Below are 95395 nucleotides of genomic sequence, written 5' to 3'. Positions count from 1 at the left end.
TGGGATGGCACGGGGACTGTAGAGGGGATCGACACCGGTGTCTCAAACCGTGGGCCCCCCCCCCCCAAACGACAGAAGAAGGGGGGAAGGGGGGGTGCCGCCCGGCCGGGCGGCACCCCTCACCTGCATCCGTACCTCGCTGACGCCCGACTTCATGCCGGCTCGACGACGCCCGCGGACGGTGACTTCCGGAACACCGTCCCGGAGTGGCCCCCTCCCGGCTCCCCGCTCTTCGGCGTCCTGTACGAGGCCGGCTCGCCGGTACTCCTGGCCACGGCCGTCAACGCGGCCCGGACCCCGACTCGTTCGCGGCCCGTCGCGCCGGACCCTTTGGCCGAAGCGCCCTCGCCCTCGCCCGGCTCCGGTTCCGGCGAGCCGATTCCGTCGCTCCCGCCCTCGTGCTCGAACTCGCCGCTCCCGCGTCCCGCCAGCATCACCGCGAGCGCCGCTCCCGCGGTCGCCAGCGCGATGCCCATGCCCCCAACGCGCACCGGTCACATTCCTTCCCCCGTGGTGAAAAATCCTCGTGATCCTAGTCGTTCGCGCAGGTGACAGGGGTGCGAAGGGATCGTTGGGCGAGGGACCGATGAGTTCCGGGGCCACCGGCGGTCTTCCTTTTCGACTGCCCAGTACCGACATGTGAAGGCGGACCGATGAGCGAGCTGCACGACATCCTCGACAAGCACGTGGGCGCCGGCCGCGCGCCGGGGGCCGTGGCCCTGGTGGTGCGGGGCGACCGGGTGGAGGTGGCCGCCCTCGGCTCCACCGACGCCGGGGGCAGCACCCCCATGGCCCGGGACTCGATCTTCCGTATCGCCTCGCTCACCAAGCCGATCATGGCGGCGGCGGTGATGACGCTGGTCGACGAGGGCCGGATCGCACTGGACTCGCCGGTGGCCCGGTGGCTGCCGGAACTGGCGTCCCCCACCGTGGTGCGGACGCCCGCGAGCCCCCTCGACGACGTGGTCCCGGCCGTCCGCCCCATCACGGTGGAGGACCTGCTCACCTTCCGCGCCGGATACGGCTTCCCGGCCGACTTCTCGCTCCCCGCGGTCGCACCGCTCTTCACCGAGCTGCTCCAGGGCCCCCCGCAGCCGCAGGCCGTGGCGGCACCGGACGCGTGGATGGCGGCGCTCGGCCGCATCCCGATGCTGCACCAGCCGGGGGAGGCCTGGCTGTACAACCTCTGCTCCGACATCCAGGGCGTCCTGGTCGCCCGGGCCGCCGGCCTCCCGCTGCCCGACTTCCTGGCCGAGCGGATCTTCGAGCCGCTGGGCATGACCGACACCGGCTTCGCGGTCCCGGCCGCCGACCTGGGCCGCTTCACCGGCTACTACCGGGCCGGCGGCGCCGACCACGGCGGCCTGGAACAGGTCGACGCGCAGGACGGGCAGTGGAGCACCCTGCCCGCGTTCCCGTCCGGGGCGGGCGGGCTCGTCTCGACCGTCGACGATCTGCACACCTTCGCCCGGATGCTGCTCGCCGCGGGGACGCTCGACGGCCGCCGCGTGCTGTCGCCCGCCGCCGTGCGGCAGATGACGACCGATCACCTCACGCCCGCCCAGCGCGAGACGGGCAGGCTGTTCCTCAGCGGTCAGGGCTGGGGGTTCGGCGGCTCGGTCGACATCGAGCCGGACGAGCCGTGGCACGTGCCGGGCCGGTACGGCTGGGTCGGCGGCACCGGAACGGCCGCGTACATCGTCCCCTCCACCGGCACGGTCACGATCCTGCTCACCCAGCTGGAGCTGGGCGGCCCCAGCCCGCTGCCCGACGCGATGCACGACTTCTGGCGGTACGCGGCGAACGCCTGACCCCCGTCCCGGACTTGCCCGCCGGACGCGAGGGCGGCGGGACCGTTTCGGACGAGACCGCCCCGCTCCGGGCGGCCTGCGGTACGGTCGAGACATGTCCAAGTCGGTGACGATCCGGGTCGACGACCAGCTGCACGCGCTGCTCAAGGAGCGCGCGGCGGCGGAGGGGTCGACGGTGACCGCGCTCATCACACAGGCGGCGTACGAGGCGGTCCGCGATCCACGGCTGGAAGGCGCGGCCGAGGTCTTCCGCTCCTTCATCGCCGAACAGGGCGACGCCTTCGACGCGGCCTTCCCGGAGGACGCACCCGGCCGGGGGGACACCTCGGGGCGGGCCGCCTGACGGTGGAGTTCCACATCGACATCCGCTGGCTGCTCGAGCGCCAGACGGAAGTGCTGCCCAAACAGCCCACCGTCCACGACTTCTCCAGCCTGGTGGCCGCCGTCGGCCGCCACCGCGTCAACACCCCCCGGGTGGAGGCGACCGTCGACAACTCCTGGCGGGCGGGGGCCCTGATGCACGCGATCATCCGTCTGCGCCCGCTGCCCGCCCGCAACGCGCTCTTCGGTGCCGCGGTGGTCGTCGCGTACATGAACGCCGCGGGCGAGGGCCTGGACGCCCCGTACGGCGCCCTCATCGACCTCGCCCGCGACATGGACGCGGGCCACACCGACGCCTATGACGCGGCCGACCGGATACGGTCCTGGCGGATCTGACCGTCGCCCGTCTGGCCGGAACGGCACGGTTGCCCACGGGGTGCGTGGTGCGCCAGCGTGTGGGGGCATGGATCGTGACACCGGCGGCCTCGCCGCGAGCTCCCTGTCCCGTCGTCAACTGCTCGCCGCCGCCGGTGCGGCCGGGGCCGTCACCGCCGTCGGCACGGTCCCCGCGGCTGCCCGCCCGCGCGCCGGGCTCCCCCTGTCGTTCAGCGAGGCCACCAACGGCTCCGCGAGCCTGTCGCCCGCCGGGGACCGGCTGGTCGCCGAGGTCCAGAGCGTGCTGTGGTCGCTGCCACGGCACGGCGGCGAGGCGGTGCCGCTCACCCCGGCGGGGCTGGAACCGCTGCGGCCCGTCCACTCGCCCGACGGCTCGCTCATCGCCTTCTGCGCCTATCGGGGCGGCGGCTACCACGTGTGGACCATGCGGCCGGACGGCTCGGACGTGCGCCGGCGCACCGACGGGCCGTGGGACGACCGGGGACCGGCCTGGTCGCCCGACGGAACCCGGATCGCCTTCGCTTCCGAGCGCGCGGGCGACCCGGTGGAGGGCAGCGCGTACCGCGTCCATGTGCTGGACCTGCGGACCGGGCGGCTCACCCGGCTGACCGGGCTCCCCGGTCAGGACGGGCCGCTCCAGGACGGCGGCTGGGAGGACTTCGACCCCACCTGGTCCCCGGACGGCACGCGCGTGCTGTTCGTGCGCGCGAAGGTCGTCACCACCGCGCTGGGACTCGGTGTGGAGGCGCGGACCGTCGCGGCCGTCGCGGCCGACGGCGCCGGACCCGTCGGCGTCGTCCACACGGAGAGCGCAGCCGCGCAGGTCATGTGCCCCGCGCTCGCGCCCGACGGCCACCGGCTCGCGTATCTGTGCACCACGGCCGCGCCGAACGGCTCCTGCGTGCTGGTCGTCGACGGTGAACGGGTGGCCGTCGCCGGGGACATCGCGCCGGTGCCGCCGCGCTGGACGGCCGCCGGGGAGCTGCTGCTGACGGTCGACGGGCACTTCACCCTCGTACGGCCGGAGCGGCCCGGTGAGCCGGAGCCGATCCCGTTCGAGGGCGTGCTGCCGGTGGAGCGCCCGCGGTACCGCGTCAAGGAGTACGACCTCGGCGAGGGGCGGGTGCGGCCGGTGCGGGGCGTCCATCTGCCCGCGCTCTCGCCCGACGGGCGGCACATCGCCTTCGCCGCCCTCAACACGCTGTGGCTGGTGGACACTTCGGGTACCGGGGTGCCCCGGCGGCTGCGTACGTCGGCGCCGACGCGCTATCTGCTCGGTCCGGTCTGGACCCGCGACGGGACGGCGCTGCTCTACACCGACGACCGCGACGGGCTGCTCGGCGTGTACCGACGGGATCTGGCCACCGGTGAGGAGACCGCGCTGGCCACCGGCGGCCGGGTGCACCCGGCGCTCTCGCCCGACGGCACCCGGCTCGCCTGCTTCGACATGACCGGCCGCCTCCTCCTGCGCGACCTGGCATCCGGTACCGAACGCGTCCTGGCCGCGCCCCTGGGCGGCGGCGGCCTGCCGGGCCGTCCCAGCTGGTCGCCCGACGGGCGCCGGCTCGCGTTCTGCGACCGCAACCGTCTCAACGCGCGCTTCAGGGAGGGCTACAACCTCATCCGGGTCGTGGACACCGAGACCGGCACCGCCCGTCCGCACGCGGTGGCGCCGCACGTCTCCGTCTCCGACCGGTACGACTCGGGGCCCGTCTGGTCGCCCGACGGACGCTGGATGGCGGTGATCGTCGAGTCCGCCCTCTGTCTGCTGCCCGTCGCCCCCGACGGCACCCCGCAGGGCCCGCCGCGCACCCTCACCGACGAGCCCGCCGACCACCCCTCCTGGTCCGGGGACTCCAGGACGCTGCTGTACCTGTCCGGCTCGCGCCTGCGGCTCATCGGCGCCGAGGGCGGGCCCGCGCGCACGGTTCGGGTGGCGCTCCAGGCGCGTACGCCCGCGCCCGCCGACACCGTGGTGCACGCCGGGCGGCTGTGGGACGGGACCGGCGAGAGGGTCCGGGACGACGTCGACATCGTCGTACGGGACGGGCGCATCACCTCCGTCGAGCCGCACCGCGGCGGCCGGGGCGCGCTGCGACGGATCGACGCCTCGCGGCGTACGGTCGTGCCCGGTCTGTGGGACACGCACACCCACCCCTGGCAGAGCACCTACGGTGGCCGCCAGACGGTGGGCCAGCTCACCTACGGGATCACCACCGCCGTCTCCCTCGGCGGGTTCGCCTACGAACAGGCCCGGATCCGCGAGGCGGTCGCCGCGGGGCAGCTCGCCGGGCCCCGGCTGCTGACCACGGGGGAGCTGCTCGACGGCTCCCGGGTGGCGTACAGCATGGGGCGCGCCCATCGCACCAGGGCGGGGCTGCGCCGGTCGCTGGAGCGGGGCGCGGCACTGGACTGGGACTTCGTCAAGACCTATGTGCGGGCGCCCGGCTGGGTGATGGAGGAGGCGGCGCGGTTCGCGCACGAACGCCTCGGGGTGCGCGCCGGAAGCCATCTGCTGTCGCCCGGTGTCCAGTTGGGACAGGACCTGACGACGCATCTCCAGGCCACCCAGCGCGCCGAGGCCGGCCATGCCACCACCGCGTCGGGGCACGCGTACGAGGACGTGGTGGAGATCTACTCGGCGCGGGGGGTGAACTTCGCGCTCATCGCCACACCGTTCACCTCGGCGCCGCTGATCGGGGCCGATCCCGGGCTCGCGGCGGATCCGCGGGTCACCGTGGTGATGCCGCCGTGGGACGCCGCGGCGGTGCGGCAGTCGGCGGGCGTGCCACCGACCGAGGCCCAGCTCGCCACCCTCCGCACGGAGACGGACGTCTACCGCCGGGTCCTCGCGGCGGGCGGCCTGGTGGCGCTAGGCACGGACGCCCCGATCGTGCCCGTGGGCCTCTCGCTGCACCTGGGGCTGCGCGCGCTGCACCGGGGCGGACTCTCCCCGGCGGCGGCCCTGCGTACCGCGACCGTGCTCCCGGCCCGCCTCTTCGGGGTCGAGCGCCATCTCGGCACCGTGGAGCAGGGGAAGCTCGCCGATCTGACGGTGGTGGACGGCGACCCGTTCGAGGACTTCGACGCGATGGTGCGGACCGTCTCGGTGCTGCGGGGCGGAGTGCCGTATGCCACCGAGGAGTTGGTGGACGCCTTCGAGGCACCGGAGCGGCACGCCGACGCCGACGAGGCGTGGCTGTCGGTGGGGCGGCTGATGCGGCGCGGCGGGTGCTGCGACATGGAGGCCGCGCTCCTGCCCGGGTGAGCGCGCCCGGCGGTCAGCGGCTCGCGGCGACCGCCGCCACGACGGCGTGGGCCAGCCGCGTGACATAGGCGTCGTCGGTCGGGCCGCCGGCCGCCAGCACGCGGAAGTACAGCGGCGCGCCGAACAGGTCGGTGGCCAGGGCCGTGTCGATGCCGGGCGGCAGCTCGCCCCTGTGCGCCGCGCGGTCCAGGAGGGTGGCGACCGCCGCGCGGCGGGGCCCGAGGACCGCCAGGTGCAGCGCGTCGTGGAGCGAGGCGCTGCGGGCGGACTCGGCCAGCAGGTCGGGGATGATCCGGCCCACCAGCGGGTGGCGCAGGGCGCGCAGGGTCTCGTGGAGGAACCGCTCGACGTCGCCGTGCAGCGATCCCGCGTCGGTGGTCGTGGGGATGTGGGCGGCGGCGGCCTCGGAGACCAGCTCGACGACCATGGCCTCCTTGGACGGCCAGCGGCGGTAGAGCGCGGCCTTGCCGACACCCGCGCGGCGGGTCACGGCCTCCATGGACATCCGCGCGTACCCGGACTCCGCCAGCTCCTCGAACATGGCGCGGCGGATCGTCTCGGTCACGGACTCGCGCAGTACACCCGCTCCCGCGGGCGGGCGGCGCACTTCGTCGTCGGGGAGGGCGGCCATGATCGGAGGCTAACACGGAACGGAACGGTTGCGTTCCACGCCTCCCGGGAGTACGTTCCGCTACGAGCCGGAACGGTTCCGTTCCGTCAGTCCGCCGGGAGGGCGCGGCCCTCCCCTTCCGCAGGCGGGTCCTCGACCGGCCGGAGGAGCGGGGAATCTGATGCTGTCCGACATCGCGGTCGTCCACGGGGCACGCACCCCCGTGGGGCGTTTCAAGGGGGCCCTGCGGTCCGTCCCGGCGCACCGGCTCGGCGCCCTGGTGATCAGGGAGGCGCTGCTGCGCGCGGACGTCGATCCGCAGAGCGTCGACGAGGTCGTCCTCGGCTGCGTCGGCCAGGTGGGGCCGGACGCGTTCAACGCGCGGCGCGCCGCCCTGGCCGCCGGACTGCCCGCCGGGGTCCGCGCGTACAACGTCAACCGGCTGTGCGGTTCCGGCCTCCAGGCCGTCTGGTCCGCGGCCCAGACGCTCGCGCTGGGCGAGGCACAGGTGATGGTGGCCGGCGGCAACGAGTCGATGACCCGGCAGCCGCTGCTCGACTACGGCGAGCGCGCCGCCGACGAGCTCCCCGGTGAGCCCTGGATCGACGGTACGTTCTCCCTGGTCACCGACCCCTTCTCGCACGGCCCGATGGGGCTGACGGGGGAGACGGTGGCCGCGCGGTTCGCCATCTCCCGGGCGCGCCAGGACAGCTGGGCCGCCGGGAGCCAGCAGCGGGCCGCCGAGGCCCTGGCCAAGGGGCGGTTCACCGCCCAGATTGTTCCCGTACCCACCCCGGACGGCACGGTCGGGCAGGACGAACACCCGCGCCCCGGCACCACCGTGGAGCGCCTCGCCCGGCTCGACCCCGCGTTCACCCCCGACGGCACGGTCACCGCAGGGAACTCGGCCGGGATCAATGACGGGGCCGCCGCCGTGGTGCTGACACGCCTCACGGACCTGCGCGCGGGGACCGTCCCGCTGTGTCTGCTGCGGGATGTGGTGGTCACCGCCCTGGAACCGGAGATCATGGGCTTCGCGCCCGCCGGGGCCATCCGGAAGCTGCTGCGGCGCGCCGGGCTGGACGCCGGCGACATCGCGGTCGTCGAGCTCAACGAGGCGTTCGCCGCACAGGTCCTCGCGGTCCTCGACGACCTCCGACTCGACCCCGAGCGGGTCAACCCCAACGGCGGGGCCATCGCGCTCGGCCATCCGGTCGGCGCGACCGGCACGGTCCTGCTGCTCAAGGCCGCCCATGAACTGCGCCGCACCGGCGGACGGTTCGCCGTCGTCGCGCTGTGCATCGGTGGCGGCCAGGGCATCGCCGCGCTCGTCGAGAACCCGGAGGCGTGACGTGGGCGAGTACGCCTGGTACCCCGGCCGGGAGCTGATCCGGGACAGCAACGTCGCCCGGTTCTGCCGGGCCCACGGCCTGGACGGCTACCGCGCGCTGCAGGCCCGCTCGGTCGCGGACCCCGAGTGGTACTGGTCGGCCGCCGCCCGCGACATCGGCGTCGTCTGGCACGAGGAACCGCGGCGCACCCGCGACGGGCAGGGCGGGATCGCCGCCACCCGCTGGTTCCCCGGCGGGCGGACCAACCTGGTCGACTCCTGTCTGGAGCGCCATGTGCGGGGCGGGCGCCCGGACGCGACCGCACTGCGGTGGGAGCGCGAGGACGGCACACAGGGACGCCTCGGCTACCGCGAGGCCGCGCGCCTCAGCGCCCGGGTCGCCACGGGACTCCGCGGCCTGGGAGTGGGGGAGGGGGACCGGGTGGCGGGGTATCTGCCGCCCGGTCCCGAGGCCTTCCTGCTGCTCTTCGCCTGTGCCCGCGTCGGCGCCGTCCTCGTCCCCGTGTTCTCCGGCTTCGGCGCCGACGCCCTGGCGGTGCGCCTCGCCGACGCCGGGGCGCGGGTGCTGGTCACGGCCGCCTCCACCACCCGGCACGGCAGACGGTACGAGATGCTGCCGGTCGCCCGCGCGGCGGCGGAGCGGGTCCCGGACGTGACCCACCTGGTGGTCGTCGCCGACGAGCCGCCCGGCCCCGCGCCCGCGCCCGCCCCGGCCACCACCACCTGGCGGGCGCTCACCGAGGCGGAGCCCGCCGAGACCGTTCCGCTGGCAGCCGACGCGCCCTTCCTCCTCCTGTACACCTCCGGCACCACCGGACGCCCCAAGGGCGCCGTCCACACCCACGGCGGATTCCCCGTCCAGGTCGGCTCCGAGGTCCGCTACAACCTCGATGTGCGCCCCGACGACGTGGCGTTCTGGGTCACCGACCCCGGCTGGATCATGTTCGCGCTGGTCGCGATCGGCTGCACCCTCGCGGGCGCCTGCGTCCTCACGTACGAGGGCGCCGTCGACCACCCCGGCGCGGACCGGCTGGGACGGCTGCTGCAGGAGCACCGGGTCAGCGTCTTCGGCAGCTCGCCCAGCCTCGCGCGGGCCCTGATGGCCACCGGGGCGCCCGCGCCCACCTCGTCCCGGCTGCGCGTGCTCGGCTCCACCGGCGAGCCCTGGACCGAGGACGCCTGGCGCTGGTACTCCGAGCAGGTCGGCGGCGGTCGCTGCCCCGTCATCAACATCAGCGGCGGCACGGAGGTGGGCGGCTCGCTCCTGGCCTCCGCGCCCACCGTCCCCCAGACGCCGTGCGGCTTCACCGGACCGTGCCTCGGTATCGACGCGGTCATCGAGCACGCCGACGGCGGCGAGGCCGGCGAGGGCGAGCTGGGCGAGCTGGTGGTGCGCCAGTCCTGGCCGGGCATGACGCGGGGCCTGTGGCGCTCGCCCGAGCGCTTCGCCCGCACCTACTTCGGCCGCAGGCCCGGCCGCTGGTCCCACGGCGACCTGGTGTCCCGCTCGGACGGTGAGTGGTTCGTGCACGGACGCCTCGACGACGTGATGAAGGTGGCGGGCAAGCGGCTGGGCCCCGCCGAGGTCGAGGAGGCCGCGCTGAAGGACCCCGCCGTGGCCGAGGCGGCGGCGGTCGGGGTGCCGCACCCGGTGAAGGGCGAGGCGCTCTGGTGCTTCGTGGTGCCCGCGACCGGGACGCTGTCGGGGCCGCAGGCCGAGCGGATCCGGGCCCGCGTGGCCGAGGCGCTCGGGCCCGCCTTCCGGCCCAGCCGGGTCCTCGCCCTGCCCGAACTGCCGCGCACCCGCACCGGCAAGGTGATGCGCCGCCTCATCCGCGACTGCGCCACCCAGGACGAACCCGGCGACCTGTCCACCCTCGCCAACCCGCACAGCCTCCACGCGCTGCGCGCCGCCCTCCACGAGGCGGCCGACGGCTGACACCGGACCGGCCGCCGCGCCCCGACGGCGGCCACACCCAAGGGAGCCCCATGCCGACGATCGACATCCTCCTGCCCGGCTTCGCCATCGACACCGACCAGGGCTACCCCGCCTTCTGCGGCGTCTTCCTGGTCCGGGGCGCCGACGCCACCGGCCGCCCCCGTACCGTCCTCGTCGACGCCGCCCACGTCGGCCGCCGCCCCCATCTGTGGGCGGCGCTCGCGGCCCACGGCCTCACCGCGGCGGACATCGACACCGTGGTGCTCACCCACGCCCACTGGGACCATGTGCAGAACATCGACCTGTTCCCCCGCGCCGAACTCCTCCTCCACGGCGACGAACGGCGCTACGCCCACGCGCCGCACTCCAACGACTGGGCGACCCCCGCCTGGACGGGGCTGCTCCTGGAGCAACTGCCCATCCGCGAGGTGGCGGACGGCGAGGAGATCCTGCCCGGCGTCGGCGTCATCGCCCTGCCCGGCCACTCGCCCGGCAGCATCGGCGTCCTGGTCGACACCGACGCCGGGGTCGCCGCGATCACCGGCGACGCCCTGCACTTCGCGTACGTGGCCACCACCCGCCGCAACCCGCTGGTCTTCTGGGACGCCGACCTCGCGGCCCGCAGCATCGACCGGGTGGTGCGGGAGGCCGATGTCATCTATCCGGGCCACGACCGCCCCTTCCGCCTCACCGCCGACGGCGCCGTCGACTACCAGGAGTCCTTCGCGCTCACCCTCACCGGGCTGCGCCCCGACACCGAGGGGCTCGCCTTCGCCGACGGCTCCTCGCGCCCGTTGTGGATCATGCCCGGCGTGGACGAGCAGCGCGCCCTGTACGAGAAGAACGCGGGTGAGGCGCGGCGGCGCATGGCCGGGGTGCCGCGCGTGGTGGGGCCACGGTGAGGCGGCCCCCTCACACGGGGGCCCGACGGGCTTCGGCGAGCAGGCCGGTCAGCGAGCGGTTGAGCTCCTCGAAGAAGGGCTCGGGGGCCTCGCGCGGGAAGAAGTGCCCGCCCGGCACCGTCGTGAGGCGGAACTCGCGCCCGTACCGCTCCCAGGCGTACACCGACCCGGCGTCCACGAGCGCGTCGTCCGCGCCCGCGAAGGCCCGGATGTCCAGCGGCAGCCGCTGCCCCTCCTCGGCCGGGTCCGGCAGTCCCGCCGCCCGGTGGCTGGCGCAGATCCGCAGATCGTCCCGGACGACGGGCAGCAGCGCCCGCAGCCAGTCGGCCCGCCCCAGGAACTGCGGGTGCAGCCCGCCGACGTCCACCAGCAGCCGGGCGAGCTCCGCGTCGCCGTACAGATCGGCGGGCGGCAGCGGCGGAGTGAGGTGCGGGGCCGCGTACGCGCCGACGAACACGGCGAGCGGCGCCCGGCCCCCCGCCCGCATCCGGGCCGCCACCACCGCGAAGGCGAGCAGCGCGCCCATGCTGTGCCCGTACACCGCGTACGGGCGGTCCAGCCATGGCGCGAGTTCGTTCGCGAGGGCCCCGGCCGCGGTCCCCGCGTCCTGGAACCGCCGTTCGCGCAGACGGGACTCGCGGCCGGGCAGCTGCACCGGCAGGACGTCGACGCCGGGCACGACCCGGGACGGCCACGGACCGTAGAACGAGGCGCCGCCGCCCGCGTGGTGGAAGCAGAACAACCGCAGCGGCGCGTCCTCGCGCGGCGCCCGGAGGAGGCAGCGCGCCGGCGCGGCCGGCCCGTTCACGCGCGCACCACCTCGTACATCTGCTGGAAGGTCACGGCCTCCAGGAGACCGGCCACCGGGATACGGCGGCCCGTGACGTTCTCCACCACGGTGACCAGGCGCAGCAGATGGACCGAGTCCCACTCGGCCACTTCGTCCAGTGGCCGGTCGAGGTCCTCGGGGGCGATGCGGATACCGAGCTCGTCCTCCAGGAGCGCGCAGAACCCGGCGGTGTCGGCGATGGCGGTGGCGGTCATGGTCAGCTCTCCTGGAAGGCGGTGTGCAGCCGCAGATGGGCCGGGGCGGGTGTGATGTCGCGCAGTGCGTGGCGGAACACCACGGTGGTGGGGTCGTCGGGGGCCACGCCCGTGGGGACGAAGCCGTGGTCGGGGTAGAAGGAGGCGAAGGCGGCGTTGCGCGAGGTGGGCCGGTGGCGGGCCCGCGCGCCGCGGGCGCCGGACGTGGCCGCGTGCTCCAGCACGGCCGCCAGACAGGCGCTCTCGATGCCGCGCGAGAACACCCGGCAGCTCAGCACGTAGTTGTCGATGTGCAGGTCCTGTGCGTCACGGCGCAGGAACACCGCCCCCACCAGGCCGTGGTCGCCGAACCGGTCGCGGGCGTGGACCACCAGTACGGCGCGGTCGGGGTCCTCGGCCCACTCCCGCACCTGCGGCAGTTGCAGCCGTTCGGGCGCCAGGTGGAACTGGTTGGTGCGCAGGGTGAGTTGGGAGACGCGGGGCAGCTCGTGGGGCTCCGGTGGGCGTACCGTCACCTCGATGCCGAGGCCGTCCAAATAGTCCTGGTAGGAGCCGGTGTCCTCGCGGAACTCCTGGCGCCGGACCTCCGTGCGGTAGCGGCCGGCCCGCTCGCGGTCCTCGTCGGTGAGCACGGGCAGGTCGAACCAGCCGTCCGCGAGCAGCGCGGCCGGGTGCAGCGCGGGCTCCTCGTCGACCCGGACCACCGCGACCTGCGGCAACCGCTCCCGTACCAGCCCGCATTCGAAGGTGCTGTCGTCGACGAAGACGAAGCTGTCCAGACCGATCCCGAGCCGCTCGGCGATGTCGCGCAGATTGTCGTGCTTGGCCGACCAGTTGGCGTTGACGCGGACGAAGTCGTCCTCGCGCAGCAGCATCGAGGGGTGGTCGCGCAGCGCGGCGCGCACCTGGTCGTCGTCGTTCTTGCTGCTGACGGCGAGCAGGACGCCCTGGGAGCCGAGCTGGGCCAGCACCCGCTGGAACTCGACGAACGCCTCGCCCCGGAACCCGCCGCCGAGCTCGACACCCTCCATTCCGTCCTCACCGAGCACCCCGCCCCACAGCGTCCCGTCCAGATCGAGGACCAGGCACTTGCGGGTCCGGCCGAGCAGCCCGGTGACGAGGTGGCCGACATCGCGGGCGTACTCCGCCAGCAGCCCTTCGGCGAGGCGTGCCTTGGCGTACAGCCCCGTACGCGGCTCGTACGCCGGAGTGCCCCGGGCGACCAGCGGGTCGAGGTCGACCACGGTCAGCCCGGGGTGCTCCTCGGCGAGGGCGAGCACTCCGCTGTTGAACTCCCGCCACACCACGCCGAGCCGGGCCCGGGAGCGCAGGTCGATCAGCTGGCGGGCGTGGCCGTGCAGCAGCGGGACGGTGTTGAGGACCAGGGGGCCCCGCCCGGCGTCCTGGTGGGCGCGGACGGCCCGGCCGATCAGGGCGAGCCGGGAGCGGGCCGCGCTCTCCACGTCCTCGACCCGCCAGGGCAGCGGCACTTCCTCGAAGACGGTGTGCGCGTCCAGCAGGCACAGGGTGAGGCGGGGCGGGGCGCCGCCCGGGGAGCCGGGCCCGAGGAGGTCCGCGAGGTACGAGCCGTACGGCGAGAGCACCGGGTCGAGGAGCAGTCCGTGGCGCGCCAGCTCCGCGGTGAGCGGGGCGACCAGCGGGGCGACGGTGGACTGGCCGGTCACGGCGACGGTGACCACGGGCACGTCCGGGTGGTGGCGGGCGACCTCCTCGCGGTCGAGCCGGGCGAGCAGTTGCCCGGCGGCGGGCAGTTGGGCCCCGGGCAGCCGGGCGAGCAGGGGGCGCACTGAGGGATACGCGGCTTCGAGGCGTCCGGCCGCGTACAGGCCGCGCAGGGTCCGCAACGCCTCGGGGGCCAGCCAACTGCCCGTACCGGACGGGGCGTTGAGCGGTTCGGTCGTGGTCATGCGCGCTCCAGGGCGATACCGGACTTGATCCACTTGCTGGACTCCACGGCGACGGTGACGGCGCGCCCGCCGCCCTCCCACTGGCCGAGCAGTTCGGCGAGCTGGAGGAAGGGCAGGGCGTTGCCGTTGTTGCCCACCGTGCGCACCACGTTGACCCGCCGGGCCAGCGGGGCGGGCATCGCGTCGGAGATACGGTCGCTCATCCGGCCCGACAGCTGGGGCGGGAGCAGATAGTCCACCTGGTCGGCGGTCCAGCCCACGTCCCCGATGAGCTCCCAGAACATCTGGGTCGCCAGGACCGGCACGGCCGCCTCGATGGCCTTGTAGTCCTCGCTGACCGCGGTGCGGTCGCTGTGCCGGTCGCCCAGGCCGAACCACTCGATGACCTGTCCGGGCGCTTTGCCCAGGCCCACCAGGCGGTTGAGGACCTGGCGGATCTCGACGCGCTCCCCGAAGGACTCGGCGCTGAGCACGGCCGCGCCCGCCCCGTCGCCGAACAGGACGTAGTTGACCAGCTCGGCCGGGGTGCGCGAGCCGGCGTCGAAGTCGGTCTCCAGGTGCTTGGCGCAGACGTCGCCGCCGATCACCAGCACCGTCGAGCAGCGTCCGGCCAGGAGCAGGGTGCGGGCCACGTCGAGCGCCTGCACGGCTCCGGCGCAGCCGGACTGGAGCTGGTAGGTGGGGACGTTGTCGATGCCGAGGCGGTCCGCCACCAGGTTGACGGTGGCGGGCATCAGCTGGTCCGGGGTGGCGGTGCCCATGACGACGCAGTCGATGTCCACGGCTTCCAGGCCCGCCGCCGCGAGGGCCCGGTCCGCGGCGGTCGAGGCGATGTCGGCCAGGGAGTGGCGGACCCGGCCGGTCGCCAGGTCGACGGCGAAGTGGCGGCTGACGTTGCCGATGAACATGTCGGCCCACTGCTCGTCGATGCCGACGAGCTTGGCCAGGGTGGCGTTGTCCACCGGTTCGCCCGGCAGACAGGTGCCGACCGAGACGAGATGGGCGACGGGGGCGGGTGACGGGCTCATGTGCGCGGTCCTTCCGGGGTGGACGGCTCGGCTGCCGCCGCGGACGCGGCCGGTACGAGCAGGCGCTCGGCGAGATAGCGGCTGAGGTCGCCCACGGTCTCCAGACTCGCGAGCAGCTCCTCGACGGGCAGACTGCCGAGTTCGGGCAGCTCGTTCTCGATGCGGGTCTTCAGCTCCATGACCTGGATCGAGTCGAAGCCGAGGTCCTCGGCCAGGCGGGAGCTGCTCCGTACGGAGGAGTCGTCGTGCCCGCCGACCCGGCACACCAAGCGGCGGGTCACCTCGGACACCCGGTGGGGAGCGCCCTCGTCCGGACCCGGCGGGCGCGCCGGGACGGGGTCCGTCGCCGGGGCCTCGGCCTCCACGGCGGGGAGGCGGGGCGCGGGTGGCTCGGGGGCGGTGGCCGAGCGCCAGGCGCGGAAACTGTCGTCGAAGACGTACGGCGGCAGCCGGCGCGGCACCCGGTCCGCCTCCGGGTACAGGCTGTCCCAGCCGGGGGCCGCCCCCGTGCTCCACAGCTCGCCGAGCAGATGGTGCAGCGGGTGGCGGGGCGCGCGCTCGCCCGGGTGGGCGGCGAGGCAGCGCACCGGGTCCGCGTCGGCGGCCCCGAGCCGGGCGAGCAGGGGGGTGAGCACGGCGCGCGGGCCGATCTCCACGACATGGGTGACGCCGGACGCCAGCAGGTCGGCGGCGGCGTCGGAGAATCGTACCGGCGCGGTGATCTGGCGCGCCCAGTACGCGGCGTCCATGCGCTCCTCCTCGCCCATGACCCGCCCGTACAGGGTCGAGAAGACCGGCACCGCGGGCGCGCGCACCACCACGTCCGCGCCCTCGGTCAGGAACGGCTCGACGGCCGGCCGCATCAGCGGGGAGTGGAAGGCGTGCGAGACCGTCAGCGGGCGGGCGGTGACACCCCGGTCGGCCAACGCGCCGCGCAGCCGGGCGAGTTCGTCGAGGTCACCGGCGACCACGGTGGTGCGCGGGCCGTTGACGGCGGCGACGCACACGCGCGCGGGGTCGCCCGGCAGCGCCCGCGTCTCCGCCTCCGGCAACGGCACGGAGAGCATGCCGCCGCCGTCCGGCAGCGCCTCCATGAGCGCGCCGCGCCGGGCGACCAGACGGGCCGCGTCGGCGGGGTCGAGTACCCCGGCCGCGCAGGCTGCGGCGAACTCGCCGACGCTGTGGCCGATGACGGCCGCCGGACGGATTCCGGCGTCGGCCAGGGCGCCCGCCATCGCGTACTCGACCGCGAAGAGCGCGGGCTGCGCCAGACCCGTGCGGTGCACCCCCGGGTCGCCCTCCAGGACCGCGTCGCGCACCGAGCGGCCGACATGGACGGCGAGCTGCCCGTCGATCTCGTCGAGGAGGCGGGCGTAGACGGGGGAGGAGGCGTACCAGGAGGCGGCCATACCGGGGTGCTGGGCGCCCTGGCCGGTGAACGCGAACGCCACCGCGGGCGCGGTGCGTCGCACCCCGCCGTCCTCGTCGCGGGTGCGCCCGGCCGCCTCGCGCAGCCCCGCCACCAGGGTCCCCAGATCGTCGGCGGTGACGGCGACGCGGTGCGGCAGCCGGGACTTGACGCGGTTGCTGGTCCAGCACAGCTGGGCGAGCCGGTCCTCGGGCTGCCGGGCCAGCGCGTCGGCCTGGGCCAGCAGATTGGGGCCCAGTTGACGTGCCGAGCGGGCCGAGACGGTGAACACGCCCGGGACCCGCGCGCCGGAGTGGTGGACCGCGCGCGGCGGCGAGGCGAGCACGGCGTGCGCGTTGGTGCCGCCCATGCCGAAGCTGCTGACGGCGCCGTGCACGGTGCCGGACGGCAGCCGCAGCGGGGATCTGAGCAGTGCCAGGCGGCGTTCGGGCAGGTGGAGGCCCGGATTCTCGTCGTCGGCGAACCGGCTCGGCGGTACGGTGCGGTGGTGCAGCGCGAGGACGGTCTTGACGACTCCCGCGATCCCGGCGGCGCCCTCGGCGTGCCCGAAGTTGCTCTTGACCGAGCCGAGGGCGACGCTGCCGCCGCTGCGACCGCCGGTGAGTGCTCCGAGCGCCTGCGCCTCCATCATGTCGCCGAGGAGGGTGCCGGTGCCGTGCGCCTCGATGAAGCCGATGTCGTCGGCGCCGACCCCGGCCGAGCGCCACACCCTCTCGATCAGCTGCTGCTGGGCCCACCGGTTGGGCGCGGTGATGCCGTTGCTGCGGCCGTCCTGGTTGACGCCGGTGCCGCGCAGCACGGCGTAGACGGGCTGGCGTTCGGCCAGCGCGTCCGCGAGCCGGCGCAGGACCAGGACGGCGACGCCCTCGGCGCGCCCGATCCCGTCGGCGGAGGCGCTGAACGGCTTGCAGCGGCCGTCCGGCGCGGACAGGCCCGCCTGTGTGTAGAAGATGTTGAGGACCGGCGTCATGATCAGGTTGGTGCCGCCGGCGAGCGCGTAGTCGCAGTCGCCCGTCCGCAGCGCCCCGGCCGCCAGATGCAGTGCGACCAGCGAGGACGAGCAGGCCGTGTCGACGGCGAGGCTGGGCCCCCTGAGGTCGAGGTGGTACGAGACGCGGTTGGCGCCCATGAAGTAGCCGTTGCCGGAGCCGTGCCGGGCGGTGATCCGGTCGTAGTCGGCGAGTTGCAGATGGGCCCACTCGTTGGCCATCACCCCCACGAACACACCCGTGTCGGTGCCGGCCAGGTCCTCGGGGGCCACCGTGGCGTCCTCGACGGCCCGCCAGGCGCACTGGAGCAGGAGCCGCTGCTGCGGGTCCATGGCGGCGGCCTCGCGCGGCGCGATCCCGAAGAAGGCGGGATCGAAGGCGTCCGGGTCGTCGATGAACCCGCCGCGTACGGTGTTGGAGCGGCCGGGGGGCCGGGCCTCGCCGGGGGCGGCGGGGCCGTCCTGCCGGTAGCGGTCCGCCTCCCAGCGCTCCTCGGGGACGCGACGGGTGCCGTCGCGGCCCTCCATCAGGAGCTGCCAGAACTCGCCCGCGTCCCGGGCCCCGGGGAAACGGCAGTCCAGTCCGACCACCGCGACCGGTTCGGGTGCGCTCACGAGGCGGCCCCGGAGTCCCCCGCGGCGAGCAGCCCGGCCAGGTGCCCGGCGATGGCCCGTACCGTCGGGAAGTCGTAGGCGAGGGTCGGCGGGACCGCCAGCAGGTGGCGCTCCTCTATCTCGCCGCAGATGCCGATCGCGGCCACCGAGTCGATGCCGTAGTCGGCGAGCGGGGTCGTCGGGTCGATCTCCCGGACGGGCGGGTGCAGATGGAAGGCGACCCGGTCGATGAGCCACTTCTCCAGGTCCGCCGGGGTCAGGACGGGGGTCTGCGGACGGATCGCGGTGCGGGTGTCGGGCGCGATGGGCATGGGGAACCTCTTCCTTGGTAGCGCTCGGTGGGCCGGGCGGCCTCAGCGGCCGGGGGCGGCCAGCGGAGCCGGCTGCTCGGCGGCCGGGGCGAGGAGGGCCGCCACCGGCCGTTCCAGGCGCTGGTGGAGTACGGACAGGGAGCCGTCGAGGAACAGACGGCGCATCAGGGTGCGCTGGGTCTTGCCGCTGGTGGTCTTGCGGACCGCGCCGGGGCGCACCAGGACCACACTGGCCGCGGGGAGCTGGAACCTGCGGCTGAGCACGGCCTGGACCTGCGCGGCGAGGGCGGGCAGATCGTGTTCGCCGTGCCGGCTGGGCCGCACCTCCTGCACCACCACCACGTGACCGCGGTCGTCCTGCTCGTCCCCGACGGTGAACACCGCGCCGCCGCCGCGACGCAGGGACGGGCCGGAGTCCTGCACGGCCTGCTCGATGTCCTGCGGGTAGAGGTTGCGGCCGTGGTGGATGAGCATCTCCTTGATGCGTCCGGTGACGAACAGCTCCCCGGCCACCAGACCGCCGAGGTCGCCGGTGCGCAGACAGCCCGAGCGGCCGTCGGCGGTCGTGGCGCGGAAGGTCTCCTCGGTGGCCTCGGGACGGTTCCAGTAGCCGCGCGCGACCGAGGGTCCGCGCAGCCAGATCTCCCCGACCCGGCCGTCCGCCAGCGCCTCGTGGGTCATCGGGTCGACGACCAGCACCTCGCAGCCGGCGGGTGCGCCGCAGCCGACCAGGGTCCTGGAGGTGCGGTCCGGGCGGGCGGGGCGCAGCTCGTGCTGCTCCAGCAGGTGCGCGTCGACGACCAGTTCGACGTGGCGCGCGGTGGTGTCCCCGGCGGAGGCGAGCAGGGTGTTCTCGGCCAGGCCGTAGCAGGGGAACAGCGCCTCGGGGCGCAGTCCGTTGGCGGCGAAGCGGGCGGTGAAGGTACGGATGGTGGCGGCGCGCACCGGCTCCGCGCCGTTGAGGGCCACCCGCAGGCTGGACAGGTCGAGCCCCTCGGCCTGTTCGTCGGTGGTGCGGCGGGCGCACAGCTCGTAGCCGAAGTCGGGCGAGGCGGTGCCCTCGACGCGGTAGTCGTGGATCATCCGTAGCCAGCGGTGCGGTTGCTTGATGAAGGAGATGGGCGACATCTGGACGCTGGTGCCGCCCATCCACAGCGGGTGCAGCGTCATGCCGATGAGGCCCATGTCGTGGTAGAGCGGCAGCCAGCTGCCGGTGACGACGCCGGGCCCGGTGAGCATCGCGCGGTGGATGGCCTCCTGGTTGGCGGCCAGGTTGGCGTGCGTGACCATGACGCCCTTGGGCCGGCTGGTGGAGCCCGAGCTGTACTGGAGGAAGGCGATGTCGTCGTCGCGGACCTCGGGCGGGAGCCACAGTGCGGGATCCCCGCCGTCGTCCTCCAGCGCCAGGCACACCACGTCCCGCTCGCCCGAGGCCGCCAGCCAGGCGGCGAGCGACTGGCGCTGCTCGGGGACGGTGAGGACCGCGCCCACCGAGGCGTCCCGCAGGATGCCGCTGACCCGGGCCAGCCGCTCGCCCGGCTCGTCCGGCAGCGGCGCGGGGATGGCCGTGCGCCCGGCGTAGAAGCAGCCGAGGAAGGCGGTCACGAACTCCAGGGTGGGCGGATAGAGCAGCAGCACCGGCCGGTTCGGGTCACCCGGCGCCTCCTGGCGCAGCCGGGCGGCGAGAAGGCGGGCGCGGCGGTCCAGTTCGGCGTAGGTGATCTCCTCGGGCCGCATGGTCGGGCCGTCCTCGTGCAGGTACACGAACGCGGGCCGGTCGGGGTGCTGCTCCGCTCCGGCGCGTACGGCCTCGGTCAACGTCCTGTGCATCTCTTCCCCTGTCACTGGGTCCGGTGTCGCTGGATACGGGCTGACGCGGCACCAAGTGCCATCTGTCGGACCATCGTTGGCGGGAAGTGAAAAGGACCTGTAAAGGCAGCCTTGCGGTGCACGTCGCAGCTTCGGGGCTTCCCGCAGGTGCGGTGGAGTGGGGGAGTGCGGGGCCCGTTCGTCCGTACGGGGAGGGACGGTTGGCACGCAGTGCCGCACCATCGTGGGCCATCCGGAGCCGTCCGGATATGAGTCAGGACTGTTTCGATACGGCATTGACTCGATTGGCGGGCGGGTCTAGCGTCGGTGACCGCACAGCGACAGACGGCAGTTCACGCAGCACCCTCTTCCTTCCGAGGAGCGGCATCCGTGACCACTCAGCTCGCATCCCGTCCGGCCGAGCAGGACCGGGCCGCCGCCCACCGCTGGTGGGTCCTCGGCGTCCTCGTCGTGAGCCTCCTGCTCGTGGTCCTCGACACCTCGATCCTCAACGTCGCGCTCAAGACGCTCGCCGAGCCCGCGCCCCGGGGCCTGGGCGCCTCCTCCGGCGCGCTCCAGTGGTCGGTGGACTCCTACACGCTCGTCTTCGCGGCCCTGCTCTTCAGCACCGGCGTACTGGCCGACCGCTGGGGCCGCAAACGCACCCTGGTGGCCGGGCTCGTCGTCTTCGGCGGCTGCTCGCTCTGGTCCGCCCTCGCGGGCAGCGCGGGCGAACTCATCGCCGCCCGCGCGGGCCTCGGCGTCGGCGGCGCCCTGGTCATGCCGGCCACCCTGGCGATCATCATGAACGTCTTCCCGCCGGACGAACACGCCAAGGCCGTCGGGATCTGGGCCGGAGCCGCCGGTCTGGCGGTCGCGGTGGGACCCATCACCGGCGGCGCGCTCCTGGAGCACTTCTGGTGGGGCTCGGTCTTCCTCATCAACATCCCGATCGTCGTGATCGGCACCGTCGCCGCGCTGGTCGTCGTACCGGAGTCCCGCGACCCCGGACGCGGCGGCTACGACCCGGTCGGCGTCGCCCTGTCCGTGGCGGGTCTCACCCTGCTGGTGTACGGGGTGATCCAGGGCGGCGAGCACGACGACTGGGCGGCGGCCCGGGCGTGGGGGACGATGCTCGGCGGGCTCGTGGTGCTCGCGGCGTTCGTCCTGTGGGAGCGGCGGGCCGCGCGCCCCGCGCTCGATGTGGCCCTGTTCCGCGTCCCGCGTTTCTCGGCCGCCGTGACCGTCATCGGCCTGGTCTTCTTCGCGCTCCTCGGCGCCACCTTCTTCCTGGTCTTCTATCTGCAGAGCGTGCGCGGCTGGACGCCCCTCCAGGCCGGATACTGTTTGCTGCCGCTGGCCGTCGCCCAGTTGGTGTGCTCACCGCCCGCGACACTGGCGGCGCGGCGGATCGGGGTGCGGCCGGTGTGCACCGCCGGGATGCTGCTGACCACGCTGGCCTTCGTCACCGTCGCCGCCGTCGACGCGCACACCTCGCTGTGGCTGCTCGAATCCGTCTTCTTCCTCCTCGGTGTGGGCATCGCCTGTGTGATGCCGCCCGCCACGGCCGCCGTGATGTCGGCCCTGCCCCGGCAGCGGGCCGGCACCGGCTCCGCCGTCAACACCACCTTCCGCCAGGTGGGCGGGGCGCTCGGCGTCGCGGTCCTCGGCTCGGTGCTGTCCACCGCGTACCGCTCGCGGATGTCCGGCCATCTGGCGGCCGTGCCGGAGCAACTGCGCGACAGGGCCGGGGAGTCCGTGCAGAGCAGCCTCGCCGTCGCCGACGCGCTCGGGCCGCGCGGCACCGCCCTCGCCGACCACGCCGTCGACGCGTTCGTCTCCGCGATGCACGTCACCGCACTGGTCGCCGCCGGAGTCACCCTCCTCGGCGCCCTCCTCAGCCTGCTCCTGCTGCCCGCCCGCACCCCGGACGGACACACCGGAGCCGAGAAACCCGCCAGAGCCCACCACCCCACGGAGGTCTGAGCATGCGACCACCCGTTCCACCGGAGGCCGGGGGCGCCGCGCCCGCCGGCCTCCGGCCCGCGTCCGCCCCGGCCGCCCGGAACACCGCCCGCGGCGGACGCCCGCGCGACCCCGCCGCCGACCGGGCGATCCTGGAAGCCGTCCTCGGTCTGCTCGGCGAGGGGCACAGCTTCCGGGCCCTGTCGATGGACCTGGTGGCCCAGCGGGCCGGGGTCGCGCGTGCCACCGTCTACCGCCGCTGGCGCAACAAGGAGGAGCTGGTGCTCGCGGCCCTGAGCAGCCTCGACGTACCCGTGACGCCCTCGGAGGGACTGCCCCTGCGGGACCGTCTCGTGGACCTGGTCGACCAGATCCGCCACCGAGGCCAGGACACCAACCTGCACCGCCTCCTGGCCGGCCTCCTCGGGGAGGCGGTGCACCGCCCGCAGCTCGTGGAGCGGTACGAGGACACCGCGGTCGCCGCACGGAGGGACGCCATGCGGCAGGTGCTGCGCGACGGGCTGGACAGCGGGGAGCTGCGCCCCGGACTCGACGTCGACCAGGCCATCGAGCTGCTCACCGGACCGATGCTCGCCCGGCTGATCCTGCGTCAGCGGCCGGTGGAGTCGGCGGCGTTCGCGGAGGCGATCGTCGACACCTTCCTCGACGGCACCAGGTCCCGCCCCACACCCCGGTAGCCCGCGCGCACCACCCGGCCGGGCACCGGTACGCACTGGTCGGCCGCGCGCACGCGCACGGCCATCCGCCCGTCCCCCCGGACGGGCCCCGAACCGCCTCCCCACCCAGGAGCCGCACCCATGAAGTTCCTCTTCGACGATCCCGCCTTCGACTACCAGGCCCTACGGGCGGCCGGCTACGCCGACTTCGGCGGCGCCCAGCTCGGCGAGGTCATCGCCGTCGCCTCGCGCATCCCCGACGGCGACACGGACGCCTGGCGGCGCGAGTGGACCGCGCTGGCCGAGCGCGTCCACGGCCTCGCCGCCGCCGCGCTCGCCCAGGGCCGTACCGTCGACGCCCGCGCCTCCCTGCTGCGCGCCCACACCTACTACCGCACCGCCGAGTTCTTCCTGCGCGACGACCCGCACGACCCGGAGGCGGCACGGCTGATGCGGCTCTCCAAGGAGACCTTCGCCGAGGCCGCCCGGCTCATGGAGCGCCCACCGGAGTTCGTCCGCATCCCGTACGGGGACGGCTCGCTGCCGGGGTACTTCTACCGGGCCGACGACTCCGGGGGCCCCCGCCCCACGCTCATCCACCACGGCGGCATCGACTCCACGCTCGAAGAGGGCCACTTCTTCATCGCAGCCGCCGCCCAGGCGCGCGGCTACCACTGCCTCTGCTTCGAGGGGCCCGGCCAGGGCTCGGTCCTGCGCGAGCAGGGCCTCACCTTCCGGCCGGACTGGGAGGAGGTGGTCACGCCCGTGGTCGACTTCGCGCTGGCCCGGCCTGGAGTGGACCCCGAGCGCATCACTCTGATGGGGACCAGCCTCGGCGGGCTGCTCGCCGTCCGGGCCGCCGCGTTCGAGCACCGGCTCGCCGGGTGCGTGGCCCATGACGCGGTCTGGCAGCTCGGCGACGTGGTGTGGCTGCCGCCGTTCGTCCTCGAATGGGTGGAGCAGGGCTGCGACGACTTCGCCAACCCGGTGATGTACGGGATCGCCGTCCAGCAGACCTTCACGCGCTGGCTGCTGCGGCAGGCGATGTGGACGTTCGGCGCCCACAGCCCGGCCCAACTCCTGCGCCGTATGCCCGCGTTCGGCCTCGCGGACGTGATCGGCCGGGTGCGCTGTCCGGTCCTCGTGCTCGACGCCGAGGAGGACATGTTCTTCGCCGGTCTGGAGCACGCGAAGAAGGTGTACACCGGCCTCAACAGTCCCAAGACCCTGCATGTCTTCACCGCGGACGGGGGCGGCGGAGCGCACTGCCACTCCGGCTCCATGACCCTCTTCCACGACCGGGTCTTCTCCTGGCTGGCCGGGACACCGAAAGCCGGGACACCGAAGGCCGGTGCCCCGCAGCCCGAACCGGCGCCGTCCGTCTGAGCGTTCGCGCTCGCACGCCCGAGGCGGGCGGCCCGGGGGACACCCCGGCCGCCCGCCTCCGGCGTCCGTATGCGGCGCCCGGAATTAATAATCGAATTCCCGCTGATTGGTGGCCGAAATGGCTCGCGGGTGCTGCGCTCCAGGTGTTAGCGTCCTTTTAATGGTTACGTAACGACTGCTCGACTACGATGTTTATCGGCAATCGCGTGCATCGTGGGCGCGAGTGCCCGGGGTGAACGGGGAGATCCGAACTAGTTGAATGCCCGGCAGCATTCAAGGGGGTTGCGTCACGTGTCCCTGTCCTATGCACGACACAGTCATCCGCTGCGCTACGAGGTACTGGGGCGGCTCCGGGTGACCTGTGGCGACGTCGATCTCACGCCGGCGCCACCGAAGATCGCCAAGCTGCTGGCTCTGCTGACGATCCGGGCAGGGGAGACGGTTCCGGGCGACAAACTCATGGCGGAGCTCTGGGAACAGCATCCGCCCCGCTGCGCGGCGGCCAGTCTGCGGGTCTATGTGTCCCAGTTGCGCAAGCTGCTCGCGGCCCCGGGCCGGGCGTCCCCGATCGTCACTGTTTCCCCGGGTTACATTCTCGATGTCAACCAGAACCAACTCGATGTCCGGACCTTCGAGCGGCTGTATGAAAGTGGCCGGGCCCGTTACCTGGCCGCCGACTTCCCGGCCGCGTCGGAGTGTCTGAGAAATGCCCTCGCGCTGTGGCGGGGGCCCGTTCTGGACGGCATGTCGGGGTCTTCGGAGATCAGCTCGTTCGCCGCCGTGGCGGACGAAAAACGGCTGAATTGCATCGAGCTGAATATTGAATCCGCACTGGCGCTCGGCCGCCACCACGCGGTGATAGAGGAGCTCAAGGGACTGGTGGTCCAGCACCCGCTGCGCGAGCCCTTCTACCGGCAGCTGATGGCGGCCCTGTACCGGGTGGGCCGCCAGGGCGACGCGCTCGGCGTCTACCGCAGCGCGCGCCGGGTCATCCGGGAGGAGCTCGGCGTCGAGCCGGGCCCGCCGCTGCGGCTCACCCAGGAGGCCATCCTGCGGGCCGATCCGGCCCGGCTGGAGGCGGTCGGCGTGACGGCGTCGGCGCGCTGATGCACCACCGGCCACCCCGCACCGGCCCGGGTGGTACTCGCGGGGCCGGCGCGGTCGGTGCCGGGCCTCAGAGGACGCGCCGGAGGGCTTCCGGAGTGAGGTCGGCGAGGGTGGGATAGCCGTCCACCGCCATCAGCAGATCCGCCTCGGCGAGCAGCGAGCGCAGGACGTGGACGACACCGTCCGTACCGCCCAGGGCCAGCCCGTACGCGTACGGGCGGCCGACGCCCACGGCCGTGGCGCCCAGGGCGACGGCCTTCACCACGTCCGCCCCGGTGCGCACGCCCGAGTCGAACAGGACGGGCAGATCCCCGGCCGCCTCGACCACCCCGGGCAGCGCGTCGAGCGCGGGCAGCCCGCCGTTGGCCTGGCGCCCGCCGTGGTTGGAGCAGTAGATGCCGTCCACACCACCGTCCCGGGCGCGCCGGGCGTCCTCGGGGTGGCAGATGCCCTTCACTATCAGCGGCAGCTCGGTGAGCGACCGCAGCCAGGGCAGGTCGTCCCAGGTGAGCGGGGCGCCGAAAATCTGCGCCCAGCGCAGGACGGCGCCCCTCGGGTCCTCTTCCGGCGTACGCTCCAGGGCGGCCCGGAAGACCGGGTCGCAGGTGTAGTTGGCCAGGCAGTGCCCGCGCAGCTGGGGGAAGTTGCCGGTGCTCAGATCGCGCGGGCGCCACCCCGTGACCCAGGTGTCCAGGGTGACGACGATGGCCTTGAACCCCGCCTTCTCCGCGCGCCGCACCAGGCTCTCGGCCAGCTCCCGGTCGGTGGGCGTGTACAGCTGGAAGAAGCCCGGTGCCGGGCCGAGCGCGGCGGCCACCTCCTCCAGGGGGTCGACGCTCAGCGTCGAGGCGACCATCGGGACGCCGGTGCGGGCGGCTGCCCGGGCCGTCGCCAGATCCCCGTGCCCGTCCTGGGCGCACAGCCCGACGACCCCGATCGGCGCCATGAACAGCGGCGAGGGCAGCGTCATCCCGAACAGTTCCACGGACAGGTCCCGGCTCGCCGCCCCGACGAACATCCTCGGACACAGCCCCCAGCGCTCGAAGGCCGAGGCGTTGGCCCGCTGGGTGCGCTCGTCACCCGCGCCGCCCGCCACGTACGACCAGAGCGACGGGCCGAGCGCCGCCTCGGCCCGCGACTCCAACTCCTCGTACGTGAACGGGAACCGGGGCACCACGCCGCCGAGGCCCTCGAAGTAGATCTCGTTCTGGTAGAAACCGAATGGCTGGTTCATCAAGCGGCCCTCTCCCTCGATCCCCGGCTCCCCGGGCGACGCGCCCGGGCGCGGACCCACAGTGCCCCATCCCGCGATCCTTCGTGGCGACGGGTTCACGACCCCGGGCGGACGCCCGGCGGGCGGGGCGGTGACGTGCTCAGTCGCCGGCCGGCTCAGTCGCCGTCTATCAGCCGCTGCAGACCGGGCGCGTACAGGTCGGCGACGCGCTCGGGCGCGGCGCGGCTGCCCGCGCCCGGCCGGTGCAGACTCAGCGTCGCCCCGAGCCCCAGCAGCTGCCCGGCGATCAGCTCGGCCCGCAACTCCCCGTCCCGCCCGGGCAGCAGCGCGGCCAGCCGGGCGGTGATCTGCTCGCGGAACCGGTCGCGCAGCAGCGTGCGCTCGTCGTCCCGGCCGAGCGAGAAGACGACCCGGAGCAGCGGATCGCCCCGGAACTCCGCGCGCAGACGCAGCATCGTGAGCACCAGATGCCGCCCCAGCCCGGCGCGCGGCGCCGCGAACAGCTCGTCGGCCACCGGCTGGAAGTCGGCGACCGTGTGGAACAACTGCTCCTTGCTGCCGAACCGCTTGACGATCAGGGACGGGCTGACGCCGGCGTCGGCCGCGATGCCGCGCAGGGTCACCTCGGCGTAGGCGCGCAGCGCGAAGGCGCGGCGCGCGGCCCGCAGGATGGCGTCGCGGCCGGTGCCCTGCTCGGGCGGGCTCGTGCCGGGGTGCTCGGCGGTGGTCATCTGCCCTCCTGGGCCGCGGGCTGCGAGGTCGGCCTCTCGACCGTACCGGGCAGCGGCGCTCCGGCGCGTCCGGGCCGCCGCGCGGGCAGGAACGCCGTCGCCACCAGCGCCAGGAGCGCGGCGCCGGCGGCGATCAGGAAGATCAGCAGATAGGCGTGGAGGGTGGGGGCGGTGCGGCCCGCCGCCACGAACGTGACATTGGCCAGGACCGCGGTGACCACCGCGCTGCAGCAGGCCTGGCCCACCGAGCGCATCAGGGTGTTGATTCCGTTGGCGGCGCCGGTCTCGCTCACCGGGACGCCCTGCATCACCAGGGCCGGGAGCGCCGAGTACGCGATGGCGGTCCCGGCCGAGACCACGGTGGCGCCGGCCACGATCAGCCAGAGGCTGTGGCTGGTGAAGAACCGTACGACGTACCCGAGCGCCATCACACAGGCGGCCAGGGCCAGCGCGGACCTGGGGCCGTACTTGGCGGATATCTTGGCCGACACCGGTGAGAGCGCGACCATCGAGAGGCCGCCGGGCAGCAGGCAGAGTCCGCTGACGACGATGGAGGCGCCCAGTCCGTACCCGGTCGCCTCGGGCTCCTGCACCATCTGCGCGGTCACCAGCGAGTTGGCGTAGAAGGCGAAGCCGATGAAGAGCGCGGCGATGTTGGTGAGCAGGACCGCGGGGCGTGCCGAGACCCGCAGGTCGACGATCGGGGACTCGGTGCGCAGTTCGTAGCGGCCCCAGACGAGGGCGACCACCAGCGAACCGGCCAGCAGGCCGAGGGTGGGCGCCGAGGTCCAGCCCCAGTCGGCGCCCTGGGTGATCGCGAGCAGCAGGCCGACCAGGGCGGCGGTGAGGCCGAGCGTGCCGGGTATGTCGAAGCGGCCGGGGGTGCGCACGGGGGACTCCGGCACGATCCGGAGCACCAGGACCAGATCGAGCAGACCGAGGCCGGCCGACGCCCAGAACATGGTGTGCCAGTCGAAGTGCTCCACGACCAGGGCCGCCACCGGGAGCCCCACGGCGGCGCCGATGCCGAGGGTGGAGCTCATCAGGGCGATGGACGGCAGCACCCGGGCGGGCGGCAGTTCGTCGCGGATGATGCTGATGCCGAGCGGGATGACGGCGAGGGCGGCGCCCTGGAGCGCCCGGCCCGCGATGAGCACGCCGATGTCGGAGGTGGCGGCGCACAGCACCGACCCCGCGGTGAGCACGCCGAGCGAGGCGAGCAGGACGCGCCGCTTGCCGTACATGTCGCCGACCCGGCCGAGGACGGGGGTGAAGACCGCGCCGGTGAGCAGGGTGATGGTGACGAGCCAGCCCGCCGCCCCCGGGGTGCTGCCGGTGAGCTGCGGGATGTGCGGCAGCAGGGGCACGACCAGCGTCTGCATCACGGCGACGACCACGCCGCAGAAGGCCAGCACGGGCACCACGAAGCGGGTGCGGGGCTCGTGGACGGGGCCGGCGGTCGCCGCGGTCATGCTGCTCCAGAGGCTGGTGGGGAGGGGGGTGTACAGGCGTACACCCCCGTTAGGGTAAACGCTTGTGCACCCCCGTGTCCGCACCTTGGGAAAGCTGCCGGAGACGTCCCGGGACGACGGCCCGACGGCCTCAGCCGGACACCGGAGCCAGCCGCCGCAGCGTCTCGATCACCGCCACGGACGCCTCCGACCCCGGCTCGATGAGCGTGTAGTGCCCGGTTCCGGGCAGGACGACGAGCTCCGCGTCCTTGTGGACCGCGGCGTAGTCGGCGAACTGCCCGAGCGGCACCTCCTCGTCCACTTCCCCGTGCAGCACCACCGTCCGCACCCCGGTCGTCCCCCCGCCGTCGCGCAGCAGGGTGAGCGGGTCGACCAACGGCAGCCGTGCCTCGGCCGGCTCGGCGCCGCCCAGCAGTTGCAGCGCCGCCCCGTCGCTGAGGTCGTCGCGGATGGTGGCCGCCAGGTCCGTGAGGGGGGCGAGGCCGAGGATCGCCGCGGGCAGCTCGGTGGTGTGCCAGGGGGAGCTCTCGGGCAGCAGGCCGCGCGCCCCGGCCCACAGGGCGAGATGGCCGCCGGAGCAGTGACCCGCCAGCACGAACGGCCTGCCCTGCGGGATCGTGTCCACGGCCAGCGCGATGTCGTCGAAGGTCTCGGGGTAGCCGCCCGCCCCGCCCGACCGGCGGAAGCCCGGCAGGACCGTGGTGAACCCGTGCCGCGCCAGATGAGCCGCGAACGGGGTCAGATGCATCCGGTCGTAGCGCCAGTAACCGCCGTGCAGCAGCATCACCAGCGGCGCGTCGGGGTCCTCGGCCGGCCACAGGTCGTACACCTGGTGCGGGTGCGAGCCGTACTTGCGGTGCACGGGAGCCAGGACCGGGCGGATGCTCAGCACCCGGCGCTCCTCCTCCAGCGCGAACGCGGACGGAGTCCTGGGCGCGGGGGAGCGGGGCGCGGGCGTCTCAGACATAACTGCGCGCCGTCCACAGCTCGGGGAACACCGACCGGCGGGCGCGCTTCTCCAGCCACGCCACCCCCGGGGAGCCGCCGCTGCCCGCCTTGGCGCCCATCGCCCGGCGGGTGGCGAGCAGATGGTCACTGCGCCAGCGCAGCACCAGCTCGGCGACCTCGGTGAGCTCCTCGCCCAGACGCACCAGCGGATCGTCCTGCGGGCCCGCGTAGATCTGCCGCCACACCTCCTCGACCCAGGAGTCCGGCTGGTAGGCCTCCGTCACGTCCCGTTCGACCACGTGCTCCGGCACGGGCAGTCCGCGCCGGTACAGGAAGCGCAGCACCTCGTCGTAGAGCGACGGCTCGGACAGCGCCGCCTCCAGGTCGGCGTAGACGGCCGGGTGTCCCCGGTGCGCCTGCACCATGGAGCGGGACTTGTCGGCGAGCAGGAACTCCATGTGCCGGTACATCGCCGACTGGAACCCGGAGGCCTCACCGAACGCCGCGCGGAACCCGTTGAACTGGGCCGGGGTCAGCGCGGCCAGCGGCGTCCAGGAGTCGTTGAGCGCCTGGTGCGAGCGGCGGCTGCGGCGCAGCGCGTCCATGGCCTGCTCCAGGTCGTCCTTGCACAACGCGTCCCGTGCCGTGCGCCACTCGTGGACGATGAGGGTGAACCACAGCTCCATCACCTGGGTGGTGACGATGAAAGCCATCTCGCCGGGGTCGTGCGAGAGCGGTCGCTGAAGGGTGGACAGCAGTGAGGCGTGGATGTAGTCCTCGTACGGCGTCGTCCCCTCGAACTGCGCCTGGGGCACCTCGTCGGCCGAGGGCGGGGCGACGGTGCTGGTCTGCTCGGTCATGGGTCTCCGTAGGTGGTGGGCGGGCCGGAGGGTCAGGCCGGCATTCCGATGTGCGCGCCCCCGGTCGCGTCCAGCCACTGGCCGGTGACCCAGCGCGCGTCGTCACTCGCCACGAACGCCACCACATCGGCGATGTCCGACGGGCGGCCGATCCGGTTGAAGACGGAGGTGGCCGCGTACGCGTTCAGCACCTCCGGCACCTTCAGCGTCGGGTTGATCTCCGTGTACGTGAAGCCGGGCGCCACCGCGTTGACCGTGATCCCCCGTGCGCCCAGCTCCGGGGCGAGGGCCAGGGTCAGGGTGTCGAGTGCGCCCTTGGTCATCGAGTACGCCGAGATGTTCGGCATGGCGATCCGGGTGACGCCGGAGGAGATGTTGATGATCCGGCCGCCGTCGCGCAGCCGGCCCAGGCTCTGCTGGATCACGAAGAAGGGGGCCTTGACGTTGACGGCGAAGAGCCGGTCGTACTCCTCCTCGCTCACGTCCGAGATCCGCTTGGGCAGGGTGATCCCCGCGTTGTTGACGAGGATGTCCAGACCGGGCCGGGCGCCGTACTCGGAGAGCCCCTTGTCGAAGGCGGTCCACAGCGCCTCGGCGTCGCCGGGCACGCCGAGCTCGGCGCGGAGCGCGAACGCCCGGCCGCCCGCCGCCTCGATCTCGGCGACGGCCTCCTCGGCGGCCTCGGTGCGGTACCCGTAGTGGACGGCCACCAGGGCGCCCTCGGCGGCGAGCCGCAGCGAGATCGCCCGGCCGATTCCCCGGCTGCCGCCGGTCACCAGCGCCGTCCGGCCGCTCAGCCTGCCCGTACTGGTCATGCTCCACACTCCTGTGTCTCGGGGGCCGCGCGGTCGTCGCGGCGATAGGGGGGAACGGCCATCCCCGGGCGGCGCACGGGCGCCGGGGGCGGCCGGGGCGGGCTCAGGCGTCGAAGTCGAGCGCGATCTCGTCCGACTCCGGCCGGGCCCGGCAGGGCAGCGTGTATCCGGCCGCCAACTCGGCTTTGCCGAGGGCGTACTGACGGTCCATCACCGCACTGCCCCGGACCACCTTGGCGCGGCAGCTGCCGCACAGGCCGTCGCGGCACGAGTACGGGGTCTCGGGCCGGGCGCGCAGGACCGCGTCCAGCACCACCCGGTCCTCGGGCCGCATCACCGTCTCGGTGGTACGGCCGTCCAGGCGGGCGGAGATGAGACCGGTGCGGCCCAGCGGCTCGGGCGGGGGAGCGGGCGGGAGCCCGCCGCCGGTGGTGAAGAGCTCGAAGCGCACCCGTGCCTCGTCCGCGCCCCACCGGGTGAGCGCCTCGCGGACGGTCTCCACCAGCCCCCACGGCCCGCAGAGGTAGAAGTGGGTGCGCGCGTCGGGCTCGGCGCCCAGCAGCGCGAGGAGTTGGGGCAGCCGGGCCCCGTCGATCCGTCCCGACAGCAGTTCGCTCTCGCGCTGCTCGCGGGAGAGCACGTGCAGGGCGAAGAACCGGCCGACGTGGGCGTCCTTCAGGTCGGTCAGCTCGTCCGCGAGAAGCACCGACTGGGCGCTGCGGTTGGCGTACACGAGCGAGACCCGGCAGGCGGGGTCCTGGCGCAGCGCGGTCGCGGCCATGGCGAGCAGGGGGGTGATCCCGCTGCCGCCCGCCACCAGCACATGGTGCGCGCCGGGCACCTCAGCCAGCCGGAAGTCGCCGGTGGGCGGACCCAGTTCGAGGGTGTCGCCCACGGAGAGGTCCGTGGTGGCGTACTCGGCGAAGCCGTCCGCGCCCAGACGTTTGACCACGATCCGCAGCCCCGCCGGGTCCCGGGGCGGCAGACAGACCGAGTAGCTGCGCCGCAGCTCCCGGCCCTCGGGCCGGTGGCGGACGACCACATGCTGCCCGGCGCGGTGCGCGAAGACGTCCGTGAGCGGGCCGGGCACGCTCAGGCTGATCGCCACCGACTCCTCGCCCACCGGCTCCACCGCGGTGACCGGCAGCCGGTACCAGCCCGTCGCCCGGCGTGCGGGCGCCGGGGCGCCGCTAGTCGTCGCTGTCGTCATGATGGTGCGTCACATCGCCTTCAGATGCGCGAAGGTCTCCCGGCACGAGGTGCATACCAGGACGGCTTGGCAGCGGGTCGCCCCGAACGGGCTCTGCGGCCGGGTCGCCACCGAGCCGCAGTGCGGGCAGGGCACACCCAGACCGACCCGGACCGACAGGGGAGCCCGGGCGGAGCCGGGCGGCACGATGCCGTGCTCGGAGAGCTTGCGGCGGCCCTCGTCGGTGATCCAGTCGGTGGTCCAGGCGGGTGCGAGCACCTGCCGCACCCGGCCGTCGGGGTGGCCGCACTCGGTGAGCACGGCCCGGATCCCGGCCTCGATCGCGGGCATGGCCGGGCAGCCGAGGTAGGTCGGGGTGATGACGACCTCCAGGGTGCCGTCCCGCGCCGCCCCGACCGCGCGGACGACACCGAGGTCGGCCAGGGTGATCATGGGGAGTTCGGGGTCGGGCACGGTGTTCACCCGGGCCCGCACCTCCTCTACGTCCAGACGTGCGGCGCTCACCAGGTGCCTCCCGGGTACTGGAGGCGTACCGACCGGAACTCGGCCATCAGCGGCGCGAACTCCTCGGTGTGCAGCCCGTCCCGGCCGCCCGTCGCCCGCCAGGAAGGCCTGGGCGGTGTCAGGCGCGCGTCGTCGAGGACGGCGGTGATCCCGCGCTCCCACTCCTGTCGCAGCCGCGCCGGGGCGACGGCGGTCCCGTCCGCGTCCAGCCGGTCCGCCAGGGCGTCGGTCTCGAAGAGTTCGGCCGTGTACGGCCACACCAGGTCGAGTCCGGCCTGCATCCGGCGGCGGCTCTCGGCGGTGCCCCGGCCCAGACGTACCGTCCACTGGTCGGCGTGCATCCGGTGGTACTCCACCTCACGGGCGGCGCGGGCGCCGAAGGCCGCCAGGGTGGCGTCGCGGGACTTCTCCAGCGCGCTCCACAGCAGCGTGCTGTAGTGCGCGTACACCAGCTGGCGGGCCACCGTCACCGCGAAGTCCGCCGGCGCGAGCTCCACCAGCAGGACGTTGCGGAACTGGCGCTCGGTGCGGTGGTAGGCCAGCTCGTCCTCGCCGCGGCCGGTGCCGTCGAGACGCCCGCTGTACGCGAGCAGGGTGCGGGCGTGGCCGAGCAGGTCGAGCGCGATGTTGGCGAGCGCCAGGTCCTCCTCGATGGTGGGAGCCCGGGTCACCAGGGCGCACAGCCGCTGGCACAGCACGAGCGCGTCGTCGCCGAGCCGCAGGACGTAGGCGGCGAGGTCCGCGTTCTCACCGGAGGGCTCAACCGTCATGGCCGCTCTCCTCGTTCAGCGGGATGTAGTGCTCGGGGTAGCGGTACGGCTTGTGGGCGGCGTTGCTGAAGAACGGGTCCTTCTCGCTCGGTGAGGCGGCGTGCACCGCGTCGGAGCGCACCACCCACACCGACACCGTCTCGCCCCGGCGCGTGTACAGGTCGCGCGCGTTGGCGAGCGCCATGTCGGCGTCGGCACCGTGCACCGAGCCCACATGCTGGTGGGCCAGGCCCCGGCGCGGCCGGATGAACACCTCCCACGGGGTCAGCACCCGTGCGGACCGCTCGCTCATGCCACGCGCCTTTCCTCGTCGTCGCTGTCCGCCCCGTCGGCGAGGCCCGCCGCGTAGGCGTCGACCGCCTCGCGCACCCAGGCGCCGTCCTCGTGCGCCGCGACCCGGTGGGCGAGCCGCCGGTGACTGCACTGCGAGCCGTCGCCGAGCGCGCCGCGGAACAACTGCCAGTCGATGGGGCTGAAGTCGTAGTGCCCCCGCTCCTCGTTCCAGCGGATCGCCGGATCGGGCAGGGTCACCCCCATCCGCTCCGCCTGCGGCACCACGTTGTCGACGAACCGCTGGCGCAGCTCGTCGTTGGTGTGCCGCTTGATGCCCCAGGCCATCGACCGCTGCGAGACGGCGGCGCCCATGGCCGCGGTGCGGTCGTCCGCGCCGCCCGCCACGGTGTCCGGCGGCCCGAACATCAGCGCCACGGCCGGCAGCCACCAGCGGTCGACCGCGTCCTGCGCCATCGCCTTCTGCTCCGGAGTCCCCCGGCACAGCGACCACAGCACGTCATAGCCCTGGCGGACGTGGAACGCCTCCTCCTGGCACACCCGGCGCATCGCCCGCGCGTACGGGCCGTAAGAGGTGTGGCACAGCGGCGCCTGGTTGACGACGGCCGCGCCGTCCGTGAGCCAGGCGATGGCCCCGGTGTCGGCCCAGGTCAGCGCGGGGTGGTCGAAGGTGGCCGCGTACCGCTGGTGGCCGCTGTGCAGCGCGTCGAGAAGCTCGGCGCGCGACACCCCGAGGGTCTCTGCCGCCGAGTAGAGGTAGAGCCCGTGGCCCGCCTCGTCCTGCACCTTCGCCAGCAGACTGGCCTTGCGGTGCAGCGACGGGGCCCGGGTGAGCCAGGAACCCTCCGGCTGCATACCGATGATCTCGGAGTGCGCGTGCTGGGAGATCTGCCGGATCAGCATCCGCCGGTAGCCGTCGGGCATCCAGTCCCGGGGCTCGATCTGCTCCCCGGCCGCGAGCAGCGCCTCGAAGTGCGCGTTGAGCTGCTCCACGCCGTCGACCACCCCTTCGTCCCGTACCGCCGCGGTGGCGGTGCCTTCACAGAGAAAGAGGTCCGGACCGGGGCACCCAATCCCCGGGCACATGCCGTCGGCCCGTGACGAAGGTCACGCGGGGGCGGGGGAGTGCGCGGCGCGAACCGCGCCTCTCTCTTCGGTAGTCCGTGCAACGAGAGGGGTACGCCCATGAGCACCATCAGGACGATGCTGGTCGAGCTGACCGGCACACCCGAGTTCGCCGAGGCCATCGGTGACGACGAGGACCTCAGCGCCAGCGGTATCGACTCCGGCGACCTCGTCCGGCTGATCCTGCTCATCGAGCAGCGCACCGGCGTCGAGGTGACGGCCGAGGACATGGAGGGCCTGACCACCATCGCCGACTACGAGCGGTTCATCGCGGACCGCGACGCCGCCACCCCGCAGCCGGGCGCCGCCTGATGTGGCTGACCCAGTTGGCGGAGCGCAACCGCCAGTGCTTCCCGGACCGGACGGCCCTGGTGGACGAGCACCGCTCCGTCACCTGGGCCCAGTTCCACGACCGCGGCCTCGCCCTCGCCCACGGACTCGCCGGGCTCGGCATCCGGCGCGGTGACCGCGTCGCCGTGCTCTCGCTGGACCGCGTCGAGGTCCTGGAGACGTACTTCGCGCTCGCCCGTATCGGCGCGCTCTTCGTCCCGCTCAACCACAGCCTGACCCCGGCCGAGGTCACCGGGATCGTCGAGCGCACCGGCGCCGTCGCCGTGATCGGTGAGGGCGCGCTGCTGGACCGCCACCCCGACCTGCCGGTGCGCACCCGTATCAGGCTGGACGACGAGGCGTTCGCCGCGCTCGGCGCCGACGGCGGCCCGAGGCTCGAGGACATCCCCGACGACGCCCCCGCGGCGATCCTGCACACCTCCGCGACGACCGGACAGGCCAAGGGCGTCACCGTCGACCACGCCTCGTTCCGGGCCATCGCGCTCGGCTGGCTCGCCGTGGCCCGGCCCGCCGACGACATGGTGCTGGTCAACTGCTGCCCGCTCTACCACGGCAGTATGGTCGTCTCGCTGACCTATATGGCGGCGGGCGCGACCGTGGTCCTGATGCCCGGCTTCAAGCCGCAGACCGCGCTGGCCGCCATCGAGACCCACCGCGCCACCCACGTCTGGCTCGTCCCGCAGATGCTGCGCTTCCTGCTGCGTGCGAAGTCCGCCGAGACCACGGACCTCTCCACCCTGCGCGAGATCCTGTACGGGGCCGCGCCCATGCCGCCGGACATCTACGCCGAAGCCGTCGAACGGCTCGGCTGCGGCTTCCGCCAGGTGTACGGAATGACCGAGGTCGGCGGCCCGTTCGTCACGCTCGGCCCCGAGGAGCACCCGGCACCCGACGCGGTGCCCGAGGTGATCCCGGCCGGCCGGGTCGTTCCGGGGATGTCCGCGCGCGCCCTGGACGAGCACGGCCAGGAGGTGGAGCCCGGCGCGATCGGGGAGATCTGCGTGCGCGGACCGGGGCTGATGCGCGGCTACTGGAACGACGAGGCCGCCACGGCCGAGATCACCGTCGACGGCTGGATCCGCACCGGCGACCTCGGGCACATCGACCGGGACGGTCTGATCCGGCTGATCGACCGCAGCAAGGACCTGATCATCCGGGCAGGTCAGAACGTCTACCCCTCGGAGATCGAGCGCGCCCTCCAGACCCACCCGGCGGTACGCGACGCGGCGGTCGTCGGGGTGCCGGACGAGGACTTCGGCGAGGTGCCGCTGGCGTACGTCGTCGTCGAGGAGGGCACGGGAACGGCCGAGTTGCAGGCGTACCTCGCCCAGCGCCTCGCCTCCTACAAACGGCCCCGGCGCATCGAGTTCATCGACCAGGTGCCGCGCAACCCGGCCGGGAAGATCATCAAGAAGCTGCTGCGTGCGTGAAGCCGCGGCGCCGGGCGAGGCGGCGGACCGGGCGCCCGGCGCCCGTGTCACCCGGCCGGACCCGGACTCCGGCCGGGCAGCCGCCGAGCGCGCGCTGCTTCTGCTGCGCCCCGCCCTGCACGCCGAGGGGCTCTCGCTCGGACTGGCCCGCGCCGGCGAACCGGGGGCGTGCCCGGCCGGACCGTGGGAGCGGGCGTCGGCCGCCGCCATGCCGCCGCCGCGCCGCCGTGACTTCCTCGCCGGACGCCTCGCGGCCCGCCGGGCGCTGGCCGGGCCGGGGCACGCCCTGACGGAGATCCTCCGGGACGGCAGACGGCCCCGGTTCCCCGCCGGGTGGGCCGGCTCGATCAGCCACTCCGGCGGCCTCGCCGTCGCGCTCGCCGCGCCCGCCGCGCACGTCCACGCCGTGGGATGCGACCTCGAAGTGCGCGAACTGCCGCTGGAGAGCGCGCACATCGTGCTCGGCCCCGACGAGCGGACCTGGACGGACGCCACACCGGCGCCCACCGCGGCGCGCCGGCTGCTCGCCGCGTTCTCGGCCAAGGAAGCCGCGTTCAAGGCGTTCGCGGCCCTGCTCCCCGCCGGGCGGGCACCGGCCACCCTGCTCGCGATCGAGGCACGGCCGGTCCCGGGCGGCTTCCGGGCCCGGCCGAGGGCGCTGCCCGGGTACGTCCTCGACGTCCGGGTGCGCCCGGCCGGCCCGGGGGTGTTCAGCTGGGCCGCCGCCCCCGTGGCGCGGCGGCCCGACTGACGCCTTACGCCTCGGCGTTCACCAGCACCGCCATGTTCCCGGCAGGATGCTGGTTGTCGTGGATCAGCTGGTGGGCCTTGCCGATCTCCTCGAAGCCGAGGGTCAGCGACAGACACGGGTCGAGCAGCCCCTGGTCGATGAGCGTGGTGACCTCGCGGGCCTCGCGGGCGTTGGAGACGTGGGAGCCCTGGAGCCGCTTCTGCCGCATCCACAGAAAGCGCAGGTCCACATCGCCGTTGTAGCCGGTGGTGCCGCCGCAGATGACGACCATGCCCGCGTTGTCGCACAGGTACATGGAGGTCGGGATCGTGTCGGCGCCCGAGTGCTCCAGGACGATCCTGGGGGCCCGGCGCTCGCCGAGGACCTCCCAGAAGCGGCGGCCGAAGGCCCGCGCGCCCTTGAGCCACCGGGCCATGGCGTCGTCGTCGGAGGTGTCGGGCAGCCGTCCCCAGTGGTCGAAGTCGCGGCGGTTGATATAGCCCTTGGCTCCCAGCTTCACGCAGTACTCGCCGCGTTCGTCGCTGGAGACGACCGCGATGGGGATGCCGCCGCGCTGCTTGACCAACTGGATCGCCATACAGCCCAGGCCACCCGCCCCGCCCCAGATCAGCACCGCGTCGCCGGGGCGCACGGTGTGCGGCTCCCAGCCGAAGAGCTGGCGGTAGGCGGTGGCGGCGGTCGCCATGTAACAGGCGGCCTCCGCCCAGGAGAGCCGCTTCGGCTTGGGGTGGCACTGGTACTCGTCGACCACCGCGAACTGCGCGAACGACCCGTAGTTCTCCTCGTACCCCCACACGCTCTGCGAGGCGGAGGTGGAGGGGTCGGCGCCGAGGCGGATGTCCTCGGCGCTCTCGTCCCACACATTGGCGAGCAGCACGATCTCGTCGCCGGGCTTCAGGCGCACGCCCTCGCCGACGGCCCAGACGATGCCGGACGCGTCGGAGCCGCCGATGTGGAAGTCCTCGACGGCGCCGCGCTTCTGCCGGGTGGCTATGACGTCGACGGGGTCACCGAGCGACGCCCAGACGTTGTTGTAGTTGACGCCCGCCGCCATCACCTTGATGAGGACCTGGCCCGGGCCGACCGGGGGCACGTCCACGACCTCGGTACGGAAGGCGTCGATGGGCTGCCCGTAGCGTTCGGGCCGGATGAGGGAGGCGTACATGCGCTTGGGCGCCTCGCCCAGCGGCGGCGCGTCACCGAGTTCGTACAGGTCCTGGGTCACGAGGTGGCTCCTGAGGGGGTAGCGGGGGACGGGTGGGCGTCGGTCCGCGCCAGACGGGCGAGGCAGACACTGTGGGCGGCGGCGGGGCCGGTGGCCTCCCAGCCCGCCGGTACGGCGGCGAACGCGGGCCACAGGGAGTGCTCTCCCGCCGCGTTGACGAGCACCAGATGCGACGGCTCGTCGCCTCCGCCGGGTTCGAACGGACTGGGCACGGCTGATCCCTTCGTTGCTGTGCGGCCGGGGGTGCGGCCGGGTGTGCGGCGCGGTGGGCGGGTGGTCATCCGGCGGCGGGGCGCAGGGCGGTGGCCAGCACCGCGCCGATCCGGGCCATCGGCTCCGGCTCGGTCATCTCGTAGTGGCCGCAGGGCACGGCGTGGTCGGTGAGGACGCCGCTCACGTACGGGCGCCAGCTGTCGGCCTTCCCGGTCGCGAGCGACAGATCGGCCGGGTCGGCGGGGGTGCCCGTGTCCCCGGTGGCGCTGAAGAAGAGCACGTCGCCGCGGAACACCTCGGGGGCGAAGCCGCCCGCGATGGCGAGGTTGTTGCGCATCACCCGGGCGATCGCGAGCGCCTCCTCACGGGTCACCGGTGACGGTCCGCGCTCCGCGTCGTCCGCACCGATCAGCCGGACCACCTCGTCGACGTCCGCCCCGCCCTCGGGCATCTCCACGCCCGCGACCCGCACGAGCAGCGACGCCACCTGGCGCTCCGTCGCCGCCGGGTCCGCGGGCTCGTCCCCGGTCAGCGGCGCGTCCAGCATCGCCAGCAACTCGATGTCCTCGCCCTGCCGTTGCAGCGCGGTGGCCATCGCGTGGGCGACGAACCCGCCGTAGGACCAGCCCATCAGCCGGTACGGGCCCCGCGGCTGCACCTCGCGCAGCCGGGCGAGGTAGGAGTCGACCATCTCCTTGGCGTCGGCGGCCGGTTCCACCGTGCCGTCCAGGCCGTGCGCCTGGAGGCCGTACACCGGCTGGCGGGCACCGAGATGGGGCAGCAGGCCCGTGTAGCGCCAGGCGATGCCCGCGCCCGGATGCACACAGAACAGCGGACGCTGGTCGCCGTCGGCGCGCAGCGGCAGCAGCGGCGCGAACGCGTCCCGCCCGGCGGCGCCCGCGCGTCCGGCGAGCGCCACGAGCCCCGCGACGGTGGGCGCGGACAGGAACGCGGCGGCCGGGACGTCGAGGACGCCCTCGGTGCGCATCCGGCCCGCCAGCATCACGGCGCGCATCGAGTCGCCGCCCAGGTCGAAGTAGTTGTCATGGACGCCGATGCCCTCGATGCCCAGGGCCTCCTCCCAGTGCGCGGCCACGGCGCGCTCCTGGGGGGTGCGGGGCGCGGCGTACTCGGTGGTCAGATACGGCCGGGGCGCGCGGCCGGAGCCGCTCTGCCCGTCCGTCTCGTCGTCGGCGCCGGTGGGCGCCTCGGCCCCGGGCGCCTCGATCCAGTGGCGGCGCCGCTCGAAGGCGTACCCCGGCAACGGCACCCGGCGCGGTTCGCGCTCCTCTTCGGGACCGGTGATGTCGACGGGCACGCCCGCGCTCCACAGCCGGCCCAGCGCCTCCGCGAAGACCTGTCCGTCGGGGCTGGCGGCCTTGGCGTGGCGCATGGTGGGCACCGTGGTCACGGGCGCGTCCCCGAGCCGGGCCGCGGCCAGCTTCGCGAGGCTGTCGCCGGGGCCGATCTCGACGAACAGCGGGTTGCCGCGCTCCCACAGCGTGGCGATGCCGTCCGCGAACCGGACCGTGCGACGGGTGTGGTCGAGCCAGTGCTCCACCCCGGTCGCCTGCGCGTCGGTGACCCAGGTCCCGGTGACGTTGGTGATGTACGGGATCCTGGGCGCCCGCAGGGCCACGGTCCGCAGGGCGTCCGCGAAGGCGGGCAGGATCGGGTCCAGGACGTGGGAGTGCGCGGCGGCCGGCATCCGCAGCCGGCGGAAGGCGACCTCGTCGGCGAGCAGCCGCGCCTCCAGGGCCGCCACCGCATCCGCGCGCCCCGCGACGGTACAGGCGGCCGGCCCGTTGACCGCGGCCAGCGACAGGTCGTCGGTGAGGTAACCGCGCAGGGCCTCCTCACCGAGGGCGACGCCGACGGTGGCGCCCCCGGCCGAGGTGATCAGCCGGATCCGCTCGGCGGCCAGCGGCAGCATCTCCTCCAGGGTCATCACCCCGGCCAGCGTGGCCGCGGTGTACTCGCCCAGCGAGTGCCCGATGAACGCGGCGGGCCGAACGCCGTGCTCCATCAGCGCGGTGGCCAGCGCGTATTCGGTGACCACCAGGGCCAGGAAGGCGTCGACGCTCCCGGGTTCGGTGTGCTCGTACAGCGCGGTGCGCAGATCGCGGCCGGTCACGGGACGCAGGATGGCGGCGCAGCGGTCGACGGCGTCCCGGTAGACCGGCTGCTCGCGGTAGAGGTCGGCGCCCATGCCGGTGTACTGGGTGCCGCCGCCGGGCAGCAGGAAGGCCACCGGCGGGGCCTCCTCGCCGCGTGCCTCGGCGGGGGCCTGGAGCGGGTGCAGCAGGATGCGCGCGGCCTGCTCGGTGCTCCGGGCCGCCACCGCGGCCCGGTGGGGCATGGCGGGACGGTCGGTGCGCAGGGTGTGGGCGACGTCGGCGAGGTCGAGGCCGGGGTGCGCGGTGAGGTGGCGGCCGAGGTTCGCCGCCTGGCCGCGCAGGGCGCCGGGTGTGCGGGCGGAGAGCGGCAGGACGTGCCACCGCTCGTCCTCCCCCCGGCGCGGGGCCGGAGCGGGCGCGGCGGCCGGCGCCTCCTCCACGATCACATGGGCGTTGGTGCCGCCGACGCCGAAGGCGCTGACGGCGGCCCGGCGCGGCGCGGACCCCGCGTCCCACTCCTCCAGCGCGGTCGGTACCCGGAAGGGGCTCGCCGCGAAGTCGATCAGCGGGTTGGGCCGCTCGAAGTGGAGGGTCGGCGGGATCTGCCCGTGTTCCAGCGCCAGCACGATCTTGATGAAGCCGGCGATCCCGGCGGCGGCGCCCAGATGCCCGATGTTGCTCTTGACCGACCCCAGGGCGCAGAACCGCTCGCGGTCGCTGCTCTCGCGGAACGCCCGGGTCAGGGCGGCCACTTCGATGGGGTCCCCGATCCGGGTGGCGGTGCCGTGGGCCTCCACGTAGCCGATGGAGCCGGCGTCGATACCCGCGGCGACCTGGGCGGCGAGGATCGCCTCCGTCTGGCCCTCGGTGCTGGGGGCGGTGAAACCGACCTTGCGGCGGCCGTCGTTGTTGATGGCCGAGCCCCGCACCACCGCGCGGATGCGGTCGCCGTCGGCGAGGGCGTCCTCCAGGCGCTTGAGCACGACCATGCCGACGCCGTCGCCCGAGGAGGTGCCCGCCGCGTCGGCGGCGAACGCCCGGCAGCGGCCGTCCGGCGAGAACGGTCCGTCGGGTACGTGACGGTAGCCGAGCAGCGCCGAGGGGTTGAGCGAGGCGGCCCCCGCGAGGGCGACGTCGCAGCGGTAGTCGATCAGGTCCTGGCAGGCGGTGTGGATCGCGACGAGGGCGGTGGAGCACGCCGTCTGGAGGGAGAGGCTGGGCCCGGTCAGCCCCAGTTCGTAGGAGATACGGGTGGCCAGGGTGCCCAGCGAGTTGCTGGTGGCGGCGTGGACCAGGGCGACCGAGGCGCTCTGCCCGGCGAAGCGGGGGTGGACGTGCCCGGGGTAGTACCGGCTGTCGCCGGCGCCCGCGTACACCCCCACCTGGAGGTCGCCGTGCCCGCCCGCGTACCCCGCCTCCTCCAGGGCGTGGTAGGCGCACTCCAGGAGCAGGCGCTGCTGCGGGTCGATGACCTCGGCCTCGGCCGGGCTGTACCCGAAGAAGGCGGAGTCGAAGCGGTCGATGCCCTCGACCACCGAGGCCATCCGCACCAGATCGGGGTCGGACAGGTGCGCGGGGTCGCCGCCCGCCGCCAGGAACTCCTCGTCGGTGATGGGCCGGATCGACTCCCGGCCGGCCGCCAGGTTCTCCCAGAACTCCTCGACGGTGTCGGCGCCGGGGAAGCGTGCCGCCATGGCGACGACCGCGACCGCCGTCTCGGGCCCGTACTCCGGCCGTTCTGTCTCATCCATCGTCACGGGGTCCTTCGTGCTCGGTGTGCGAGGTGTGGGGGGTGTGCGGGGTGTTCGGGGCGGGGCGGCGGGAGGCGCGGGCGGCCCGCTGGCGTTCGGCCCGCTGCCGTACGCGGTCGAGCCCGCCGGACGGGGCGTCCGCAGCCGCGGGCCGCTCGGCCGGTGCGGCGCCGACGCCGATGTCGACGAGGTGGCGGGCCAGAGCACGGACGCTGGGGTGGCTGAACAGGTCGACCACGCTCAGCTCGCAGCCGAACTCCTCGTTGACCGCGCCCTGGGCACGGACCAGGAGCAGGGAGTGGCCGCCGAGGTCGAAGAAGTTCTCCTCGACGCCGACCCGGTCGCGCTCCAGGACACGGCACCAGATGCCGCTGAGGATCTTCTCCAGCCGGCGCGGTCCCTCGGCCGGGTCGTCGGCCGCGCCGGGTGTCACTCCCGTCGCGGAACCGGCCGCGCGCAGCACCCAGTTGCCGTCGGCGCCGGCCGCCCCGGCGGCCTTGGCGGCGGCCGTGTACAGCGCGCCGAGGTCCGCGTCGTCCTCCAGGACCACCCGGCCCGCGAGGCGGTGCACCGGGCGCGGCGCGGACCGGACGTGGCCGCGCACCCAGGGCAGCGACCGGTCGGTGCCGATCAGCAGATGCGGCTCGGCCAGGGTGCGGGCCAGGTCGAAGGAGCGCAGCGCGGCGGAGGTGTCCAGGACGCGGTAACCGCGCGCCTCCGTCAGCGACTTGAGCCCGTAGCCCTCGCTCATGCCGAGCTCGTCCCACATGCTCCAGGCCAGGCTCTGCGCGTCCAGACCGGCACCGCGCTGATGGGCGGCGAGGGCGTCGAGGAAGGCGTTGGCGGCGGCGTAGGAGCTGCTCATGGAGCCGCCGAAGTAGCCGTTGACCGAGGAGAAGGAGACGAAGGAGCGGGTCGCGTGTTCCCGGGCGAGCCGGTGCAGCGCCCAGCCGCCGGTGACCTTCGCGGCGAGCGCCGCACGCCACTCGTCCAGGGACAGATCGGTCACGGCCCGCTGCTCGAAGCGGCCCGCCAGGTGCACGATCTGGGCCAGCGGGGCGGACCAGGCCGCGGCGGCCTCGTCGACGACGGCGCGCAGCGCGTCCAGGTCGGTGATGTCGGCGCTCGCGTACCGCACCTCGCCCAGCTCGCGCAGGCCGCGGTACGTCGTGATCCGGCGGGCCAGCGGGCCGCCCTCGGCGAGGTGCTTGTCCCAGCTCTCCTCGTCGGGCAGCTGGGTGCGTCCGACCAGGAGCAGCCGGGTGCCCGGCGTCTTCAGCAGATGCTCGGCGAGGCGTCCCGCGACGCCGCCCAGGCCGCCGCTGACCAGCCGGAACCCTTCGACGGCGGGTGCGGTGGCGCGCGGCAGCGGGTCGGGCAGGGGGGCCAGCCGGCGGATCCAGCGCTGCCCGTCGCGGAAGGCCACCTCGGTGTCGGCCACCGGGGCGGCGCTCTCCGCGAGCAGCAGCCCGGCCCGCTCGCCGGGACTGCCCCCGGACGCCAGGTCCACCTGGACGGTGCTCAGCCAGGGCAGCTCCTCGCGCAGGCTCTTGAGGAGGCCGCCGACCGTGCCGTGGGTGTAGGAGGGCCGTTCACGCGCGCCCACCGCGTGGCACCCGGCGCCCACGAGGAACAGGGCGACCCGGCCGCCGGAGCGGTGACGGGTGGTCAGGGCCTGGGCGAGGCAGAGCAGGGAGTCGGCGCCGTCGCGCTGGGCCTCCAGCAGCTCGGCCGCACTGGCCGGTTCATCGCCTCCCGCTCCGAGTGCGCCGAGGTGGAGGACGGTCTCCACGGGCCGGTCGTCCGCCGCGAGAGCGTCCAGCAGCCGCCCGTAGTCCTCCGGATCGTCGACGCGCAGCCGGTAGCGGGCGGCGTCGCTCCGGGCGAACTCCGGCCCGGCGGTGACCACCGTGCACCGGCCGCCGCGCTCCCGCAGCAGCTCCGCGACGGCGTCGGCCACCTCCGCGGCCGGGGTGTGGCGCCCGGCCAGCACCAGGGTGTGGCCGCCCGGCACGGCCCTTTCGGCGTGGACGCGCTCGGCGCGCTGCCACACCGGGCGCAGGAACCAGTCGGGCACGGTCGCGGTGCTGCCGAGCAGGATCTCCGAGGCCTGGGCGACCGGGTCGAACTCGCCCGCCTCGAACCGTTTGCGCAGCTGGGTGCGCTGGATCTTGCCGATCTCCGTCTTGGGGATCACGGCCGCCTCGACCGGCATCAGATGTGCCGGGCTGATCCCGATCTCCCGGGTCACCTTGCCCCGGATCGCCCGCAGCGCCCGGGCGGTGTCCGTGCCCTCCTCCAGATGGAAGAAGAGCGCGAGTTCGTCGGTGCCCGCCGTCGGGTCGGTGCGCACCGCACAGGCCGCGGTGAAGCTCCTTACGACGAAGGGGAGTTCCTCGACGCAGGTCTCTATCTCGTGGCTGTAGTGGTTGACGCCGTTGACGATGATGACGTCCTTGGCGCGGCCGGTGATGTAGAGCTCACCCGCGCGCAGGAAGGCCAGGTCGCCGGTCTCGAACCAGCCCTCGGGGGTGAACGACTCGGCGTTGACCTTGGGGTTGTCGTGGTAGCCGGAGGTCACGGTGGTGCCGCGCACCTGGAGGCGGCCCGCGGTGCCCTCCGCGACGATACGGTCCTGGTCGTCCACGATCCGCATGGCGAAGCCGGGATAGGGCAGTCCACAGCTGACGAACGCCTCCTCGCCGGGGCGCGGTTCGGCCGCCAGCACGGTGTCGGTGACCACCGACGACGTCTCGGACATGCCCCAGCACGGGTGCATGACGTCCTGCGGCAGCCCGAACGGCTTCATCACCTCCAGCCAGCGCCGGGCGGTCGCCGCGACGACGACCTCGCCCGCGTTCATCACCAGCCGCATCGGGGAGAGGTCCCAGGGCCGCCCGGACATCCGGTGCGCCTGCTCGCTGACCAGGCCGAAGGCGAAATTGGGCGCCCAGGTGACGGTGGCCCGGTGGCGGTGCGCCAGGTCCATCCAGCGCAGCGGGTCCTCCAGGATCCAGGAGGTCGGCGCGTGCACCTGGCGGCAGCCCAGATAGACGTCGCGCAGATGGAACATGACCACACCGGTGACGTGGTCCAGCGGAATCCAGTTGAGCGAGACGTCGTGCTCGGTCAGCGAGTTGAGGGTGGCGGTCGCCGCGGCCCGGGTCAGCACATTGCGGTGGCTGAGCCGGACCGCCTTGGGCAGACCGGTACTGCCCGAGGTCAGCAGCATCAGCACCACGTCGTCGGGGTGCGCGGGGTGCCAGTCCTCGTCGAGCGGTCCGGCGCGCAGCGCGTCGGTCGTGGTGAGCCGCAGGCCCTGCCACTCGCGCCGCCGCGCCAGGTCGCGCAGCCCCTCCTCACCGGAGGCGGAGGTGATGATCCAGGGGCGGTGCAGCATCTCCCACACGCCCTCCAGCTTCGCCACCGGCGCCGACGCCGTCGCGTACGAGACGGGGACGGTCAGCGGTACGGTGACGAACCCGCCCAGGACGCAGCCCCACAGCGTGGCGAGGAAGTCCTCGGTGTCCTCGCACTGAAGGATCACCTGGTCGCCGGGGCGCAGCCCGAGCTCGCGCAGGCCGCCCAGGACGCGGGAGGCCTCCTCGATCAGCGAGGCGTAGCTGCGCCGGGTCTCGGTGCCGTCGGCGCGGACGTGGACGACCTCGGCGTGCGGGCCGCCGCCGGCCGCCCGCCGCAGCGCCTCGGCCCAGCCGCCCACCGTGGGCTCCGGCAGCTCGGGCCCCTCGCTGAGCGAGGGCACGGCCGTGGCGGCGCTGTCACCGGCGGAGTGCGCCGGGGTGTCCGCGCGCGGGGCGGAGGAGCCGATGTACAGCCGGCCGATCGGCTCGGTGGCTTCCTCCAGGGCCACGGTCGCCGCGCGCACGCCCGGCAGGGCGGCCAGACCGCGCTCCCACCGGTCGGCGGCCTCCGTGTCGATGAGGGGCAGCCGGTGGAGGGCGTCGGTGTCCAGGGTGCCGTCGGCGTTCCTGGGCAGATCGCTGACGGCGGTGATCCGGGGCGCGGGCCCGGTGTCCGCTCCGGGGCGCCGCAGGGCGCGGGCCGCCTGTTCGGCCGCGGCGGCGCGGGTGGGCACGGCGAACACGGCCGTCCGTCCGTCCGCGCCCGGCACGGCCACCGCGTCCCGCAGGTCGCCCCGGGCGAGGAGCCCGCTCTCCAGCTCCGCCGTGTCGGTCACCGTGTCCGCCGTCTCCTCGGCCCGTGCGGCGGGCTCGGGGGCGGGCAGGGCGCCGAGGCGCACGCCGGGGTCGTCGGCCACGGCGGCCAGGAGCGCGTGCAGGGCGCGGGCGGCACGGTCGACGGTCGCGTGGTCGAACAGGTCGGCGGCGTACTCGACATGGCAGACGAGCCCGCTCCCGGCGCCGTCCCGGCCGCGGTGCTCCACCACGTCCACGAACAGGTCGAACTTGGCGGTGCCGGTGGCGCTGGGCCGCAGCGGCGCCTCGTTGCCGCCGAGCCGCAGCACGGCCTCGGTGTTGTTCTGGAGCGCCAGCATGACCTGGAAGAGCGGGTGGCGCGCGGGGGTACGGGGCGGGTTGAGCTCCTCCACCAGCCGGTCGAAGGGCAGGTCCTGGTGGTCGTAGGCGGCGAGGTCGAAGTCCCGGACCCGGGCGAGCAGTTCACGGAAGGCGGGGTCGCCGGAGGTGTCGGTGCGCAGCACCAGCGAGGTGGCCATCAGGCCGATCAGGTCGTCGAGCGCCTCGTCGGCCCGCCCGGCCACGGGGGTGCCGATGGGGATGTCCGTGCCCGCGCCCCAGCGGGTGAGCAGGGCGGCCAGGGCGCTCTGCAGCACCATGAACAGGCTCGCGCCGCTCTCGTCGGCGAGCCGCAGCAGCGCGCGGTGCAGCTCGGCGGAGATGTCGAGGGTGAGATGGGCGCCCCGGCGGGCGGGGGCCTGGGGGCGGGGCCGGTCGGTGGGGAGCGGGGTCTCCACCGGCAGACCGTCGAGTGCCTCCTTCCAGAAGGCGAGCTGACGACCGCCCACGCCGCCGTCCGGGCCGGTCCCTTCGAGCAGTTTGCGTTGCCAGAGGGCGTAGTCGGCGTACTGGACCGGCAGTTCGTCCCAGCCCGGGTCACGCCCTTCGGCGCGGGCCGCGTACGCGGTGGACAGGTCCTCGGCCAGCGGGCGCAGCGACCAGCCGTCGGCCGCGCTGTGGTGCAGGACCACGACCAGCGTGCGGGCCGCCCCTGTCCCGTAGAGGCCGGCCCACAGGGGCTGGTCGCGGGTGAGGTCGAAGCGGTGTCCGCGCGCCGACGCGACATGCGCCGCCACCTCCCGCGGGGGGCAGTCCACGACGTGCAGGACGGGACGCAGGGAGCCCGGCGGATGTATCTCCTGGCGCGGGGTGCCGCCGGTCTCCGGGAGCAGGGTGCGCAGGCTCTCGTGCCGGTCCGCGACATCGGCCAGCGCCGCGCGCAGCGCGTCCACGTCGATCTCCCGCTCCAGCGGGATCACCAGCGGGATGTTGTACGTGGCGGCGGCCCCGTCCAGCTGGTTGAGGAACCACATGCTCTGCTGGGTGGCGGAGAGCGGCAGCGGGTCCGGCCGCTCCGCGCGTACCAGCGGCGGCCTCGCCGCCCCGCCGCCCCCGGCGGGGACGCGTTCGGCGAGCGCGGCCGGGGTGGACCGGGCGAAGAAGTCGGCCATGGAGACCTCGGCTCCGGTGGCCGTGCGCAGCCGGGTCATCAGCCGGGTGGCGAGCAGCGAGTGGCCGCCGAGGTCGAAGAAGTTGTCCTCGGCGCCGACCGTCCCCTCGGGCAGCCGCAGCAGCTCCTCGTACAACCGGCACACCAGCGCCCGGGGTCCGGTGGCCGGGGCCCGGCCGGTGGCCGCGGCGGCGAAGTCGGGGGCGGGCAGGGCCTTGGTGTCCAGCTTGCCGTTGGCGGTCAGCGGCAGCGCGTCCAGCACCACGCACGCGCTGGGCACCATGTGCTCGGGCAGGGACGCGGCCAGATGGGTCCGCAGCACCGCCGGTTCGGGACGCGAGCCCGGGGCGGGGACCGCGTAGGCCACCAGGATCCGGTCGGCCGCGCCCTCCGTCTCCCGGGCGACCACGGCGGCGCGGGCCACGTCCGGGTGGCCGACGAGCGCGGCCTCGATCTCGCCGGGCTCGATACGGAAGCCGCGGATCTTCACCTGGTGGTCCGAGCGCCCCGCGTACTCCAGGGTGCCGTCGGCCGCGCGGCGGGCCAGGTCACCGGTGCGGTACATCCGCTCGCCCGGCGCGCCGAAGGGGTCGGCGACGAACCGCTCGGCGGTGAGTTCGGGGCGGCCCAGGTAGCCGAGGGCGAGACCGGGACCCGCCACGTACATCTCGCCCACCCGGCCCGGCACGACCGGCTGGAGGCAGTGGTCGAGGACGTATACGCGCAGGTCCGGGAGCGGGGTGCCGATCACACTGCGTCCGCGCGGGTCCTCGATCAGCTCTCGGGTGACGCGGTGGTGGGTGACGTGCACGGTGGTCTCGGTGATCCCGTACATGTTGACCAGCGCGGGCGAGGTGTCACCGTGCCGCTCCAGCCAGGGGCGCAGATGCGCGGGCTCCAGCGCCTCGCCGCCGAACACCACATACCGCAGGGCCAGGGGGCCGGCCTCCGCGCCCGCCTCCTGTTCGGCCTGGATGAGCTGCTGGAAGGCGGACGGAGTCTGGTTGAGGACGGTGACGCCTTCGTCCCGCAGCAGCCGCAGGAAGTCGCGCGGCGAGCGGCTGGTGGCGAAGGGGACGACGACGAGCCGGCCGCCGTGCAGCAGCGGTCCCCAGATCTCCCAGACGGAGAAGTCGAAGGCGTACGAGTGGAAGAGGGTCCACACGTCGTCCGCGCCGAAGTCGAAGTGGGCGGCGGAGGTCTCGAAGAGCCGTACGACGTTGGAGTGCGGGATCACCACGCCCTTGGGGCGGCCGGTGGAGCCCGAGGTGTGGATGATGTACGCCGGGTCGCCGGGGGTGAGCGGCGCGGTGCGCTCGGCGTCGGTGAGGTCGGTGTCCGGGCGCGCGGCCAGATCGCCTTCGAGAGCCGGTTCGCCGAGGACCAGGACGTCGGCGCCGGTCCCGGGAAGCGTCGGGGCGGTGGCCGCGTCGGTGACGAGGAGAGCGGGTGCGGCGTCGGCGGCGACGGCGCGGATGCGCTCGGCCGGGTAGCCGGGGTCCAGTGGCAGATACGCGGCGCCGGACTTGACCACGGCGAGCAGTGCGACGACGAGCTCCAGGGAGCGCGGCAGTGCCAGGGCCACCACCTCACCGGGGCCCGCGCCGCGCTCGACGAGCAGGCGGGCGATCCGGTTGGCGCGGGCGTTGAGCCGCGCGTAGGTGAGCGAGGCACCCTCGCAGGTGACGGCCACGGCGTGCGGGGTGCGGGCGGTCTGGGCCTCGAAGCGCGTGGCGAGGACGGCGTCGGGGGCGGTGCGCTGGGGCTCGGCCGGCGCGTGGGCCGGGGTCTCGCCGGGGAGCAGCAGGCTCGTGCGGGCGAGCGGCAGGGCGGCGTCGGCCTCGGCGAGCCGGTCGAGCAGGAGCAGCAGCCGCCGCTGGTGGTCCTCGACTTCGGTCTCGGTGTACAGGGCGGGATTGGCGTCGAAGGCGATCCACAGCCCTTCGCCGCCCGCGCCGGGCCGCACGTTGATCTGGAGGTCCTCGACGGCGCCGCCGGACAGGTGGTGCGAGGTGGTGCGGTGGCCGCCGAAGGGCGGCTCCTCGTCGAAGGGGACGAGGTTGACGACCGGCCCGTACAACCGGCGCGACCCGCCGATGAGTTTGAGGTCGCGGCGCAGGTCCTCGGCGCGGTACTGCTGGTGCCTGCGGACGTCGCGTAACGCGGCGGCGACCGCCGTGACCAGCTCCCCTGCCGTGGTGGCGGGGGTGAGGGCCAGGCGCAGCGGCAGGATGTTTGAGGCCGTGCCGGGCGTGCGCAGCGCCGTGGAGCCGAGCCGGCTCATGGTGGGCAGGCCCAGCACGATGTCCCGCCGGCCGGTGACCCGGTGCAGATAGGCGGCGACGGCCGCGACCACGAGGTCGTTGCGCGACCCGCCCAGGCGCCGGGCCGCGGCCGTCAGGCGCTCGGTGTCGGCGGCGGTGAGCAGGGAGGTGCGGCGCAGGAAGGCGGCGGCGGGCGGCGCGGTGCCCTCGGTGAGCCCGGTGGCCGGCGGGGCGTCGGCGAACCGGCCGGTCCAGTAGGCGCGGTCACGTACGAAACGGTCGGAGGCACGGTAGGCCGCCTCCTCGTCCAGCAGCCGGCCGACCGGGGCGAACGGGCTGGGCGGTACCTCCCGGCCGTTCGCGAGCGCCGCGTAGACCTCGGACAGTCGCCGGGCGACGAGCTTGTAGCTGTAGCCGTCGAGGAGGATGTGGTGGGCCCGCAGGAACCAGAAATAACGGTCGGGGGCGACCGTGAAGAGGGCGTGGGTGAACAGCGGGCCCTCGCCGAGGTCGGCCGCGGCTCCCATGTCGGCGCGTATCCACGCCTCGGCCGCCGCGTCCGGGTCCGCCTCGCCGCTGACGTCCACCAGGTGCAGCGGCCAGTCGTCACCCGGGGCCGGCGTCGAGCGGGGGCCGTCGGCGGTGTCGGTGAACCGCAGGGCGAAGGTGCCCGCCTCCCCGACGGTGCGGCGCAGCGCGGTCTCGAAGAGCGCGGTGTCCACGGGGCCGTGGATCTCCACGTACTCGGCGGTGTTGTAGGCGGCGTTCGCGGGGTCGAGCCGCTGGGCGAACCAGAGCCCCTGCTGGGCCCCGGTCAGCGGGCTACTGGTGTCCTCCTGGACAGACATGGCACCAACCCTTATTAGGCGTCTTTGACATTCTCGGCACGCAGCAGGAACCCGCGGGCCCTTACTGGGAAGCCGCTGGGCAGGCGTGGTCGATCCGCCCACCGGATGCGCGGAATTGGGCACGGGAACGGAAAGAGGAATGCATCGCCGGAATACCGTTGCGGGAGATGGAACTCCGGTGAGTGCGGGCAGTGCCCGTGGTGGGGCGCGGCCTTCCTCGGCACAGCAACCCTGCATGAGGGGAAGACGGCGGGTCAAGGGGATCTTCCGCCGGGCGTGTCCCCCGACGAGCCGTCAAAAGTTGGCCCATTGACCGGTTCCCGACCTTGTATGTCATGAGCACGGCCGCATGAATCGAGCCAGCTTGTGGAGTTTACTTCGTGTCAACAAACCAGCCATGCGCCGAGGAAAGACCGTGCTGTTGGCATGTGCCCCTTGGGGAAATCGCGGTATACGAGCGGTTGGTGCGGCTCGTCAAACGCCGAAGTTGAGCCAAATCGGCTCGCGTTCCGGAGATGGGAGGGCGGGTCCGGTTAGCGCCCGGGGCGCTGTGGGTATTCCCCTCACTGCGGTCGCGGGCCGGGCTCGCGGCGGCTGAGGGATAGGTCACTTCGCGGGCTCTTCCGAAACCCTTGCGAGAGAATGGAATTGCGGCTTCACTGAAGCGCGATTCGGGATCCGGGTCTGGGCCGAAACGGTCTGGCCGCAATGGGGAAAGGGTTCCGTCTCCGTATGCGTACTTCGTATGCGTGCGCCCCGCTCCCAGCCGGTCCGTGCGAGCGGCCCCATTCCGGGGAGTCCGGGGCGCGGCCGGGTCCGGTATACCGCCGGGACAAAGGAAAGTCGAAAGGTCATGGGGATGCAGCGCAGGTTATGCCCGGTCGAGACGATCTACGTGGCGCAGCGGAGCCGTGCCGTGCTCTCCTGCACCGTCCGCGGCGACCTCGACGAGAAGCTGCTCGCCGAGGCGTTCGCCGCCAAGGTCGCCGAGCACCCCTCGCTGCGCTGCCGGATCGCCGTCGAGGACGGGGCCCATGTGCTCCAGCCGCTGGCGGCGGACGAGGTGCCGAGGCTGCTGGTGCGCGAGGGCGGACCCGGCGCCTACACCGAGGAGTTCAACACCCCGCTGCCGGTCGGCGGACCCCTGGTGCGGGCCGTACTGCTGCGCGGCGGCGACGAGCACACCATGGTGCTCAGCATCGACCACACCATCACCGACGGCCACAGCGGCATCGCCCTCCAGAACGCGCTGTGGGACACCTACACCCGGCTGGCCGGTGGACTCCCCGGCGCGGCGGGCGAGTTCGGCGAGCGGTGGCCCGAGCCCGTCTCCCACCTGCTGCCGACCGTCTCCGCGCCGGAGGCCGAGGAGTACCTCGCGGGTCGCGTCGAGCGCACCCGCCAGAAACCCGTCGTCTGCCTGCCGTACGAGGCCGCCGGCACCGAGCCGACACCCGGCGAGCCCGAACTCGGCGTCGTGCGCGTTCTGTTGGAGCGCGAGGACACCGCCCGCGTGCTGAGCTTCGCGAAGGCCGAGGGCGTGTCGGTGCACGGGCTGATCGCCGCCGCGGCCCTCACCGCCGTCCGCCGCCGCCTCGGCGGCGAGCCCGGGACGCGCACGCTCGGCTGTATGTCCCCCGTCGACCTGCGCTCCCGGCTCACCCCGCCGCTGGCGCGCGAGGTGATGGTGCCCGCGGTCACCTCCTGCCTGGACGTGCTCGACGTGGCGCACGACGCCGACCCGCTCGCCCTGGCCCGCCACGTCACCGAGAACCTGCACACCGCCATCGCACGCGGCGACTACCTCCAGGAACTCCACCTCCTGCCGAAGGTCCCGCAGCATCCGGCGCTCCTCGCCACCAGCGTGATCGTGACGAACATGGGCCGGGTCTCCGGGCCGGCCACCCCGACCGGTCTCCAGGTCACCGATGTACGCCTCGTCCCCGCGCGCGAGCACTACTTCCCCGAAGCCGGCCGCGGACCGCTGATGGTCTGCGTGGTCTCCTTCGACGGCAGGCTCGGCCTCGAACTCCCCTACAGCGCGCAGTGCTTCACCCGCGAGCAGATGGAGGATCTCCGCTCCGCCCTGCAGACCTCCCTGCTCGCCTTCGCCGCCCGCCGCGACGACGCCGAGGGCGCGGTGGCGGTGCCCGCGTGAGGGACGCGCGGCCGGCACCCGGCACGCACCCGTCCCGCATTCGTACGAGCAGACCGAGTCCAGGAGTACTCCCGCGGTGATCACCACGAACGACACGCAGGCCCCCGTCGCCACGGCCCTGCTGCCGCGCGCCCAGGCCGGGGACGACCGCGCCATGAACGACATCCTCCTGCACATCGCCCCCTTCGTCGGCCGGCTCTGTCTGCCCATCGCCCAGAACCACAGCTCCGACGCCGCCCAGGAGGCCATGCTCGCCATATTCCGCGGCATCCGGGGGCTGCGCGAACCCGAGGCCTTCTACGGCTGGGTCCGCGCCGTCACCGTACGGGAGGCGGTCCGCACCTCCAAACGCCTCAGCCAGGGCCCCACCGACGACCTGACCGACCGCGCCCTGGACGGCAACCCCCTGGACACCGTGCACATCTCCGACGCCATGGACCGGCTGCCCGACCACCACCGGCAGGTGCTCATGCTGCGCGCCGTCTATGGCATGAACGAGGAGGAGATGGCCCGGACCCTCGCCCTGCCCGTCGGCACCGTCCGCTCCCGGCTGCACCGCGCCCGCCGCAACTTCCAGGACGCCTGGCACCAGCAGTCGGCGTGAGGCGGGCGGCTCCGTCCGGCGCCCCTCACTCCGTGGCGGACCGGGCCGCCAGGGCGACGGCGCTCAGCAGGAGCAGCGCGGGCGCCGGCGCCGCGGGCGTGCCGTGGTTGATCTGCACACCCATGCCGAACGCCGGCAGCACGATCAGTACGTACTCCGCCGCTGCGGCGCGCGCCTGTTCCCCGGCGACCCGTCGCCACGGCGACGAGTGCGGACGAGGGGTGTTCACAGGCCCCCCTCGGCAGCCGCGCACCCGGCCGGGAGGGTCATCCCACGGGGCGGCGGTCGATCGGGGTGACGGGCGTGCGGACGGCGACCGTGGTGCGGCGCGGCCCGGACCAGGGGGCGGGGACGGCGTCGATGTCCCTGGCCAGCCAGTAGGCGAGCTGCTCGTAGTTGACGCGCCAGCCACGGAAGTGCGGCCACGCCTCCTCGGGCGTGCGCTCCATCGGGTACCCCTGGTCGGCCATCCGTGCCACGCCGTGGAGGAAGTCCTCGTAGCTCAGCTGGATCGGGTCGTCGGGGCGCGGGTCGCGGTCGTACGCGATGCCCCGCAGATCGGCGATGTCGCGCAGGCACACGAACCCGGCCCGCAGGGCGAGCCGGATCTCGGCCGAGGGCCGGGAGGGGTTGAAGGCGAGACGCAGGGCCGCCGCGTCCATCACGGCCAGCAGCGCGATCAGCCAGTTGCGGTTGGCCTTGGGGGAGCGGAAGTGGACCAGGACCGGATAGGTGGTGTGGCTCTCGCTCACCTCGGCGCTCCACCGCTCCCAGTTGCGGAACAGCTCGGTGAGGCTGTGCAGCAGCTCGACCTGGGCGTAGCGGGCGAGGATCTCCGGACCCCAGGGCGGGTCGCCCGCGCGCGACTGAAGGAGCGTCACCTCCGTCTCGCGCCGCTGGTAGGCCCCGTAGAGAGTGGGCAGATAGCCGACCTGGAGGCCGATCACGACGGGACCGGTGGCGGCGGCGCAGAAGTCGATGGCGTTCAGCGTGACGCGGTTGCCGCCGGCGAAGCCGAGCGTGAAGAGGGAGGAGCCGGACTCGACCAGCGCGTCCCGCAACGGCAGCCGGCTGACCGCGGCCTCCAGGAGCGCGTAGCCGACCATGAAGCACCCCAGCCACGCCATCAGCGTCACCACGACGGCCAGCGGCGCCACCGGCGCGAGCACCCGGTCCTTCGACTCCGCCCCGGTCAGCCGGTCGGCCACCATCTGGAACGGCCGCCGCACCAACCCGTGGACGAGCTGTGTGAAGCCCGAGCGCGTCGGACGGGGTATCACCAGGGTGCGCAGCACCGAGGAGAAGATGCCCAGCACGATGACGGCACCCATGATGCCCTGTAGTACACGCACCGCAGCTCTGTTCCTTCCCAGGTCGTGGGGGACATTCAAGCGCACGGCGCGCGCGGGCGCGGCGGCGTCCGGCGGCGGCGGCCTCCCGCGCGCCGGACTCCGGTACGGCTCAGTCCGCCAACGGGTTCTCCGGGACGATGCCGGGACCGGGGAAGTCGGGGTCGTCCTCGGCGCGCGGCAGCGGCCGGTGCCCCTCGGACCAGTCGTTGGTCCACCCGCACACGCCACAGGCGTACCGCCCGTCGAGCCCGGCCACACGCGTTCCGCATTTGCGGCACTCCGCGTGGGTGATCTCCGGTGTGACCACTGTGGGCCGCGCCGGGGGTGTGCTGCCATGAACTTCACCCGGGGTGCCACCGGTTGGCGTAGCGCTCATGTACTTCTCCAGGTCTGCTGAAGTTTCCGCCGCGCCGCCGTCCGGGGCGCGGCCCGGTTCAGCACCGTTTCCGGGTGAGCGAGACGTTGATGAGCGTACTGTGGCACGCCGCTCGGGCGGGCGCCGCCGCCGCAGCCGTCGGGACGGTCGCCGGGGGCCGTTCTCGGCCATCGCGTCGAGCCTGCCCGTGGGCCGCCGCGCTCCTCGCTAGGCTGCGGCTGCCGATGCGGAGTGCGGAGTGGGTCTCGGGAGATGAGGCGCGATGGGGTGGTCCCGGGGCCGGACGCGCCTGGCGCTGACAGGGATCGTCGCGGCCGGGATGGTCGTGGCCCAGGGCGCGCCGGCGCCGGGCGCCGCGCGCGGCGCACCGGCCATCGGCTACGGGGGGCCGGTCGCCGTCGCGCCCGGCGTCTCCTACCGGAGCTTCACCGTCACCGCCTCCCATGGGCTGACGCGTGGTCACCTCGTGGTGGCGGAACTGAACAACCCCCATGTCACGGTGGACCTCCTCACCCCGGGCGCGGTGGCCGCCCGGGCGAAGGTGACCGCGATGGCCGACGCCCGGGACGCGGTCGCCGCCGTCAACGGGGACTTCTTCGACATCAGCGAGGCCCAGCACCCCGGCGTGGAGGCCACCGGCGCCTCCTCCGGCCCGGCGGTCGCGTCCGGACAGCCGCTGAAGGGCGCCGTCCCCGACGGCCAGCGGTTCGGCCCCGCCCTGCCGCCGGGCACCAGCGCCCGCGACGTCATCGGTGTCGGCCCGGCGGGCAACGGACGCCTCGACCGCCTCACGCTGGAGGGAGCCGTGGACACCCCCGGCGGCCGGCTGCGCCTGGACGGGCTCAACCAGTACGCCGTGCCGGTGGACGGGGTGGGTGCCTTCACCACGAAGTGGGGCGCCGTCTCCCGGGCGCGGGCGGCGTGCGGAACCGATGTGGTGCGCGGCGCGCCCTGCACCACGGACACGTACGAGGTGACGGTACGCAAGGGCCGTGTCGTCAGCACCTCGGACGTCCTGGGTTCGGGACCGATCGCCGCCGGTACGGTCGTCCTGGCGGGGCGCGAGAAGGGGGCGTCCGCCCTGCGCGCGCTCCGGCCCGGCGACCGGGCCGCGCTCGGCTACCGGCTGCGCAGCCGCCGGGGGCCACTGGTGTTCGCGGTGGGCGGCATGCCGGTGCTGCGGGCCCGTACCCCCTTGGACGGGCTCGACGACCGCACGGCCGCCACCCGTACCGGCGCGGGGATCGGCGGCCACGGACACCGCCTCTACCTCGTCACCCTGAACGGCGCGGCCGAGAGCGACGCGGGTCTGACACTGGCCGAACTCGCCCGCCTCCTGAAGGACATGGGCGCCGACGACGCGGTCAACCTGGACGGCGGCGGTTCCTCCACGCTCGCCACCCGCGGCCCGGGCGACCAGGCAGTCGTCGTACGCAACCGGCCGCCCGGCAGCTTCGAACGCGCGGTCGCCAACGGCATCGGGGTCTTCGTCCGGCGGTGAGGCGCGGTCGGTCGCGCGGTTCGCTTTGAACGGACCGTCAGCGGCTGACGTAACAACGCCCAAGACCCCTACGGGAGTCGATCGCGTCACTCGTTGCCGAGGAGGGAGTCTTCTTGTGAACTGGCGAAAGCGTGCGGCGTGCCGTACGGAGGATCCGGAGCTGTTCTTCCCTACGTACAGCAGACGTTTCGCGGACCAGCAACTGGCCGAGGCCAAGGCGATCTGCCGCAGATGCCCGGTGACCACCCCGTGCCTGGAGTGGGCGCTGTCGAACAACGAGAAGCGCGGGGTGTGGGGCGGCCTCAGCGAGAGCGAACTGCGCAGGCTGAAGCGGATCTCCGTGCGGTTGGACATCGGCTGAGGGGCGTCGCCGAAACCTGACGGAGCGGCTCGTACGGCCTCGGCGGACGGGCGGTGTCGAGGCGCGAACCGGCCGGGCCGGTGCGTCCGAACGCCGATCGGGCGCCCGGCACCGGTGGTTGAACGCCGAGGGGCGCGGTGCCGTATCAACCGGGCAGTAGCGTGTCGCGCCCGAGGAGGAGCCCGTGCCTTTTCCCCGTCTTCGTATGGTCGGCCGTCTTCGCCGTCGCCTCCGGGGGACGGCCGCCTGGTTGCTCGTCGCCGTGGTGGCCGGGGGACTCGCGTACACCGTCACCAAGAACTCCACGGGACCGCGGGACGGTTCCGGTGCGGTCGGGTCCGCCGGTCCGGCCGGGGCCGCACGGCGAGCCGACCCCAGCCGGACACCCCGTGGATGGCAGGACTGGAGCGTGGGACGGTGGTTGCGGGGCGCCGCGGACTTCGTCAACCCCGTGGTGGACGGGTTGTGGGGGCCCGAGCGGATGGCCGGGGCCACCGAGGGCGAACGCGCCTTCGACGGCAGGCACATGCCCCGCGGAGTCTCCGACCCCGAGCCGGACGCCGTGCCCGCACGTCCCGTCGCCCGTCCCTACGGCGACCGGGCGCCCACCGCCGGCCGGCTCTTCTTCGACACCCCCAAGGGCCCCGCCGCCTGCTCCGGCACCGTGGTGCGCGACCCGGCCCGCCCCGGGCGTTCCAACCTGGTGTGGACCGCCGGGCACTGCGTCCACTCGGGCAAGGACGGCGGATGGCTGAGGAACATCGTCTTCGTCCCCGGCTTCGACAAGCGCGGCCCGGTGGCCACGGGCGGCTCCAACAGCGCCGCGCCGCTGGGCATCTGGTGGGCGGACTGGGCGCAGACGTCCCAGCAGTGGATCGACCACGGCACGGACGGTGCCGGGGTGGGGGCGGCCTTCGACTTCGCCGTACTGCACGTACGGCAGGCCGCCGGGGAGACGAAATCACTGGAGGAGGCGGCCGGCGCGGCGGCGGACGTCGGCTTCGACGCCGAGCTGTCCGGGTCGCGGAGCCCGGTCGACATCGTGGGGTACCCGGCGGGCCGCCCCTTCGACGGCTCGTCCCTCTTCCACTGCGCCGACCGCCCCGGATCGTTCTCGGTCGCCGCCGACCAGCCGGACATGTACCGCATGGGCTGCACCATGACCGAGGGCTCGTCCGGCGGCGGCTGGCTGGTGCGCCGGGGGGACGGAGCACTCGTCCTGGTCTCCAACACCTCACTCGGCTCCCGCCCGGCCGCATGGCTCGCGGGGCCACATCTCGGCGCGGACGCACGGCGCCTTCTGACGGAGGTGAGCGGGAGGTTCGCGGGCCGCTGAGACAGCGGGGAAGTGGGTGTGCGCCGCGGTTTGAGCAGCTCCCACGACCCGCGTCGAGCTTTGCTGACGAGGCGTCAACAGTGTTCTTTCGCAACGAAGGTGAACACCACAGCCGTCCCATCCGTACCTAGGACCGCACACCTTCCACCGATCCCGATCGGTACGGAACAGATACCAGGAGGCGGCGAGTTGACTCACAGGCGCATACCCAAGCGGCGGGCCGTGATGGCGGGAGCCGGGGCCGCGGGCCTCATCGCAGCGGCCGTACTGCTCCCACGTGCGAACGCGTCCCAGCCGGAGCCCCAGTCCCCGTCCGGGGCCGCGGCCGGAAAGATGAACACCACCGCGGCGGCCGAAGCGGCACGCGGCCTCGCCCGGCAGCTCGGTGACACCTTCGCCGGTTCGTACTACGACGCCGCCAAGCGGCAGCTCATCGTGAACATCGCCGGTAACGACAGCAACGCCGACGCCCAGGTGAAGAAGGCGGGAGCGGTGCCGCGCGCGGTCCGCAACAGCGCGGCCGAACTGCGCTCGGCGGCGCACACCCTCGCCCGTACCGCGACCATCCCCGGCACCGCCTGGGCCGTCGACCCCCGGACCAACCGCATCGTGGTCTCGGCGGACCGGACGGTGAAGGGGGCGCAGTGGAACAAGCTGGAGAAGGCCGTACGCGCCCTCGGCGCGGACACCGCCAGGATCCAGAAGTCCGCCGGGCGGTTCACGGCGTTCAGCGAGGGCGGTGACGCCATCTTCGGGGGCGGCGCCCGCTGCTCGCTGGGTTTCAACGTCACCACCCAGGACGGCAAACCGGGGTTTCTCACGGCGGGCCACTGCGGTGTGGCGGCCAAGAAGTGGTCCCTGAGCGCGGGCGGGGCTCCCGCCGCGACCGTCCAGAAGGCGACCTTCCCCGGCAACGGCGACTTCTCCCTGCTCACCTACGACGACGCCGCCACGCAGGCCCCCAGCGCGGTCGACACGGGCTCGGGGAAGCTGGTCGAGATCACGGCCGCGGCGGACGCTTCCGTGGGGCAGCGCGTCCTGCGCATGGGCAGCACGACCGGTTTGCACGACGGTACGGTCACGGGCCTCGACGCCACGGTGAACTACCCCGAGGGCACGGTCACCGGGTTGATCCAGACCGACGTCTGCGCGGAGCCGGGCGACAGCGGTGGGTCCCTGTTCACCGCAGACGGCGCCGCGGTCGGCCTCACTTCCGGGGGCAGCGGGAACTGCACCGCGGGCGGGGAGACGTTCTTCCAGCCGGTGACGAGCGCGCTGACGGCCACGGGGGCGACGATCGGGGCGGGAGGTCAGGGCCAGGGACAGGGACAGGGACAGGACCAAGGACAGGGGCAGGACCAGGGCCAGGGCCAAGGTCAGAACCAAGGTCAGGACCAGGGGCAAGGCCAGGATCAGGGGCAAGGCCAGGACCAGGGTCAGGGACAGGGACAGGTGTCCGGTGGCTCCGGTGGTTCAGGTGCCTCGGGTGGCGCGGGGGGTTCAGGTGCCTCCGGCGGCTCCGATGACCCGGGTGGCTCCGGTGGGCAGGGCGGTGTGATCACCATGAACCCCGTGCCGGGGTACGGCGGGCAGTGACCGACACCGACCGAGACTGACGGACGTGGCCACCCCGTTGCGGATGCCTGGGCACCGGGGTGGCTACGACGCGTGGCCGCGCGTTCCCGTCAGGCGGTCGCGGGCGCCGGCGCGGAAGCTGTGGCGGGGGCGGCCACACCTTCCGTAGCGGCGGTGGGTGCCTCGGTCTTCTCTTCCTGCTTCTCGGCGGGCGCAGCTGCGCGGCTGGCCGTGTAGAACACGGAGCCCTGCTTGCGCTCGCGCTCCAACTCGCCCTTGGCGACCAGTGCTTCGAGGGTGTTGCGGACCACCTGGGGGCTGGTGTTGCGCTCCGGGTGATGGGTGGTCAGCTCGGTGAGGATGTCGGCGACCGTACGCGGCTCCTGGTGGCCCGCGAAGAGGCCGAGCACCACCTCGCGCAGGGTGGGCCCACTGTTCTCCGCGCTCTTCCGGGTCGGCTTCTTGGCCTGGGAAGCGGCCTTCCTGGGGCTCTGAGCCGCCTTGGTGCCCTTGACCGCCTTGGCCGTCCTGGCCGTCTTGCTCTTCGTTGCCTCCTCCACCTCCGTCGTCTCCGGCTTCTGTGCCCGGGCCTTACGCGGCTTGGGCACCGGCGCGGCGGTGGGTGTGGAGGCGGATGCCGCGGCGGGGGACGGTGTCTTGGCCGTGGACTGCGACTTGGTGGTGCGCTTGCGCGGTGCCTTGGCCGTTTCCGTCGCCGCCGAGGCCTGCGCCGCCGCCTGCGCCGCCGCGCCGGCGGTGCTGACGAGGGTGTGCTGCATGGTTTGCAGCAGACCGTGGTCCCGCTCCAGGGCCTCCAGTTGCCCCTTCAGCGAGTCGAGTTCCGCGCGGATGCGTGCCTGGTCCTGCTGGTTGGCCTCCAGGTCGGCGGTGACGCGCGCCGCGTACTGGTCCTTGAGTGTGGTGAAGTCCGGCTCGTCCGCCATGAGAATTCGCTTTCCTCGTGCTGGATGTTGCCGCCGGATGCTACCCATTGCTGCGGCAACAGCACAGGTGAGTGCGCACAAGATTCACACGTTGGAGACACCGGCGGCCACAAACCGTCGTCGACGCGGTGGGGGTTGGACACGGTTGTCGGCCCCGGGGGCGTGCGGCGCTTGCCCCTTTCCGCCCCGTGCTCCCGTGCGCCGTACCCCTGAGCGAAACGAAGGCGCGGGGCCGGGGCGTCAAACAAGTGCACCCGAACGGGGACGGCTGGGGAGGCCGTGCGGTTACGAGGGGGGACACTGTGGGACGCAGGCGGAAGACGTGCGGATCAACGGCGGCGATGCTGACGGTGCTGCTCGCGACGGTGTCGCTCCTGGGCTCGCCGGGGCCGAGTTTCGCGGGTGGTGTGCGGGGTGTCACGGGGGTGACGGCAGCGGGGTCCGACCCCGCACCGCCGCCGTCGGGGGGCGCCTCATCGCGGTCTGCGGTGGTCATCCACCCCTCCAAGTCCCTGGCCGACGGGTCGACTTCGCATCCGACGCCGCCGGGGGAGCCGGATCCGACCACGCCGAAGCCCAGCCCCTCGAAGCTCACCCCGGCCCCGTCCCTGTCCCAGCCCAGGCCCTCCAAGTCCACACCGCAACCGACCAAGCCCACGCCCACCACCCCCACGATCAACATTCCCGCCCCACCACTGCTCTCGGCGGATCCGAAGAAGGTGGAACAGGGCAGCACTACCGTGGTCGTGTCCGGCAGCGACTTCGACTGCGGGGCGGGCGGCGAGACGCGGGCGGGCCCGCTCACCCTGACCGGTGACCTACCGGCTCCGATCGCCGCCCGCACCGACGCGTCCGGCAGGTTCTCGCAGCCCGTCAAAGTGGCCGAGAAGGCACCGCTCGGGCGGTACGAGGTGATCGCGACCTGCGACGCGCGTCCCACCATCACCCAGCGGACTTCCTACGAAGTGGTGGCGGCCCAGGTGGTCCGGCCCCCGCGCCCCACCCCATCCCTCACCCTGTCGCCCGCCTCCGGGACGTCCGGGACGAAGGTGGAGGTCTCCGGTGAGGGGTTCCTGTGCCGCGGCCCCGCCCGCCTCCTGTGGGACGCGGCGGCCCTGCCCGACCCCGGCGCGACCACCCGGAGGGACGGCGGACTGTCCGGCTCCTTCACCGTCCCGCAGGGCGCCGGCGCCGGTACGTACAGGGTGACGGTCACCTGCGAAGCCGCCTCCGCGAACGGCGGTGGCACGGCGGACGCGGGATCGGTGTCCGCCCGGCCGGGGCCGCCCGAGGCCCTCTCCGCCTCGCGGACCTTCACGGTGATCCCGCCACCCCTCACACCGCCGCCCACGGGGAAGTACGAGATCACCATCCATATGACGGACTACCCCGCCGCCTGCACCTGGGGGAGGATCCTGGTCGGCGGAAACGGGCTGCTCGACCCCTGGCTGGACGGGGACTCGAACAAGGGCGACGCCGCGCCCGGCCACTGGAGGTTCATCGACCTCCATGCCTACATTCCCCCGGACATGAGGGGCCACCAGCCGGTGGACCTCGACTGTCCCAGACGCGCGGTGGAACGGGCCGGGACCATCGACCTGCCGCCCGAGCCCTTCACGGCGTTCTTCCTGCCCAGCGGCTCGCCGGTGGAACACCACGCGGAGGCCAGGACCGGCGTCCTGCCCAAACCCGATCTGCCGGGGATCACACCACTGCCTCCCACCCCCACCCCCTCCGTCTCCGCCTCCGCCTCGGGCGAACCCGAGCCCACCACCTCGCACGGCGGCGTGGCGGGGCCGGGACCGTCCCCCGGGCCCAGTGGACACCCCGCACCACCGCGGCACGGGCACCACGAGCGCCCGGCCGGGCTGGTGGGAAGTCTGCGCACCCCGGCGGAAGTTTCCTGGGCGCTCAAGGACATCGCGGGGTCGGTGGGTATGGCCGCCTGGTTCCTGCTGCTCGTGCTGCTGCTGGAGAAGGCCTTCCCCTCGCAGCTGGCGGAGAACGCGCTCGGCCGCTGGTGGCGCCGGCGCCGTGCGGAGCGGTCGGCGCGGACGAGCACGGCCCGGCTGCCGGGCTGGGTGCGGATGGGCTGCTTCGCCCTGCTCGGTGGGACGCTCGTCGTCTGGGCCGATGCCACGGCCCACTGGAGCACGCCCACCGCGGCGAAGGTACTGGGAGCGGCGGTGGGCACCCTGCTGGTCCTGGTGACGTACGAGAAGACGAAGGACTCGCTGCTGCGCCCCGGGCGCGGCGGTATACGGGCCGAGCTGAGGGTGGTTCCGGCCGGTCTGGTCCTCGCGGCCCCGATGGCGGCGCTCTCGCGCGGCCTGGCCTTCCCGGTCCCGTATGTGTACGGCCTGGTGGCGGTCTACATGGTGCTCGGCACCGCGCCTCCCGCACCGAGCCCACTGCCTCACACCACGCCTCACACCATGCCGAAGGGGCAGGCGGTGCTGATCGGCGGCATCTGCGTCTTGAGTGCCTCCCTGCTGGTGTGGATCCTCGGCACACCGCTGATCGAGGCGGGCCGTACGGCCCCGCCCGACAGCGCGCGCCACGCGCTCGCGTACACGGTCGGACTGATGGTCGTCGGGGGTATCGAGGTCGTGGTGTTCGGGATGCTGCCGCTGTCCGGCATGGACGGACGCGCTCTCAAGAGCTGGAGCAAACCGGCGTGGTACGGCCTGTATCTGCTCGCCCTGACGTTGTTCTTCCACGTCCTGCTGAACTCCGTACACCCCGGCCTCGGCCCCGGATTCGTGGTCTCGAAGGATCTGCGCTGGTGCACCCTGGCCATCGCGACCGCCCTGTTCCTGGCGGCCTGGGCGTTCTCGCTGGGCCTGCGCAGGCACGTGGCGCGGCTGGAACGCACGGCGGCGGCGGTGGGCTGAGTACCGGAGCGGTGGTGTGTGCGGGGTGGGTGAGCGGTTCGCCGAGCGGCTGCGTCCCCCGCCGGGGGTAACGACCACGCTCACGGGTTGACGGTCCGTCGCGCGAGCCGAGAGCCGGGTGTCGTCGCTGTGACGGGCGGTGTGCGGCCTGGTTGCCGAAGGGGCGCGCGGCCGGGAGTGGGCATGCGCGGGTCGCGAGATTGACATAAGGGGTAGTTACGGAAATGTCCTGAATTCGTAAAGAACGTCGGGTCGGCGGGCCTTGATCGCTCCGGCGGGCCAGAGTGTGGCTCCTCGGCACCAGCCGGGAACCTGGCCCGCCCCGTCACCGGCCCGAACAGAGCCTGATCCGGGGCTTGTCCTTGAGAGAGCACGCACATGACTGCTTCGCGCACCAGCCGCCGTATCCTCGCCGCCGCCCTCGCCGCCGGCACCCTGATCGGTGCCGCCGCCCTGCCCGCCGCGGCGGACAGCCACCACCGGCACGCCGACCGTTCCACCGTGGTCATCGGCAAGGTGCAGTACAACAGCCCGGGCCGTGACGACCGTTCGAACCGGAGCCTCAACGGCGAGTGGGTGGAGGTCATGAACACCGGACGCCACGCCGTGAACCTGCGCGGATTCACCCTCACCGCAAGCGACGGCGCCCGCTACCGGTTCCACGGCCTGCGCCTGGAGGGCCACTCGGCCGTCAAGGTCCACACGGGCATGGGCCGCGACACCAGCCGCGACGTCTACCAGGACCGCCACAACTACGTCTGGGACAACCACCGCGACACGGCCACCCTGCGCAACGACAGCGGCCGTATCCTCGACACCGCCATGTGGGGGCGTACCCACCACATGGGTACCCGGCACCACTGACGCCCGTCGGTGACCGCCCCTCGTGACAGGGACGGTTCCCCGCCCGCACCTCGGACCCTCGCGCGGCGCGTCCCGCGGCCCCATCGGCCGCCGGGCGCGCCGCGCTCCGTTTCCCCGGACCGGTGGCGGATTCCCAACCGAGCGGCGGTGGCCCCATCTCGGATGCGGCGTATGCGTACAACTGCACGGGAATGGCTGGCGGTTGTATACGCGTGAGACGCCTGGAGCGCAGTTCGTCATCGTCTTCCAGGAGGACGCGCGTACACCACACTCGCACTAGCCTCACTCACTCAGACCGAACGTTTTACGGGGAGTGGGAACGCATGAACGACAGGATGAAGAGGCTGGGCGGCGTGGCTTCGGCGGTGGGTCTGCTGGCGGCCGGTGTGATGCTGGGTGCCGCTCCCTCGGCGAGCGCGGCCGTCGGGCCCACGGGGTGCAGCGCGTATGTGTCGCACACCAACGACCACGTGGCCGTGGGATGGTGTTCGCACGGCAACGGCACCTGGTACGTGCAGGCCAAGTGTGGCGGCCCCGGACGGGTGAACGGCCCGTACAAGGGCGACCAGGGCTACCGCAAGCTCGGCACGGAGAAGGCGTCGACGCTCAACTGCGGCTCGTCCGGCTACCCGCTGGAGATGAAGGTCGTCGACGTCAAGCCGTGACGTGACGGACCCCGCGTGACGGAACCTGCCTGAAGGAGCCCCGTGCGTGCCGCGATTCGGCGGCCCGCGCGGGGCTCTGTCACATGCTCTGTCACATGGTGACGACCGGGCCGCCGGGAGAGGGCCGTCTGGGCCGCGAACACGCCGGGCAGTCGCCGGATCGGGCTGGCCGTACCAATGCGATGGAACAGTCCGCCTCATCCCAGCCGCTCGATCGCGACCATCGCGGCGTCGTCCCCCAGGCGGCGTCCGGGCACATGGGCGAGCAGGTCGTCGCAGAGCTGGCGGAGCAGGGCGCGGGGGGTGTGGGGGCCGGTGGCCGCCCAGGCGCCCATCCGTTCGGCCAGCGGGTAGAACGCTCCCGCGCCGTCGCGGGCCTCGATCACGCCGTCCGTGTAGAGCAGCAGGATGTCGCCCGTCTCGAAGGCGAAGGTCTCCGCCGTGAAGACGTACTCGCCGGGCCCCTCGGATCCGGCGAGCTCCGAGAGGCCGAGCGGCGGCGCCGGGCGGGTGACGTCGAGGGCGATGACCCGGCCGCCGCGCAGGATCAGGGGTGGCGGGTGTCCGCAGTTGACCAGGCTCAGCGTCTGGCGGTCGTCGGGTACGTCGAGAACGGCCGCGGTGATGAACGCCTCGCCCGGGGCGTCGGCGTCGGCCCTGTCGGCGGCGGCGCCGTCACTGCCGTCGCTCTCGCCTCCCTGGCCTCCCTCGCCGTCACTGCCGCCGCCCTCGCCGTCCTCGGCGCCCGCATCGTCCGGCTCCGGGCCGACGGCGCCCTCCAGATAGGCCACCAGTCCGCACAGCTCGTCCTCCTGGTGGGCCGAGGCCCGGAAGGCGCCCAGGACGACGGCCGCGTCCCCCACGGCCTCCAGCCCCTTGCCGCGTACGTCGCCGATGAGCAGCCGGGTGCCACGGGCGGTACGGGCGGCGGCGTAGAGGTCGCCGCCGATCTGCGCCTCGGCCTCCGCGGCCAGGTACACCGACGCCATCCGCAAGGGGCCGAGCCGCTCCCGCAGGGGCCGCAGCACCACCTGCTGCGCGGCCTCGGCCACCAGGCGCAGTTGGACGAGCTCCCTCTCGTGCACCTCGCGCAGATGGGCGAAGAGCGTCACCAGCACCGAGATCAGGGCGAGCGAGATGATCTGGAAGGAGTGGTTGAGGTCGGTGACGCTGCCGCGCAGCATCGCCACCCCCACCTGGGCGGCGATGGCGACGGCACCGACGAGGCCCGTGGTCCTCGGCCCCGCGAAGGACGCCGTGAGGGCGGGCGGGGCCGCCAGGAACGGCCCGAGGTGGACGTCGGGCGGAGCCTCGACGTCCGCCACGCTGATGATCGCGATGAGCGCGAACGGCGTGGCGAGCAGTGCGCGGCGCAGCCGGTGGGACGGGTGGCGGCGTGCGACCAGTGCCCGAAGATCCATCCCCCCTGCATACACCGCAGGACGGCCGGGGTGCCCCAGGCCCGGCCGTCACTGAGCGGCTGCCTCACACCGTAGGCCCTGGTGGGAGCGGCCCCCGGGCGCCCGCATGGGCACGGACGGGCTGGGTGCGGGCGATGACGCGACCGGGGTGAACGAGTCCGTGAACGAGTCCGTGAACGAGTCCGTACGGGCTGCTCTCCGGGCGGTGGCCCAATGACCCCTCCCCGCTCCGGTTCGTAGCAAGCCCCCCAGTCCTCACCTCCGGCGCGTGAAGTCCCCTGCTGACCTTGACAGTTGAGGGGGCTGCGGAAAGGATCACGGAGGGGAGGGGTTGCCGTGACGGAGCATGTGCTGGTGTTCGGGGCCGGGGGAGGTGTACCGGCCCGCATGCGCGCGCACGTCGAGACGGCCGGACAGAAGGTCACCACGTCCGTCCTGTGCTGGCCCGGACACCTCGCGGCGATGGACGACACCGAGGACCACGGCCGGATCGTCGTCCTGAGCCCGGACGCCTCCGACGAGGAGTGGATCGCGATGGCCCGGGCCGTCGACGCCGTCGAGCCGGTGACCCGGATCGGCTGCTTCTCCGACGACTGCCGGCCGCAGGCCGCGCTGGTCGCCCTGGTACTGGGCCTCGACTGGCACACCCCCGAGATCGTCGAACTCCTCATGGACAGGCGCGCGATGGGGCGGCGGCTCGCGCGGGCCGGTGTTCAGGCCGAGGCGGATACGGCCATGGGGCACACCGATGTCCGGTACCGCGTGGAGGCGTTCTCGGAGCGGGGCGAACACGTGGTCGTCGCCATCACCCCCGCGTGCTCCCAACCCGTCGCCCCGGCCGGCCCGGCAGGCCCGGTCGACTCCCTCGGCCCTGTCGCTCCTTTCCCGCAGGGGCGTGTGACGCCCGCGCCGCTGGAGCCCGCGCGGGCGGAGGCGGTCACCCGGCACGTCGTCGCCGCGCTGGACGCGCTGGGCGTGGAGTTCGGGCCCACCTGCACCGAAGTCGTCCTCACCGGGCACGGGCCGCATGTCACCGCCGTGCATCTGCGCACCGGCGGCGGCACACTCACGGACGTGGTCGCCGAAGCGACGGGCGGCGTGGACCTGATCGAACCGCAACTCCGGCAGATCCTCGGCGAGAGGGTGCTGCCGGGTATCCGCGCCGCCGTGGATGCCCCGGGCCGGGCCGGGCGGCCCGGCACGGTGACACCACCCCTCCCGGGCACGCCGGCCGACGAGTTGAGGGGCAGTCCGATTGCCACTCGCCATACCCGGTGATATCCCACCGGGTATGGAATGTCTCGTCACACCACGGCTCGTCCTCCACCCGATGAGCGTCGAGGAGGCGCTGGCCCTGATCGCGGACGAGCCGGCCGCGGCGAACACCCACTGGGCGCCCGGATACCCCACCGAGGCCGACACCGCCGGGGCCCTTCGCTACCTGGAGACCTACGAGGGCCGAGGGGACCCGCAGCCGTTCGGTGCGTACGAGATCCTCCGGCGCGAAGACGGCCGCGCCATCGGCGGTCTGGGCTTCCACGGGGCACCCGACCTCGACGGGACCGTCACCATCGGCTACGGCCTGGTGCCCTCGGTCCACGGCAGGGGGTATGCCACCGAAGCCCTGCGCGCGCTGCTGCACTTCGCCCGCGCCCAGGGCGTCACCCGGGTGAAGGGCGACACGGCCCACACCAACATCGCCTCCCAGCGGGTGATGACCGCGGCCGGTATGCACCTCGTCGCGGAGGACGAGTGGCTGAAGTACTACGCGGTGGAGTGGACGCAGGACCTGTGACCCGCCGACGGGGGGTTGTCGCTACGCGTCCTTCCCCTCCAGGAACGATGTCACCGTCCGCGTGAAGCCGCACGGGTCGTCCAGCCACGGGTAGTGGCCCGCGCCCGGCTGCACGGTGAGCCGGGCGTCGCGGAACAACGCGGCGATCGTCGCCGCGACCCGGGGCCGCGGCCCGCTGTCCAGTTCCCCCGTGAGCAGCAGGACCGGTGCGTGGAGCGTCTCCATGACGGCGCGTGCGGCGGCGGGCGCAAAGGCATCGGGCGACGCGTACGCCTCCGCGGCCCCGGCGTTGGTCTGCTCCACCTCGGCCGCGGAGTGCGCTTCGGCAGCGGCGTCCCAACGGCCGTGGAAGAACGGGGCGACGGCGTCCCAGTCGGCGTCCGTGTCCGATCCGGCCCAGAGCCGCTCGTAGGCCTCGTGCGCGGGGCCGAACCACGGCTCGGCCGCGCGCAGGGCCGCCGCCTCCCGCCGGTGCTCCTCGGTGAAGTCGATACCGAGGGCCCGCGCGCGGGCGGTGACCAGGGTGAGCGTACGGACGCGGTGCGGATGGCGGGCCGCGTACAGCAGGGCGAGATCGCCGCCCGCCGAGTGCGCGAGGAGGTCGACGCGGTCGAGGCCGAGATGTGCGCGCAGGGCCTCGACGTCCGCCACCTGCCGGTCGCAGCGGTACGTGGCCGGGTCGGCGGGAACACCCGAATCACCGGTCCCGCGCAGATCCAGCAGGACCAGCCGGCGCCGCGCCGAGAGTCCGCCGAGGTCCCCGAGGTAGGCCGAGGCGCGCATCGGGCCGCCCGGCACACAGAGCAGCGGCTCGCCCTCGCCGCGTACGTGGTAGGCGAGGCGGGTCCCGTCAGGAGCGGTGAAGGCAGACATGGGGGCCATCCTCACGGCCCGGCGACGATCACGGCAAGGCAGTTGTCCCGCCCCGCGACGATCACGCCAAGGGGGTTCTTCCGGCCCGGTGGGGGTTACTGCTGTCCCGCGTACAGCAGATCCACGTTCCGCTCCGCCCAGTCGCGCATGTGCGCCAGCGGCTCGGCCGCGCTGCGGCCCAGCTCGGTCAGGGCGTACTCGACGTGCGGCGGCACGGCCGGGTAGACCGTGCGCGACACCAGTCCCGCGTCCTCCAGGCGGCGCAGCGTCTGGGTGAGTACCTTGGGGCTGACCCCCTGAAGGACGCGCTGGAGTGCGCCGAACCGTACGGGACCGTCCTCCATGGCGCCGATCGCCAGCGCGCTCCACTTGTTGGCGAGCAGCTCCAGCACGTTCCGGCAGGGGCACAGGGCCGCGTAGACATCGTGCTTGTCGTGGCTGCCGGTGTCGCAGTTGGTGCTCATGGGGCGGTTCCTCCGCGCGGGGCGCGATCGAGTCAATGCTATCCAAAAGATAGTAGGTGCCCTTGCAGGTTACTGCTACCCCTCCCATAGCGTGACCGCATCGTTCACCGCGCGGGCGCAGTCGCCCGTATTCGAGGAGTCAGCCATGTCCCACCCCACCCCCACGATGCGCACCGTCACCCAGTCCGCCTTCGGCGGCCCCGAGGTCCTGGAGGTCACCGAGGCGCCCCGGCCCGCGCCCCTGCCGACCGAGGTCCTGGTGCGGGTCGTCTCCGCCGGGGTCAACCCGGTCGATGTGAAGACGCGCGAGGGTCACGGTATGGCGGGCGTCCTCGGGGAGCCGCCGTTCGTCCTCGGCTGGGACGTCGCCGGGGTGGTCGAGGAGGTCGGCTTCGGTGTGCACACCCTGGAGGTGGGCGACGAGGTGTACGGCATGCCGTGGTTCCCCCGCGCCGCCGGTGGCTACGGCGAGTACGTCACCGCCCCCGCCCGCCAGTTCGCCCGCAAGCCCGCCTCCCTGAACCACGACGAGGCCGCGGCCGTCCCGCTCGCCGCGCTCACGGCCTGGCAGGTCCTGGTGGACACCGCCGACGTACGCCCCGGTCAGCGCGTGCTCGTCCACGCCGCGGCCGGTGGCGTGGGTCACTTCGCCGTCCAGATCGCCAAGCACCTCGGCGCCCATGTGATCGCCACCGCCAGCGCCGGCAAGCACCCCTGGCTGCGGGAGCTCGGCGCCGACGAGGTCGTCGACTACACCGCCACCCCCTTCGAGAAGGCCGTCTCCGGCGTCGACGTGGTCGTCGACCTCGTCGGGGACGAGATCGACAGCACCAGCACGCGCTCCCTGGAGGTGCTGCGTCCGGGCGGTCTGCTGGTCGCCGTCCCCTCCGGGGTCTCCGCCGAGCTCGCCGGGAAGGCCGTCGCGGCCGGTGTGCGCGCCAGGCCGTTCCTGGTGGAGCCGGACGGCACCGCCCTGACCACCCTGGCCGGGCTGATCGACGCCGGCGCGGTCACCGTCGAGGTGGCGTCGGTGCTGCCGCTGGCGGAGGTCGCGCAGGCCCACCGGCAGCAGGCCTCGGGCCGCACCCGGGGCAAGATCGTCCTGCGGGTTGCCGAGTGACCCCGTGGCGGCGAGGGGGCGCTACAGCGCCGGGGTGTCCAGGGCGAACAGCCGTCCGTACCCGGTGATCGCCTCGGTGTGGCTGTCGGCCGCGCGCAGCACCGCCCACAGCAGTACCTGATTGGCCGTCAGTACCGGTCGTCCCAGGGTGGATTCGAGGCGTTCCACCATCCCCACCGCACGGAAGCCGTTGCCTCCCACGACGACGGCTTCCGTCTCCTCGGGGGCGTGGGCGGCCACCCAGTCGTGCAGCTCGCGCGGCCGGATGAGGGACTGTCCGCTGGGCAGGGCGCAGGGCGCGGAGAACCGTACGTCGAAGCCGGCCGCCTCGTAGTAGGCGCGGCCCAGGTCGTTCAGCTCCTGGTCGAACCACGGCGGATCGACCAGGCAGATCCGGGTGGCGCCCAGCAGACGCAGGGCCTCCACCGTCGAGGCGCAGGTGGCGACCACCGGCAGGCCGTCGGCGCGGGCCGCCAGCCGGGTGAGCATCGTCGCCTCGCCGTCCGCGCCGATGACGTACGCGGAGCTGGTGAAGGCGTAACCGATGGCGGCCAGGGGCGCGGCGGCCAGCCGCGCGGCGGCCTCGTCCACGTGCGGCGGCGCGGCGAAGGCCCTTACCGGGGCGAGCGGGATCGTGGCGTCCATGGCGCCGCCGGAACGCATCGCGCCGAACGGCACCCGGGCGGCGTGCACGCCCACGTCGGGCGGGGCCATCGCGCGGAACTCCGACTCCGGCCCCACATCGGCGTGGGGCGTGAGCAGGCCCACGCGCACCCGCACGTCCCAGCCATCAGGTCGCCACATCGCTCCCGCACCTCCACACGGACGGCTCTGCTGTACGGACCGCTTGCTTCCGCTTGTCCATCGTGCGGGCCCACGGCCGCCCGCGCGATATGCCGCCGCCATCCGGGTGCGCCCGGCCCGGCCGCGCTGACCTGCGCTTTCCCGTGTTGGTCGGGATCGGAAGCCGCGCCGTCAACACCCTTGCGGCATGCCGCAGTTGACCGGCGTCCTTGGATTCCGCGACCTCACCGTGGCTATCGTCCCGCTGTGAGGAGCGACAAGCAGCGGCGAACCGCCCGGTTCCCCGCGAACCGCTCCCCGCCACCCCCGAAGGCACCGGGCAGGACGACAGGAGTGTGTGGGCATGAGGAGTGAGGTTCCCAGGACGGTGTGCTTGGTCGGCGCCGGACCGCGCGGTCTGTCGGTGCTGGAGCGGCTGTGCGCCAACGAGCGCGCACAGCCGACGCACTCCGCGGTCACCATCCACGTGGTGGAGCCCTGCGAGCCCGGTGCCGGAGCCGTATGGCGCACCGACCAGTCCCGGCTGCTGCTGATGAACACGGTGGCCTCCCAGATCACCGTCCACACCGACGACGGCTCTCGCATCGAGGGGCCCATCGAGCCCGGCCCCACCCTGGAGGAGTGGGCGCGCGAGATCACCGCGTCCGGCGACCGCGCCGGCCACGACGAGCAGACCCTCGCCGAGGCCCGCGACCTGGGGCCGAACACCTACCCCAGCCGCGCCTTCTACGGCAGCTACCTCGCCGCGATGTTCCAGCAGGTGGTCCGGCGCGCCCCCGCGCACGTCACCGTCGAGGTCCACCGCTCGCGCGCCGTCGCCCTCGCGGACAGCCACGGCGAGGCCGACTGCGAGCAGGCCGTCGGTCTCTCCGACGGAACCTGGCTCAGCGGCCTCGACGCCGTGGTCCTCGCCCAGGGCCACGTTCCCGTACGGCCCACCGCCCGCGAGGAGCGGACCGCCAGCCTCGCCCGGGTCCACGGTCTGCGCTACCTCCAGCCCGCCAACCCCGCCGACCTCGACCTGAGCGTGGTCGCGGCGGGCGAGCCGGTCCTGCTGCGCGGCCTCGGCCTCAACTTCTTCGACCACATGACCCTGCTCACCCAGGGACGCGGCGGCTCCTTCGAACGGGTCGGGGGGCGACTGGTGTACCGGCCCTCGGGGCAGGAGCCGGTGATGTACGCCATGTCGCGCCGGGGTGTGCCCTACCACGCCCGCGGTGAGAACGAGAAGGGTGCCTCCGAGCGGTATCTCCCGCGTCTGCTCACCCCCGAGCACGTCGAGGCCCTGCGCAAACGCGCCGCCGACGGTCAACGCATCGGACTGCGCGAGGAGTTGTGGCCGCTGATCACCCGTGAGGTGGAGAGCGTCTACTACGGCACCTGGCTGACCGCCCACGGCCGTGACGCCGAGCGCCCGGCCCTGGTCGACCGGTTCCTGGCGTGCGAGAGCGCCGAGGGCCGCGGCGCACTGCTCGACGCGGCCGGCATACCGCGAGCGGAGCGCTGGAGCTGGGAGCGGCTCTCGCGGCCGTACGGGGACCAGGAGTTCGTCGACCGGGACGCGTTCCGCGACTGGCTGCTGCGCCATCTGCGCGACGATGTGCGCGAGGCCCGGCGGGGAAACCTCAGCGGTCCCCTCAAGTCCGCCCTCGACGTCCTGCGCGACCTGCGCAACGAGGTGAGACTCGCGGTCGACCACAGCGGTCTGCACGGTGACTCGCACCGCGACGAACTCGACGGCTGGTACACACCGCTCAACGCCTTCCTCTCCATCGGGCCCCCCACCTCGCGCATCGAGGAGATGATCGCCCTCATCGAGGCGGGCGTCCTCGAACTGACCGGCCCGGGGACCGAGATACGTATCGACACCGTCCGCCCCGCGTTCGTCGCCCAGTCCCGGTCCGTCCCCGGGCCGCCCCTGCGGGCCCAGGTGCTGATCGAGGCCCGGCTGCCCGAGGCGGATGTGCGGCGCGCCGCCGACCCGCTCCTGCAGCACCTGGTCGCCACCGGGCAGGCCGTGAACCACCGGGTGCCCAACGCCGGGGGCGACTGGTACGAGACCGGCGGCCTCGCGGTGGCCGAGCGCCCCTACCGCGTCCGTGACGCGCGGGGCCGGGCGCACCCGCGCCGGTTCGCCTACGGGGTGCCCACCGAGGCCGTGCACTGGGTGACCGCGGCCGGGATCCGGCCCGGGGTGGACTCCGTGACCCTGGCCGACTCCGACGCCATCGCCCGCGCGGTACTCGCCCTCGCACCCCGCCCCACCGCGTCCGTCACCGCCGCCGACCGTCTGCAAGGAGCCCTCGTATGACCAGCCGCCCCGACAGCCCGCCCGACTCCGGCCTGCTCTCGCCGGTCCGCGCCGGCACCCCGGTCGAGGAGGCCGTCGGCGACCCGGCGTGGCTCCAGGCGATGCTGGACGCCGAGGCGGCGCTGGCCCGGGCGCAGGCCCGGCTGGGCACCCTGCCGAAGGAGGCCGCCGAGGTCATCGGCGCTCAGGCCCGCGCCGACCACTTCGACCTGCGGGAACTGGCGCTGGCCGCGCGCGAGAGTGCCAACCCGGTCGTGGGTGTGGTGCAGGCGCTGAGCAGGCGCGTCGCCGCCGTGGACCCGGCCGCAGCGCACTACGTCCACCGCGGCTCCACCAGCCAGGACATCTTCGACACCGGCGCGATGCTGGTGGCCGGGCGGGCGCTGCGGCTGATGCGCGCCGACCTCGCCAGGTCCGCCGACGCCCTGGCCGGTCTGGCCCGGCGCCACCGCGCCACCACCATGGCGGGCCGCACCCTCGCCCTGCACGCCGTCCCCACCACGTTCGGGCTGAAGGCCGCGGGCTGGCGGCAACTGCTGCTCGACGCCGACCTGCGACTGGAACGCGTCCTGGACGCGCTGCCCGTCTCCCTGGGCGGGGCGGCGGGAACACTCGCCGGATACCTGGAGTACGCGCGCCTGGACGGTACGGGCCCGCTGGACCCGGGGGAGTACGCGGCCCGGCTCACCGAGGCCTTCGCGCGGGAGACCGGGCTCACCGCGCCCGGCCTGCCCTGGCACACCCTGCGCACCCCCGTCGCGGACCTCGCCGCCGCCCTCGCCTTCACCGCCGCCGCCCTCGGCAAGATCGGGGTGGATGTGCAGTCGCTGACGCGCACCGAGGTCGGCGAGGTCGCCGAGCCCGCGGTCACCGGACGCGGAAGCTCGTCGGCCATGCCGCACAAACGCAACCCGGTCCTGGCGACGCTGTTGCGCAGCGCGGCGCTCCAGGTGCCCGTGCTGGCCGCGGGCGTCACGCAGTGCGTGCTCTCCGAGGACGAGCGCTCCGCCGGGGCCTGGCACGCCGAGTGGCAGCTGCTGCGCGAGTGTCTGCGGCTGACCGGCGGCGCCACCCACACCCTGGTCGAACTGGCCGAGGGACTGGAGGTGCGGCCGGAGCGCATGACGCGGAACCTGGCGCTGACCGGCGGCCAGATCGTCTCCGAGCGGATCGCCGCCGTCCTGGCGCCCCGGCTGGGCAGGGCCGAGGCCAAGCAGGCACTGACCCGGGCCTCGCACACGGCCCAGAGCTCCGGCCGCCCGCTCGCGGACGTCCTCGCCGAGTCCGAGGAACTGCGCGGCCACTTCACCCCCGCGGAGCTGGCCGAGCTGTGCGACCCGGCGCGGTACACGGGCGCCGCGGCGGCCCTCGTGGACCGGGCGGTGGACACCCCGCGCTGAGGCCGGCCGGGTGGGATACCCCGATCGGCCCCTTCGTCTGCGTGGCTGACGGTCACTCAGGTCCGGAGGTGCTGCCCTGTGACGGGGGGTCACACGACGACAGGAGACTCATGCGTACCGCACTGCTGCGCAACGGGGCCAGGGCGGCGGCTGCCGCCGCCCTGGCCCTCGCCACCGCACTCGGTGGCGCCGCCGCCGACGCCACCGCCCGCGGCGAGGAGCACGGCCACCACGGCAACCCGGTGGAGGTGGAGATCGGGGTCTCGGGCATCCACGCCCCGGACACCGCGCAGGCCGGCCTGGTGGCCTTCCACGTACGGACCGACGACCCCAAGGGCCACTTCCTCCAGGCCTTCCGGCCGCACCGCGGTGTCACCGTGGGCAAGGTCCTCGCCGACCTGGGCAAGGCCGTCAGCAAGAAGCCCGCAGCCGCCGCGCGGGGCATCTCCGCGGTGCGTGACGAGGCCGAGCTGTTCGGTGGCGCCCAGGTCAGCCCCTCCGTCCCGGAGACCTTCACCACCCCGGTCGGCGCGGGCCCCGTCGTCCTCCTCGACTTCACCGCCTTCCTGGCCGACCCGGCCCACCCCGTCACCCGCGTCCTGCACCTGCGCGACGGATCGTCCCGCGACCTGGCGGACTTCCCCGACAGCATCGTGATCACCCGCGAGACCTCGAACGGACCCCGCTTCGACGTCCACGGCCTGCACAAGGCCGGGGAGAACGTCCTCGTCCACAACGCCTCGGACGAGATCCACGAGATGGGCCTCCAGCCCGTCAAGCCGGGCACGACCGACGCCCAGCTCCAGAAGTTCTTCACCGGCCAGGCCGGGAGCCGGCCGCCCTTCACCGGGCCCTCCCTCGGCCTCGGCGCCATCTCGCCGGGACGCACCGCGCTGCTGGAGCCCCACCACCTGCGGCCGGGCACCTACGCGCTGCTCTGCTTCGTGCCGGACGACAAGACCGGTGTTCCGCACGTCGCCGAGGGCATGCACAAGGTCGTGGTCCTGACCTGACGCCCGTCGCGCGTCCGTCCGGCCCCGAGCGGCGGACGCGCCGGGACGGTGTGCGGCGGCTCCACCGCCGCCACCGCTCCCGGCGGCTTCGGCGGGTTCAATTCCGGCCCGTAGGACGGGAAACGGCCGGAAAACGCCGTACCTCGGATCCGTCCAACCAGTGCGGAACGGCAAGAAAAGGATCTTCGTGTCCGGGGCGTTGTGACACGCTGTCGAGGTGTCCCGCGTGCAACACCGAACGAGAAGAGAGACGTTCATGACCACAGTGCTCGGATCCTCCGTGGACATCCCCACGCAGGACGGCACCGCCGACGCCTACCTCGTCCACCCCGACGACAACGCCCCGCACCCCGGGGTCCTGCTCTACATGGACGCCTTCGGGCTCCGCCCCCACCTCAAGGGGATGGCCGACCGCATCGCGGCGGCCGGATACACCGTGCTGGTCCCCAACGTGTTCTACCGGGCGGGCCGGGCGCCGATCGCCGAGCTGCCCGACTTCATCGACCCGCAGCAGCGGCCGGACATCTTCGAGACCCTGGGCCCGCACATATTCGCCCTCACCGCCGACCTGGTCGTGCGGGACGCGGAAGCGTATCTGGGCTGGCTGGCCGAGTCCCCGCTGACGACGGACGGGCCGGTGGGCGTCACCGGCTACTGCATGGGCGCGGGCCTCGCCCTGCGCACCGCCGGGTCCTTCCCCGAGCGGGTCGCGGCGGCGGCCGGCTTCCACGGCGGCCGGATGGCCACCGACGCACCCGACAGCCCGCACCTGCTCGCCGGGCGGATCACCGCCGAGCTGTACTTCGGCCACGCCGACCAGGACCCGGGCATGCCGGCCGAGCAGATCGACCGCCTGAACAAGGCGCTCTCGCAAGCCGGGGTCCGCCACCGCGCCGAGGTCTACCCGGGCGCCCAGCACGGCTACACCCAGGCCGACACCGCGGCCTACGACGCCGCTGCCGACGCCCGTCACTGGGAGGCCCTGCTCGCCCTGCTGGACCGCGCGCTCTGAGGTCCACGGACACGCGGACAGGCGAAGAGGCCCGCATCCCAGGGGATGCGGGCCTCTTCGTACAGTAGCGGGGACAGGATTTGAACCTGCGACCTCTGGGTTATGAGCCCAGCGAGCTACCGAGCTGCTCCACCCCGCGTCGGTGAACACAACTGTACGGCACTTCGCGCGCCCTTCCGACCAGTCGCCCCCGCCCGCCCCCGCACACGGCTTCTCCCGGGTCCGGCCGCCCCGGACCGGGGGTTTGGTTGACTGGGGCCCATGAGCGATCTCTTCGTCAAGATCTGCGGTCTGCGGACCGAGCGCGATGTGGACGCGGCCGTGGAGGCCGGGGCCGACGCCGTGGGGTTCGTCTTCGCGGCCAGTCCGCGCACGGTGGACCCCGGGACCGCCCGGCGCCTGGGCGCACGCGTGCCGGAGCACGTGCTCACGGTGGGTGTCTTCCGCGGGCAGCCGGTCGAGGAGGTCCGTCGGCTGACGCGGGAGAGCGGTGTCCGTGCCGTCCAGTTCCACGGCGACGAGGGCCCCGAGCACTACCGCGCCCTGCGCGCCCCGGGCCGTACGCTGATCCGGGCCACCGCCGCGGGGGAGGTCCCGGTCGGCTGCGGAGAGCTGGACGAGGACATGCTGCTGCTCGACGCCCCCGACCCCGGCTCGGGCAAACCGTGGAACTGGGCCTCGCCCCGGTTCACCGCCCCCACGGGCCGCTGGCTGCTCGCGGGAGGCCTGCACCCGGAGAACGTCTCGCGGGCGGTCCAGGCCACCGGGGCGTGGGGCGTGGACGTCTCCAGCGGGGTGGAGAGCGAACGCGGGGTGAAGTCGGAGCGGCTGATCCGCGCGTTCGTGGCGGCGGCGCGGCGGTAGGCGGTACGGACCGTCGAGGATTCGCCCGTCGGCGGGAGGCCCGGCGGTTCCCGGCGGCCGGGGGTGTCCGCGCCCGCCCGGATGCGGAGTGGCGGGGGAAGGGGTGATCCTGGAGTCCGGGGGCTGCCTGCTCTAGGAGGACAAGACATGTCCGTCATGGACAAGCTCAAGCAAATGCTCAAGGGGCACGAGGACCAGGCGGGTAAGGGTGTCGACCGCGCCGGTGACTTCGTCGACGAACGAACTCAGAGCAAGTACAGCGGCCAGGTGGACACCGCCCAGGACAGGCTCAAGCAGCAGCTGGACGCGGACCGCGAGCAGGGCGGTGGGCAGGACAACCCACCGATGGCGTGACGCACCCGGGCACCTGGTCGTCGGCCCCGGCACGGCCGGGGCCGACGACCGCTCACGTCCGGTGACCGTTCACGTCCCGGCGACCGTCGCGCCGCACACGGGGCAGCGGTCCCTGCCGTCCCACCCGCGCCAGCCGAAGTCCGCGGGGGAGAGGGACTGGCCCTCCAACTCCGCGCGTACGGCGACCCGGTAGGCCCATACCGCCGCGATGTACGGGTGGTACGCCTCGTGGAAGACGGGTGACGCCGCCCCCGCGCCGGTGGCCACGGCCCGGCGCAGCGCCCGGAGTTGTTCGTACATCCTCTGCCCGGCACGGGCCACGTCGGTGCCGGCCTCGATGAACAGCCGCTCCCGCACTTCCTGGATCCCGCCCTCGCGCAGGGCGGCGCGTGTGGCGGCCTCCAGGCCGGGTTCCTCCCCGGCGGTCTGCGCGAGGTGGCGCAACCGTGTGAAGCACGCCTCAGCGGCGGAGATGAACTCCAGATACACCGTGCGCCGCCGCGCCCCGGACCCGCGCTCGTCCTCCCGGCGGTGCCGCAGGTAGTCCGCCAGCACCGTCCCGGAGATCGCGATCGTGCCACCGCTGAGCGTCGCGACGAGCGTGCCCCAGTCCACCTTGCCTCCCGCCCGCCGCCGGTGCCTCCCGTCCTGCCTCAGGCTCCCGTGGCCGCCTGGTACTGCTCGGCCGTCAGGAGCTCCTGCGTCGGCTCGCCTTCGGCGGGGGACAGTTTGAAGAGCCAGACGCCGTACGGATCGGTGTTGACCGTCTGCGGGGTGGCCACCGCGTCCGCGTTGGTCGCGACGATCTCGCCGGCGAGGGGCGAGTAGATGTCGTTCGCGGCCTTCACCGACTCCACGGTGCCCACCGCCTCCTTGCGCGAGACGGTCTTTCCGGCGTCGGGCAGTTCGAGGAACTCGATGTCGCCGAGGGCCTGTCGGGCGTAGTCGGTGAGGCCCACCGCGAGTACGCCGTCGCCCTCGTCTCGGACCCACTGGTGGAACAGGGTGTAGCGCAGGTCGGCGGGGATGTTCGACATGCTCGGGCTCCATTCGGCACACACGGCACAAGTAGGTGTCGTCCGGTGCGGACGATCACCGAGAAGCTTGCCCGGCCGACGGTTGGTGGGAGACGTTTTTTGGACACCGGGGCACACCCCCGACATGGTGGTGTCCGGCGCGGAGGACCGCGCCGGACACCCTCACCTCGAGCGCGCCGGGTTCAGCAGGCGCCCAGGTCCTGCCAGACACCCCACTCACCGGTGGTGCCGGGCTCCTCGCCCTGTGTCCACCACTTGGCCTTCCAGTTGTGGCCCTTGTGCGACACCTGCGTCCCGCCGGTGTAGACCGACGTGGCGTTCCACGGCGTCGCCGTGCACTGGTGTCCGCTGCCGCCGGTGACGGTCAGGGTGTACGTCGCCGAGTGGCTCGCGGAGGCGCCGGAGCCGGTCACGGTGAGGGTGTACGTACCCGGGACGGCCGCCGAGGTCGTCGCGACGGTGAGCGTGGACGATCCGCCCGCCGTCACCGAGGCCGGGCTGAGCGAGGCGGTGACACCGGCCGGGGCGCCGCTGACGGTGAGGTTCACGGACTGCGCCTGGCCCGCGGTCACCGCGGTCTTGACCGTCGTGGTGGCCGAACCGCCCGCCGCGACCGAGCCGGTGGCGGGCGAGGCCGTCACCGAGAAGTCGTTGACAGGAGCGGTGCTGCCCGAGGTGAAGGGCTCGAAGACGTGGCTGAAGTCCCAGGTGTTCTGCTGGATGCCGGAGCAGTTGTCCGCGGCGGCGCCGCCGGGGCAGCCGCCGTTGTCGCGCTGGAGCGCCCAGAAGGAGAGGGTGTTGATGCCCTTGGAGACCGCCCAGTTGTACACCTGGGCGGCGTTGGCGAGCGTGAACGTCTCGGCGGGGCCGAAGTCGTCGACGCCCGGCATCTCGGTGACGCCGACCATCCCCCACAGCTGGGCCGAGGTCTTGCCCGGATAGAGCTGGGCGAGCTGGTTGTACAGGCCCTGGGCCGCCGTCTGGGTGTCGTTGGCCATGTTGTGGGCGGCGTTGTCGTAGTAGTCGAACGTCATGAGGTTGGCGACGTCGACGCGCGCCCCGTTGCTCACCGCGTTGCGCAGCACGGCGAGGCCGCTTGCGGCGAGGCCCGAGGTGGTGGTGGGGAGGGTGTACGAGATCTCCACCTTGCGGCCGTTGGCCGCCGCCCAGTCCTGGACCTGCTTGATCGCCTTGTTGCGCCGGTCGATGCCCGCGCTGTTGTCCAGCGAGTCGACCTCGATGTCCATGTCGAGCCGGGAGATGTCGTAGGTCGTGATGACCTTCTCGTACGCGGCGGCGATCTGGCTGACGTCGGTGCAGCTGTCGGCGATCTCGGTACCGGTGGTGTCCGCGGTGTAGCCGCCGAAGGACGGGATGACGTCCCCGCCGCGCGACTGGATGGTCTTGATGTCGCTGCCGAAGGTGGAGGAGGCGATCGGCATACCGCTGTTGCCGTTCCAGTACGGCGTACAGGAGCCCTTGGACGCCGTCTGGATGAACGCCATCGTCAGGTGCTTCGCGCCGGACTGGGCGGCCAGGGCGGCGGGGCTCTCGCCGGTCCAGGCCTCGAAGTAGGGGGCGAAGACATGGGCCGGCAGGGGGGTGGCGGCCTGGGCGGAGCCGCCGCCGAGCACGGCGAGGCCCGCCGTGGCCGCGGCGGTGACGGTCGCGGTGAGAACCGCGCGGAGGGTACGCATGCGTCTCATGTCTGTCCAAGGTGTGAGGGGAGGGTCCGCCAATTCCCGTGGGGCGCAGCGGTGTTGGATATGGGATATCCCCGTGATCAGAGACATGTCAATGGACTGGACCAAAACAGGACTAGACCAATTTCGGGGGAGAGGCGGTTACGCCATGGGTCACCGGGGGTGGCGCGCACTGGACCACTGCTCGGGGAAATCCGCGGTCCGCGGACGGCCGGCGTCCGGTGCGGCACCCGGTGGGGGCCCGGCCCCGTCACCCGGACGGTCCATGCCGTTCGCGTCCCTCCACGGCCCTGGTTACGTTCGGAGCGTCTTTCGTTCCCCCACCCGCCGCCCGAGGAGAAGCACTCATGGCCGGTCTCGTACGCAAGAGTTTCGAAGCGCCGGAGGAGGTCCGTCCGTTCGAGGGCGGCAAAGGGCGCCTGGAGCTGATCAACGTCGGCGGGGGGCAGGTCGGCCGGGCGACGTTCGAGCCCGGCTGGCGCTGGTCCGAACACGTCAAGCCGATCGCGCAGACGGACAGCTGCCTGGTCGCGCACGCGAGCTATGTGATCTCCGGGCGCATCAAGGTCGTCATGAACGACGGCCAGGAGGAGGACTTCGGCCCCGGCGACTACATGAACGCCGCGCCCGGCCACGACGCCTGGGTCCTCGGCGACGAGCCGTGCGTCGTCGTCGACTGGATGGGCTTCTCGGACTACGCGAAGCGGTAGCCGTCCCGTACGGCACCGCCCGCCCACGCGGACGCACCGCGCCCCCTCCGTACGGAAGGTGCGCGGTGCGCCGCCACGGCCGTTCGGTGAACGGCCTGATTACGTCTGTCCGTCACATCCCGGGCTCGCGGCGGAACAGCGCGGTCCACAGGAACGGCTCACCGAAGCGCGGTGAGTCCGGGGCCTCGTCGCGCATACGGCGCAGCTCGACCTCCGTGAGGTCGGAGAAGATCCACCGCAGGGACTCGGGGGTGTAGGCGAGTCCGCCGTGCAGCCCTGCTCGGCGGTAGAAGTCACCGTCGGGGAGCTCGGAGCCCATCTCGCCGGACGCGAAGCAGGTGAGCGAGAGATGGCCGCCGGGGGCGAGCACCCGGTCGAGCAGGCCGAGGTAGCTGATGCGACGGTGCGGCGGCAGGTGGTGGAAGCAGCCCGAGTCGTGGATCAGGTCGTACGGCCCGCTCAGCGCCGCCCCGGCGAGCGTGAACGCGTCACCGTGGTGGAACCGGATGTCGGCCCCCGCGTCCCGGGCCCGTTCCCCGGCCCAGGCGATGGCGCCGGGGGAGAGGTCGACGGCGTCCACCTCGAACCCCCGCGAGGCGAGGTGGAGCGCGTTGCGGCCGGGCCCGCAGCCCAGGTCGAGCGCCCGGCCCGGGGCGATCAGACCGCGGTCGAGATGGGCGACGAGGTTCTCGTCCGGCTTCGCCACGAAGAACGGCACCGGCTTGGTGCGGTCCGCGTAGAACGCGTCCCACCAGGACGCCGCGCCGGTGGTCCAGCGGTCGGCCCCGGGTGCGAACAGGCCGTCCATGAGCTTGAGTACGTCGTCCACGGTGCGGATGTTCCGGTCCATCCGGCCCCCCTTTCCCTGTCCGGCGATCGTAGGTTCGACACGTACGGAAGACCAGGTCAGGCGAGGTGCGGGGAGGCCGTGGGCGGCTGTGTGCGGGCCGTGAGGGGGCGGGGGGAGGGGCCCCCGTCCGGGGTGGAGGTCCGGCGCCGTCCGGGCCCCCGTCCAAGGTCGTCACGGGGGCGCGGACGCTGGGTCCGGAGAGGGTTTCTCGACGGTGTTCCGGGCTCGGGGCCGCGTCAGCGGGTCAGCGGCCGGGTCCGGTGCCCCGCCGCCTCGTCGATCTCGGCGTGCGCCTTCTGCAGCAGTTGGGACGCCAGGTCCATCAGGACCCGGGAACCGGCGATCTCCTCCCCGACCCGCACCTGCTCCGGGTCCAGGGGATGGCGCAGGGCGTAGCCGTGCCCCCTCATCTCGGTACCGTCGGCGAGCCTGAGCAGCCCCGCGGCGCTGGTGCGGTCCCCGACCTCGGAGAACTCCAGCTCCACATGCCACCCGACGAGTGTGGTCATGACGGTCACCTCCAGGACTCGCCCACGTACTCCCAGGGTCCCCCCGGGGCGCCGCGGAAGCGAGCGGCGACGGCGTGCGGCCGGTGCCGGGCGTTCCTACCCTGGAGGACGCGGGGCCCCTATCGACGGAGGACGCCATGACCACCGAGCCCGATCCCCATCTGGCCATGATCCGGGACGTGGAGCCCCGTACCCCGCAGGGGTGCGAGGACTGTATGCGTGAGGGCTCCCCCTGGGTCCATCTGCGGCTCTGCCTCGTCTGCGGCCACGTCGGCTGCTGCGACTCGTCCCCCCGGCAGCACGCCCGCGCCCACGCCGCGAGCGAGGAACACCCCATCGTGCGCTCCTTCGAACCGGGCGAGGACTGGCGCTGGTGCTTCGTCCACGACGCCCTGGTCTGACCAATCTCCCCCCGCCGGGGCCGCCCGTCCCACGACGTGGCAGCGGACCCCGCCGCGCTGCGGGGCGGCCGACCGGAGCGGACCCGGGCCGTGTTTCCATACCGCGGTGAACAGCGCAAGCACCTCCCCGTCCGACACCCGCCCGTACGTCCGCCCCCGGACCGATCGCGACCTGGACGCGTGCGTCCGGGCGCTCGCAGCCGTCCACGAGCGCGACGGCTATCCCGTCAACTGGCCCGAGCGCCCCGGCGACTGGCTCGCCCCGCCCTCGCTCGTCGCGGCCTGGGTGGCCGACCTGGACGGCGAGATCGCCGGCCACGCCGGTCTGTCGCTCGCCGGTACGGGCGATGCGGCACCCGGCCTGTGGAGCGCCCGCGCGGGAGTCGGCCCCGAGGCGACCGCCGTGGTCAGCCGGCTCTTCGTCGCTCCCGGGGCGCGCGGCCACGGCATCGGACGACTGCTGCTGGACCGCGCGGTGAGCGGGGCGCGGGCGCGCGGGCTGCATCCCGTACTCGACGTGGTGGCCTCCGACACCGCGGCGGTCGCCCTGTACGAGCGGCTCGGCTGGGAGCTGCTGGCCGAGGTCGAGCAGGAGTGGGGGCCCCGGCAGACCGTGACCGTCCGCTGCTACGCCGCGGGCGACTGACGGCGCCGGAGACCCCGGCCGGGCTCAGACCGCCGCGTGGGTCTCGCGCAGGAAGCCGACGAGCAGGGAGTTCACCTCGTCGGGGCGTTCCAGGCTGGGCAGGTGGCCCGCCCAGGGCAGCGCGAGGTGGCGGGCGTCGGCGAGGACATGGGTGAGGTGCACCGCGATGTCGTGGAAGTCCGCGAAGTCGTGGTCACCGGAGACCAGCAGGGCCGGGGCCACGATCGCGGCGAGGTCGGTCTCCACCCTGAGCTGGCCGAACTCCTCCTCGGCGGCCAACTGGACGTCGAAGGCGTTGCGCTGCATCCGGCGCACCTGCTCCCGCACCGCCCCGTCGGCCTCCGGCCCCAGCCAGGCGTCCACGTTGAGGTCGGTCGCCCCGGCTATGTCACCGGCCTCGATCAGGGTGTCCTCGCGCTCGCCGAACGCCCGCAGCTCGGCGCCGGGTTCGTGCCCGGCCAGCGCGGTGCAGAGCAGCGCCAGCGCGGTGACCCGCTCGGGCCTGCGGGCCGCGATCTCCAGCGCGACCCGGCCGCCGCCGGACGCCCCGACCAGCGCCGCGCGCTCGATGCCGAGCGTGTCCAGGAGGGCGACGACGTCCTCCGCGTTGTTGTACGGACGGTCGGGCACAGGCGTCTCGCCGAAGCCGCGCAGGTCGCAGCGGACCACCTGGTAGCCGGCGTCGACGAGCGCGGGAACGTTCGGCTCCCACATCCGCCGGTCGCAGACCGTCGAGTGGAGCAGGAGAACCGCCGGGCCGCTTCCGGCCACATCATGGGAAAGAGTCACCGCGCCACAGTAGAGACCGCTTCCGCTTCGCGCATCAGCGTTTCCCCGCGGCCAGCGAGTCGGCCGGGTGCTGCGCCTCGGTGCCGTCGCCGGCCGCGGGCAGCGTGGCCACGGGCCACCAGAAGTCGTCCGGGATGCCGTCCTCGGTGGCTGCGTCGGTCTCCGGCCGTTCGCCGGTCGGGCGTCGAGTCAGTCGAGTCATACGGGCAAGTGTGGTGGTTGGAAAGGTCGTTGGGGAGTCGATTTCTAGAACAGTCTTCTACAGGTCGGTGGAGATCGCTGCGCTAGGGTTGCCGCCATGGCAGACAGCGTCCCGATCGGTGCCCTGTGGAGCACCCCCAGTGCCCGAGCTCGACGGACCGGGCCCGGCAGGCACCGCGAGGAGCAGAGCCGTGTCGCCTAGGCAGCAGCGCGGCGAGGCGACGATCGACCGTCTGCTGACCGCGGCCCTGCGGGTGTTCGCCGAGTCGGGCCAGCAGGGCTTCACCGTCAGCGCCGTCACCCGCGCCAGCGGCGTCAGCCTCGGCAGTCTCTACCACCACTTCGGCAGCTTCGACGGTCTCGCCGCCGCCCTCTACACCCGCTGCATGGAGCAGCTGTTCGACGAGATGACGGCGGTACTCATGCGGGCGCGCACCGCCCGCACCGGCATCCGCGCGCTCGTCCAGTGCTATCTGCGCTTCACCGAGGAGCACCCGGACGTGGCGCTCTTCCTGCACGCCTCCGCCTACTCGGGCTATCTCGCCGCCCACGCCGACGAGATCCGCCGGGTCAAGGCGGACAAGCTGGCCGCCATCGCCGCCTGGCTGGGACCCCGTATCGAGGCGGGCGAGATCGCGCCGCTGCCCTCGCCGCTGATCGACGTCCTCGTCCTCGGCCCCCCGGCCGAAACCGCACGCCGCTGGCTGTCCAGTACGTACGACATCGACCTCGCCCAGGCCTACCGGATCCTGCCCGACCGGGTGTGGCGCTCGCTTCAGCCGGACTGACCGGACTGAGGGGACGGGACGGGAGCGGCGGCCGGACCGGCGGGAGCCGCCCGGCGCTCGCCCCGGCGGGCCGCGGGCCCCATCGCGTACGACGCCACCAGGATCAGCGCGCCGAGCACCAGCCATCCGGGGCTGCCCCAGTCCACCAGGAGCGCGGTCAGCAGGAGCGGGCCGAGGGTGCGGGCGATGGTGACGCCGGTGCCGAACAGGCCCTGGTACTCGCCGATCCGCTCGGCGGGGGCCAGGTCGAAGCCGATCTGCCAGGAGCCCGCCGAGTGCAGCATCTCGGCGACGACCAGGAGCACCGATCCGGCGACGAGCGCCGCGGCGGCCGTCCGGGCGTCGTCGCCCACGGCCGACAGCGCGAAGACCGCGCAGGCCGCCAGCATCACCGCGCCGGAGCGGCGCACCGCCCGCACGGCGGTCGTCAGTCCCCGCACGCTCCGGGCCGTCCGCACCTGAAAGAGCATCACCGCGCCGGTGTTGAGCACGAACAGCGCCGAGACCAGCCAGGCCGGCGCGGCCGTGCGCTGGGTGATCCACAGCGGTATGCCCAGGCTGAGCAGCGGCATCCGCAGCAGCAGCACGGTGTTCAGAAGGGCCACGACCACGTACGGCCGGTCGCCCAGGACCGTCGGGCCGCGGCGCCCGCCCTCGGGCCGCGGCACGGGCACGACGCGGGGGAGCCGCGCCAGGAGCAGGGCGCAGAGCAGGAAGCTCGCCGCGTCCAGCGCGAAGACCGTGAGGTAGGCGCCGGTCGTGTCGGCGTGCAGGGCGACGCCCCCGAGCGCCGCGCCCACGGCGAGTCCCGCGTTCAGCGTGGCCTGGAGGCGAGCCAGCGTGCGCGTCCGCTCGGTCTCGGCCACCAGCCCCGCGAGGAGCGACTGACGGGCCGCCGCGAGCCCCGACTGGGCGGTGGCGTAGAGGCAGGCGGCCAGGAGGAACGGGAGGAAGGAGCGGACCACCAGGAAGGACGCCACCGAGGCGCTGGTCGCCAGGGCCAGGAGCACCGCCGTCCCCCGGGGCCCGCGCCGGTCCGCGAGCCGCCCGAGCGGTACGCCCGCGACCGAGCCCACGGCCCAGGCGAGGGTGAGCCCCAGACCGATCCGCGCCGGGGCGAGTCCGACGACACGGGTGAAGTACAGGGCGGAGGTCACGAGGTAGGCGCCGTCGCCGACGGAGTTGGTCAGCTGGGCGAGCGCCAGAAGGCGGCGGGGGCCCGCGGGGGACACCGGATGGGTCGTCATGAGCTGGAGACTATGGCCCGGTTGGCCCCTTCGTCTGGTCCATTTCCCGGGGAAGCGAGTGGGCCATTCGCGCCTCTCTCCCGAGGTGGGGACCGTGATGGCCGAGCCGGGAGGTTTTCGATCCGAGGAGCCAGGTAAACGTGTGGTTATGGTGCAAATCGGCTACACGATGATGACCGAGCAGACCGGCCCCCGCGCCCTCGTCTCCGACGTGGTCGCCGCGGAACGCGCCGGCTTCGACTTCTCCGTCACCTCCGACCACTACTTCCCCTGGCTGGAGTCCCAGGGACACGCCTCGTACGCCTGGAGCGTACTCGGGGCCGCTGCCCAGGCCACCTCGCGCATCCCACTGATGACATACGTGACCTGCCCCACGGTCCGCTACCACCCCGTGGTCGTCGCGCAGAAGGCCGCGACGATGCAACTGCTGTCCGAGGGGCGGTTCCGGCTGGGTCTCGGCTCCGGCGAGAACCTCAACGAGCACGTGGTGGGCGCCGGATGGCCCTCGCCGCAGGTCCGCCTGGACATGCTGGAGGAGGCCGTCGACATCATCCGCGCCCTCTTCGAAGGCGGCAACGTCAACCACCAGGGCGCCCACTTCGACGTGTCCAACGCGCGGCTGTGGGACCTGCCGGACGAGCCGCCGCCCATCGGGATCGCCGTCTCGGGTGAGGTGTCCTGCGCGCTGGCGGGCCGCTCCGCCGACCTCGTCATCGCCACCGAACCCAAGGCCGAGCTGCTGGAGTCCTTCGACCGGCACGGCGGCAGCGGCAAGCCCCGCGTGGGGCAGCTGCCGGTCTGCTACGACCCCGACCGGGACGCGGCGATCGCCCGCGCCCACGACCAGTTCCGGTGGTTCGCCTCCGGCTGGCCGGTGAACTCCGAGCTCCCCGGGCCGTCGGGCTTCGAGGGCGCCACCCAGTTCGTCACCCCGCAGGACGTGGCGGAGTCCATCCCGTGCGGCGACGACGTCGGCGCCTTCGTCGACGCCGTACGGCCCTACGTCGAGGCGGGTTTCACCGAGATCGCCCTCGTCCAGATCGGCGGCGAACACCAGCTCCCCTTCATCCAATGGGCCGAGACGAAGCTGTTGCCCGCCCTGCGCGAGCTGTGACACCGCCCCGGACGGCTATCCGGTGAGGATGCCGGGCAGCGCGAGGGCGCCGAGCAGGGCCGTACCCGCCAGGAGCCAGGCGACGTAGTCGCCGATGTGGCCGGAGTGCAGGCGGCGCAGCGGCTCGGTCCAGCGGTACGGCACGCGGCGCGCGGGGCCGCGGACCGCCGCGCCCGCGTGGACCAGATGGCGGCTGGTGGCGAGGCCGCGCGCGGGCCGCCGACGACGCACGGCGCTCGGCACACCCGGCCGCCCCGGCCCCTCCGGGCCGGCGGGTACCCGGCGGCCCGGAGGGCAATCCGCCGACGGCGGCACGGCTGTTTCACCGGGGCGGGCAGGGGGACCCGGCATCCGGGCAGGCCGGGTTCGTGCCGTGCGGCTGGTGTGGCCGGATGCCCGGCGGTCGGACATGCTCGGTCGAGAGGCGGCGGGCGGCCGGGCCGTGGCCGCACGCGGTTGCGACGGGAAGGGAGCGCACGCCATGCAGGTGGCATCGACCCCGTGGGTGGGCGATGGCGACCGTGCGGCCTGAGGGCGAGGAGGGCCGCGAGCCGGAGCGCGCCGCCCCGGCGGGGCCCGGCGGGCCGGTGGGCGCGTGGGTGCGGGGTGCGGGCAGGAAGGGCCCGGGCGGCCGGTCCTGGTTCGCCGTCGGCTTCTCGCTGGGGCTGGGCGCCACGCTGGCCTGGCTGACCGTGCAGACGGTGCTGGAGGTCGGCAGTCTGCTCACCCTGCTGCTGCTCGCGGTGTTCCTCGCGCTCGCCCTCGAACCCGTCGTCGTGTGGCTCACCCGCCACCGGATGCGCCGGGGCTGGGCCGTCGCTGCCGTCCTGGTGCTGCTGCTCGCGGTGTTCGCGGGCTTTCTGGCGCTGGTCGTACCGCCGGCCGCGGACGAGATCAACGCGCTGGTGAAGGCCGTTCCGGGCTGGCTGCGCGACCTGCACGACCACAACTCCACGCTGGGCCGCTTCGAGGACCGCTACCACCTGGTGGACAAGGCCAAGCAGCAGTTCTCCTCCGGCGGGGGGGCCGGGCTCGCCGGAGGCCTGCTGGGCGCCGGGAAGTTCGTGGTCGGCGCGGTGACCTCGGGGGCCATCGTCCTCGTCGTGATGGTCTACGTGATGGCCTTCCTGCCCGCGCTGAAACGGTTCTGCCTGCGCTTCGTGGCGGCCCGCAAACGCCCCCACGTGCAGGAGGTCACCGAGGAGATCCTCAACCGGGTCGGGCGGTACATGCTCGGCAACGTGGCCACCTCCGTCATCGCCGGCGCGGCCACCTTCGTCTGGTGCGTGGCCCTCGGCGTCCCCTACGCGGCGGCACTGGGTGTCTTCATCGCCCTGATGGACCTCATCCCCATCGTCGGCAGCACCATCGGCGGCTTCGTCGTCAGCCTGGTGGCCCTGTCGGTGTCACTGCCCATCGCCCTGGCCACCGCGGCCTTCTACGTCGGGTTCCGGCTGGCCGAGGACTACCTCATCGTGCCCAAGGTCATGCGGTTCGCCGTCGACGTGCATCCGCTCGTCACGGTCGTGGGCGTGCTCGTGGGCGGGGCGCTGCTCGGTGTGATCGGCGCCCTGGTCGCCATTCCGGCGGCCGTGGCCATCGGCATCGTCCTGGACGAGCACGTCTTCTCCAGGACGGACGTGTCGTGACGTACCGCTTCCGTACGGACGCGTACGGAACCGGTACGTCGGGGGGAGAGCGCTACCGTGCCGACGGCGGGGGAGCGGTCGGGGCGAACGGGGGGCGTGGCGCGGGGCGGCCGAGGGCGAGGTAGCGCTCGGCGGCGTGCACCGCCTCGCGTGCCGTGCGCTCGCCCATGAGCACACAGAGCGTGTAGGCGGTGTCCTCGAAGCGTCTGCGCAAGGCAGGCTCGTGGGGCTGTGCCAGGACCGCGCGCTCGTGCGCCCGGTAGAGCGAGAGCAGCCGCGCGAGGGTCTCCTTGTCGGGCAGCAGCATCATGTCCTCCTGAACATGGGGCGGGCCCAGCCCACCCATCCTGACCGGGTTCGGGGAACCGCGCGAGCCGTAGGGCTGCGCTCTGTGACGGGCCATGACGACGGGGCCCCGCGAAGTGGCCTTCGCGGGGCCCCGCAGCACCGGGAGCCGGTTACTTCTTGAAGGCGTCCTTGGCCTTCTCCTTGGCCTGCCGCAGATCGCCCTTGGACTTCTCGGTGCGGCCCTCGGCGGTCTTGCTCTCGTTCCCGACCGCGCGGGCCACCGTCTCCTTCACCTTTCCCTTGGCCTGCTCGGCCTTCGCCTTGGCCTTCTCGTTCTTTGCGGTCACGGTAATCACACCCTGATCTCTGGGAATTCGGCGGTCACGTCCGGGTCCGGCCGGGCCGGTTCTCGAACGCGTACATCTACAACGTTTACCTCGGCTTTGTGGGCCGCACCCCGGGAACTGCTCCGGTGGGAGTTGTTCCGGCGGGAATCACGCCGGACGTCGCGTCACCAGCGGTACCAGCGGCCCCGGCGTCCACGGCCGCCACCGGCGGCGGGACGCGCGACGAAGCCGACGAGCCACAGGACGAGTACGACGAGGGCGACCCACCACAGAACCTGGAGTGCGAAACCGGCGCCGAAGAGAAGCAGCGCGAGCAGCAGAACGACAAGAAGGGGAACCATGCCATGCACCTCCGTCAAATCGAGTGCCCCCGCCCGGCCGTGTCATGCACGGTGAATTCCGGACAGGGGCCTTTTCCCGGTGAATGACGGCCGGGGCAGAGATCGATTTCAGGCGATACGTTCGCCGCGCGCCCGGGCGTCGGCCGTGGGCGCGTCCGTCACGTCGAGGAAGACCTGGTCGGCGTCCGGCCAGATATTGGCCACCGAGGCCTTGATGCGCTCGCAGACCAGCTCGATCTGCTCGCTCTCCATCCCCGGCATCAGATCCACCCGGGCCGCCACGAGCGCGGAGTCGGTGCCCAGCCGCATGGTGAGCACCGCCTCCACGCTGTCGATCTCCGGCTGGGCGTCCAGCAGGGCCCGGATGCGGTCGCGCATCTCGGGGTCGACCGCCTCGCCGATGAGCTGGTCGCGGGCCTCCTTGCCGAGCCGGTACGCCACGTATCCGAGGAGCACGCCGATGGCCAGCGAGGCCGAGCCCTCCCATACCGACTGCCCGGTCGCCATGTGCAGGGCCATTCCGATGATCGCGAGGGCGACGCCGAGCACGGCCGTGCCGTCCTCCGCGACCACCGTGCGCAGTGCCGGGTCGTGCCCGATGCCACCGGGCTGCCCGCGCACCTGGTGCAGGGCCCGCAGCAGCGACCCGCCTTCGGCGACCAGGGCCACGGCGAGGACGGCCAGACCGGCGATATAGCCCGAGTGCGACTCATGGGCCCCCGAGCGCAGGGCCTCGATGCCCTGGAAGACGGAGAAGCAGCCGCCCATCACGAAGATGCCCACCGCGGCGAGCAGGGACCAGAAGAAGCGCTCCTTGCCGTAGCCGAAGGGGTGGCGGCGGTCCGGCGGACGGCGGCTGCGGCGCAGCGCGGCCAGCAGGAAGACCTCGTTCATGCTGTCCGCGACGGAGTGCGCCGCCTCCGAGAGCAGCGCCGGCGAGCCGGCCACCACGCCGCCGGCCGCCTTCGCCGCGGCGATGAGCAGGTTCGCGCCGAGCGCGACGAGGACCGTGAGACGGGTCCCGGAGTCCTTGCTCCCGCCCGCCCCGGCCGTCCGGCTCCTCCCGGCCGCCTCGCCGTCACCTTTCCCGCTCACCGCACGCCCTCCCCACCGCCGTCGCCCGCCGTGGCCTCCACGGGCAGCAGCGGGCCGAGCGGACCGAGGTCGATGTTGAGGTCCTCGGGCCGCAGCCCGAACTTGGACCTGAGCTCGCCCATCCGGTCCTCCAGGAGCATCAACGTCAGGCCGATGCGCTCCTCCTGGTCCTCCGTGAGCTCACCGGTCTCGACCCGCCGCAGGGCCTGACGCTCCATCAGCTGCCGTAGCAGCTCGACGACGGTCAGGACCAGCCGCGCCAGATCGCGCTCCACCGTGTCCGGGTCCAGCTCGACCCGCCTGGGCCCGCTCATGAGCCCTCCCCGGGAAGCGCGAGCGGGTCACCGGGCGCCGGCGGCGCGGGCGGGTCGCTCTCGAAGCCGCTTTCGAGACCACTCTCGAAGCCGCTCTCGAACGGCGAGGGGACCCGCGCGCTCACCGAGCTGACCAGGGCGTTGAGGTCAATCCGGACGAGATCCACATCCGCGATGCGCAGGGTGAGGTCGCCCGCGAGGACCACGCCTCCCGCGAGCAGCCGGTCGAGCAGGTCGACCAGGGCGACTTGCCGCTCGGCGGGTACGCCCTCAGCCGGTACCGTCCGGGTCACCACTTCCTCCTTCCGCGTCCAGGGCGCCCGCGAACGAGTACGGCGCCCAGGGTCCCGTCACCTCGACGCGTACGCCCTCGACCCTTGACCTGTGCCGCTCCACGAGACCGATGAACTCCGCGCTGCGCTCGCGCGGCACCAGATAGGCGGCGTTGAGCACGTTCTCGCCGGACTGCCCGGAGACCCGCGCGCTCTGCGGCCGGTGCAGCCGCTCCGCCTCGGCGTGCCCGGACAGCTCCTGGTGCAGATCGCGGGAGAGGAGGCCCGCCTGGCGCCAGGTGTCGTCCCGGGCCTGGCGCTGGCCGAGCCTGCGGCGCAGATAGTCCCGCCCGGTGGCGGGCTTGCCCGCGGGCGCCGCCGCGGGCTCGGGCACGGGGGCGTCCGCGTACACCTTGACGCCCCACTCCACCCGCCCGTCCAGCCGGTCCAGGGCCGCGGTGAAACTGTCGTGCCCGGAGTCGAGGAGCCGGCGCACCCCGCTGGTGTCGCGGCACACCGTCGCGAGCCGCAGCGGGACCGCGCACGTCACCGAGGACAGCGCGGCCACCACCGCCTGATGGGTACGGGCGGTACCGGAGAGCCAGTCCAGGTCCTCCAGATGCCGGCGCAGCGGCGCGGCGTCGAAGTCCTCGGCGGGGACCGGGCTCGCCGCCGCGCACAGCCCGTTGTGGACGATCAGCCGCGGCGGCTCGCCGTCCAGAGCGCGTACGCCGTCGGGCAATACCCCCTCGAAGGGCCGCACGACCGCGTACACGTACCAGAGCGCCTCACTCATCGCGCACCGCCTCCGGCCGTTCCTCGCGCTCGGCCTCACCGGCGCCGTAACGGCTCTCCAGCTCGGCCACCCGGGCCTGCAACTGCTCGTTCTCCCGGGCGAGTTCACGGCGGCGGGCGGCGCCGGAGAGCGCCGGGTCGTCCTCCCACCAGTCGATTCCCATCTCCTTCGCCTTGTCGAGGGAGGCCACGATGAGGCGGAGTTTGATGGTGAGCAGCTCGATGTCGAGCAGATTGATGCGGATGTCCCCGGCTATGACGATTCCCTTGTCAAGGACGCGTTCGAGGATATCGGCGAGGTTCGCGCTGCCGCCGTCCGACGCATACGGATCGGAGAGCCGTCCCGGGGTCGTCATCAACGCCTCCGCGAACCGGTCTTGGCGGGCCGACGCCCGGATTCCTCGGGCTCGGGCTCAGGCTCTTCGTCCTCCGCCTCTTCCCACTCGTCGGCGTACTCTTCGGCCTCGTCCCCGGGAGCGTCCCGAGGAGCGTCCTCGTCCTCCGGAAGGTCCTGGTCCTCCTCGGGCTCCTGGTCCTCCTCGGCGTCCTCGGGCTCCTCGTCGTACTCGTCCTCCAGCGGCTCCTCGTCGTCATAGGCCTCCTCGTAGGTGTCCTGCGAGGCCTTCTCGCCGCCTTCCGGCTCCTCCTCGCGCGAGGACCGCTCGTGCGAGGCGTCGCGCGTCTCCTCCTCGCGCTCCAGCGCGTCCTCGTGACTCAGGACGACCTCGCCGTCGCGGATCTCACCGCGCCAGCCCTCCGGTCCCTCGCCGCGCAGG

Annotated in this window: 88 protein-coding genes and 1 tRNA gene (1 of these 89 cut by a window edge); 38 read left to right on the top strand and 51 right to left on the bottom strand. The window is 73.5% G+C overall.

The window, feature by feature from the left end:
* Positions 1-152 precede the first annotated feature (152 nt).
* The gene (locus ACZ5ID_RS01770; protein WP_468892466.1) at positions 153-491 is read right to left on the bottom strand and encodes a hypothetical protein; all 339 of its coding nucleotides are present in this window, start codon (positions 489-491) and stop codon (positions 153-155) included.
* A 162-nt stretch (positions 492-653) separates the two neighbouring features.
* On the opposite strand from ACZ5ID_RS01770, the gene ACZ5ID_RS01765 reads away from it, so the two are divergent.
* The 4 genes from ACZ5ID_RS01765 (at position 654) to ACZ5ID_RS01750 (ending at position 5796) form a co-directional block, all read left to right on the top strand.
* Complete coding sequence (locus ACZ5ID_RS01765; RefSeq protein WP_468892464.1) at positions 654-1811, top strand: serine hydrolase domain-containing protein; 1158 nt, start codon at positions 654-656, stop codon at positions 1809-1811.
* A 94-nt stretch (positions 1812-1905) separates the two neighbouring features.
* A complete protein-coding gene (locus ACZ5ID_RS01760; RefSeq protein WP_468892462.1) occupies positions 1906-2154 on the top strand; it encodes a ribbon-helix-helix protein, CopG family in 249 nt (82 codons plus the stop codon).
* A 2-nt stretch (positions 2155-2156) separates the two neighbouring features.
* Positions 2157-2528 carry a toxin Doc gene (locus ACZ5ID_RS01755; protein ID WP_406552481.1) on the top strand — a complete coding sequence of 124 codons (372 nt, stop codon included), beginning with the start codon at positions 2157-2159 and terminating at the stop codon, positions 2526-2528.
* Between the two features lie 67 nt (positions 2529-2595).
* Positions 2596-5796 carry an amidohydrolase family protein gene (locus ACZ5ID_RS01750; protein WP_468892460.1) on the top strand — a complete coding sequence of 1067 codons (3201 nt, stop codon included), beginning with the start codon at positions 2596-2598 and terminating at the stop codon, positions 5794-5796.
* Between the two features lie 13 nt (positions 5797-5809).
* Here ACZ5ID_RS01750 and ACZ5ID_RS01745 read toward each other — a convergent pair whose 3' ends face one another.
* The gene (locus tag ACZ5ID_RS01745; protein ID WP_468892458.1) at positions 5810-6427 is read right to left on the bottom strand and encodes a TetR/AcrR family transcriptional regulator; all 618 of its coding nucleotides are present in this window, start codon (positions 6425-6427) and stop codon (positions 5810-5812) included.
* A gap of 160 nt (positions 6428-6587) precedes the next feature.
* Here ACZ5ID_RS01745 and ACZ5ID_RS01740 point away from each other — a divergent pair, with 160 nt between their 5' ends.
* Genes ACZ5ID_RS01740 through ACZ5ID_RS01730 form a run of 3 tightly spaced genes read left to right on the top strand, consistent with a single transcriptional unit; the run spans position 6588 to position 10598 of the window.
* On the top strand, positions 6588-7757 hold the full coding sequence (locus ACZ5ID_RS01740) for a thiolase family protein (RefSeq protein WP_468892456.1): 1170 nt from the start codon (positions 6588-6590) through the stop codon (positions 7755-7757).
* A gap of 1 nt (position 7758) precedes the next feature.
* A complete protein-coding gene (locus tag ACZ5ID_RS01735; protein WP_468892454.1) occupies positions 7759-9696 on the top strand; it encodes an AMP-binding protein in 1938 nt (645 codons plus the stop codon).
* Between the two features lie 50 nt (positions 9697-9746).
* Entirely contained in the window at positions 9747-10598 is an 852-nt protein-coding gene (locus ACZ5ID_RS01730; RefSeq protein ID WP_468892452.1) for an MBL fold metallo-hydrolase, read from the top strand.
* Positions 10599-10608: 10 nt separating this feature from the next.
* On the opposite strand, the gene ACZ5ID_RS01725 is transcribed toward ACZ5ID_RS01730, so the two are convergent.
* The 7 genes from ACZ5ID_RS01725 to ACZ5ID_RS01695 are packed head-to-tail and all read right to left on the bottom strand — an operon-like array spanning position 10609 to position 19771.
* Positions 10609-11406, bottom strand: coding sequence for a thioesterase II family protein (locus tag ACZ5ID_RS01725; RefSeq protein WP_468892450.1), 798 nt, complete (start codon positions 11404-11406; stop codon positions 10609-10611).
* Entirely contained in the window at positions 11403-11642 is a 240-nt protein-coding gene (locus ACZ5ID_RS01720; RefSeq protein ID WP_468892448.1) for an acyl carrier protein, read from the bottom strand. Before ACZ5ID_RS01720 ends, ACZ5ID_RS01725 begins: the two co-directional genes overlap by 4 nt.
* Positions 11643-11644: 2 nt before the next feature.
* The gene (locus ACZ5ID_RS01715) at positions 11645-13570 is read right to left on the bottom strand and encodes an HAD-IIIC family phosphatase (protein ID WP_468892446.1); all 1926 of its coding nucleotides are present in this window, start codon (positions 13568-13570) and stop codon (positions 11645-11647) included.
* Positions 13567-14598 (bottom strand): 3-oxoacyl-ACP synthase III family protein, encoded by a 1032-nt coding sequence (locus ACZ5ID_RS01710; protein ID WP_468892444.1) that lies wholly within the window; start codon positions 14596-14598, stop codon positions 13567-13569. Before ACZ5ID_RS01710 ends, ACZ5ID_RS01715 begins: the two co-directional genes overlap by 4 nt.
* Positions 14595-17630 (bottom strand): type I polyketide synthase, encoded by a 3036-nt coding sequence (locus ACZ5ID_RS01705; protein WP_468892442.1) that lies wholly within the window; start codon positions 17628-17630, stop codon positions 14595-14597. The genes ACZ5ID_RS01710 and ACZ5ID_RS01705 overlap by 4 nt, the downstream gene beginning before the upstream one ends.
* Entirely contained in the window at positions 17627-17941 is a 315-nt protein-coding gene (locus tag ACZ5ID_RS01700; protein WP_468892440.1) for an acyl carrier protein, read from the bottom strand. Before ACZ5ID_RS01700 ends, ACZ5ID_RS01705 begins: the two co-directional genes overlap by 4 nt.
* Before the next feature lie 42 nt (positions 17942-17983).
* Positions 17984-19771, bottom strand: coding sequence for a fatty acyl-AMP ligase (locus ACZ5ID_RS01695; protein ID WP_468892439.1), 1788 nt, complete (start codon positions 19769-19771; stop codon positions 17984-17986).
* 369 nt (positions 19772-20140) lie between these two features.
* Here ACZ5ID_RS01695 and ACZ5ID_RS01690 point away from each other — a divergent pair, with 369 nt between their 5' ends.
* From ACZ5ID_RS01690 to ACZ5ID_RS01675, 4 genes are all read left to right on the top strand, one after another.
* Positions 20141-21736 (top strand): DHA2 family efflux MFS transporter permease subunit, encoded by a 1596-nt coding sequence (locus ACZ5ID_RS01690; protein WP_468892437.1) that lies wholly within the window; start codon positions 20141-20143, stop codon positions 21734-21736.
* A gap of 2 nt (positions 21737-21738) precedes the next feature.
* The gene (locus tag ACZ5ID_RS01685; RefSeq protein WP_468892435.1) at positions 21739-22413 is read left to right on the top strand and encodes a TetR/AcrR family transcriptional regulator; all 675 of its coding nucleotides are present in this window, start codon (positions 21739-21741) and stop codon (positions 22411-22413) included.
* A gap of 120 nt (positions 22414-22533) precedes the next feature.
* A complete protein-coding gene (locus ACZ5ID_RS01680; protein ID WP_468892433.1) occupies positions 22534-23778 on the top strand; it encodes an alpha/beta hydrolase family protein in 1245 nt (414 codons plus the stop codon).
* Between the two features lie 291 nt (positions 23779-24069).
* Complete coding sequence (locus ACZ5ID_RS01675; protein ID WP_468892431.1) at positions 24070-24885, top strand: AfsR/SARP family transcriptional regulator; 816 nt, start codon at positions 24070-24072, stop codon at positions 24883-24885.
* Between the two features lie 67 nt (positions 24886-24952).
* Here the strand turns inward: ACZ5ID_RS01675 and ACZ5ID_RS01670 are convergent, their stop codons facing one another.
* The 11 genes from ACZ5ID_RS01670 to paaA form a co-directional block, all read right to left on the bottom strand.
* Positions 24953-26119: a lactate 2-monooxygenase gene (locus ACZ5ID_RS01670; RefSeq protein ID WP_468892429.1), complete on the bottom strand. Its 1167-nt coding sequence runs from the start codon at positions 26117-26119 to the stop codon at positions 24953-24955.
* Between the two features lie 155 nt (positions 26120-26274).
* Positions 26275-26850 (bottom strand): TetR/AcrR family transcriptional regulator, encoded by a 576-nt coding sequence (locus tag ACZ5ID_RS01665; RefSeq protein WP_468892427.1) that lies wholly within the window; start codon positions 26848-26850, stop codon positions 26275-26277.
* A complete protein-coding gene (locus ACZ5ID_RS01660) occupies positions 26847-28322 on the bottom strand; it encodes an MFS transporter (RefSeq protein WP_468892425.1) in 1476 nt (491 codons plus the stop codon). Before ACZ5ID_RS01660 ends, ACZ5ID_RS01665 begins: the two co-directional genes overlap by 4 nt.
* Positions 28323-28452: 130 nt before the next feature.
* Complete coding sequence (locus ACZ5ID_RS01655) at positions 28453-29289, bottom strand: alpha/beta hydrolase (protein WP_468892423.1); 837 nt, start codon at positions 29287-29289, stop codon at positions 28453-28455.
* Positions 29282-30130, bottom strand: coding sequence for a tryptophan 2,3-dioxygenase (locus ACZ5ID_RS01650; protein ID WP_468892421.1), 849 nt, complete (start codon positions 30128-30130; stop codon positions 29282-29284). The genes ACZ5ID_RS01655 and ACZ5ID_RS01650 overlap by 8 nt, the downstream gene beginning before the upstream one ends.
* Before the next feature lie 32 nt (positions 30131-30162).
* Positions 30163-30945, bottom strand: coding sequence for an SDR family oxidoreductase (locus tag ACZ5ID_RS01645; RefSeq protein WP_468892420.1), 783 nt, complete (start codon positions 30943-30945; stop codon positions 30163-30165).
* 103 nt (positions 30946-31048) lie between these two features.
* Positions 31049-32155, bottom strand: a complete 1107-nt coding sequence (locus ACZ5ID_RS01640; RefSeq protein ID WP_468892418.1) for a 2Fe-2S iron-sulfur cluster-binding protein — start codon at positions 32153-32155, stop codon at positions 31049-31051.
* A 9-nt stretch (positions 32156-32164) separates the two neighbouring features.
* On the bottom strand, positions 32165-32662 hold the full coding sequence (gene paaD, locus ACZ5ID_RS01635) for a 1,2-phenylacetyl-CoA epoxidase subunit PaaD (protein WP_468893140.1): 498 nt from the start codon (positions 32660-32662) through the stop codon (positions 32165-32167).
* On the bottom strand, positions 32656-33429 hold the full coding sequence (gene paaC / locus ACZ5ID_RS01630; RefSeq protein ID WP_468892416.1) for a 1,2-phenylacetyl-CoA epoxidase subunit PaaC: 774 nt from the start codon (positions 33427-33429) through the stop codon (positions 32656-32658). The genes paaD and paaC overlap by 7 nt, the downstream gene beginning before the upstream one ends.
* Positions 33419-33721 (bottom strand): 1,2-phenylacetyl-CoA epoxidase subunit PaaB, encoded by a 303-nt coding sequence (paaB, locus tag ACZ5ID_RS01625; RefSeq protein WP_067162897.1) that lies wholly within the window; start codon positions 33719-33721, stop codon positions 33419-33421. The genes paaC and paaB overlap by 11 nt, the downstream gene beginning before the upstream one ends.
* A complete protein-coding gene (gene paaA, locus ACZ5ID_RS01620) occupies positions 33718-34806 on the bottom strand; it encodes a 1,2-phenylacetyl-CoA epoxidase subunit PaaA (protein ID WP_468892414.1) in 1089 nt (362 codons plus the stop codon). The genes paaB and paaA overlap by 4 nt, the downstream gene beginning before the upstream one ends.
* 99 nt (positions 34807-34905) lie before the next feature.
* On the opposite strand from paaA, the gene ACZ5ID_RS01615 reads away from it, so the two are divergent.
* From ACZ5ID_RS01615 to ACZ5ID_RS01605, 3 genes are read left to right on the top strand one after another with little or no spacing between them, the layout of a single operon-like run.
* A complete protein-coding gene (locus tag ACZ5ID_RS01615; RefSeq protein ID WP_468892412.1) occupies positions 34906-35157 on the top strand; it encodes an acyl carrier protein in 252 nt (83 codons plus the stop codon).
* Entirely contained in the window at positions 35157-36626 is a 1470-nt protein-coding gene (locus ACZ5ID_RS01610; protein ID WP_468892410.1) for a class I adenylate-forming enzyme family protein, read from the top strand. The genes ACZ5ID_RS01615 and ACZ5ID_RS01610 overlap by 1 nt, the downstream gene beginning before the upstream one ends.
* Positions 36619-37377, top strand: a complete 759-nt coding sequence (locus ACZ5ID_RS01605) for a 4'-phosphopantetheinyl transferase superfamily protein (RefSeq protein ID WP_468892408.1) — start codon at positions 36619-36621, stop codon at positions 37375-37377. Before ACZ5ID_RS01610 ends, ACZ5ID_RS01605 begins: the two co-directional genes overlap by 8 nt.
* Positions 37378-37381: 4 nt before the next feature.
* Here the strand turns inward: ACZ5ID_RS01605 and ccrA are convergent, their stop codons facing one another.
* From ccrA to ACZ5ID_RS01585, 4 genes are all read right to left on the bottom strand, one after another.
* Entirely contained in the window at positions 37382-38542 is a 1161-nt protein-coding gene (gene ccrA, locus ACZ5ID_RS01600) for a crotonyl-CoA carboxylase/reductase (protein ID WP_468893137.1), read from the bottom strand.
* A 56-nt stretch (positions 38543-38598) separates the two neighbouring features.
* Positions 38599-38814 carry an MbtH family protein gene (locus tag ACZ5ID_RS01595; protein ID WP_468892406.1) on the bottom strand — a complete coding sequence of 72 codons (216 nt, stop codon included), beginning with the start codon at positions 38812-38814 and terminating at the stop codon, positions 38599-38601.
* A gap of 65 nt (positions 38815-38879) precedes the next feature.
* Positions 38880-42683, bottom strand: a complete 3804-nt coding sequence (locus ACZ5ID_RS01590) for a type I polyketide synthase (RefSeq protein ID WP_468892405.1) — start codon at positions 42681-42683, stop codon at positions 38880-38882.
* On the bottom strand, positions 42676-51462 hold the full coding sequence (locus ACZ5ID_RS01585; RefSeq protein WP_468892403.1) for an amino acid adenylation domain-containing protein: 8787 nt from the start codon (positions 51460-51462) through the stop codon (positions 42676-42678). Before ACZ5ID_RS01585 ends, ACZ5ID_RS01590 begins: the two co-directional genes overlap by 8 nt.
* An 853-nt stretch (positions 51463-52315) precedes the next feature.
* Here ACZ5ID_RS01585 and ACZ5ID_RS01580 point away from each other — a divergent pair.
* Together ACZ5ID_RS01580 and ACZ5ID_RS01575 are read left to right on the top strand one after the other, a co-directional pair.
* A complete protein-coding gene (locus ACZ5ID_RS01580; protein WP_468892401.1) occupies positions 52316-53620 on the top strand; it encodes a phthiocerol/phthiodiolone dimycocerosyl transferase family protein in 1305 nt (434 codons plus the stop codon).
* 76 nt (positions 53621-53696) lie between these two features.
* Positions 53697-54224 carry an RNA polymerase sigma factor gene (locus tag ACZ5ID_RS01575; RefSeq protein ID WP_406553088.1) on the top strand — a complete coding sequence of 176 codons (528 nt, stop codon included), beginning with the start codon at positions 53697-53699 and terminating at the stop codon, positions 54222-54224.
* A 25-nt stretch (positions 54225-54249) separates the two neighbouring features.
* Here the strand turns inward: ACZ5ID_RS01575 and ACZ5ID_RS01570 are convergent, their stop codons facing one another.
* The 3 genes from ACZ5ID_RS01570 to ACZ5ID_RS01560 all read right to left on the bottom strand — a co-directional run bounded on the left by ACZ5ID_RS01570 (position 54250) and on the right by ACZ5ID_RS01560 (position 55952).
* Positions 54250-54453, bottom strand: coding sequence for a hypothetical protein (locus tag ACZ5ID_RS01570; protein WP_468892400.1), 204 nt, complete (start codon positions 54451-54453; stop codon positions 54250-54252).
* Positions 54454-54490: 37 nt separating this feature from the next.
* Positions 54491-55576 (bottom strand): hypothetical protein, encoded by a 1086-nt coding sequence (locus ACZ5ID_RS01565; protein WP_468892398.1) that lies wholly within the window; start codon positions 55574-55576, stop codon positions 54491-54493.
* A 109-nt stretch (positions 55577-55685) separates the two neighbouring features.
* The gene (locus ACZ5ID_RS01560) at positions 55686-55952 is read right to left on the bottom strand and encodes a hypothetical protein (RefSeq protein WP_468892396.1); all 267 of its coding nucleotides are present in this window, start codon (positions 55950-55952) and stop codon (positions 55686-55688) included.
* 262 nt (positions 55953-56214) lie between these two features.
* Here ACZ5ID_RS01560 and ACZ5ID_RS01555 point away from each other — a divergent pair, with 262 nt between their 5' ends.
* The 4 genes from ACZ5ID_RS01555 (at position 56215) to ACZ5ID_RS01540 (ending at position 60746) form a co-directional block, all read left to right on the top strand.
* Positions 56215-57453 carry a phosphodiester glycosidase family protein gene (locus tag ACZ5ID_RS01555; protein WP_468892394.1) on the top strand — a complete coding sequence of 413 codons (1239 nt, stop codon included), beginning with the start codon at positions 56215-56217 and terminating at the stop codon, positions 57451-57453.
* 115 nt (positions 57454-57568) lie between these two features.
* The gene (locus tag ACZ5ID_RS01550) at positions 57569-57814 is read left to right on the top strand and encodes a WhiB family transcriptional regulator (RefSeq protein ID WP_406553093.1); all 246 of its coding nucleotides are present in this window, start codon (positions 57569-57571) and stop codon (positions 57812-57814) included.
* Positions 57815-58223: 409 nt separating this feature from the next.
* Positions 58224-59150 (top strand): trypsin-like serine peptidase, encoded by a 927-nt coding sequence (locus ACZ5ID_RS01545; RefSeq protein ID WP_468892392.1) that lies wholly within the window; start codon positions 58224-58226, stop codon positions 59148-59150.
* Positions 59151-59339: 189 nt separating this feature from the next.
* The gene (locus ACZ5ID_RS01540) at positions 59340-60746 is read left to right on the top strand and encodes a S1 family peptidase (RefSeq protein ID WP_468892390.1); all 1407 of its coding nucleotides are present in this window, start codon (positions 59340-59342) and stop codon (positions 60744-60746) included.
* An 89-nt stretch (positions 60747-60835) separates the two neighbouring features.
* Here ACZ5ID_RS01540 and ACZ5ID_RS01535 read toward each other — a convergent pair whose 3' ends face one another.
* Positions 60836-61669, bottom strand: coding sequence for a hypothetical protein (locus ACZ5ID_RS01535; RefSeq protein ID WP_468892388.1), 834 nt, complete (start codon positions 61667-61669; stop codon positions 60836-60838).
* Positions 61670-61971: 302 nt separating this feature from the next.
* On the opposite strand from ACZ5ID_RS01535, the gene ACZ5ID_RS01530 reads away from it, so the two are divergent.
* The 3 genes from ACZ5ID_RS01530 to ACZ5ID_RS01520 all read left to right on the top strand — a co-directional run bounded on the left by ACZ5ID_RS01530 (position 61972) and on the right by ACZ5ID_RS01520 (position 66092).
* Positions 61972-64563, top strand: coding sequence for an FGLLP motif-containing membrane protein (locus ACZ5ID_RS01530; RefSeq protein WP_468892386.1), 2592 nt, complete (start codon positions 61972-61974; stop codon positions 64561-64563).
* Positions 64564-64941: 378 nt separating this feature from the next.
* Positions 64942-65427, top strand: a complete 486-nt coding sequence (locus ACZ5ID_RS01525) for a lamin tail domain-containing protein (RefSeq protein ID WP_468892385.1) — start codon at positions 64942-64944, stop codon at positions 65425-65427.
* Between the two features lie 323 nt (positions 65428-65750).
* Positions 65751-66092 (top strand): hypothetical protein, encoded by a 342-nt coding sequence (locus ACZ5ID_RS01520; RefSeq protein WP_468892383.1) that lies wholly within the window; start codon positions 65751-65753, stop codon positions 66090-66092.
* Positions 66093-66289: 197 nt separating this feature from the next.
* Here the strand turns inward: ACZ5ID_RS01520 and ACZ5ID_RS01515 are convergent, their stop codons facing one another.
* Positions 66290-67513, bottom strand: coding sequence for a PP2C family protein-serine/threonine phosphatase (locus ACZ5ID_RS01515; protein ID WP_468892381.1), 1224 nt, complete (start codon positions 67511-67513; stop codon positions 66290-66292).
* 336 nt (positions 67514-67849) lie between these two features.
* Between ACZ5ID_RS01515 and ACZ5ID_RS01510 the strand changes: the two genes are divergently transcribed.
* Together ACZ5ID_RS01510 and ACZ5ID_RS01505 are read left to right on the top strand one after the other, a co-directional pair.
* A complete protein-coding gene (locus ACZ5ID_RS01510; RefSeq protein ID WP_468892379.1) occupies positions 67850-68791 on the top strand; it encodes an ATP-grasp domain-containing protein in 942 nt (313 codons plus the stop codon).
* Between the two features lie 13 nt (positions 68792-68804).
* On the top strand, positions 68805-69308 hold the full coding sequence (locus ACZ5ID_RS01505; protein ID WP_468892377.1) for a GNAT family N-acetyltransferase: 504 nt from the start codon (positions 68805-68807) through the stop codon (positions 69306-69308).
* A gap of 21 nt (positions 69309-69329) precedes the next feature.
* On the opposite strand, the gene ACZ5ID_RS01500 is transcribed toward ACZ5ID_RS01505, so the two are convergent.
* Together ACZ5ID_RS01500 and ACZ5ID_RS01495 are read right to left on the bottom strand one after the other, a co-directional pair.
* The gene (locus tag ACZ5ID_RS01500; protein ID WP_468892375.1) at positions 69330-70181 is read right to left on the bottom strand and encodes an alpha/beta fold hydrolase; all 852 of its coding nucleotides are present in this window, start codon (positions 70179-70181) and stop codon (positions 69330-69332) included.
* Positions 70182-70276: 95 nt separating this feature from the next.
* Positions 70277-70645, bottom strand: a complete 369-nt coding sequence (locus ACZ5ID_RS01495) for a winged helix-turn-helix transcriptional regulator (protein ID WP_406555232.1) — start codon at positions 70643-70645, stop codon at positions 70277-70279.
* A gap of 145 nt (positions 70646-70790) precedes the next feature.
* Between ACZ5ID_RS01495 and ACZ5ID_RS01490 the strand changes: the two genes are divergently transcribed.
* Entirely contained in the window at positions 70791-71765 is a 975-nt protein-coding gene (locus ACZ5ID_RS01490; RefSeq protein ID WP_468892372.1) for an NADP-dependent oxidoreductase, read from the top strand.
* 21 nt (positions 71766-71786) lie between these two features.
* Here ACZ5ID_RS01490 and ACZ5ID_RS01485 read toward each other — a convergent pair whose 3' ends face one another.
* On the bottom strand, positions 71787-72569 hold the full coding sequence (locus ACZ5ID_RS01485; RefSeq protein WP_468892370.1) for a maleate cis-trans isomerase family protein: 783 nt from the start codon (positions 72567-72569) through the stop codon (positions 71787-71789).
* Positions 72570-72912: 343 nt separating this feature from the next.
* On the opposite strand from ACZ5ID_RS01485, the gene ACZ5ID_RS01480 reads away from it, so the two are divergent.
* The 4 genes from ACZ5ID_RS01480 to ACZ5ID_RS01465 all read left to right on the top strand — a co-directional run bounded on the left by ACZ5ID_RS01480 (position 72913) and on the right by ACZ5ID_RS01465 (position 78305).
* Positions 72913-74880, top strand: a complete 1968-nt coding sequence (locus ACZ5ID_RS01480; protein WP_468892368.1) for an FAD/NAD(P)-binding protein — start codon at positions 72913-72915, stop codon at positions 74878-74880.
* Positions 74877-76280: a nitrosuccinate lyase gene (locus ACZ5ID_RS01475; protein WP_468892366.1), complete on the top strand. Its 1404-nt coding sequence runs from the start codon at positions 74877-74879 to the stop codon at positions 76278-76280. The genes ACZ5ID_RS01480 and ACZ5ID_RS01475 overlap by 4 nt, the downstream gene beginning before the upstream one ends.
* Positions 76281-76390: 110 nt before the next feature.
* Entirely contained in the window at positions 76391-77293 is a 903-nt protein-coding gene (locus ACZ5ID_RS01470) for a hypothetical protein (protein ID WP_468892365.1), read from the top strand.
* A gap of 256 nt (positions 77294-77549) precedes the next feature.
* A complete protein-coding gene (locus ACZ5ID_RS01465; protein WP_468892363.1) occupies positions 77550-78305 on the top strand; it encodes a dienelactone hydrolase family protein in 756 nt (251 codons plus the stop codon).
* Positions 78306-78370: 65 nt separating this feature from the next.
* Here the strand turns inward: ACZ5ID_RS01465 and ACZ5ID_RS01460 are convergent.
* Positions 78371-78444: transfer RNA gene (locus ACZ5ID_RS01460), tRNA-Met, on the bottom strand.
* 122 nt (positions 78445-78566) lie between these two features.
* On the opposite strand from ACZ5ID_RS01460, the gene ACZ5ID_RS01455 reads away from it, so the two are divergent.
* Together ACZ5ID_RS01455 and ACZ5ID_RS01450 are read left to right on the top strand one after the other, a co-directional pair.
* Entirely contained in the window at positions 78567-79169 is a 603-nt protein-coding gene (locus ACZ5ID_RS01455; protein WP_468892361.1) for a phosphoribosylanthranilate isomerase, read from the top strand.
* A gap of 147 nt (positions 79170-79316) precedes the next feature.
* Entirely contained in the window at positions 79317-79523 is a 207-nt protein-coding gene (locus ACZ5ID_RS01450) for an antitoxin (RefSeq protein WP_468892359.1), read from the top strand.
* Between the two features lie 69 nt (positions 79524-79592).
* On the opposite strand, the gene ACZ5ID_RS01445 is transcribed toward ACZ5ID_RS01450, so the two are convergent.
* The 3 genes from ACZ5ID_RS01445 to ACZ5ID_RS01435 form a co-directional block, all read right to left on the bottom strand.
* Positions 79593-80138 carry a CchlQ gene (locus ACZ5ID_RS01445; protein WP_468892357.1) on the bottom strand — a complete coding sequence of 182 codons (546 nt, stop codon included), beginning with the start codon at positions 80136-80138 and terminating at the stop codon, positions 79593-79595.
* 38 nt (positions 80139-80176) lie between these two features.
* A complete protein-coding gene (gene gcvH / locus ACZ5ID_RS01440; protein WP_406556637.1) occupies positions 80177-80560 on the bottom strand; it encodes a glycine cleavage system protein GcvH in 384 nt (127 codons plus the stop codon).
* Positions 80561-80742: 182 nt separating this feature from the next.
* Positions 80743-82266 (bottom strand): glycosyl hydrolase family 18 protein, encoded by a 1524-nt coding sequence (locus tag ACZ5ID_RS01435; protein ID WP_468892355.1) that lies wholly within the window; start codon positions 82264-82266, stop codon positions 80743-80745.
* A 344-nt stretch (positions 82267-82610) separates the two neighbouring features.
* Between ACZ5ID_RS01435 and ACZ5ID_RS01430 the strand changes: the two genes are divergently transcribed.
* Complete coding sequence (locus ACZ5ID_RS01430; protein ID WP_468892353.1) at positions 82611-82973, top strand: cupin domain-containing protein; 363 nt, start codon at positions 82611-82613, stop codon at positions 82971-82973.
* A 112-nt stretch (positions 82974-83085) separates the two neighbouring features.
* On the opposite strand, the gene ACZ5ID_RS01425 is transcribed toward ACZ5ID_RS01430, so the two are convergent.
* Together ACZ5ID_RS01425 and ACZ5ID_RS01420 are read right to left on the bottom strand one after the other, a co-directional pair.
* Complete coding sequence (locus tag ACZ5ID_RS01425) at positions 83086-83823, bottom strand: class I SAM-dependent methyltransferase (protein ID WP_468892351.1); 738 nt, start codon at positions 83821-83823, stop codon at positions 83086-83088.
* A gap of 236 nt (positions 83824-84059) precedes the next feature.
* On the bottom strand, positions 84060-84332 hold the full coding sequence (locus tag ACZ5ID_RS01420) for a DUF1876 domain-containing protein (protein ID WP_468892349.1): 273 nt from the start codon (positions 84330-84332) through the stop codon (positions 84060-84062).
* Between the two features lie 137 nt (positions 84333-84469).
* On the opposite strand from ACZ5ID_RS01420, the gene ACZ5ID_RS01415 reads away from it, so the two are divergent.
* Both ACZ5ID_RS01415 and ACZ5ID_RS01410 read left to right on the top strand, forming a co-directional pair.
* Positions 84470-84733 carry a UBP-type zinc finger domain-containing protein gene (locus ACZ5ID_RS01415; protein WP_468892347.1) on the top strand — a complete coding sequence of 88 codons (264 nt, stop codon included), beginning with the start codon at positions 84470-84472 and terminating at the stop codon, positions 84731-84733.
* A gap of 106 nt (positions 84734-84839) precedes the next feature.
* Positions 84840-85379 (top strand): GNAT family N-acetyltransferase, encoded by a 540-nt coding sequence (locus ACZ5ID_RS01410; RefSeq protein WP_468892345.1) that lies wholly within the window; start codon positions 84840-84842, stop codon positions 85377-85379.
* A 24-nt stretch (positions 85380-85403) separates the two neighbouring features.
* On the opposite strand, the gene ACZ5ID_RS01405 is transcribed toward ACZ5ID_RS01410, so the two are convergent.
* Together ACZ5ID_RS01405 and ACZ5ID_RS01400 are read right to left on the bottom strand one after the other, a co-directional pair.
* Positions 85404-86168, bottom strand: coding sequence for an alpha/beta fold hydrolase (locus ACZ5ID_RS01405; RefSeq protein ID WP_468892343.1), 765 nt, complete (start codon positions 86166-86168; stop codon positions 85404-85406).
* A gap of 34 nt (positions 86169-86202) precedes the next feature.
* The gene (locus tag ACZ5ID_RS01400; RefSeq protein WP_468892342.1) at positions 86203-86370 is read right to left on the bottom strand and encodes a hypothetical protein; all 168 of its coding nucleotides are present in this window, start codon (positions 86368-86370) and stop codon (positions 86203-86205) included.
* Between the two features lie 190 nt (positions 86371-86560).
* On the opposite strand from ACZ5ID_RS01400, the gene ACZ5ID_RS01395 reads away from it, so the two are divergent.
* Positions 86561-87157 (top strand): TetR/AcrR family transcriptional regulator, encoded by a 597-nt coding sequence (locus tag ACZ5ID_RS01395; protein WP_406554208.1) that lies wholly within the window; start codon positions 86561-86563, stop codon positions 87155-87157.
* On the opposite strand, the gene ACZ5ID_RS01390 is transcribed toward ACZ5ID_RS01395, so the two are convergent.
* Positions 87145-88404 carry an MFS transporter gene (locus ACZ5ID_RS01390; protein WP_468892340.1) on the bottom strand — a complete coding sequence of 420 codons (1260 nt, stop codon included), beginning with the start codon at positions 88402-88404 and terminating at the stop codon, positions 87145-87147. The genes ACZ5ID_RS01395 and ACZ5ID_RS01390 overlap by 13 nt on opposite strands.
* Positions 88405-88552: 148 nt before the next feature.
* Between ACZ5ID_RS01390 and ACZ5ID_RS01385 the strand changes: the two genes are divergently transcribed.
* Complete coding sequence (locus ACZ5ID_RS01385; RefSeq protein ID WP_468893135.1) at positions 88553-89518, top strand: LLM class F420-dependent oxidoreductase; 966 nt, start codon at positions 88553-88555, stop codon at positions 89516-89518.
* Positions 89519-89533: 15 nt separating this feature from the next.
* Here the strand turns inward: ACZ5ID_RS01385 and ACZ5ID_RS01380 are convergent, their stop codons facing one another.
* Positions 89534-89761 carry a hypothetical protein gene (locus ACZ5ID_RS01380; protein ID WP_468892338.1) on the bottom strand — a complete coding sequence of 76 codons (228 nt, stop codon included), beginning with the start codon at positions 89759-89761 and terminating at the stop codon, positions 89534-89536.
* A gap of 269 nt (positions 89762-90030) precedes the next feature.
* On the opposite strand from ACZ5ID_RS01380, the gene ACZ5ID_RS01375 reads away from it, so the two are divergent.
* On the top strand, positions 90031-91167 hold the full coding sequence (locus tag ACZ5ID_RS01375; RefSeq protein ID WP_468892336.1) for an AI-2E family transporter: 1137 nt from the start codon (positions 90031-90033) through the stop codon (positions 91165-91167).
* A gap of 52 nt (positions 91168-91219) precedes the next feature.
* On the opposite strand, the gene ACZ5ID_RS01370 is transcribed toward ACZ5ID_RS01375, so the two are convergent.
* The 9 genes from ACZ5ID_RS01370 to ACZ5ID_RS01330 all read right to left on the bottom strand — a co-directional run.
* Positions 91220-91474: a DUF5133 domain-containing protein gene (locus ACZ5ID_RS01370; protein WP_468892334.1), complete on the bottom strand. Its 255-nt coding sequence runs from the start codon at positions 91472-91474 to the stop codon at positions 91220-91222.
* Positions 91475-91625: 151 nt separating this feature from the next.
* Positions 91626-91802, bottom strand: coding sequence for a CsbD family protein (locus ACZ5ID_RS01365; RefSeq protein ID WP_406555088.1), 177 nt, complete (start codon positions 91800-91802; stop codon positions 91626-91628).
* A 164-nt stretch (positions 91803-91966) separates the two neighbouring features.
* Positions 91967-92143, bottom strand: a complete 177-nt coding sequence (locus tag ACZ5ID_RS01360) for a hydrophobic protein (RefSeq protein ID WP_358834767.1) — start codon at positions 92141-92143, stop codon at positions 91967-91969.
* A gap of 108 nt (positions 92144-92251) precedes the next feature.
* Complete coding sequence (locus ACZ5ID_RS01355) at positions 92252-93238, bottom strand: cation diffusion facilitator family transporter (RefSeq protein WP_468892331.1); 987 nt, start codon at positions 93236-93238, stop codon at positions 92252-92254.
* Positions 93235-93552 (bottom strand): gas vesicle protein K, encoded by a 318-nt coding sequence (locus tag ACZ5ID_RS01350; RefSeq protein ID WP_468892329.1) that lies wholly within the window; start codon positions 93550-93552, stop codon positions 93235-93237. Before ACZ5ID_RS01350 ends, ACZ5ID_RS01355 begins: the two co-directional genes overlap by 4 nt.
* Positions 93549-93845: a gas vesicle protein gene (locus ACZ5ID_RS01345; protein WP_468892328.1), complete on the bottom strand. Its 297-nt coding sequence runs from the start codon at positions 93843-93845 to the stop codon at positions 93549-93551. Before ACZ5ID_RS01345 ends, ACZ5ID_RS01350 begins: the two co-directional genes overlap by 4 nt.
* Complete coding sequence (locus tag ACZ5ID_RS01340) at positions 93823-94620, bottom strand: GvpL/GvpF family gas vesicle protein (protein WP_468892326.1); 798 nt, start codon at positions 94618-94620, stop codon at positions 93823-93825. Before ACZ5ID_RS01340 ends, ACZ5ID_RS01345 begins: the two co-directional genes overlap by 23 nt.
* On the bottom strand, positions 94613-94975 hold the full coding sequence (locus ACZ5ID_RS01335) for a gas vesicle protein (protein WP_468892324.1): 363 nt from the start codon (positions 94973-94975) through the stop codon (positions 94613-94615). The genes ACZ5ID_RS01340 and ACZ5ID_RS01335 overlap by 8 nt, the downstream gene beginning before the upstream one ends.
* On the bottom strand, positions 94975-95395 hold the end of the coding sequence (locus tag ACZ5ID_RS01330) for an SRPBCC family protein (protein ID WP_468892322.1). 749 nt of this gene lie beyond the right edge of the window; 421 of the gene's 1170 nt are visible here — the last part of the coding sequence; its start codon lies beyond the right edge, outside the window; it ends in the stop codon at positions 94975-94977. Before ACZ5ID_RS01330 ends, ACZ5ID_RS01335 begins: the two co-directional genes overlap by 1 nt.

This window comes from Streptomyces sp. NPDC031670, from assembly GCF_055580545.1.
Note: the sequence above shows the minus strand (reverse complement) of the source record. Positions and strands in the feature narration are given on the sequence as shown.

Bases quoted from the DNA above. Each gene is read 5' to 3' on its own strand.
- ACZ5ID_RS01335 (WP_468892324.1), bottom strand. From the start codon at position 94,975: ATGACGACCCCGGGACGGCTCTCCGATCCGTATGCGTCGGACGGCGGC.
- ACZ5ID_RS01505 (WP_468892377.1), top strand. From the start codon at position 68,805: ATGGAATGTCTCGTCACACCACGGCTCGTCCTCCACCCGATGAGCGTC.
- ACZ5ID_RS01585 (WP_468892403.1), bottom strand. From the start codon at position 51,462: ATGTCTGTCCAGGAGGACACCAGTAGCCCGCTGACCGGGGCCCAGCAG.
- ACZ5ID_RS01640 (WP_468892418.1), bottom strand. From the start codon at position 32,155: ATGACGACAGCGACGACTAGCGGCGCCCCGGCGCCCGCACGCCGGGCG.
- ACZ5ID_RS01710 (WP_468892444.1), bottom strand. From the start codon at position 14,598: ATGAGCCCGTCACCCGCCCCCGTCGCCCATCTCGTCTCGGTCGGCACC.
- ACZ5ID_RS01720 (WP_468892448.1), bottom strand. From the start codon at position 11,642: ATGACCGCCACCGCCATCGCCGACACCGCCGGGTTCTGCGCGCTCCTG.
- ACZ5ID_RS01655 (WP_468892423.1), bottom strand. From the start codon at position 29,289: ATGTCTGAGACGCCCGCGCCCCGCTCCCCCGCGCCCAGGACTCCGTCC.
- ACZ5ID_RS01390 (WP_468892340.1), bottom strand. From the start codon at position 88,404: ATGACGACCCATCCGGTGTCCCCCGCGGGCCCCCGCCGCCTTCTGGCG.
- ACZ5ID_RS01520 (WP_468892383.1), top strand. From the start codon at position 65,751: ATGAACGACAGGATGAAGAGGCTGGGCGGCGTGGCTTCGGCGGTGGGT.
- ACZ5ID_RS01715 (WP_468892446.1), bottom strand. From the start codon at position 13,570: ATGACCACGACCGAACCGCTCAACGCCCCGTCCGGTACGGGCAGTTGG.
- ACZ5ID_RS01650 (WP_468892421.1), bottom strand. From the start codon at position 30,130: ATGACCGAGCAGACCAGCACCGTCGCCCCGCCCTCGGCCGACGAGGTG.
- ACZ5ID_RS01400 (WP_468892342.1), bottom strand. From the start codon at position 86,370: ATGACTCGACTGACTCGACGCCCGACCGGCGAACGGCCGGAGACCGAC.
- ACZ5ID_RS01660 (WP_468892425.1), bottom strand. From the start codon at position 28,322: ATGACCGCGGCGACCGCCGGCCCCGTCCACGAGCCCCGCACCCGCTTC.
- ACZ5ID_RS01415 (WP_468892347.1), top strand. From the start codon at position 84,470: ATGACCACCGAGCCCGATCCCCATCTGGCCATGATCCGGGACGTGGAG.
- ACZ5ID_RS01730 (WP_468892452.1), top strand. From the start codon at position 9,747: ATGCCGACGATCGACATCCTCCTGCCCGGCTTCGCCATCGACACCGAC.
- ACZ5ID_RS01615 (WP_468892412.1), top strand. From the start codon at position 34,906: ATGAGCACCATCAGGACGATGCTGGTCGAGCTGACCGGCACACCCGAG.
- ACZ5ID_RS01475 (WP_468892366.1), top strand. From the start codon at position 74,877: ATGACCAGCCGCCCCGACAGCCCGCCCGACTCCGGCCTGCTCTCGCCG.
- ACZ5ID_RS01465 (WP_468892363.1), top strand. From the start codon at position 77,550: ATGACCACAGTGCTCGGATCCTCCGTGGACATCCCCACGCAGGACGGC.
- ACZ5ID_RS01495 (WP_406555232.1), bottom strand. From the start codon at position 70,645: ATGAGCACCAACTGCGACACCGGCAGCCACGACAAGCACGATGTCTAC.
- ACZ5ID_RS01480 (WP_468892368.1), top strand. From the start codon at position 72,913: ATGAGGAGTGAGGTTCCCAGGACGGTGTGCTTGGTCGGCGCCGGACCG.
- ACZ5ID_RS01435 (WP_468892355.1), bottom strand. From the start codon at position 82,266: ATGAGACGCATGCGTACCCTCCGCGCGGTTCTCACCGCGACCGTCACC.
- ACZ5ID_RS01645 (WP_468892420.1), bottom strand. From the start codon at position 30,945: ATGACCAGTACGGGCAGGCTGAGCGGCCGGACGGCGCTGGTGACCGGC.
- ACZ5ID_RS01370 (WP_468892334.1), bottom strand. From the start codon at position 91,474: ATGCTGCTGCCCGACAAGGAGACCCTCGCGCGGCTGCTCTCGCTCTAC.
- ACZ5ID_RS01590 (WP_468892405.1), bottom strand. From the start codon at position 42,683: ATGGATGAGACAGAACGGCCGGAGTACGGGCCCGAGACGGCGGTCGCG.
- ACZ5ID_RS01470 (WP_468892365.1), top strand. From the start codon at position 76,391: ATGCGTACCGCACTGCTGCGCAACGGGGCCAGGGCGGCGGCTGCCGCC.
- ACZ5ID_RS01490 (WP_468892372.1), top strand. From the start codon at position 70,791: ATGTCCCACCCCACCCCCACGATGCGCACCGTCACCCAGTCCGCCTTC.
- ACZ5ID_RS01555 (WP_468892394.1), top strand. From the start codon at position 56,215: ATGGGGTGGTCCCGGGGCCGGACGCGCCTGGCGCTGACAGGGATCGTC.
- ACZ5ID_RS01580 (WP_468892401.1), top strand. From the start codon at position 52,316: ATGGGGATGCAGCGCAGGTTATGCCCGGTCGAGACGATCTACGTGGCG.
- ACZ5ID_RS01375 (WP_468892336.1), top strand. From the start codon at position 90,031: ATGGCGACCGTGCGGCCTGAGGGCGAGGAGGGCCGCGAGCCGGAGCGC.
- paaC (WP_468892416.1), bottom strand. From the start codon at position 33,429: ATGACGGTTGAGCCCTCCGGTGAGAACGCGGACCTCGCCGCCTACGTC.
- paaA (WP_468892414.1), bottom strand. From the start codon at position 34,806: ATGTGCCCGGGGATTGGGTGCCCCGGTCCGGACCTCTTTCTCTGTGAA.
- ACZ5ID_RS01745 (WP_468892458.1), bottom strand. From the start codon at position 6,427: ATGGCCGCCCTCCCCGACGACGAAGTGCGCCGCCCGCCCGCGGGAGCG.
- ACZ5ID_RS01760 (WP_468892462.1), top strand. From the start codon at position 1,906: ATGTCCAAGTCGGTGACGATCCGGGTCGACGACCAGCTGCACGCGCTG.
- ccrA (WP_468893137.1), bottom strand. From the start codon at position 38,542: ATGTACGCCTCCCTCATCCGGCCCGAACGCTACGGGCAGCCCATCGAC.
- ACZ5ID_RS01765 (WP_468892464.1), top strand. From the start codon at position 654: ATGAGCGAGCTGCACGACATCCTCGACAAGCACGTGGGCGCCGGCCGC.
- ACZ5ID_RS01665 (WP_468892427.1), bottom strand. From the start codon at position 26,850: ATGACCACCGCCGAGCACCCCGGCACGAGCCCGCCCGAGCAGGGCACC.
- ACZ5ID_RS01500 (WP_468892375.1), bottom strand. From the start codon at position 70,181: ATGTCTGCCTTCACCGCTCCTGACGGGACCCGCCTCGCCTACCACGTA.
- ACZ5ID_RS01515 (WP_468892381.1), bottom strand. From the start codon at position 67,513: ATGGATCTTCGGGCACTGGTCGCACGCCGCCACCCGTCCCACCGGCTG.
- ACZ5ID_RS01485 (WP_468892370.1), bottom strand. From the start codon at position 72,569: ATGTGGCGACCTGATGGCTGGGACGTGCGGGTGCGCGTGGGCCTGCTC.
- ACZ5ID_RS01425 (WP_468892351.1), bottom strand. From the start codon at position 83,823: ATGGACCGGAACATCCGCACCGTGGACGACGTACTCAAGCTCATGGAC.
- ACZ5ID_RS01420 (WP_468892349.1), bottom strand. From the start codon at position 84,332: ATGACCACACTCGTCGGGTGGCATGTGGAGCTGGAGTTCTCCGAGGTC.
- ACZ5ID_RS01340 (WP_468892326.1), bottom strand. From the start codon at position 94,620: ATGAGTGAGGCGCTCTGGTACGTGTACGCGGTCGTGCGGCCCTTCGAG.
- ACZ5ID_RS01350 (WP_468892329.1), bottom strand. From the start codon at position 93,552: ATGAGCGGGCCCAGGCGGGTCGAGCTGGACCCGGACACGGTGGAGCGC.
- ACZ5ID_RS01385 (WP_468893135.1), top strand. From the start codon at position 88,553: ATGGTGCAAATCGGCTACACGATGATGACCGAGCAGACCGGCCCCCGC.
- ACZ5ID_RS01455 (WP_468892361.1), top strand. From the start codon at position 78,567: ATGAGCGATCTCTTCGTCAAGATCTGCGGTCTGCGGACCGAGCGCGAT.
- ACZ5ID_RS01450 (WP_468892359.1), top strand. From the start codon at position 79,317: ATGTCCGTCATGGACAAGCTCAAGCAAATGCTCAAGGGGCACGAGGAC.
- ACZ5ID_RS01700 (WP_468892440.1), bottom strand. From the start codon at position 17,941: ATGCCCATCGCGCCCGACACCCGCACCGCGATCCGTCCGCAGACCCCC.
- ACZ5ID_RS01740 (WP_468892456.1), top strand. From the start codon at position 6,588: ATGCTGTCCGACATCGCGGTCGTCCACGGGGCACGCACCCCCGTGGGG.
- ACZ5ID_RS01750 (WP_468892460.1), top strand. From the start codon at position 2,596: ATGGATCGTGACACCGGCGGCCTCGCCGCGAGCTCCCTGTCCCGTCGT.
- ACZ5ID_RS01560 (WP_468892396.1), bottom strand. From the start codon at position 55,952: ATGAGCGCTACGCCAACCGGTGGCACCCCGGGTGAAGTTCATGGCAGC.
- ACZ5ID_RS01430 (WP_468892353.1), top strand. From the start codon at position 82,611: ATGGCCGGTCTCGTACGCAAGAGTTTCGAAGCGCCGGAGGAGGTCCGT.
- ACZ5ID_RS01680 (WP_468892433.1), top strand. From the start codon at position 22,534: ATGAAGTTCCTCTTCGACGATCCCGCCTTCGACTACCAGGCCCTACGG.
- gcvH (WP_406556637.1), bottom strand. From the start codon at position 80,560: ATGTCGAACATCCCCGCCGACCTGCGCTACACCCTGTTCCACCAGTGG.
- ACZ5ID_RS01610 (WP_468892410.1), top strand. From the start codon at position 35,157: ATGTGGCTGACCCAGTTGGCGGAGCGCAACCGCCAGTGCTTCCCGGAC.
- paaB (WP_067162897.1), bottom strand. From the start codon at position 33,721: ATGAGCGAGCGGTCCGCACGGGTGCTGACCCCGTGGGAGGTGTTCATC.
- ACZ5ID_RS01685 (WP_468892435.1), top strand. From the start codon at position 21,739: ATGCGACCACCCGTTCCACCGGAGGCCGGGGGCGCCGCGCCCGCCGGC.
- ACZ5ID_RS01525 (WP_468892385.1), top strand. From the start codon at position 64,942: ATGACTGCTTCGCGCACCAGCCGCCGTATCCTCGCCGCCGCCCTCGCC.
- ACZ5ID_RS01670 (WP_468892429.1), bottom strand. From the start codon at position 26,119: ATGAACCAGCCATTCGGTTTCTACCAGAACGAGATCTACTTCGAGGGC.
- ACZ5ID_RS01695 (WP_468892439.1), bottom strand. From the start codon at position 19,771: ATGCACAGGACGTTGACCGAGGCCGTACGCGCCGGAGCGGAGCAGCAC.
- ACZ5ID_RS01360 (WP_358834767.1), bottom strand. From the start codon at position 92,143: ATGGTTCCCCTTCTTGTCGTTCTGCTGCTCGCGCTGCTTCTCTTCGGC.
- ACZ5ID_RS01535 (WP_468892388.1), bottom strand. From the start codon at position 61,669: ATGGCGGACGAGCCGGACTTCACCACACTCAAGGACCAGTACGCGGCG.